This is a genomic window from Micromonospora sp. SD12, from assembly GCF_052068495.1.
GTDB lineage: Bacteria > Actinomycetota > Actinomycetes > Mycobacteriales > Micromonosporaceae > Micromonospora > Micromonospora echinofusca.
The window spans coordinates 227,133-340,490 of record NZ_JBQHDF010000003.1 but is presented as its reverse complement, the minus strand read 5'-3'; the positions used below and the strand labels follow the sequence as shown (position 1 = coordinate 340,490).

The window sequence follows — 113,358 nt, the reverse complement described above, 5'->3', positions numbered from 1 at the left end:
CGTTCGGCTTCATCCTGCTGTTCGCACTGCTGTGGAACCCGCGGATCAACCGCTGGTTCTTCGACGCGGTCTTCGCCGTGGGCGACTTCCTCGGCCTGCCCCCGTGGCTCTACGCCCTCGGTCTGGACCTGATCCGCTTCTGGCAGGGCTGAGCGTGCTGTCCGGCCCGGCCGGCCGCCCTGGCGGGGGCGACCGGGCCGGAACGCGTCACGGGCGCTCGGCGGGAGACTCCGTGCGGGCCGGGTCGCGCTCGACGATCGGGTCGAGGATCTCGTCGATCGCCTTGAGCAGTTCGGCGTCGAGCCTGACGCCGGCCGCCTTGACGTTGTCGTGCACCTGCTCCGGGCGGGAGGCGCCGATGATCGCCGAGGAGACGTTCGGGTTCTGCAGCACCCAGGCGACGGCGAGCTGCGCCATGCTCAGCCCGGCCTGCTCGGCCAGCGGCTTGAGCCGCTGCACCCGGGTCAGGACGTCGTCGGTCATGAACCGGGAGATGAAGCCCGCGCCCGACTTCTCGTCGGTGGCCCGGGAGCCGGCCGGCGGCGGCTGGCCCGGCAGGTACTTGCCCGAGAGCACGCCCTGCGCGATCGGCGACCAGACGATCTGCCCGACGCCCAGCTCCTCGCTCGTGGGTACGACCTCGGACTCGATGACCCGCCAGAGCATCGAGTACTGCGGCTGGTTGGAGACCAGCGGGATGCGCAGCTCACGGGCGAGCTGGTGGGCCGCGCGGATCTCCGACGCCTTCCACTCGGAGACGCCGATGTAGTGCGCCTTGCCGGAGTGCACGACGTCGGCGAACGCCTCCATCGTCTCCTCCAGCGGCGTGCTGTAGTCGTACCGGTGGGCCTGGTAGAGGTCCACGTAGTCGGTGCGCAGCCGGCGCAGCGAGCCGTTGATCGACTCCATGATGTGCTTGCGGGACAGGCCCCGGTCGTTGCGGCCCGGTCCCGTGGGCCAGTACACCTTGGTGAAGATCTCCAGCCCCTCGCGCCGCTCGCCCTCCAGCGCGCGGCCCAGCACGTCCTCGGCGCGGGTGCCCGCGTACACGTCGGCCGTGTCGAAGGTGGTGATGCCGGCGTCCAGGGCGGCCCGGACGCAGGCGAACGCCGCGTCCTCCTCGACCTGCGAGCCGTGGGTGATCCAGTTGCCGTACGAGATCTCGCTGACCATCAGGCCGGAACGGCCCAGGTGACGGAATTCCATGAGTCGACCCTAGCCCGTTCGGATCATGTCCACCCGCCGTGGCGGCGCGGTGTCGCTCAGAGCACGGGGCTGGTGTCGACGAGCAGCCGCTCGATCTCGGCCACGACCTCGTCGCGGTCGCGGTGCACGGGCTCGATCAGCGGCTCACCCCGGCGGTCGAGCGCGCCCCAGCGCCCCGTGCCGTCGCCGACGAGGAACGCGACCGGGTGGATGACCAGCGCCGGATGGGTGGGCGGGACCAGCACCTTCCCGGCCCGGTTCACCACGCCACGCCGGCCGGCCACGTCCACCACGGCCAGCCCCTCCTCGGTGAAGCCGTCGACGTAGCGGCCGTCGGCCAGGACGGTGACGAACCCGTGGTGCCGGGTGGGCACCACGATCCGACCGTTACGGTCGACCGCGCCCCAGCCGTCCCGGCGGACCACGGCCACGCCGCGCCGGAACGGCCGTACGTCCGCGAAGCCGTGCGGCACGACCACCTCGCCGGTGGCGTCGATCGCCACCCAGCCGGCGTCGCCGCCGTCGGAGACCCAGGCCAGCCCGTCGGAGAAGGAGCGCACCACCGGGTACGACGGTTCGAGCACCGTGGCGCCGGTGCGGTCGACCAGCGACCACCGCTCGGTCTCGGGCCGCCGCACCCAGGCCAGCCCGTCACGGAACGGCTGCGCCTCCGCGTACTCGGCCGCGATGACCATGTCGCCGTCCGGGCCGGCGAAACCCCACAGGTCGCCGTCGCGCGCCGGCGCCGGGGGCCGGTCACGCTCCAGCACCTCCTCGCGGGTGCGGGGGTACGGCCCGAAGCCCGTCTCCGCGACCCGCTCCGCCACCGCGTCCAGGCTCAACCGGATCCGCGCCTGCAACTCGGGGTCCTCGGTGCCGCGCAGGTCCAGGGCGCGCTCGAAGTGGTGACAGGCCTCCATGAGCCGGCCCTGGTCGTAGCAGGACCGCCCGGCGTGCTCGTGCAGCACGGCGCGCAGCCGCTCGGGCAACTCGGTGGAGTTGGCCTCGGCGAAGAGCCGGTCGGCCTCGACGAACTCGCCGCGCCACCGCAACACGTGCGCCAGCCGCGCCTGCGCCACCGCCGTACGCCGTAGCTCTCCCGTGGCCTCCGCGTACGTCAGCGCGAGCCGACCGTCCGCGAGGGCGTCGTCCAGTTCGCCGAGGATCCGCGACACCACCGCCCGCAGACTGAGCAGCCGCGCGCGCGACTTGTTGTCCACCGCGGCGCCCAACTTCTCGGTCAGCCGGCGCCGGATCGTCCGGAACTCGTCCGGCTCCGCCACGATCTCCCGCAGGGTCGCCGGATCGAGCCGCCAGCGGTAGCTCGCCAGCACCTGCTCCGGATCACCCTGCGCCGCACTCTGCCGGCCAGCGTCCCGCGTACCGCCGCTCGTCCCGGTGGCCGATGGCCCGGCGGCGCTCGGGCTGGCGGCCCTCGGGGTGGCGGTGCTGCCTTCGGCGGCTCGTGGGCCGACGGTGCTCGGTTCGCCCGTGCTGGCGTCAGCGGCTCGTGGGCTGGTGACGCCCGATCCGGTGGCGCCTGGTTCTGCGGCGCGTGGGCCGGCGGTGCTGCGCTCGCGGGCGCTCGTGTCGGCAGTACGGGACGCGGTGGTCGCTGCCGCGTCCGTCATCGGTACTTGCGCACCGAGCGGTGTGGCGGAGGGCGGCACGATGGGTGGTGCGGCGGCTACTGGCGCAGCGGCCGGTGGCATGGCGGCGTCGGGCGCCTCGGCAGGCGGCGTGGCGGCGTCCGGCGCGTCGGCGGGCGGCGTGGTGGCCGGTGTGGGGGTGACCGGCATGGCGGCAGGCGGTGCGGACACCGGCCGCGTCGGTACGTCCGATGACTGGGCGGAGGCGGCCCACGCCGGCTGCGGTGCTTCCGTCGGCGCGGATGCGTGATGCTCCGGTGGCGCGGCCACGAGCGGCACTGGCGCGGAGACCGGCGTGACCGGAACGTCGACGGGCGGCGCGGTCGTCGGCTGCGTCGGCCGTTCGGCGGCGGACTGCGCCGGCGTCGTGTCGCTGCGGATCGCCGAGGTTGCCGCCGGCGGGGGCGTCGGCTGCGTCGGCGGTTCGGTGACGGCCGGTGCGGGTGGGATGTCGCCGGCGGGTGTCGAGGTTGCCGGCGGCGCGGACACGGGCCGGGCCGCAACGAGGCCTGTGGCGGAAGCGGGCTGCGCCTCGTCCGGTGCCGCCAGGACCGGCTCGCCCGGGTCGGTCGAGGGTGCAGCGGCAGAGCTGGTCCGGAACACCTCCGCCGCCTCCCTCGACGGGCCGTCGGCGGGCGAGACCGTCGATGGTGACCCGGTGGTGACGGCTGAGGTGGCCGCCGGTGGCGGATCGGCCGCGACGGGTGGAACACCACGGGTGTCAACGGCCCTCGGTGACAACCATGGTGTTCCACCGGTGGTCTCGGCCGGGACGCTGCGCACGGGTTCGGGTGCGGGAGTGGTGGCGTGCCCATCCGGGTGGGTGGTCGGGGTACCCGCGTCGGCCACGCGCGGCTCGGCGTCCTCCCGACGGGTGACGCCGGTGTCCTCCGCGTCGACGGCACGCGGGGCGGGAACGCCGGTGTCGAGATCGCGCGGGGTCGGCGCGCTCTGCGCGGAGGCGTACGACGCGGGGCCCTCGTGTCCGGGCCCGCCTCGGGCCGGGGCGTCCGGCGGCGCGGATCCGAGGCGTGCCGCCGCGTCCGGAGCGGTTCCGTTCGCCGCAACGGCATCCGGCCCGGCCGGCTGCTCCTGAGCCGCGTCCGCCGATGGTCCGGACCCCGGGCGTACGAGCGGTGCCGGAACCGGCGGGACGGACGGTGGCGCCGACACGGGCCGGGCAGGAGGCGCGGAAACCGGGCGCGGCGCGCTCGGTGCGGAGTGCATCTGTACGGGAGGCGTGGATACGGGCGTGGCGAAGGCGGAGGGGGCCGGCTGCTCCGGCGGCGTGCTGGCCGGCGGCAGACCTGCCGGGGCTGACCCCTGCACGGTCGACGGACCCGAGACCGCAGGCGCCGGGCTGGTCGGGGTGGGCGCCGGTGCGGGGATGGCTGGTGGACCGGACACCGGCTCGATGGACGCCTGCCCGACAGACGGACCGGACAGCGGCTCGGAAGGCGCCTGCCCTGTGGGCGGGCCCGACGCCGGCGCGGGAGGCGCCTGCCCTGCGGGCGGACCCGACACGGGATCGGAAGGGGAGGACGCGGGCGGTACCGGCATCGTGGGCGGGGCTGCCTCGACCGGTGCCTCGGGCACCGGAGGGGCGGACACCGGTGAGATGACCGGTGAGTTCGGGGCAGGTTCCACCGCCACGGCCGGGGCCGGCGGTACGCGGCGCTCAGGTGTGGGCTCGACCGACGGCGTCGACGCCAGGCCCGGAATCGCCGTCGGGGCACCGTCGTCGGCGGAGCTCCGGACCGACGCACCGAGGCCGAGGGTCGGGATGCCGTCCACGTCCGACGCGTTGCTCGCAGCCGTCGTGCCGCTCGGGGCCGGCGCGTCGGACGCAGCCGCGGAGCCGCTCGGGGCCGAGGTGCCGCTCGGGACCGGGTCGCCGCTTGGAGCCGATGAGCTGCTGGGAGCCGTCGCGCCGGTTACACCCGCCGTGTCGCTCGGAATCACCGCGCCGGACGCAGCGGCCGCGCCGCTCGGAGTCGATGTGCTGCGGGGAGCCGCCGTGTCGCTCGGGGTGGCTGTGCTGCTTGGCGTGGATGAAACGGTTGCAGATGCGGTGTCGTGCAGGGCCGACGAGCCGCCCGGAGCCGATGTGCCGCTCGGAGCCGACGGGGTAGTGGGAGCCGACGGGGCCGTGGGGGCAGCGTCCGCCTGGCCGGCGGGCTGCGGCTCGTCCGGCGTGGCTGGCGGGGGCGCCGGTCGGGACGGTCGGAACCAGGCGTCCGGCCCGCTCGGCGAGGGTGCCTGGGGACGCGGTGGGGCGACCGGCGCGGGCGGGTCGCTCGGCGGCGGCGGGACGTAACGCTTGGGCCGGTCCGGGGCGATGGCCAGGTGCGGTGCCGATGGGCTCTGGCTGGGCGTACCTCCGGCTTCTGGGGCTCCCGGCGAGCGGGGCGGCGAGGTCTGCCGGGCGACCGACGGCGACCCGGACGGCGCGGGGGGCGAGGGCTGTGGGGACCTGGCCTCGCCGTGCCCGACGGGCGAGGGCGGTGTGGGCCTGGGCTCGTCGAGCCCGGCGGTCGGGTGTGGCGTCGGTACGTCCGGCCGGGCCGGTCCTGGGCGGGACGCTGCCGGGTCGGACACCCTGCTGGCACTCGCTTCCGGCGCCGGCAGGAACTCCAGGCGCAGCCGGGCGGCGGGAGGTGCCGAGATCGGGTTGGCGTCGTCCTGGGCGGCCGGGCGGGGCGCGTGGCTGGCCGGGGGGAGGCGTCGCTTCGGCACAGGATCAACCGGCACCGCAGGGGACGTCGGCACGCCGGAAGTCGGTCCGCCCGAGGCCGGTACGCCGTAACCCGGCGCACCGGCGGCAGGCACGGTGGAGGCGGGTACGCCGGAAACCGGCAGGCCCGAGGCGGGTACGCCGGAAACGGGGGCCGGCGGGACCAGGTCGGGCGTGGCAGGGCGACCCGCTGCGGGGACGGAGGAACCAGTCCGGTCGGTGCCGGGTACCGGTGATCCTGGCCGTCCGGCGACCGGGCCTGCGGGGGACACCGGACGGCCAGCCACACGGTCCGCCGGGCCAGCGGGGGATACCGGGCGGCTGGCGGTCGGGGCGGCGGGCGACACCGGAACCGGAGCACGACCCGCCGTCTGCCCGGAGAGCGGCCCGGCGGGCGACACCGGTCCGCTGACGGGACCCGAAGGCGAGACGGGCGTGCCGGGAGGTCCGGCGGGCGAGACGGGCGTGCCGGGAGGTCCGGCGGGCGACACCGGCCGACCGTGGACCGGCTCGACGGGAACGGGCCCGGTGGAGCGTGGCAGGTCGCGGAACGGCGCGGGGGAGACGGGGCGCCCGGGCATGGGGACCTCCCCAGCCGGCCCCCGGAAGCCCACCGGCCCGGCAGCCGCGCGCCCAGGAGCCGCCGGCCCGGCAGCCGCGCGCCCAGGAGCCGCCGGCCCGGCAGCCGCGCGCCCGGTCGGGGCTCCGGAGGTCGGGGCGCTGTAGGGCTGGGACGGCCGCTGGTCGTACGCGGGCGGTGGCGGCGGGGTCGTGGCCTCTTCTGGGCGGGAACGGTCGACCGGTCGCCGGTGTTCGGGGTCGGGCTCGGCCCGCCGCGCCGCGTCCCGGTCGAAGCCGGGCCGCACGGGGCCGGGTGGTGGCCACGGCAGGCCGCCGCCCGGCTGCGGCTGTACCCGGGGCTCCCGGTACGCCTCGGCGTCCCGGTGGGCGTCCGGCCGGGCGGTCCCGTGCGGGGCCCGTTCGGGGTACGCCTCGGCTCGCGCCGCCTCGTGCGTCCGCCGGTGCTCCGCCGGCTCCTGCTGCGGCCGTTGCCCGTCGGGGCGCGGCTGCTGCCCGGCGGGAGCCCGGTCGGGGCGCGGCCACCCGCCGGCGGCTACGCCCGGCTGGTGATTGCGCCCGTGCGGGCCACCCTCCCGGCGCGGCTCGGCGGACCGCTCCCGCTGCGGGTCGGCGGGGCGATCGCGGCGGGGGTCGGCGGGACGGTCCCACTGAGGAGACGCCGAGCGATCCCACTCGGTGGGGTACTCCCGGCGCGGGTCCGACGGACGGTCCCACTGCGTGCCGGGCGGGCGTTCGCGCTGACCGTCGGACGGGCGGGGCTCCGGGGCGGGGGTTCCCCACTGGTAGCGCGGCCGGTGTGCGTCCCCGCCGGGCTTGCGGTCGGCGGCGCCGTCGGGTCGGCGCTCGGGTCCGGGCGGGGCCGGGCGGTCGGGGCCGCGCTCGGCCCGGCGGTCGTGGCCCTCCGGCCGGTGGTCGTAGCCGGCGTCGGGGTGTCCGTACGCCGGGGAACGGCGCGGCGGCGCGTCCTCGTCGGGCTCCGGGAGCCAGCCGGGTTCGGACCTGCCGGCGGGGGAGACGGGGCGGTCCCGGCCGGCCGGCTCGTAGCGCGGGGTGCGGGTGTCGTGGCGGGCGGGGCCCGCGTGGTCGCGCTGTCGGGGGGAGTCGGCGGGCCGGCCGGGGGCGTCGAATCCGCCCCGGTCGTTGCGGTGCGGTTGCTCCTGCCGGGGCGGCCACTGGCGGTCGTCGGGCCGGCGCGGGTCGGCGTGCGGGTGGCGGTACGGCTCGTCGCCGTGCCGTCGCGCGTCGAGGCCGTTCCACGCCTCCTGCCGGCCGGGGCGCCCGTCGGGCAGGTCGTCCCACGAGCGGCCGATGTAGGTCCCGTCGGGTCGGGTCGGCGCGAGCGGGGGCACCTCGGCCCGGCCGACGGCCGAGCGGCCCCCTCGCGCGGACGGCGCGTGTTCGACGCCGATGTCGCCCGCGTAGCGCTGGCCCGGGAACTGGGGGTGCCACTCGGTGGTCGGCTCGATCATCCAGGCCGGTTCGGCGGCGTCGTGCCAGTGGTCGGCGTAGCGGCTCATCCGGTCGGCCCGTCGCCACGGAGGGTAGGCGTGCCGCCCGCGACGGGCCGCCAGGGGGCGGGCGCGCCCGGGTGCCCGACCGGGGTCCGTCCGCTCACGGCGGCGCCCCGGTGGCCGGCTCGCGTCCGCTCGCTCACGGCGATGTCACCTCGTTGGAAATTGTCGCGCTGGGCGCTCCACGTGCCGGTAGAGTCGCCCCTCCGGTACGGCGTGGCTGCGGAAGGAGGGTAGCGGCGTGGGCTCGCTCACCGCCACTGTGGCACCGCCCACCACCCCAAACGTTATCCTATGGTTCCGGACATTTAAGGCTATAACCGGATCAGGCTTCCGACGTTACGCCACGTACCGGCAGGCGTCGGTGGCGGGCGTCGTCACCAACACGGTCTTTGGCTTCCTGCGGTGCTACGTCCTGCTCGCGGCGGTCGGCGCGGCCGGCACGGTGGCCGGGTACGACCGGGGGCAACTCGCCACCTTCGTCTGGGTGGGCCAGGGCCTACTGGCGGTCGTCCTCCTCTGGGGCTGGACCGAGCTGGCCGACCGGATCCGCACCGGCGACATCGCCAGCGACCTGCTCCGGCCCGTGCACCCCGTGACCAGCCATCTCGCCGCCGACCTGGGCCGCGCCGGCCACGCCGCGCTGGTCCGGTTCCTGCCGCCGGTGCTGGTCGGGCCGCTCTTCTTCGAGGTCCACGTGCCCCGCCGCTGGTCCACCCTGCCGATCTTCGCGTTCTCCGCCGTCGTCGCCGTGGTCCTCTGCTTCGGCTGTCGCTTCCTGGTCAACGCGACCGCGTACTGGTTGCAGGACGTCCGGGGACCGGTGATCCTCTGGACCCTCGCCTCGGGGGTGCTCGCGGGACTCTACTTCCCGCTGCGCTTCCTGCCCGAGTGGCTCCAACTCGTTCTCTGGTGGGGCACCCCCTTCCCGAGCCTGCTCCAGACCCCGCTCGACGTGCTGGTCGAGCGCGATCCGGCCGGCGCCCAGGTCGGGCTGGTCGGCCTCCAGGTCGCCTGGGCGGTGCTGATCCTGGCAGCCTGCCGGCTGGTGCAGCGCCGCGCGGAACGCCGCCTGGTGGTCCAGGGTGGCTGACGCGTCGGGCGGGACGCTGGCCGCGTACCGGGCGCTGCTCGGCGCGCAGGCGCGGGCGCAGACGGCGTACCGGACCTCGTTCGCGATCGACCTGGTCGGCAACGTCGGGTCCACCGTCTTCGACGTGCTCACCGTGCTGGTGATCTTCGGGGTGACGCGGGAGCTGGGCGGCTTCACGCTGCGCGAGACGATGGTGATGGTCGGCCTCTCGACCTGCGCCTTCGCCGTCGCCGACCTGCTGGTGGGCAACATCGAGCGGCTGCCCCGGTACGTGCGCACCGGGCTCTTCGACGCCGTGCTGGTCCGCCCGCTGGGCGCCCTGCCCCAGCTGCTGCTGATGGACCTGCCGCTGCGCAAGGTGTCGCGCGCGGTCTTCGGGCTCGCCGTGCTGGTCGTCGCCGTCGGCTCGGCCGGTGTCGGGTGGACCCCGGCGCGGGCGCTGCTGGTGGTCCTCGCCCCGCTGGCCGGCGTGGTCTTCTTCGGGTCGGTCTTCGTGGCCACCGCCACCGTCTCGTTCTGGTGGGTCGACTCGGGGGAGCTGGCCAACTCGGTGACCTACGGCGGCCGGGACTTCACCTCGTACCCGGTCACCGTCTTCGAGGGCTGGTTCCGCGCGGTGTTCGCGTACGGCCTGGGCTTCGCCTTCGTCAGCTACCACCCGGCGCTGGCGCTGCTCGGCCGCGCCGACCCGCTCGGCCTGCCGGCCTGGGTCGGCTGGTCCGCGCCGGCCGTCGCGCTGGTCGCGGCCGCCGGGGCGGCGGCGGCCTGGCGCACCGGGGTCCGCCACTACCGGAGTACGGGGTCATGAGCGACGACGTCATCGTGGCCGACGGGCTGCGCAAGGAGTTCACCGTCCGGGTGCGGGCCGGCCGGCTGCGCCGGGAGAAGCGGCGGGTCACCGCCGTCGACGGGATCGACCTGCGGGTGCCCCGCGGCGAGATGCTCGGCTACATCGGGCCCAACGGCGCCGGCAAGTCGACGACGCTCAAGATGTTCACCGGCGTGCTGACGCCCTCCGCCGGCGAGGTACGCGTGTGCGGGCTGCGTCCGGTGGCCCAGCGGACCCGGCTCGCGCTACGCGTCGGCGTGGTCTTCGGCCAGCGCTCACAGCTCTGGTGGGACCTGCCGCTGGGCGACTCGTTCGCGCTGCTGCGGCACGTCTACCGGGTGCCGGCCGCCGCGCACGCCGCCCGGCTGCGCCGCTGCCGGAGCCTGCTCGACCTGGATGCGTTCCTGGACACCCCGGTCCGGCAGCTCTCCCTCGGGCAACGCATGCGCGGCGAGCTGACCGCCGCCCTGCTGCACGGCCCGGAGGTGCTCTTCCTCGACGAGCCCACCATCGGCCTCGACGTGGTCAGCAAGCAGGCGGTCCGCGGCTTCCTCGCCGAGCTGGGCCGCGCCGGGGACACGACGCTGGTGCTCACCACGCACGACCTGGCCGACATCGAGCGGCTCTGCCGGCGCCTGGTGGTGGTCGACCACGGGCGGGTGGTGCACGACGGGTCGATCGCCGCGCTGCACGAGCGGTACGGGTCGCGCCGGCTGCTCGTCGCCGACCTCGACGCCCAGCTGCCCGAGCCGCCGGCGCTGCGCGGCGCGCCGCTACAGCGGCAGGAGGCCGACGGGCACCGGCTGGTCTTCGCGCTGGAGTCGGCGGGGGTGGCCGAGGTGGTGGCGGCCCTGGCCGGGCTGGGTGCGCTGCGGGACGTCTCGATCGTCGAGCCGGACATCGAGGACGTGGTGGCCCGGCTCTACCGCAGCCGCTGACGCCGCGACGGCCCCTCACCACAATGCGGGAGAGGCCGTCCGGGCGCCAGGGTCAGACCGGGTCGCCGATGTTGACCCGGGGCTCGGGGGCGCGCATCCGGCGGAACGTGATCGACCGCATGATGGCGTAGAGGTAGAGCGAGCCCATCCGCTGCCCGGTGTTCGGGAAACGCTCCCGGACCAGCTTGCGGATCTTGCGCGAGATCAGGACCGAGTCGACCACCACGCCCAGGGCGAGCGCGCCCCAGAGGATGTTGGAGACGAGGCGGACGACCGGCGGCATCGCGGCGTTCGAGCCGACCAGCACGATGAGCGCCCCACCGAAGAACCAGGTGCCGACCGTACGCCGGGAGTCGACCACATTGCGGGCCAGCAGCCGCTCCGGGCCGCGGTCGCGGGGGCCGCCCTCGCGGCGGAACTCCGCCGCGGCCTCGGCGCGCAGCTGGCGCTTGCGCTCCCGCTGCTCCTCCTTGGTCAACGGCTTGGTGGCCGCGGCCGGCCGGCGGCCGGCGGTGGGCCGCTTGGGGGTTGCCTTGCCCAGCTCCTTCTTGCTCGGGGTGTAGCCCCGGGGCTGGGCGGGCGTGGACTCCTCGTCGGGGGTCACCGTGGTGACGGCCTCGTCGACGAGGTCGGAGGACTTGCGGCGAAACAGCGACGGCACGTCGAAAGGGTAGCCAAACGACGGCGCCCGGTGCACATCGCGGTGCACCGGGCGCGGAGGGGAGTGGCCGACGTTACGGACGCTCGACGTGCGCGCCCAGGTCGGCCAGCTTCGCCTCGAAGTCCTCGTAGCCCCGGTTGATCAGGTCGACGCCGTACACCCGGGAGGTGCCCTCCGCCGCCAGCGCGGCGATCAGGTGGCTGAAACCGGCCCGCAGGTCGGGGATGACCAGGTCCGCCGCGTGCAGCTTGCTCGGCCCCGCGATCACCGCGGAGTGCTTGAAGTTGCGCCGGCCGAAGCGGCACGGGGTGCCGCCGAGGCAGTCCCGGTAGACCTGGATGTTGGCACCCATCGAGTTGAGCGCCTCGGTGTAGCCCAGCCGCTGCTCGTAGACCGTCTCGTGGACGATGGACAGGCCCCGCGCCTGGGTGAGCGCCACCACCAGCGGCTGCTGCCAGTCGGTCATGAAGCCCGGGTGCACGTCGGTCTCAAGGGCCACGGCGTGCAGCTCGCCGCCCGGGTGCCAGAACCGGATGCCGCCCTCCTGGCCCGGATCGCCGAGCTTCGGCGCCCGGGCGTCGGTGACCTCGTACTCGCCGCCGACGGAGCGGAAGATGTTCAGGAAGGTCATCATGTCGGCCTGCTGCGCGCCGAGCACCTCGACGTGGCCGCGGGTGGCCAGCGCCGCCGCCGCCCAGCTCGCCGCCTCGATCCGGTCCGGGATCGGCCGGTGCGTGTAGCCGTGCAGCCTGGGCACACCCTGGATCTCGATGACCCGGTCGGTGTGCACCTTGATGATCGCGCCCATCTTCTGCAGGATGCAGATCAGGTCGATGATCTCGGGCTCCACCGCCGCGTTGCGCAGCTCGGTGACCCCCTCGGCCATCACGGCCGTCAGCAGCACCTGCTCGGTGGCGCCGACACTCGGGTACGGCAGGGCGAACTTGGTGCCGTGCAGCCCGTTCGGCGCCGAGAGGTGCAGCCCCTCGGGGGTCTTCTCGACCGTCGCGCCGAACTCGCGCAGCGCCTGGAGGTGGAAGTCGATCGGGCGCGGCCCGATGTGGCAGCCACCCAGGTCGGGGATGAAAGCATGGCCGAGGCGGTGCAGCAGCGGCCCGCAGAACAGGATCGGGATCCGGCTGGAGCCGGCGTGCACGTTGATCTGGTCCGTGCTGGCGCTCTCCACGTTCGCCGGGTCGAAGACGAGCTCGCCGTCCTCCGCACCGTCGGTGACCTTGACCCCGTGCAGGCCGAGCAGGCCCCGGACCACCTCGACGTCGCGGATCTTCGGCACGTCGAACAGTCGGCTCGGGCTGTCACCCAGCAGCGCGGCGACCATCGCCTTCGAGACCAGGTTCTTCGCGCCGCGCACGCGGATCCGCCCTTCGAGCGGAGTCCCTCCGTGTACGACCAGGACGTCGTCGGTCAATGCAACCTCCAGCGCGTCGGTGCTGCCGTGTTGATGGTGGGGCACGCGATTGTCATCGCTACCCAGAACGCGGCCATGTCGAAACGGCCCGCGTGAATCGTCGCACCGGCAGCATAGCCCTCGGTGACGAAGATGGACCCGGTCAGATCGCCCCTGAGGGCATTTATCGGTGATCGGACCCTTTTCCGTGCCAGCATCGCTACGGAAAGTGATCAGCTCGCTGTCGGCGGCGGGGTGTCGGCCCCGGGCAGGGCCAGCATCTGGTCCAGCGCCACCCGGGCGTGGTGCGCGGTGTCCGGGTCGACGGTGATCTGGTTGACCACCCGACCGGCCGCCAACTCCTCCAACGCCCAGACCAGGTGGGGCAGGTCGATCCGGTTCATGGTCGAGCAGTAGCAGACCGCCTTGTCCAGGAACATGATCTGCTTGTCGGGGTGGGCCAGCGCGAGCCGGCGGACCAGGTTCAGCTCGGTGCCGACCGCCCACGCCGAGCCGGCCGGGGCCGCCTCGATGGCCTTGATGATGTATTCCGTCGAACCGACGAAGTCGGCGGCGGTGACCACCTCGTGCCGGCACTCCGGGTGGACCAGCACGTTCACGCCCGGCACCCGCTCCCGCACGTCGTTGACGCTGTCCAGCGTGAAGCGGCCGTGCACCGAGCAGTGCCCGCGCCAGAGGATCATCCGCGCGTCGCGCAACTGCTGCGGGGTGAGCCCGCCGTTCGGCTTGTGCGGGTCGTAGAGGACGCAGTCGTCCAGCGCGAAGCCCATCTCGAGCACCGCCGTGTTGCGGCCCAGGTGCTGGTCGGGGAAGAAGAAGACCTTCGAGCCCTGCTGGTACGCCCACTCCAGCGCGCGCTTCGCGTTCGAGGAGGTGCAAACCACACCACCGTTGCGACCCACGAAGCCCTTGATGTCCGCCGAGGAGTTCATGTACGTCACCGGGACGGTGTCGGCCGCGACGCCCAGTTCGGTGAGCACGTCCCAGGCCGTCTCGACCTGCGACAGCACCGCCATGTCCGCCATCGAGCAGCCGGCGGCCAGGTCGGGCAGGACGACCTTCTGCGCGTCCGAGGTGAGGATGTCGGCGCTCTCCGCCATGAAGTGCACGCCGCAGAAGACGATGTACTCCGCGTCGGGCCGGGCCGCCGCCTCGCGGGCCAGCTTGAACGAGTCGCCGGTCACGTCGGCGAACTGGATCACCTCGTCGCGCTGGTAGTGGTGCCCCAGCACGAAGACCTTGCTGCCCAGCGCCGCCTTCGCCGCCGTGGCCCGGGCCACCAGGTCCGGATCGCTGGGCGCCGGCAGGTCACCCGGACACTCGACGCCGCGCTCCGTGGCGGGGTCGCTGCCCCGGCCGAGCAGCAACAGTGCCGTCGCGGTGTTGGAGGGTTCCACCCAGGTCGAAGTCACGTGCCCCATGGTCCCACAGTGCGGCCTCCCCGCAGCCTCCGGCGGTGTGTGCTGCCACACTGCTCGGCATGCGCGTACTGCTCTGCCCGGACAAGTTCGCCGGTACGCTGCCGGCCCCGCAGGTCGCCGACGCCGTGGCCGCCGGCTGGCGGGAGGTCGCGCCCGACGACGACCTGCTCGTACGGCCTTTGTCGGACGGTGGGCCGGGCTTCCTCGACGTGCTCTCCGACGCCCTCGGCGGGCGCCGGATCCCGGTGCCGACCGTCGATCCGCTGGGCCGCCCGGCGGCCGGTGAGATCCTGCTCACCGACGACGGTGCGACCGCGTGGCTGGAGAGCGCCCAGGCGTGCGGGCTGCACCTGCTCGACGCGGGCGAGCGCGACCCGAAGACCACCTCCTCCTACGGGCTGGGGGTGCTCGTCGCCGCCGCCGTGGAGGCCGGCGCCCGCACGGTCGTGATCGGGCTGGGCGGCTCCGGCACCAACGACGGCGGCGCGGGCATGCTGACCGCGCTCGGCGTGACCCCGCTGGACGACGGCGGCCGGGCGCTGCCGTACGGCGGGGCGGCGCTCGCCGCGGTGCACGCCGTCGACGGCGCGCCCCGGCTGCGCGACGCCCGCCTGGTCGCCGCCACCGACGTGGACAACCCGCTGCTCGGGCTGCACGGGGCGAGCAGCGTGTTCGGCCCGCAGAAGGGCGCCGACCGGGCCGACGTGCTGCTGCTCGACGCCGCGCTGGAGCGCTTCGCCGCCGTGCTGGAGCGGGACCTGCCCGGCTGTCCCGAGCGGCTGGGCGCGCTGCCCGGCGGCGGCGCGGCCGGCGGGCTGGGCGCGGCCGTGCTGGCGCTGGGCGGGCACTGCGAGTCGGGCATCGGCCTGGTCACCCGGGCGATCGGGCTGGACACCACGCTCGACGCGGTCGACCTGGTGATCACGGGGGAGGGCTCGTTCGACCACCAGTCGCTGCGCGGCAAGGTGGTGGCGGGGGTGGCCGGCGCCGCCCGGGACCGGGGCGTGCCCTGCGTGGTGGTCGCCGGCCGGGTCAGCACCGGCCGGCGGGAGGCGGGGGCGGCCGGGGTGACCGACGCGTACAGCCTGGTGGATCACTTCGGGGGCGAGGAGCGCGGCGGGCTGGCCGCCGCGATGCAGCGCCCGGCCGAGGGGCTGCGGGCGCTCGGCACCCGGCTGGCCCGGCAGTGGAGCCGCTGACCGCCCCGTACGCCCCGCGCCCGACGACGGCCCAGGTCACGCCGAACGGGTGGGGCCGGCCGGAGCGGCGTACCATCGGATCTGGACCACACCGGGAATGGCTGGGCGACAGGAGATGTTGGCCAGTGCGTCCGGACCCAACCGCGCAGGGAGATTTCACGTGACCACGCCAGCGCAGACCGAGTCGACCGAGGCCAAGGCCCCCACGTCCGTCGTCCTCACCGACGTCGCGGCGCAGAAGGTCAAGGCCCTGATCGAGCAGGAGGGCCGCGACGACCTGCGGCTCCGGGTCGCCGTGCAGCCGGGCGGCTGCTCCGGCCTGCGGTACCAGCTCTTCTTCGACGAGCGGTCGCTCGACGGTGACGTCGTCACCGACTACGACGGTGTCGGGGTCGTCGTCGACCGGATGAGCGCCCCCTACCTGGCCGGCGCCACCATCGACTTCGCCGACCGGATCGACGCCCAGGGCTTCACCATCGACAACCCCAACGCGGGCAACTCCTGCGCCTGCGGCGACTCGTTCAGCTGAGCCGCACCTCCGCTGACCACGGCGGGGCCGTCCTCCGGGGCGGCCCCGCCGTCGTCTTCCGGCCGGGGAGGCGTCCCCGACGGTGGTGACCCGGGGCCGACGGACAGGTCATCCTGAGGGGGCCGGACCGGTAGGCTGACCGGCGCCCCGCTCCCGACCCCGAGGTTGACATGAAGATCGCCGTGACTGGCTCGATCGCCACCGACCATCTGATGAGCTTCCCCGGTCGCTTCGCCGACCAGTTCCTCGCCGACCAGCTGCACAAGGTCTCGCTCTCCTTCCTGGTGGACGACCTGGTGCTGCGGCGCGGCGGGGTGGCGGCCAACATCGCCTTCGGCATGGGGCAGCTCGGCCTGCGCCCGGTCCTGGTCGGCGCGGTCGGCGCGGACTTCGCCGACTACCGCTCCTGGCTGGAGCGCCACGGCGTCGACTGCGACTCGGTGCACGTCAGCGAGGTGGCGCACACCGCCCGGTTCGTCTGCACCACGGACACCGACATGTGCCAGATCGCCTCGTTCTACGCCGGGGCGATGAGTGAGGCCCGCAACATCGAGCTGGCGCCGGTGGCCAGCCGCCTCGACGGACTGGACCTGGTCCTGGTGGGCGCGAACGACCCGGAGGCGATGCTGCGGCACTCCGCGGAGTGCCGGGAGCGGGGCTACCGGTTCGCCGCCGACCCGTCCCAGCAGCTCGCGCGCATGGACGGCGAGGACGTCGTCGGGCTGATCGACGGCGCCGAGTACCTGATGACCAACGACTACGAGAAGTCGCTGCTGCAGAGCAAGGCCGGGCTGACCGACGCGCAGCTGCTCGACCGGGTCAAGGTCCGGGTCACGACGCTGGGCAAGCACGGGGTGGAGATCGCCGGGCGCGACTTCGACCCGATCCACGTGCCGATCGCGCGGGAGACCCGGGCGATCGACCCGACCGGCGTCGGCGACGGCTTCCGGGCCGGCTTCTTCACCGCCCTCTCCTGGGGCCTCGGGCTGGAGCGCGCCGCCCAGGTCGGCTCCCTGCTCGCCACGCTGGTGCTGGAGACCGTCGGCACCCAGGAGTACGAGGTCCGCCGCGACCTGTTCGTCAAGCGCCTCGCCGAGTCGTACGGCGACGTCGCCGCCGAGGAGGTCCGCCCGCACCTCGTGCCGTGACGTCGGCGCGGGTCGCTGTCGCCGGGGCTGCCGGGGGTGGATGAGAACACTCCCGGCGGCGCGGGTCAGTGGCGGCGGCGGACGTCGAACGCGGGGCCGTCGGTGCCCGTGACCGTGCCGAGGAACTCCTGGCCACGCATCCGGCACCACGCCGGGAGGTCCACCGCCGCGGCCGGATCGTCGGCAAGCACCCGCACCACCGTGCCGACGGGCAGCTCGGGCAGCCGCCTGGCCACCGCGATGACCGGCAGCGGGCAGCGCTGGCCGCGGCAGTCGAGGATCTCCGCCGGCGCCGTCACAGCCCCACCACCCCGGCCTCGGCCCGCAGCCCCGCCACGATGCCGGGCAGCTCGGTGAGGAACCTCTCGACGTCGGCCTCCGTCGTCTCCCGGTGCAGCGAGACCCGGACGTTGCCGTGCGAGAGCACCCCCATCGCCTCCAGCACGTGCGAGGGCCGCAGCGTCGACGACGTGCACGAGGAGCCCGAGGAGACGGCGAACCCGCGCCGGTCGAGCGCGTGCAGCAGGGCCTCGCCGTCGACGTAGAGGCAGGAGAAGGTCACCAGGTGCGGGAGTCGGTGGTCGGGATCACCCACCACCTCCACGTCCGGCACCTCCGCCGCCACCCGGGCCCGGATCCGGGCCACCAGCGACGTCAGCCGCGCCGCCTCGGCCGCCGCGTCGGCCGCCGCCGCGCGCAGGCTCGCCGCCGCCGCCACCACCGCCGGCAGGTTGAGCGCTCCCGGCGTACGCCCGGCCTCCCGGTCGTCGGCCGGCCAGGGCGACTCCCAGCGGGTGCCCTTGCGCACGACGAGCAACCCGACGCCGGGTGGCCCGCCCCACTTGTGCGCGCTGGCGGTCAGCACCGACCAGCCCGCCGGCACCGGGGCCCGGCCCACCAGCTGGGCGGCGTCCACGTACAGCGGCACCCCGGCCTCGGCGCACTCCCGCGCGGCCTCCGGCACCGGCTGGAGGGTGCCGACCTCGTGGCTGGCGGCGATCAGCGCGGCCAGCGCCACCCCCGGCGCTTGTACCGCCGCCGCCCAACGGTCCAGGTCGAGCCGACCCAGCCGGTCCACCGGTACGGACGTGGCCGCGCCGCCCGCCGCGACGTGCCGCTCGGCGGCGTGCAGCACCGCCGAGTGCTCGATCGCGGAGTGCACCAGGGTGGCCCCGACGCGCCGCCGCCCGGCCAGGCCCCCCAGCACGGCCGAGTGTGCGGCCGTCGTACCGCTGGGGGTGAAGGAGAGTTCGTCGGCGCGCACTCCGAGCGTCTGCGCGCACGCCTCGCGGGCGGCGTCGAGGAGTTGACGGGCCCGGCGCGCCTGCGTGTAGAGGCGGCCGGGGTCCGCCCAGCCGTCGTCGAGGGCCGCCAGCAGCGCCTGCCGGGCGACCGGGTGCAGCGGCGCGGCGGTGGCCGCGTCCAGGTAGACCGGGGATGCGCTCACGGGAGCCAACGTATCGCGCCGGTATGCCCAAGATCCCCCCGATGGGGGCCGACAACGACCCCAACACGGTCCAGCCCGTCATGGTCGAGTAATCTGCGACCGTCGGTGACGCCTTTGCCGCTGGTGCTGTCGCTCCGCAGGCGGAGGGCAGGGACGAAGACACCGCGGCGCGCTAGGGAGGCAGGACCAGGTGGTCGCAAGGAGTTCGGAGGTACGGCCGTCGGCCGTACGGCACAGCGCTTCCCCAGGAGCCGGTGGGCGCCGGGGACGTGGTGCCGGTCGGATCGCCGGGCTCGGTCTCGGCGGAGCGGCGCTGCTGGTCCTGCTCACGGGCTGCGACGTCGGCGCGGCGTTCGGCGGATTCGGCTGGCCGCAGGGCGGCATCACGCCCGAGTCGCAGCGGATGTACGACCTGTGGATCGCCTCGTGCATCGCGGCGCTCGCGGTGGGCGTCTTCGTGTGGGGCCTGATCTTCTGGTGCGTCGTGCGCTACCGCAAGCGGGGCAACGAACTGCCGGTGCAGACCCGTTACAACATGCCGATGGAGTTCCTCTACACCATCGCGCCGATCCTGATCGTCTCCGTGCTCTTCTACTACACGGCGATCGTGCAGACCGACGTGGTGCGGACGACCAAGAACCCCGACGTCACGGTCGAGGTGGTCGCGTTCAAGTGGAACTGGCAGTTCAACTACCGCGACGGCCAGGGCCAGGACGCCAACACCGTCGCCTCCGTGCTGGGCACCAGCGAGGTCATCCCGATCCTGGTGCTGCCGACCGACCGGTCCATCCGGTTCGAGGAGACCAGCCGCGACGTCATCCACTCCTTCTGGGTGCCGGAGCTGCTGTTCAAGCGCGACGTCATGCCGGGCAAGATCCGCAACGTGTTCGAGGTCTCGAAGCTGGAGGCCGAGGGCGCCTACGTGGGTCGCTGCGCCGAGCTCTGCGGCAGCTACCACGCCTTCATGAACTTCGAGCTGCGCGTCGTCTCCCCGGAGAAGTACGAGCAGTTCCTGGCGGCCAAGCGCGACGGCAGGTCAACGCAGGAGGCGCTGACGGCCATCGGCGAGGACCCGTACGCGAAGACCACGAAGCCGTTCGAGACCCGGCGTACCGAGGCCAACTTCAACCCCGACGACGCGCCGGCCGGCGCGGGAAGCTGAGGGATCGGGCATGAAGACCGAGTGGCGCATCTTCCTGGTCATCGCCGGGTTCCTGCTCTTCGCCACCTTCCTCTACGGCGGGTGGACCGCCGCCGACTCCGGCGGCCAGGTCGAGTGGGTGGGCACCGTCGCCCTGCTGCTGAGCTTCCTGCTGTGCTCGATGTGCGGCGGCTTCTTCTGGTTCGTCTCCCGCCGGATCGACCTCCGGCCGGAGGACCGGCCGGACGGTGAGATCGCCGACGGCGCGGGCGAGATCGGCTTCTTCAGCCCGGGCAGCTACTGGCCGTTCGGCCTGGCCCTGGCCGTCGGGCTCGCCGGTTTCGGCCTCGCGTTCTGGCAGTTCTGGCTGCTCGGCCTTGGCATGGTGGCGGTCACGTTCTCCGTCTGCGGCCTGCTGTTCGAGTACTACAGCGGCACCCGGCGCACCGCCGAGCACTGATCGGTCGCCACCCGCGAGACGTCACGAAGGCCCGCCTCCCCGGGGAGGCGGGCCTTTCGGCGTGCGACGGGCGGTGGCGGGCCTTCGGCGTGCGACGGGCGGTATGGGCGCGCGACGTGCGCGGAAACAGGTCGTGCGGATGCCGGACGTGCCCGGAAGGCGGGCTGGGCGGGCGCGGGACGTGCTGGGCAGCGGCGCTCCCGGACGATGGGTGCCCGACCGCCCGCTCAGCGGTGGCGGTGGCGTCAGGCGGCGCGGCGGGCCGCCGCGCGGCGGCGGGCGCGCGGGCGCACCAGGTGGAACACGACGCTGGGGACGAGCACGGCCGCGCCGCAGCCCGTGCAGACCAGTTCGGGGCAGTCGGCGCCGTGGCCGTCGGCGCACGGTGGCGCCTCGAACGGCTCGACGCCCTCACAGGTGTCGCAGTAGAGCTCGCGCTCCGACACGGGCGTCTCCTCTCGCTCCGGTCCCGCGGGGTGTCGCACACGCCCGACGGGATTGCCGCACTCGACGGTGCAGGACGGATGTGGGAACTACTCAGCTGTAGTTTCCCACGGGGGTCCGACAACCTCCGGCGAGGCCCGGGGCTCAGAGGGCGCGCGCGACCTCGATCCAGCGGTCCAGCACGCGGGCGGCGGACCCGGAGTCGACCGACTCGGCGGCCCGGTCCATCCCGGCCCGCAGCGCCTCGGTCAGGTCGCCGTCCAACGGGCCCTGCGTGGCCAGCGCCGCCGCCGCGTTGACCAGGACGGCGTCGCGCACCGGGCCGGTCTCGCCGGCCAGCAGCCGGCGGACCACGTCGGCGTTGTAGGCGGCGTCACCGCCCCGCAGGTCGGCCAGGGTGGCCCGGGGTACCCCGAGGTCGGCCGCGTCCAGCAGCGACTCCCTGACGACGCCGCCCTGGGCCGCCCAGACCCGGGTGGGCGCGGCGGTGGTGAACTCGTCGAGCCCGTCCTCGCCGCGCATCACCAGCACCGAGTCGCCACGGGCGGCGAAGACGCCGGCCATGACCGGGGCCATCCGGGCGTCGAAGCAGCCGACCGCCCCGGCGCGGGGCCGCGCCGGGTTGGTCAGCGGTCCGAGGAAGTTGAACACCGTGGGCACGCCCAGCTCCCGGCGTACCGGGCCGGTGTGCCGCATCCCCGGGTGGAACCGGGCCGCGAAGCAGAAGCCCATGCCGGCCTCGGCCACGCACCGGGCCACCCCCTCCGGCCCCAGGTCGAGCGGTACGCCGAGGAACTCCAGCACGTCGGCGGTGCCGCACGACGAGGAGGCCGCCCGGTTGCCGTGCTTGACCACGCGGACGCCGGCACCGGCCACCACCAGCGAGGCCATGGTCGAGATGTTGACCGTGTGCGCGAGGTCACCGCCGGTGCCGACCACGTCGAGGGCGGTGGTGCGCAGCTCGTCGGGCAGCTCCACCGGCACGGCCCGGCCGAGCATCGCCTCCACCAGGCCGGCCAGCTCGGTCGAGGTCTCGCCCTTGGCGCGCAGCGCGACGACGAAGCCCGCCATCTGCGCCGGGGCCGCCGAGCCGGCCATGATCTCGCCCATCGCCCAGGCGGTGTCGGCGGTGGCGAGTTCCTCGCCGCGCAACAGCGCGTTGAGCAGGTGCGGCCAGGTCCGATCGCCCATGACGGGCCTCCCGAGCGTGCGAGATGCGGGTGGGGTGGGAACCGGCACCGGTCGACCCGGCGCCGTGGCGGCCGGAGCGGGGACGTCAGGCGGGCGCGTGCGCCCGCAGCAGCTCGGCCACCGTCGTGCCGGTCGTCACCGGGTCGAGCGGGTGCACCAGGGTGGCGTCGACCTCGGCGTACGCCGCGAGCCACCGGTCGGCGGCGCGGGCGATCACCACGCAGGTCGGGGGGGCGTCGTCCCGGTCGTCCTTGATCTGCCGGGCGATGCCGATGCCGCCGCCCGGGCTCGCCTCGCCGTCGAGCACCAGCAGGTCGATCTCGTAGTCGTCGACGAGCCGGATGCACTCCGCGTAGTCGGACGCCTCGACGAACTCGATCCGCAGGCCGGGCGCGGGGCGCGGGCCGACGGCGAGCCGCATCCGGTCGCGGACCTGCGGGTCGTCGCTGTAGAGCAGGACGGTGCAAAGACGATCGCTCATGCCGGCACTCCGCTTCGCTCCGTGCCGTCGTGCGGCACCATCACACTGAGCTTGTTGACTCGTTCGCTCACACTGAGCTTGTTGACTCGTTCGCTGCGCGCTGCTCGGCCGGACTGGCGCCCACCTCGCAGCCGCCCGCTGATCGTACCGGTCGGTGTGAGGTGGGCGACGTCCGGCCGGTGGCGGTGCGCAGGGCGTACCGCCGGACGGCTCAGGCGGTGGACTCCGCGGCGCGCTGACGGGCCTCCTGGCGGTCCAGGTCGCGGTCGACGCGGCGGGCCTCCCGCTCGGCGTGGCGCATCCACTGCACGACCAGGACGGCCAGCATGGTCACGCTGACGAACTCGCCGCCGGCCCAGAGGATGCCGCCGGCGACCACCTGGTCCTGCCAGGGGTCGGACCAGGTCAGCCCGAGCGAGGGGTACCAGTCGCCGCCGAACAGCGTGCTGCTCTGCATGATGGTGAGGCCAAGCACCGTGTGGAACGGCACGGAGAGCAGCATCAGCAGCGCCCGCGCCGGGTACGGCCAGCGGCCCGGCAGCGGGTCGAGGCCGAGCAGCGGCCAGAAGAACACGCAGCCGGTCATGATGAAGTGCGCGTGCACGACCTCGTGCGCCCACGCGTGCTCCAGCGTGTAGCGGTACATGTCGGTGAAGTAGAGCGCGAACGGGTTGACCACGAAGATGGTGAACGCCACCAGCGGGAAGCTGTAGATCCGCGCGATCCGGCTGTGCACGACGGCCAGCAGCCGCTTGCGCGGTCGCGGGGGCAGCGTACGCAGGGCCAGCGTCACCGGCGCGCCCAGCGCGAGGAAGATCGGCGAGATCATGGAGAGCACCATGTGCTGGACCATGTGCACCGACAGCAGCGCCGTGTCGTACGCGTGCAGGCCGCTGACGGTGACCGCCGCGATGCCGCCGAGGCCGGGGCCGAGGAAGAAGACGGTCCGGGCGACCGGCCACCGGTCGCCGCGCAGCCGCAGCCGGTGGACCCCGTAGAGGTAGACGCCGGCGGCCAGCACCAGGCCGACGGCGAGCCAGCTGTCCAGCTTCGTCTCGGTGAACACCGAGGTCACGGTGAACGGCGGCGGGACGGCCGCCGTCGCCGCCGGCGCGGCGACGGCGGCTGCGGCGGGGATCGGATCGGCGTGCAGCACGCTTTTCAGCCTAGGTCAGGCGAACCGGACTGCCCCGATCGGGCTGGGGATGCCACGGGTTTGGCCCCCCGCTGATCGCCGGCCCCGGTCAAGGGCAATAATGACCGCGTGACTGCGGCCCCAGCCATTGACAAGAGCCGGATCCACTCCCTGACCCGACCCAACATGGTCAGCGTCGGGACGATCGTGTGGCTCTCCAGCGAACTCATGTTCTTCGCGGCGCTGTTCGCGATGTACTTCTCCATCCGCGCGGCGGCGCCGGAGCAGTGGGCGGAACACACCACGCACCTCAACATCCCCTACGCGACCACCTTCACGGTGATCCTGGTGTTGTCGTCGGTGACCTGCCAGCTCGGTGTCTTCGCCGCGGAGAAGGGTGACGTGCACGCGCTGCGGCGCTGGTTCACGATCACCTTCGTGATGGGCCTGATCTTCGTCCTCGGCCAGCTCAACGAGTACCGCGAGCTGGTGCACGCGGGCATCAAGATCAACGAAGACGGTTACGGGTCGATGTTCTACCTGACCACCGGCTTCCACGGCCTGCACGTGGCCGGCGGTCTGGTCGCCTTCGTCATCTTCATGATCCGCACCACCATGGGCCGGTTCACACCGGCGCAGGCCACGTCGGCGATCGTCGTGTCCTACTACTGGCACTTCGTCGACGTCGTGTGGATCGGGCTCTACGCCATGATCTACTGGCTTCAGTGATCTTGGCGCGTCACGAACCGCGCCGCTGCTCCGTCCCCTGAGACAAGGTCCAACCGGTTAAGGACACAGGTCATGACTTCTGACAACGACCGCCGACGCGGTCTGCTCGCGCGGCTGCGCGAGCGGCCCGCGGCGCGCAGCAGGGGCCGCCGCCGGCTGGGCGCCGCGGTCCGGCTGCTCGCCGCGCTGATGCTGGCCGGCGGCGCCTACACCGTCTTCGCCCCCGGCGTGCAGGCGCAGGACACCCCGCTCACCGGTGCCGCCGCGGAGGGCAAGGCGCTGTTCGACGTGAGCTGTGTGACCTGTCACGGTCGCAACGCCCAGGGCGTCGAGGGACGCGGGCCGAGCCTGATCGGCGTCGGCGCGGCCTCGGTGGAGTTCCAGGTCGGCAGCGGCCGCATGCCGATGGCCCGGCAGGAGGCCCAGGCCCAGCGCAAGCCGGAGCTCTTCACGGACGAGGAGACGCGCCAGCTCGCGCAGTACGTCCAGGAGCTCGGCGGCGGCCCGGTGGTGCCCGACGGTGAGAACCTGCACGCCGACGGCAACATCGCCGCCGGTGGCGAGCTGTTCCGGATCAACTGCGCGCAGTGCCACGCCTTCGGCGGTGGCGGCGGCGCCCTCTCCTCCGGCAAGTACGCGCCGAGCCTGCGCCCGGCGACCGACCGGCAGATCTACGCCGCCATGCTGAGCGGCCCGCAGAACATGCCGGTCTTCGGCGACAACCAGATCTCCCCGGACCAGAAGGCGGACCTCATCGCCTACATCCAGGAGACCCTGAAGCACGACCAGGACCCGGGCGGCTTCAACCTCGGTCGGTACGGGCCGTCCACCGAGGGCCTGGCGATCTTCCTGGTGGGCATCGTCGCGCTCGTCTTCGCGAGCCTGTGGATTGCGGGCAAGTCGTGACCGGGCGGCTCATCCGATTCAGTGCCGTGGTGCCGCAGCGCGGCACCGCCCGTAGCGAGGTGACGGCATGACCACGCACACCGAGCACCAGGCCCAGCAGGGCCGGGAGCCGCTCGACGTGAACACCCCCGGGCTCAGCCAGTTCGACATCGTCCGCGAGGGCGCGCGCCGGGACGACATCGAGATCGTCCACTACGAGCCGCAGGTCGCCCCGGGCAGCAAGGCCGAGCGCCGGCTGACCCGTACGGTCGCGTCGTTCTTCCTGCTGACGGGCCTGGCGGCGACCGCCTTCCTGGTCGTCTACATCTGGTGGCCCTGGAAGTACACCCCGGGCAGTGGCGGCGACAAGTGGTACACCCCGCTGCTCGGCGTCACGCTCGGCGTGGCCCTGCTCGGCATCGGCTTCGGCATCCTGACCTGGGGCAAGAAGCTGCTGCCGAAGGAGGTCTCGATCCAGGACCGGCACGAGGGTGCCGTCGCCTCCGACGACCGGATCATCACCGGCCAGACCATGCTCTACATGGCCGACGAGCTGGGCGTGAAGCGCCGGCCGCTGCTCGGCATCTCGCTGCTGGCCGGTCTCGCGCCGGTCGGCGCGGTCGCCGCGGCCCCCCTGGTCGGCGGCCTGATCTCCCAGCCGCACAAGAACAATCAGATGTTCACGACCGGGTTCGCCCCGGCCGAGGGCGGCGAGAAGATCCGGCTGGTCCGCGAGGACGGCCGGCCGGTCCGCCCGGCGGACGTCAGCGCGGGCGGCCAGATCACCGTCTTCCCCGGCATCCCGCACGGCGTGAGCAACCTGCACGCCGACTCGCCGACCCTGCTGATCCACCTGCGGGACTCCGACGCGCAGGAGTCGCGCCGGGCCAACGAGCGGGTCGGGCACGGCGACTACATGTGGGGCAACTACGCCGCCTACTCGAAGATCTGCACGCACGCCGGCTGCCCGGCGAGCCTGTACGAGCAGCAGACCAACCGCCTGCTCTGCCCGTGCCACCAGTCGCAGTTCCTGATCACCGACAACGCCCGGCCCATCTTCGGCCCGGCCAGCCGACGGCTGCCGCAGCTGCCGATCGAGGTGGACGCCGAGGGCTACTTCGTGGCCAAGTCCGACTACACCGAGACCGTCGGGCCCGACTTCTGGGAGCGGCCGTGAAGCGGCGCAAGTTTGACAAGGCAGCAGTGCCGGGGAACGTCGCCCGGGGAGTGGACGACCGCTTCCAGGTGGCCACCCCGCTGCGCCGGCTGCTGAACAAGGTCTTCCCGGACCACTGGTCCTTCCTGCTCGGCGAGATCGCGCTGTTCTCGTTCGTCGTCCTGCTGCTGACCGGCGTCTTCCTGACGTTCTTCTACGAGCCGGCGATGACCGAGGTCGTCTACAACGGCAGCTACGCCCCGCTGCGGGGCACGCCGATGTCAGCCGCGTACGCCTCCAGCCTGGACATCTCGTTCGATGTCCGGGGCGGCCTGATCATGCGGCAGATGCACCACTGGTCGGCGCTGCTGTTCATGGCCGCCATCGTGGTGCACATGCTCCGGGTCTTCTTCACCGGCGCGTTCCGCAAGCCGCGTGAGACCAACTGGATCATCGGCTCGCTGCTGTTCTGGGTCGGCTTCCTCGCCGGCTTCACCGGCTACTCGCTGCCGGACGACGGCCTCTCCGGCACCGGCCTGCGGATCGCCTCGGCGATCATGCTCTCCATCCCGGTGGTCGGCTCCTGGGTCACCTCGTCGGTCTTCGGCGGGGAGTTCCCGGGCACGATCATCATCAGCCGGTTCTACATCGCCCACGTGCTGCTCGTCCCGGGCCTGCTGCTCGCGCTGATCGGCGCCCACCTGGGCCTGGTCTTCAAGCAGAAGCACACCCAGTGGCCCGGCCCCGGCCGGACCAACGGCAACGTGGTCGGCGAGCGGATGTTCCCCCGCTACGCGATCAAGCAGGGCGGCTTCTTCATGGTCGTCTTCGGCGTGATCGCGCTGATGGGTGGCCTGTTCCAGATCAACCCGATCTGGCTGTTCGGCCCGTACGAGGCGTGGGTGGTCTCGGCCGCCAGCCAGCCCGACTGGTACGTCATGTTCCTCGACGGCTCGACGCGTCTGATGCCCGCATGGGAGATCAACATCCCGATCGGCGACGGATACGTGATCCCGCCGCTGTTCTGGCCGACGGTCGTGCTGCCGGGCATCCTGGTCGGCCTGTCGACGCTCTACCCGTTCCTGGAGGCCCGCCGCCTCAAGGACACCAGGAGCCACAACCTGCTCCAGCGTCCCCGGGACGTGCCGGCGCGTACCGGCCTGGGCGCCATGGCGGTCGCGTTCTTCATCGTGCTGACGCTCTCCGGCGCCAACGACGTCATCGCCGACAAGTTCCAGATCAGCCTGAACGCGATGACCTGGGCCGGCCGCATCGGCCTGCTCGTCCTGCCGCCGCTGGCGTACTACGTCACCTACCGGATCTGCCTGGGTCTCCAGCAGCACGACCGCGAGGTGCTCGCCCACGGTGTCGAGACCGGCATCATCCGGCGCCTGCCGGACGGCCGGTTCGAAGAGGTGCACCAGCCGCTCTCGGCGGCGGACGGCCACGGCGACGGCCACGCCGCGCTGCCGTACGCCGGCTGGGTCGTGCCGAAGAAGATGAACCGGCTCGGTGCCCTCGGCCCGGCCATCCGGGGCTTCTTCTACCCGATCGAGAAGCCGGCCGAGGCGCCGGTCTCGCCGGGCCACCCGCCCGTCGAGCCCCGCCCGGAGCGGGAGGAGATCGGCAGCGGCGAGAGCCGTCGCTGACCCCGCGACACCACGACGTGGCGCCCACCGGAGTCCTCCGGCGGGCGCCACGTCCGTTTCCGCCCGCCGACCGCTCGACACGGGCCCGTGGGACCGGTCGCCCCCTGGTCGGGGGATCGCAGGAATAACCCCCGTGAGCCGGGTATCCGTGCGGTCCAACGTCTCTAGGGGGGGAAAGCATGTTGGGTATCAAACGCCTCGGCCTGCTGGCCGCGCTGGTGCTGGTGGGGATCGCGCCGGCTGCGGCGGCGCAGGCCGCGGTGCAGCCGTCGCAGCAGGACACCCAGTACCTGCAGGCCGTCCATCAGGTCAACCTGTTCGAGATCACCGCCGGTGACCTGGCCCAGCAGAAGGGCCAGAGCCAGGGGGTCAAGGACCTGGGTGCCCGGCTCAAGACGGACCACACCCAGCTCGACCAGACGGTGCAGCAGACCGCGTCGCAGCTCGGTGTGGAGTTGCCGAGCGAGCCCACCGCGGATCAGCAGTCCGTCATCGACCAGCTCAACAACGCCAGCGGCGAGGAGTTCGACCGGCTCTGGGTGACCAGTGAGCTGGCCGGCCACGTCCAGGCCATCCAGGCCACCCAGACGGAGATCTCGCAGGGCTCCGAGCAGTCGGTGGTCCAGCTGGCCCAGACCGCCCTGCCGACCCTGCAGGCGCACTACGACGCGCTGGTGCAGCTGGCGGAGCAGCTGGGCATCCCGGTGCCGCAGACCAGCGCCAGCGGCACCCCGGGCCCGGGCGGCACGACGCCCGCTCCGGGCGGCACCACGCCGGCTCCGGGCGGCACCACCGAGACCCCGGCTCCGGGCGGCACCACCGAGTCGCCGGCTCCGGGCGGCACCGAGGAGGCGCCGGCTCCCACGCAGAGCTGACGCCCGCGCACCACGACGGCCGGTCCATCCTCCCGGGTGGGCCGGCCGTCCGGCGTACGCGCCGGGCCGCGCCGCCCGCCCGGCGCCAGGGTCAGTCGGCGTTCGCCAGGCCGATCGCGAACGCCTCCTCCAGATCGTGCTGGGAGTACGCCCGGAAGGCGATGTGCGACTCGGTGTTGAGCACCCCCGGCACCTTGGAGATGCTGCCGGCGATCACCTGGGCGATCTGCTCGAACTCGCGGACCCGGACCATCGCGATCAGGTCGACGTGGCCGGCCACCGAGTAGACCTCGCTGACGCCGGGCAGGTTGGCCAGGTTCTCGGCCACCTCGGGGATCGAGTCGGTGGCACAGTCGATCAGCACGATCGCGGTGATCACGGGGCATTTCTCCGTTCGTCGGCGTCGTCGCCCATGCTAGATGTTCCCCCGGTCCGCCGGCGGCGGTGTGCCGGGGACGGTGAGGGCGGCGCCGGCGCGGACCGCGTCGCGCAGGCGCTCGCGGGGGCCGACGGTGGCGCCGGGCCAGACGACCGCCCGCTCCACGTCACCGTGCACGACCGCGCCCGCGCCGATCACCGCCGACCGGCAGTGGCCGGTCACCGTGGCCGTCGGGTCCACCAGGTTGCCGCCGCCGGCGGCGTGCAGGTTGGCCGCCAAATAGTCGGCCGGGGTGCCGGTGTCGTAGAACGTGCCGGGGTAGGGCACGACGGCCAGCGCGCCGGCCGCCTCCGCCGGCCGCCAGACGGCGCGGACGAGGTCGCCGAAGCCGACCGGCAACTCCCGCACCAACCGCCACGGCAGCAGCGAGAAGCCGGTGAACTCGTGGCCGTCGAAGGTGCCGGGCGCCGCCGGGTCGGCGGCGGGCTGGCCGAGCAGGCGTACGGAGTCGCCGTCCCAGCCGTCCAGCAGCGCGGCGATGTCGGGCCCCGGTGGCCGTGCCGGGTCGGCGAGGTAGGCGTCGGCGTTGCCGACCAGGACGCCGCGTCCGGCGATCCAGTCCCGCAGGTTCGCCACCCCGCCGGCGGTGCCGAGCGGATCGCCCGGCTCCACGGAGAGGTGGGCGCGACCTCCGACGTGCGCGACGACCTGGTCGCCGAGGTAACAGGCGTTGACGGCGACCCGGGCGGGTCCGGCCAGGCCGAGCCCGGCCAGCCGGTCCAGCGCCCGGTCGAGCAGCGGCACGTTGCCCACCGGGCAGAGCGCCTTGGGCAGCCGCTCGGTCAGCGGCCGCAGCCGGGTGCCCTCGCCGGCGGCGAGCACCACCGCGCAGACCTCGGCCGGGCCGTGGCCGGCCGTTCTGGCGGGGGCCGGGCCGTGGCCGGCCGTTCCGGCGGGATTGGGGCCGTCGGCGTCGCGGCCGGCGGTCACGGCTTCGTGTCGGGCACCGGGGGCGGGAACTGCCCGGCCAGCGGTCCGATGTCGTAGTACGCGAGCAGCCGGGCCGTCGGCCACGTCAGCTTCGGCAGGTCGTCGAGCGGGTGCCAGGCGGCCTCGAAGACCTCGGCGCCGTCGACCTTCAGCTCGGTGCGCGACGCCGGGACCTCGGCGGTGAACACCATGTCCACCCAGCCCTTGGCGTGCACCACGGCGTTCGGCACGGCGGGGCTCAGCTGCCGGGGCGAGAGCCGGATGCCGGACTCCTCGTGCAGCTCGCGGGCGGCACCCACGACGGGTGCCTCGCCCTTCTGCAACAGGCCGGCGGGCAGCCCCCAGCCCCTGCCGGGCGGCTGGCGCAGCAGCAACAGCCGGCCCGCCCCCTCGGCCTCGCTGTCCCGGACCAGGGTGACCGCGCCGACGATGTACTTCGGCACGGCCAACCGGACCAGGCGGCGGCGTACCGGCAACGGCAGCCGGTAGAAGACCTGGTAGGCGACGGCCCGACCGGTGGCGCGTGAGCGGGGGATCATGCGTCCAGGCTAGTGGCCGCGAGGAACGTTCGGACCACCCGGGCCGCAGCCGTCACTGCCGGTGGTCCACCAGGTCGATGAGCTGGCGTACGACCGCGTCCGGCTCGATCACCCGGTCGAACACCGCGACCAGCAGTGTCTCCAGGTCGGGGTAGCCCAGCTCCTCCGACAGCCGCAGCAGCGGCAGGTCGCTGGCGAGGCCCCGGTCGTGCTTGCGCAGGGCCAGCCCGATCGTGGCCCGGCCGAGGCGGACCTTGTCGGTGATGGAGATGCCGGGCTCGGTGTGCTCGGCGAACCACCGGCTGATCTGCATCTGCGCCTGCGGTGACTTGACGAAGCCGAGCCACTCCCGGCGGGGCCCGCGCGGGGCGACGTCGGCGTCAAAGCCGTTCGCGGCGTCGGTCTCGGTGAAGATCTCCACCACGTCGCCCTCGTCCAGCTCGGAGGAGAGCGGGGCCAGCCGGCCGTTGATTTGCGCCGCCAGACAGTGGTCGCCCCGCTCGGTGCCCAGCTCGTACGCGAGGTCGACGGGGGTCGCCCCGGCGGGCAGCACGACCTGTCGCCCGTCGGCGAAGACCTGGATCTGCGTCTCGGCGAGGTCGCAGCGCAGCGATTCGAGGAACTGGGCCGGATCGGCCGCGTCCTGCTCCCAGTCGAGCACCCGACGCAGCCAGTCGAGCTGCTCGGCCCGGGCCGCGGCCGTGCCGCCGCCCGGGCGCGGGAAGCGGAAGTCGGCGGCGACCCCGTACTCCGCCGAGCGGTGCATCTCCTCGGTGCGGATCAGCACCTCCACGGTGCGGTCCTTCGGTCCGCAGACGCTGGTGTGCAGCGAGCGGTAGAGGTTGTTCTTCGGCGAGGCGATGAAGTCCTTGAACCGGCCGGGTACGGGCCGCCACGTGCCGTGGATCGCGCCGAGCGCCGCGTAGCAGTCGGTGGCCGGGCCGTCCACCACGATCGCGATGCGGGGCAGGTCGAAGGGGGCGGCGTGGCCACCGGCCACGGTGTCCTTCCAGATCGAGTAGAGGTGCCGGGGGCGGGGGGTCACCACCGCGTCCACCCGGCTGCGGCGCAGGGCCGACTTCGCCCGGGCGACCACCTCGTCGAGGTACGCGTCCCAGCCCGGCCGGTCGTGCACGTGCCGGGCGATCCGGGCGTGCGACTCCGGCTCCAGGTGCAGCAGCACCACGTCGTCGAGTTCGCGCTTGAGCGTCTGGATGCCCAGCCGGTCGCAGAGCGGGACCAGGACCTCCTGCGTCTTGCGGGCGATCCGCTCCCGCGACGCGGCGGACCGGACGCCCAGGGTGCGCATGTTGTGCAGCCGGTCGGCCAACTTGATGATCAGGACCCGGACGTCCTTGCCGGCCGCGATGATCATTTTACGGATGGTCTCGGCCTCGGCGGCCTTGCCGTAGAAGGCCTTGTCGAACTTGGTCACCCCGTCGACGAGGTGGGCCACCTCCGGCCCGAAGTCCTCGGCGAGCGCCTGGAGCGTGTAGCGGGTGTCCTCCACGGTGTCGTGCAGCAGCGCGGCGACCAGGGTGATGGCGTCCATGCCGATCTCGGCGCAGATCTGGGCCACCGCCAGCGGGTGCGTGATGTAGGGCTCACCGCTCTTGCGGAACTGCCCGCGGTGCATGTTCTCCGCGATGGTGTAGGCCCGACGCAGCACGGAGGGCTCGGTGCCGGGGTGGATCGTCCGATGGGTCCGGACGAGGTGGCTGACCGGGTCGGTGTCGGCCGTGGGCCAGCTCAGCAGCGAGCGCAGCCGGCGGGCCAGCGGTAACTCGCCCGCCTGGGTCGGGAGGGCGCCCCCCAGGGCGGCGCCGCGTCCGGCGTCGACGTCCACGTGGGACACCTCCTCACCCCGGCTCCACGGCCGCCGGAACCCGGCAACCGGAAGCAGGCCCACGAAACGGGCAGGACTGCACTTCTCTAACAGCCTAAGGGAGTCGAGGTAGTCCGATCGGTCACTTGGTCATGGGCGTTCGGTCGAGCTTTGGTGGGAGGCGGCGTTCTCGGCCTTCCGCAGCAGGTCGCGGAAGCGGGCCGCGCCCGCCACCGGGGACGCCCAACCGGAGGACATCTCCACCAAGCGCGTCTCGGGCCGTTCCAACCAGGACAGGATGCGTTCGGTCTCCTCCGCGGAGGCGCACGGGACCGGGCCGTGGCCGGGCAGGACGGTCTCGGCGGTCGCCCGGATCGCGGCGATCGTCGGTCTGGGGTGGACACCGGGGGGCGAGACGCCGGCGCCGGCCAGCCGGCCGTGCCGCACCAGCGCCAACTCCCAGCCGCCCCGGGCCGCCGGCCGCGCGGCGGCCAGCTCGGCGATGCCGGTCAGCGCCGTCAGCCGCTGCATCCGTACGGTCGCCCGCAGCACCGCCGTCAGCCGGGACCGGGCCACCGCCGCCTCCTCGTAGCGCTGGGCGCCGGAGAGCGCCTCGATGCGGGCGAGCAGGGCGTCGACCACCGGGCGGGGGTCGCTGGCGGTGGCGGTGCGAAACGGCGCGACCGCGCGGGCGTCGTACTCCTCGGGGGTGATCCGGTGTTCGCAGGGTGCCGGGCAGCGACCCAGCTCGGCCAGCGCGCAGGCCGGTGTGACCGTGCGCAGCGACAGTCGGTGGGTGCACTGGCGCAGCGGCACGGCGTCGTGGAAGCCGGCGGCGGCCAGCTCCGCCGCGCGCCGGGAGCTGAACGGCCCGAGGTAGGCGGCGTCGCCGGGGGAGATGGACCGCACCACCGACAGCCGGGGGTACGGCCCGTCCGTCAGCGTCAGCCAGAGCATCCGCTCCGGGAACTTCGACCGCCGGTTGTACGGCGGGGCGTGCGCCCCGATGAGTCGCAGCTCGCGGACCTCCGCCTCCAGCGAGTGGGCGCACTCCACCGCCTCGACCCGCTCGGCGGCGGCGAGCATCTCGGAGATCCGGGCCCGCTTCTCGGCCGCCGTGAAGTAGCTGCGCACCCGGGTGGCGATGTCGCCGGAGGTGCCGACGTAGAGCGGCCGGTCGTCGGCGGCCCGGAAGATGTAGACCCCCGGCGCCTTGGGCAGCCCCTCGGCCAGGTGCCGCTTGCGTCGCTGGGTCGGGCTGACCGCCCGGGCGAACTCGATGGCGTCGCCGACGGTGTCGACCCGGTGCCCGGCCAGGCGGGCGATCAGCCCGTGCAGCACGTCGACGGTGGCCTTGGCGTCGTCGAGCGCCCGGTGGGTCGGTTGGGTGGCGGTGCGGAAGTAGGTGGCGAGGGTGCCGAGCTTGCGGTTGGGCACCTCGTCGCGGGTCAGCACCCGGCGGGCCAGCGCGGCGGTGTCGAGCACCCGTGGGTTGGGCCAGCGGTAGCCGTGCTTCGCGCAGGCGGCCTTGAGGAAACCCACGTCGTACGGGGCGTTGTGGGCGACCAGCACGGCGTCGGTGATGAACTCCAGGAAGCTCGGCAGCACCTGCTCGATCGGCGGGGCGGGCACCAGCATGGCCTGGGTGATGCCCGTGAGCACGGTGATGAAGGGCGGGATGGGCACGCCGGGGTTGACCAGGGTGGCCAGCACGCCCAGCTCCTCGCCGCCGCGCACCTTCACGGCGCCGATCTCGGTGATCCCGCCGCCGTCCGGCGCGCCGCCGGTGGTCTCCAGGTCGACCACCACGAACGTCGTCGCGTACAGCGGCAGCGCCGGGTCGATCCCGCCCGCGCCCGGGTCGAAACCGGCCAGCGGCTCCTGGACGTACTCGGTCTCTGCCATCGGCGGCACGCTAACGGTCCGGTCCGACACTCCCGTCCCAGGGGCATCAGACGTCACCACCGGTCTAGGATGAGAGATCGGCTCACTCACCGGGCGGTGGGCCCGGTCGCGGTGGGAGACTTGCCACATGCCCCTCACCGAGCCGCACGACGACCACCTCCGGCAGGAGGATCCGGTCGACGCTGTGCGCGAGACCGGTGGGGGCGCCCCCGACGAGGTCGGCGGCCCCGAGGTCACGGCCGCCGACGCGGCCGACGCGTCGGCGACCGAGGCGGAAGCTGACGCGGCCGAGGCGTCCACGCCCGAGCCGGAGCCCGTCCTGCCCGAGCCGGTCCGGCAGCGCATCGTGGCGCTCACCGCGGCGGTGCTGCCCGGGCTGCCCGCCGACGAGGTACCGGTGCCGCTGCGCCGGGTCGCCAAGTTCGCCCCGAACCGCCGGGCCCGGCTCGGTGCCCCGGCGATCGCCGCCCAGCTCACCGGCGACCCGCTGTTCCGGCAGCGGATCACCGCCCGGGTGCTCGCCGACACCGGTGACCTGGGCGCCGCCGTGCTGGAGGGCACGGCGCCGGCCGCCGCCGACCCGGTCGAGGTGGCCGCGCTGGCCTACCTGGCCCGGCCCCGGGGCTGGCGCGACCTGATCGAGGCCAGCGGCGCGGCGGTCCGCGCCGAGGCCGACAGCGCCGTGGTCGCCGAACTGGTCCGCGAGGCCGAGCAGCGGGCCACCCGCGCCGAGCACGACCGGGCGGTGGCCCGGGTCGAGGCGGAGAAGCTCCGCGACGAGCTGGCGCGCGTCCGTGAGGAGCTGGGCCAGCTGCGCGAGGAGAGCCGGCAGCTGCACCGGTCGCTGCGCGAGACGCAGGCCCGCGAGCGCAAGGCCACCGAGCTGCTCGCCACCGAGCGGGGCCGGGCCGCCCGGGCGACGGCGGACGCCGACGCGGAGCTGCGCCGGGTCCGGGCGCGGCTGGCCGAGGCCGAGGCGGCGGCCGGGGTGGCCCGGGCCAGCGCCAAGGAGGCCCGCTCGGTCGACGACGCCCGGCTCTGGCTGCTGCTGGAGACCATCGGGCAGGCCGCCGTGGGGCTGCGCCGGGAGCTGGCGCTCGACCCGGTCGACAAGCTGCCCGCCGACTTCGTCGCCGACGCCTTCGCCGACCAGTCCGGCACCACGGCGGCCGGCACCGCCGCCCGGGCCCGCGACACCGACGATCCGGCCCGCCTCGACCAGTTGCTCGCCCTGCCCCGGGCGCACCTCGTCGTCGACGGCTACAACGTGACCAAACGCGGCTTCGGGGAGATGTCCCTGGAGCAGCAGCGCAAGCGGCTGATCACCGGGCTGGGCGGGATCGCCGCGCAGACCGGCGACGAGGTCACGGTGGTCTTCGACGGCGCCGAGCGGATGCACGGGCTGCCGCCCTCGCCGCGCGGCGTGCGGGTGCTCTTCTCCCGCAAGGGGGAGACCGCCGACGAGCTGATCCGGCGCCTGGTCCGCGCCGAGCCGTCGGGCCGCCCGGTGGTGGTGGTCTCCTCGGACCGCGAGGTCGCCGACGGCGTACGCCGGCACGGGGCGTACCCGCTCGGTGCCGATTCGCTGCTGCGCCGACTCGCCCGGTCCTGATCGGGGCGCTTGATCGCTTTCGGGCCCTCCGCGACCGGTTGTCCCTTTTCTGTCGTACCCCCGGCCTACCGTCGTGGTGACCGACGGTGCTCGGGTGGCGACGGTGACGCCGCACCCGGTCGCCGCAGCGCATCAGGAGGCGAGATGCTCATCGACTGCGCGGGGTGCGGGATCCGGGGGAGCGGCTGTGCCGACTGCCTGGTGACCGCCCTGCTCGACGATTCGTCCCCGGCCGCCGGGCTGGACGGCGCGGAGGCCCGGGCGATCGAGGTGTTCGCCCGGGCCGGGTTCGAGGTGGAGGTGCTGCCCACCCCCCGGCCCGCCGGGCGGCAGCCCCGACGTCGCCGCGTCGCGTGACGCGCGCGGGCCGGGGCACTCGACGACGCCCGCCCCCGGGCCGGCGGCTCGGGGACGGGCGTGCGAGGGGATGACGGTCAGCGGGACGGGTCCCGGTTGAACAGCCTCTTCGCCCAGAGATAGCCGACCAGCGCGATGGCGGCGCACCAGGCCGTCGCGACAGCGGCGTTCGTCCCCACCGGCCCGCCGGTCGTCAGGCCGCGCAGGGTCTCGATGATGGGGGTGAAGGGCTGGTGCTCGGCGAACTGCCGCAGCCCGTCGGGCATCGATTCGGTGGGCACGAACCCGCTGCCGATGAAGGGCAGGTAGGTCAGCGGCATGGGCAGGTTGCTCGCCGTCTCGACGCTTTTGGAGACCAGCCCCAGTGCGACCGAGAGCCAGGTGAACGCGAAGGCGGTCATGACCAGCACACCGGCGGCCGCCAGCCAGGCCGGCGCGTCCGTGGTGGGCCGGAAGCCGATCAGCAGGGCCACCCCGGTGACCACCGCCAGGCTGAGCACGGTCTGCACCATGCTGCCCAGCACGTGCCCGGTCAGCACCGACACCCGGGCGATCGCCATGGTCCGGAACCGGGCGATGATGCCCTCGGTCATGTCCATGGCGACCGACACCGCCGTCCCGGTGGCCGCCAGGCCGGCGGTGATCAGCAGGATTCCCGGGGTGACGTAGTTGACGTAGTCGCCCCGGTCGCCCGAGCCGCCGCCCAGCCCGGCGCCGAGGGTCGAGCCGAAGACGTAGACGAAGAGCAGCAGGAGCAGGATGGGCATGCCGACGAGCAGCACCGTCATCGACGGGTAGCGCACCCATCGGCGCAGGTTGCGGCGCAGCATCGTGCCGGAGTCGCGTACGGCGTACGTCAGGGTGCTCATCGGGGGGTTCCCACCTTCTCGGGCCGGCCGGTGAGGGCCAGGAAGACGTCGTCGAGATCGGGCGTGTGCACGGACAGCGACTCCACGGCGATCGACTGGCCGTCCAGCAGGTCGAGCAGGTCGCGCAGCGAGCGGACCCCGCCGTCGCCGGGCACGTGCAGGGTGAGCTCGTCGGCGGTGCGGGAATGCCCGGGCAGCATCCGCGCGGCCGTGTCGTACGCGGCCCGGTCGGCGAAGCGCAGGCTGACGTGCCCACCGGGGACGAGTCGCTTGAGCTCCGCCGGGCTGCCCTCCGCCACCAGGCGGCCGTGGTCGAGCACGGCGATCCGGTCGGCGAGCTGGTCCGCCTCCTCCAGGTACTGCGTGGTGAGGAAGATGGTGACGCCGTCCGCCACCAGGTCCCGGACGATCTGCCACATGGCCTGCCGGCTGCGCGGGTCGAGCCCGGTGGTGGGCTCGTCGAGGAAGACCACGCGGGGCCGGCCGACCAGGCCCATCGCCAGGTCGAGCCGCCGGCGCATCCCGCCGGAGTAGCTGGCGACGGGCTTGCCGGCCGCCTCGACGAGGTCGAACATCCTGAGCAGGCCCCTCGCGCGCTGCCGCCCCTCGGCGCGGGGCAGGTGGTGCAGGTCGGCCATGAGCCGCAGGTTCTCCTCGCCGGTGAGCAGCCCGTCGACGGCGGAGAACTGACCGGTCACGCCGATGGCGGCGCGTACCGCGTCGGGCTCCCGGGCGACGTCGTGACCGGCGACCCGCGCCTCGCCGGAGTCGGCGCCGATCAGGGTGGACAGGATCTGCACCGTCGTGGTCTTGCCGGCGCCGTTGGGGCCGAGCAGGGCGAAGATCGTCCCGGCGGCGACGGTCAGGTCGATGCCGTCGAGCACGACGTGGTCGCCGAAGGACTTCCGTAGGGCGGCGACCGAGATGGCCGCCGGAGCCGGGCTGGGTGGCATGTCTTCTCCTTCCACGCCGGCCGTCGGACCGGGCGGGGCGGGCGGGGCGGGCCGGCCGTGGGGGCCGGTGGGGGCGGGCCGGGCGGGCGAGCGGGGTCAGCCGCGGCGGACGACGATGTCGCCGAAGGAGGTCCGGGCGCTCACCCGCACGGCACCCTCGGGCTCGCCGGGCGGGTCGTACGCCTCGAGGTGGTTCTCCACCCGGCCGAACTGGGTGTGCAGGTCGAGCAGGGCGGCGGTGCCGGAGCGGACACCGACCTCGAGCCGACCGCTCTGCGTCCGGACCGTCACCGTGCCCGCCGAGACCTCGCCGATGCGGACGTCGCCGTTGACGGCGGTGGCGGTGACGGTGGCGTACGCGCAGTCGACGGCGATGTCGCCGTTGGCCGCCTTCACGCGCGCCTCGCCGGTGACGGTGCCCAACCAGCTGTCGCCGTTGCTGTTCTTGACCACCGCGTCGCCCTGGACCTCCTGCACCCGGATCCGGCCGGTGCCGGTGCTGATCCGGGCCTGGCCCGCGACGTGCTCCACCCGGACGGCGCCGGCGGAGGTGTCGAGCTCGACGTCGGCGGCGTGGTCCAGCTCGATGTCACCGGCGGCGGTGCGGACGCGGCAGCTGCCGAGGTGGCCGACGCCGTGGAACGTCGCCACGGAGGCGTCGCCGTGCAGGTGCGAGCCGGTCGGCAGATCGACCGTCACGTCGACCGAGCCGGGCTTGCCGAACAGGCCGAAGCCGCGCTGCCGCGGCGCTCTGACCGTCAGCCGGCCGTCGGCGTACTCGACGCGGGTCTGCTCCGCGGCGCGTACGTCGGCTTCGCTGGCGGCGTTGCTCGGGCGGATCTCGACGACGGTGTCGGTGCGGTCGGCGGCGGTGACGCGGACGTCACCGACGACCAGGTCGACGGTGGCCGTGATCGCGGCGGGGGTGTCGAAAGTGGGCACGACGCGGGTCCTTCCTGACGAGTGGGCGTCCCGGGCGGGGACGGGATGGCGGGCGGTGCGGCGGGTCAGCGGGCCCAGCCGGTGAAGCGTTCCCCGCCCCGGGGGGCGCGTCGCTGCGGTTGGCGGGCCGTGCCGGAGGCCGCCACGGCGGCGCTGGCCGCCCGGACGAGCCAGGCGTTGACCGAGAGGCCGTCGCGGGCGGCGGCCTCCTCGACGCGGCCCTTGAGGTGCTCGGAGAGGCGGAAGCTGATCCGGGAGGTGGCGCCCTCCTCGGCGTCCGCCGGGGGCGGGACGGCCGGCGCGGCGGCGTCCGGCTCGCCCGCGAAGTCGGGGCCGGTCGGCGGGGGCGTCACGACGAAGCTCGGCTCGCGTCCGCGCAGGCGCAGCTCGACCGAGCCGGGCGCCAGATCGCGGGTGATCTCCGCCGCCGCCGCGGCCAGCGCGTCCAGCAGCGCCAGCCGGAGCGCCGACTCGAGCGGCCCGGCCAGCCGCTCGGCCAGCGCCCGGGACTCCTCGCCGCCGAGTTCGGCGACGCCGGCCAACTCCTGCCGGAGGTTCTCGACATACGACGTCAGGTCCATGACGCCACTATGGCACCGTTGTGACGCCATGGCAAGTGGATATGGCTCCGCTGTGGCGTCACTGTGGCGACAGGTGGCGTCGGAATGGCGTACGCCGGCCTGAGCGGGTCGGTCCCGGGCGGGCAATAGGATGGGCGGTCACGGCGGAGGGAGCGGCGGCATGACGCGGGTACGACGCGACGGCGCAGGCTGCACCGCGGCGCCGGGAGGACGGCGGTGACCCCGCGCGGCTGGGCGGTGCTGTCGCTCGTCGCCCTGACCGTGGCCCTGGTGGTCACCGCCGCGCTGCTCATCCCGTGGCACCGGCCGCCGGCCCCCCGGGCCGACCAGCTCGCCGCGCTGGGCGACCTGCCCGCCGAGCAGGTGGCCCGCAGCCGGGAGTTCCGTTCCGCGCTGCGCCCCGCCGGCTGGGCCGCGATCGCGATCGGCCTGCTGGTGGCCCTGCTGCTCGGCCTGACCCCGCTGGGCAGCCGGCTCGTCGAGCTGGCCGGCCGCCCGTTCGGCGGCCACTGGGCCGCCCAGGCCGTCCTCGGCGGGCTCGCCGTGGTGCTCGTCGCCGACCTGGTGACCCTGCCGTTCGCCGCCTGGCGGCAGGCCGTGCTCACCCGCTACGGGCTGAGCACCAACGGTTGGAGCGGCTGGACGGTCGACCTGCTCAAGTCGTACGCGGTCAGCGCGGTGATCGGCGCGGTGGCACTGCTCGGCTTCTACACCGTCATCCGGCTGTCGCCGCGCTGGTGGTGGGCGTTCGGCGCGGCCGGCGCGGCCACCCTGGTGGTGCTGCTCTCCTTCGTGCTGCCGGTGCTGGTCGAGCCGGTGTTCAACCGGTTCACCCCGATGGAGCAGGGGCCGCTGCGCGCCCAACTCATGCAGATGGCGGCCCGCGACGGCGTCCCCGTACGCGACGTGCTGGTCGCTGACGCGTCGCGGCGCACCCGGGCGGTCAACGCGTACGTCTCGGGGCTCGGGCCGACGCGGCGCGTGGTGGTCTACGACACGCTGCTGCGCGAGGCGACGCCCGCCGAGGTGACCGCCGTGGTGGCCCACGAGCTGGGGCACGCCAAGGACCGGGACGTCGCCGTCGGCACGCTGACCGGGGCGCTGGGCGCCGCAGCCGCGGTGGTCGCGCTCTACCTGCTCGGCTCCTCCGGCCCGCTGCTGCGCCTGGCCGGCGTCGACTCGGTCGCCCAGCCACGCGCGTTCCCCCTGCTCGTCGCCCTGGTGACGGTGGCCGGCCTGGTCTCCGCCCCGGCACAGGCACTGATGTCGCGGCGGGTGGAGGCGCGCGCCGACGCGCACGCGCTCGCGCTGACCGGCGACCCGGCCGCCTTCGAGGCGATGCAGCGGCGGCTCGCCGGCATCAACCTCGCCGACCCCGACCCGCCCCGCTGGGAATACCTCTACTCCGCCACCCACCCGTCCACGGTCGAGCGGATGGCCGCCGCCCGCGCCCACGCCAGGGAGACCGGCCGATGAGCCGTACGCTGCTGATCACCAACGACTTCCCGCCGCGTCCCGGGGGGATCCAGTCCTTCGTGCACAACCTCGCGGTGCGCCAGCCCGCCGGGTCGGTGGTCGTCTACGCCTCGACGTGGCGCGGCGCGGAGAAGTTCGACGCCGACCAGCCGTTCGAGGTGGTCCGCGACCGCACCCGGGTGCTGCTGCCCACCCCCCGGGTCGCCCGCCGGGCGGCCCGCCTGGCGCGCGCGTACGACTGCGACACGGTGTGGTTCGGCGCGGCGGCCCCCCTCGGGCTGCTCGCCGCGGGCCTGCGCCGCCGCACGGGCATCCGCCGGGCGGTGGCGCAGACCCACGGGCACGAGGTCGGCTGGGCCGCGCTGCCGGCCGCCCGGGCGGCGCTGCGGCGGATCGGGCGCGGCGTCGACGTGACGACCTACCTGGGGGAGTACACCCGGGTGCGGCTGGAGCGGGCGCTGCACGGGGTGACCGAGCTGCACCGGCTCGCCCCGGGGGTGGACGTGGACGCCTACCACCCGTCGGTCGACGGCCAGGCGGTCCGGGTCCGGCTCGGGCTGGCCGACCGCCCGGTCGTGGTCTGCGTGTCCCGGCTGGTGCCGCGCAAGGGGCAGGACATGCTGATCCGGGCGATGCCCGAGATCCGCCGCCGGGTGCCCGACGCCGCGCTGCTCGTGGTCGGGGGCGGGCCCTACCGGGCCACCCTGGAGAAGCTGGCCCGCCAGGCGGGCGTCGAGCGGGACGTGGTCTTCACCGGCTCGGTGCCGTCGGCGGAGCTGCCGGCCCACTACGCCGCCGGCGACGTCTACGCCATGCCCTGCCGCACCCGCAACCGGGGCCTGGACGTCGAGGGGCTCGGGATCGTCTACCTGGAGGCATCCGCGACCGGCCTGCCCGTGGTGGCCGGCGACTCCGGCGGCGCGCCGGACGCCGTCCGCGAGGGCGAGACGGGCTTCGTGGTCCGGGGCCGCGACGTCGCCCAGCTCGCCGACCGGGTGGCCACGCTGCTCGCCGACCGGGACCTGGCCCGCCAGTTCGGCGCGGCCGGCCGCGCCTGGGTGGAGCGGGAGTGGCGCTGGGAGGCCCAGGCGCAGCGGATGGCCGCCCTGCTCGCCGGCTGACGGCCCCACGCCGCGGTCCCCGGCGACGACCGGCAGGGGCGGCGGTGCCGGGACGCGGGCGTCCGGTCAGCGCAGGCGGGCCAGGACGCGCTCGGCGGAGCCCGGGCGGCCGAAGTGCCAGCCCTGGGCGGCGTCGCAGTCGATCGCCCGTAGCCGCTCGGCCTGCCCGGCGGTCTCCACGCCCTCGGCCGTGACGGTCAGGTCCAGCGCGTGCGCGAGCGAGACGAGCGAGGCGAGGATCCGCTCGTCGGCCCGGGCCTCCGGCGCCCGCAGCCCGGCCACGAACTGCCCGGCCACCTTCAGCTCGGTCACCGGAAGGTCCCGCAGGTACGCCAGGTTGCAGTAGCCGGTGCCGAAGTCGTCGATGGCGATCCGTACGCCGAGGTCGGCGAGCGCCCGCAGCGCCCGGACCGGCTCCTCGGCGGTGCTCATCATGGTGCTCTCGGTGATCTCCAGCTGGAGCCGCTCCGGCGCCAGCCCGGTCTGCCGCAGCAGCGCGCGCACCTCCTGCACGAGGCCGGCGTGGCGTACCTGGCGCACGGCCAGGTTCACGCTGACGAACGGGGCCGGCCCGCCGTCGGCCGCCCAGCTCTCGGCCTGCCTGCACGCCTCGGCCAGCACCCACCCGCCGAGCGGGACGATCAGCCCGGTCTCCTCGGCCAGCCCGATGAAGCTGTCGGGCCGCAGGACGCCCAGCTCCGGGTGCCGCCAGCGCACCAGGGCCTCCATGCCGAGCACCCGGCCGTCGCGCAGCGAGGTCAGCGGCTGGAAGTCGAGGTAGAACTCGCCCCGCTCCAGCGCCGCGGGAATGGCGGCGGAGAGCGCGTACCGGGCCAGGTCCCGGCGGTCCCGGTCGGCGTCGTAGAGCGCCCAGCGGGCGCCACCGGCGGCCTTCGCCCAGTGCAGCGTGCTGTCGGCGGCCCGCATCAGGTCGCCGGGGGAGGTGCCGGCGACCTCCCGCTCGACGATGCCGATGCTCGCCGAGACGCTCAGCTCGTGCCCGTCCACCAGCACCGGCTCGCGTACGGCCGCGAGCGCGGCCTCGGCCACGGCGACCACGTCGTCGGTGCCGGCGGTGTCCTCGACCAGGACGACGAACTCGTCCCCGCCGAGCCGGGCGACCAGGTGCCCGTCGAGGGCCCGGCGGAGCCGCTCGGCCATGGCGACCAGCAGCCCGTCGCCGACCTGGTGCCCGTGCGAGTCGTTGACCACCTTGAAGCGGTCGAGGTCGAGGAAGCAGACACCCAGGCGCGCCGAGCCCCGAACGGGCGAGTCGATGGCCGCGCTGAGGCGCTCGGTCAGCAGCGTGCGGTTGGGCAGGTCGGTCAGCGGATCGTGGGTGGCCTGGTGGCGGAAGCGCGCCTCGCTGCTGCGCAGCGCCCGTTCCGCCTCCGCCCGGGCGGTCATCGCGGCCCGGCGGATCGTCTCCTGCTCGTCCAACGTCCGGTCGCGCAGCGCGCGGGCGTATCCGGTGGTGACGGCCGCGAGCAGCCGGGCCAGCCGGTCCTCGACCTCCTCGCCGACCAGCCCGAGGTCGCGGGCCAGCCGGAGCTGGACGACCTCGACCGTACGACCCAGCGCCTCGGCCGAGGCGATGTGGGCGGCCACCAGCTCGGTGCCCACCCGGTGCCCCACCCGCAGGTCGATCGGCTCGGCCAGCAGGGCCGCCGCGAGCTGCTCGGTGAGGCGTTGCAGCAGCGCCTCGAGCTGGGCCAGGGTCATCGGCAGGTAGCTGGTGCCGGAGACCGCCTTGGCCCACGCCCGGGCGAAGGTCCCCGGGCGGGACGGGCGCCGGACGGCGGTGCCGTTCGGGGCGACGGTGACCGCCCCGGGAGGCTCACCCACCGAGCCGCCCGACGCCGCCGATGAAGGCCGCCCGCTCTGCGTCCTCGGCGCTGTCGGGGGACTCCGGGCGCCACTGCGGCACCCAGACCACGCCCGGGTCGACCAGCTCGAAGCCGTCGAAGAGGGTGGTCAGCTCGCCGCGGCTGCGGATCCACAGCGGATTGTCGGTGCGCCGGTAGACCCGCTCGGCGTCGGCCCGCTCGTCGTCGCGACGGCCGTCGCCGCTGGCCTGCGACAGCACCAGGTAGCTGCCCGGCGCCAGGGCCTCGCGCAGCGTCCGGAGCAGTTCGGCCGGCCGGTCGTCGTCCGACACGAAGTGCAGCACCGCCACGATCATCACGGCGATCGGCTGGTCGAAGTCGAGCAGCCGGCGGACGTCGGGGTGCCCGACGATGCGCTCGGGGTGGCGCAGGTCCTCCTGCACCACCACTGCGCGGTCGTTGCCCTCCAGGATCTCCCGGCTGTGGGCCACCGCCACGGGGTCGACGTCGACGTAGACCACCCGGGCGTCGGGGGCCTCGCGCTGGGCGATCTCGTGCACGTTGCCGACGGTCGGGATGCCCGAGCCGACGTCCAGGAACTGCCGGACGCCCGCGTCGAGCAGGAACTGCACCGCGCGGCGCAGGAACGCCCGGTTCGCCTGCGCCATCAGCGGGGCCTCCGGCACCGCCGCCACCATCGCCTGGGCCGCCGCCCGGTCGACCGCGAAGTTGTGCGAGCCGCCGAGGTAGTAGTCGTACATGCGGGCCACGCTGGGGCGCTCGATGTCGATCTCGTCGGGTGCCCAGTCCGGCCGCTGCATGCGATCACCCCTCCTGTCGGCGTGCGGAACACCGTTGCCCGCGCCGGTATTCTGCCGGCTGACCGCCCGGGAGACCATAGCGCGCCGCGAACCCTTCGACGCCGTCGCTCGATGCGACGACGACGGGCCCGCGCCGCACGTCGGCGGTCGCGGACCCGTCGGTGGTACGCCCCCGGGCTCCCGGGGCGGCGGTCAGAACTTCGGTGCGTCGGGAGCCTCGAGCAGCCCGAGCCGCAGCGCGGTCATCAGCGCCTGGGCCCGGTTGGCCGCGCCCAGCTTCTCGTAGAGCTTCGAGATGTGCGTCTTGGCGGTGGACTCGCTGACGAAGAGCTGCTTGGCGATGCCCGCCACGCTCATCCCGTCGGCGAGCAGCCGCAGCACCTGACCCTCGCGGGGGGAGAGCTGCGGCCCGGACGGCGCCAGCCGGCGCTTCATCGCCTCGGCCAGGTCGGCGGCCGTGAAGGCGCTGGGGGAGGAGGCGGCGTGCCGGGCGGCGGCGACCACCTCGTCGGCCGGCGCGGTCTTCGGCACGAAGGCGCTGGCCCCGGCCTCCAGGGCGCCGAAGAGCTGGTCGTCGCCCGCGTACATGGTGAGCACGACGATGCCCATCGACGCGCTGGACTTGCGCAGCGCCCGGGTGGCCTCCAGGCCGCTGCCGTCGGGCAGTCGCAGGTCCATGATCACCACATCGGGCTGCAACGCACCGGCCTGGCGTACGCCCTCCGCCGCCGTGGCGGCCTCCCCGACGACCTCGAACTGCCGGTCGCGCTCGAACGCGTGCCGCAGGCCCTTGCGGATCAGGTCGTGGTCGTCGACAAGGAGGACCTTGGTACGGGTGGCCGGTGTCGGACTTGTGGTCATCCTCGGGTTACTCCCCTTCTGCAACGGCTGCGCTACCGCGCACGTTATCGCGCCGGGGCGACGAGCCGAGCACCACCGCGACGGTCGTGCCGCTCGGTTGCCGCGGCCTGATCTCCAACCGGCCCCGGATACGTTCCGCCCTCTCGGCCATGATCGCAAGACCGTAGTGCCCGTCGGACCGCTGGTCAGCGATCCCCTGACCGTCATCCGACACTTCGATCTGCGCGTACGGCGGATCGACCTCGCAGGTGACCCAGAGATTCGACGCGCCCGCGTGCTTGCGCGCGTTGGTGACCGCCTCCTGGGCGATGCGCAGCAACTCGGCCTCGGTGGCGGCGGGCAGCCGGGCGGTGGACTCGTCCAGGGACAGGTGCACCCGCAGCCCGCCCGAGGCGCCGACGGTACGGGCGTACTCGGCGATGGCGGCGGCCAGGCCGCCGTGCCGGTCCACCTCGCTGCGCAGTTCGAAGAGGCTCAGCCGCAGCTCGGTGATCACCCGGGTCACCTCGCCGCGCAGCGTACGCAGCGCCTCGGCGGTCTCCTTCGGGTCCTCGTCGACGTACGCCAGGGCGTTGTCGATGCCGTAGCCGACCATCACCAGTTCCTGCGCCACCCCGTCGTGGATCTCCCGGGCCAGCCGCTGCCGCTCCTCGTTGGTGGCCAGCGAGCGGACCTCGTCGAAGAGCAGCGCCGCCTCCAGCCGCAGCGCGGCGGGCCGGGTCAGCCCGGTCACCCGGGACACCACGCCGGGCGGGTACGCCTGCGCCGCGTCCGCCTCCAGCACCACCAGCCCGACGGTGCGCACGCCCGCCACCAGCGGCACGATCAGGGCGGAGACGTCGCCGCCGCGGTGCGAGCGGGCCTGCGAGCGGGCGGCGGTGTGCGGCTGCTGGCTGGCCCACGCGTCGGCGATGGCCGAGTCCGCGTCCAGCGTCGTCTCCCAGTCGACCCGTTCCACGCCGACCTGGGCGAGCACCACCAGCCGGCCGCCGCCGCTGGCCGACAGCACGGCCGCCCGGTCCGCCCGGGCCACGGCGCGCAGCTCCTCCAGCAGGTGCTCGGAGATGCCGCCCGGGTCGAGGGTGGCCCCGGGCAGCTGCCGGGCCACCGTGCGCAGCTGGGTGAGCAGCCGGGTCGCCTCGGCGTACGGCTGGGGCTTGCCCTCGTTGCGGACCTGCATGACCCGGTGCAGGCCGCTGGCGGCGGCGAGGCCGAGCCCGGCCAGGATCAGCCACTGGGCGCAGACCACCAGGTAGCCGAGCTCGCCGATCTGCCGGCCGCCGTCGACCTTGGTGAGGGCGCCGGCCACCAGCAGGGTCGCCGTGGCGACGGCCAGCAGGCCGACGCCCTCGCGGAACCGGCGGCGCAGCGCGGTGACGGTCACCGGGACCGCCAGGTATGGCAGCACCGCCGAGGCGCCCAGCCCGCCACCGTCCCCGCCGACGGTGGCCACGGCGGCGACCTGGCTGGCGGCCAGTCCCAGCACCAGCACCTCGGCCACCCGGCTGAGCGGGCCGACCGGCCGGTGCTCGGGGGCCAGCAGGGCGGGCAGTCCGGCGGCGGCCAGCAGCGCGATCCACCAGAGCTGGCCGGGATCGTTCGTGGCGTACAGGGTCAGGACGGCGACGAGCGCCAGCATGACCACGCGCGCGGCGGCGGCGAGGGGATGCGGCTGGGGGGGCGTCGAGGCGGGCACGTGACGGATGGTAGTCAGCCCCGGTAGATGTCGGCGATCTCCGCCGCGTACGACTTGTGTACGACCTGCCGCTTGACCTTCAGCGAGGGGGTCAGCTCGCCGGTCGCCTCGGTGAAGTCGTGGGGCAGGATCCGGAACACCTTGATCGCCTCGGCCTTGGAGACCCCCTGGTTGGCGGTGTCGACGGCGCCCTGGATCTCGGCGCGCAGCCCCTCGTGGTCGCGCAGCTTCTCGACGGGGGTGTCCTCGGGCAGGCCGGCCGAGGCGAGCCAGCGCGGCAGCGCCTCCTCGTCGATGGTGACCAGCGCGGCGATGAAGGGCGCCCGGTCGCCGACCACCACGCACTGGCTGACCAGCGGGTGGGCCCGGACCTGGTCCTCCAGCACGGCCGGGGCGACGTTCTTGCCGCCGGCCGTCACGATGATCTCCTTCTTGCGGCCGGTGATGCTCAGGAAGCCCTCGTCGTCGAGCTGGCCCAGGTCGCCGGTGCGGAACCAGCCGTCCGCGCTGAGCGCCTCGGCGGTCGCCTCCTCGTTGCGCCAGTAGCCCTGGAAGATCAGGTCGCCGGCGATCAGGATCTCGCCGTCGTCCTCGATGCGGATGGTGACCCCGGGCAGCGGGCGGCCGACGGAGCCGATCCGGGTGGCGCCGGGCAGGTTCGCGGCGGCGGCGGGGGAGGTCTCGGTCAGGCCGTAGCCCTCGCACACGTTCACGCCGATACCGCGGAAGAAGTGGCCGAGCCGGGCGCCGAGCGGGGCGCCGCCGGAGATGGCGTCGCGGCACCGGCCGCCGAGCGCCGCCCGCAGCTTGCGGTAGACGAGCTTGTCGAACAGCGCGTGCTGGGTGCGCAGCGCCAGGCCCGGGCCGCCGGAGGTCTCCAGCGCCTCGCTGTACGCGATGGCGACCTGCTCCGCGCGGGCGAAGATCCTGCCCTTGCCGTCGGCCTCGGCCTTCTGCTTGGCGCCGTTGTAGACCTTCTCGAACACCCGGGGGACCGAGAGCACGAAGGTGGGGCGGAACTCCTGCAACTCGCCGACGAGGTTCTTGGGGTCCGCGCAGTGCCGCATGGTGGCCCGCGCCTGCACCACGCCGATCTGGATGAGCCGGGCGAAGGCGTGCGCCAGCGGGAGGAAGAGCAGGGTCGAGGCGCCCGGGCGGAACAGGTTCGGCAGCACCGGCACCGCGTTGGCGATGTCGGCGTACATGTTGCGGTGGGTCAGCACGCAGCCCTTGGGGCGGCCGGTGGTGCCGCTGGTGTAGATGATCGTGGCGACGTCGTCGGCGCGCAGCGCGGCCCGCCGCCGGTCGATCTCCGCCGGGTCGACGGCCGCGCCGGAGCGGACCAGCTCGTCCACGGCGTCGAGGTCGATCTGCCAGACGTGGCGCAGGTCGGGCAGGCGGTCCCGGACGCCGGCGACCAGGGTGGCGTGCGCGTTGCTCTCCACCACGCAGCCCACCGCGCCGGAGTCGGACAGGATCCAGGCGGCCTGGTCGGCGCTGGACGTCTCGTAGATCGGCACGGTGACCGCGCCGGCCGCCCAGATCGCGTAGTCCAGCAGGGTCCACTCGTAGCGGGTGCGGCTCATCAGGCCCACCCGGTCGCCGGGCTGGACGCCGGCGGCGACCAGGCCCCTGGCCGCCGCCACGACCTCGTCGCGGAACTGGCGGCAGGTGACGTCGGCCCAGGCGCCCGCCGTGCCGCTGGGGCGGACGAACTGGACCGCGTCCGGGGCGACCTCGGCGTTGTCCCAGACCGGGTCGGTGAGGTTGGCCGAGTCGCCGACGGTGACGATCGGCGGGACGGAGAACTCGCGCACCTGCACTCCCTCGTGCTCACACTGGCCGGGCCGGCCGCCACCACGGGTCGGCTCTGTCGAAACCTACCCGGCCCGGCGGCCGGGACGAAAAGGCAGGTCGCCCAGCCTGCCCGTGGGCCACCGCCGCAGGCCGGCCGCGGCGTGCCGGGGGGCGGCGCGGCGTGGGCGCCGCCGGTGCCGGGTAGCCTCCCTGCATGGCGGACACCTCCACCCAGTCGATCGTCGTCGGCGCGTCACCGGAGCGGGTGGCGGCCGTCATCTGCGACTTCCCGAGCTACCCGGAGTGGACCGAGGCGGTGCGCCGGGTCGAGGTGGTCGAGGAGTACGAGGACGGCTACGCCAGCCAGGTCCGGTTCACCATCGACGCCGGGGTGATGGCCGACGAGTACGTGCTGGCCTACGAGTACGCCGAGGACCTCTCCCGCATCGAGTGGCACCTGGTGGCGCCCTCGAAGATGCAGAAGTTCCAGCGCGGCTCGTACGACCTGGACGGCAACCCGGACGGCAGCACCACGGTGACCTACACGCTGGAGGTCGAGCTCTCCGTCGGGATGCTCGGCATGTTCCGCCGCAAGGCCGAAAAGATGATCATGGACACGGCGTTGAAGCAGCTCAAGCGCCGGGTAGAAGCACCCGGTGCGGCGCAGTAACGCGTTCCGCGGCAGGGTAGGGGAGCCGACCATGGGTGCAACGGATCCGGGTTCGGCCCGGGAAGAGGCCGAACGTCTGGTCGCCACGGCGCTGGCCGCCGCCAGGCTGGCCGCGGCCGGTGCGAAGGGCGGCCAGTGGGGTCCGCTCGGTGGGATCATGTCGAGTGTCCTCGGTCACAGCGGCAGCCCGGGCGGGTCGGCCGGGACGCCCCCGGGCGGGTTCGCCACCGGCGCGGCCGAATGCTGCGTCTGTCCGGTCTGCCGGGGCATCTCCGCCCTGCGCGACCCGAGTCCCGAGTTCGCCGAGCGCCTCGCCACCGGCGCGGGCGACCTGGCCGCCGGCGTGGCCAGCCTGCTGCGGGCCTTCGCCCCGTCCGAGCCCGCCGCCGACGCTCCCGCCGGGCCTGCTGCGACCCCGGGTCCGGGTGGCGGGGACGACCACGTGTGGCGCGAGGCCACCCGGAGCGGGCATGATTCTCAGCCGGCACCGGAGCGGGACGTCTGGTCCGCCGCCACGCGGGCGGAGGACGCGGCCGCCCCGGCCGTCGTACCGCCCGTCGACGTCGCCGGGCAGGCCGCCACGGCGACCGTCCGGACGTCCACCGACGGGCCCGTGGTCCCCGCGTCCCGGGCACCCGGGGACGAGGGCGAGCGATCCCCGGGCGACGGGGCCTGACCACCGCACATCCCGACCACGCGCCGGTCGACCGCCGGCGCCGGTGCGGGCAGCACAGCAGAGGGGAGTGGCAGCGGTGACGCTGACCATCGGAGTCGACGTCGGTGGCACGAAGGTGGCCGGTGGTGTCGTGGACGCCGCCGGCACGGTCCTCGTGCAGGCCCGACGGGACACCCCCGCCGACGACGTCGCCAAGACCCGCGACGTCATCATCGAACTCGTCCGCGAACTGGCCTCCGGGCACCCGGTCGAGGCCGTCGGCATCGGCGCGGCCGGCTGGATCGACGCCAGCCGCTCGACCGTGCTGTTCGCCCCGAACCTGGCGTGGCGCGACGAGCCGCTGCGCGACTACGTCAGCGCCGCGACCGGTCTGCCGGTGATCGTCGAGAACGACGGCAACGTGGCGGCCTGGGCGGAGTTCCGCCACGGCGCCGCCCGCGACGCCGACGACTCGATGGTCATGTTCACCATCGGCACCGGCGTCGGCGGCGGCATCGTGCTCAACGGGGAACTGCTGCGCGGCGCCAACGGCATCGCCGCCGAGCTGGGCCACATGCTGACGGTGCCGGACGGCCACCAGTGCGGCTGCGGCCGGCTCGGCTGCATCGAGCAGTACGCCAGCGGCAGCGCCCTGGTGCGCTTCGCCCGCGCCGCCGCCCGGCAGGAGCCACACCGGGCCACGGGCCTGCTGGAGCTGGCCGGTGGAGAGGCCGAGGCGGTCACCGGACCCATGGTCACCGCCGCCGCGCAGGCCGGCGACCCGGTCTCCACCGAGGCGTTCGCGCAGGTCGGGCGCTGGCTCGGCACCAGCCTCGCCGACATGGCGCAGATCCTCGACCCGCAGGTGCTCGTGGTCGGCGGTGGGGTGATCGACGCCGGGGACCTGCTGCTCGGCCCGACCCGCCGCTCGTTCGCCGACGCCCTCGCCCAGCGCAGCCGCCTGCCGGTCGCCGAGATCCGCCCGGCCGAGCTGGGCAACACTGCCGGCGTCATCGGCGCCGCCGACCTGTCCCGTCGGATCTGAGGCGGTGACCGTGACGCAGGACCCGGGCGTGCCCCTGCGCGTCGTGTCGTACAACATCCACAGCCAGCGCGACGACACGGCCGCGCTGGCGGCGGTGGTCCGCGACGTCAGGCCGGACGTGGTGATCGTGCAGGAGGGGCCGCGCCGGTTCCGGTGGCGGCAGAAGTCGGCGGCGCTGGCGGAGTCGTTCGGCATGGTGGTGGCGGCCGGTGGGCTGCCCGCCCTCGGCAACCTGCTGCTGACCAGCCTGCGGGTACGGGTGGTGGCCGAGAGGTGCCAGCGCTTCCCGCTCACCCCCGGCCGGCACCTGCGCGGCGCCGCGTACGCCGAGTGCGTGGTCGCCGGCGCCGCCCGGTTCACCGTGGCCGGCTCGCACCTGTCCACCGACCCGACCGAGCGACCCGGGCAGGCCGCGCTGTTCAAGCGCGAGCTGGACGCCGCCGCCACACCGGTGATCGCCGCCGCCGACCTGAACGAGGGCCCGGACGGGCCGGCCTGGGCGACCGTGGCGCGCGGGCTGACCGACGCCGCCGTGGCGATGGACCGGGCCGACCGGCTCACCTACTCGTGCGCGGATCCACGCCGCCGCATCGACGCCCTCTTCGTCGACCCGCGCGTCACAGTGGTCGACTACGACGTGGTGGACACCCCGCAGACCCGGCGCGCCAGCGACCACTTCCCGGTCCTGGTCGACCTGCTGCTGCCCGCCGCCGACTGACGGTACGCCGCGTCCAGGGCTGGACAACCCGCTCCGTTGTGGAGAGGATGCTGCGCGACCCGGCACTCGTGCCGCACAAAAGGAGATCCCGGTGTCCACCTCCACCGACCACGGCCGGCCCGACCCGGAGGCGAGCACTCTCGCCCTGACCCGCGACGGCCGGCCGGTCTCCGACCGGGGCGACACCGTCTGCGTGATCGGCGCCGGGGCCAGCGGCCTCACGGCCATCAAGAACCTGAAGGAGCACGGCTTCGGCGTCGACTGCTACGAGCGGGAGACCGGCGTCGGCGGCGCCTGGAACTGGCGGCACGACCGCAGCCCGGTGTACGCGAGCACGCACCTGATCTCGTCGCGGCCCTTCACCCAGTTCCCCGACTTCCCGATGCCGGACGACTGGCCGGACTACCCGCACCACAGTCAGCTGCTGTCGTACTTCGAGCGGTACGCCGACCACTTCGACCTGCGCGGGCACATCTGGTTCGGCACCGAGGTCGTCCGGGTGGAGCCCGTGGCCGGTGACCGCTGGGACGTGACGACCCGCAGCACCGGCGGCTACGGCCCGGAACGCACCTCCCGCTACGCGGCGGTGGTGGTCGCCAACGGCCACAACTGGTCGCCGAAGCTGCCCCGCTACGAGGGGCTGGAGGAGTTCCGGGGCGAGGTCATGCACGCCTCGTCCTACAAGGACCCGGCGCAGCTGCGCGGCAAGCGGGTGCTGGTGGTGGGCGCCGGCAACACGGGCTGCGACGTCGCCGTGGAGGCCGCCCAGCAGGCGTCGCGCTGCTGGCACTCCACCCGCCGGGGCTACTGGTACGCCCCGAAGTACGTCCTCGGTCGCCCCGCCGACCAGGTCAACGACGCGCTGCTGGCACTGCGTGTGCCGCTGCGGGTGCGGCAGTGGCTCTACCACTGGACGCTGCGGCTGACCGTCGGCGACCTGACGCGGTTCGGCCTGCCGAAGCCCGACCACCGGGTCTACGAGACGCACCCGATCGCCAACAGCCAGCTCGTCTACTACGTGGGCCACGGCCAGATCGCGCCGGTGCCGGACGTCGTGCGCTTCCACCCGTACGCCGTCGAGCTCTCCGACGGCCGGCAGATCGACCCGGATCTGGTCGTCTTCGCCACCGGCTACCTGCCGCGCTTCGAGTTCCTCGACCCCGCGGTGCTCGGCGACGAGGCGGGGCAGGGCCGGCCGAAGCTCTGGCTCAACGCCCTCGTCCCGGGCCGCCCCACGCTGGCCGTGGCCGGGCTGGTCCAGCCGGATTCCGGCATCTTCCCCCTGTCGCACTGGCAGACGGTGCTCTTCGCCCGGCTGCTGCGGCTGCGCGTGACCCGTCCCGACCGGGCGGACGCCTTCGCCGCCCGCGTGACGGCGAAGGCGGGGGAGCGGTACGCCGGGCCCGTCAAGGACAGCAGCCGGCACTGGTTCGAGGTGGGCCACGCCGACTACCTGCGCGCCGTCCAGCGCGCGCTGCTTGACCTGGAGGCTTCCCGGTGAGCGCGAGGAGTGCAGCGCAGCGGAGCCCCGCAGTCGCGAACGAAAGGCCGGAACAGTGAGTCAGGTGCGGATCATGCGGGGGCGGGAGTGGGCCCGCCCGGTCCGCCCGGTCCGGCGTGAGGTGCTCGGCGCGGCCCCCGAGGTGGAGCAGGGGCGGCCCCCGCTGCTCTTCGTGCCGGGCTTCGGGCACGGTGCCTGGGCGTTCGCCGAGCACTGGCTCGGCCACGCCGCCTCCCGGGGCTTCCCGGCGTACGCGCTGAGCCTGCGCGGGCACGGCGACAGCGGCCCGGCGCCGGACGCGACGCTGCGGGCGTACGCCCACGACGTGACGCAGGTGGCGGCGGGCCTGCCGCGCCAGGCGGTGCTGGTGGGGCACGGCGCCGGGGCCCTCGTGGTCGCCCACGCGCTGGCCCGCTACCCGGCGCGGGCCGCGGTGCTGGTCGCGCCGGTGCTCGGCGGCTGGGCGACGTTCGGGGCGGCGGTGCGCCGCAACCCGCTCGGCACGCTGCCGGCGGTGTTCGGCGGGCCGCTGCGGCTGCACCGCCGCCAGCTGTTCAGCCGGGAGCTGCCCGAGGCCGAGGCGCGGCGGTACGCGGACCGGCTCGGCCGGGCCGGCCGGCGGGCCCAGTGGCAACTGCTCACCGGGCGCGTCGCCGAGCCGGCGGTGGGCGACCCGCCGGTGCTGGTGCTGGGCAGCCCCGACGACCGGGTGGTCCCGGCGACGGCGCTGACCCGGGCGGCCCGGCGGTACGGCTCGGCCCCGCTGCTCTTCCCCGGCATGGGGCACGACATGATGCTCGACGCGCGGTGGCGGGAGCCGGTCGACGCCATCCTGGACTGGCTGGAGAAGGACCGGGCGCCGACCGGCCGGCCCTGACCGACCCGGGCCGGGCCGCCGGCCTCAGCCGCCCAACCGGGTCAGCAGCGAGCCGCTGTCGTCGAGGGTGGAGAGGTAGGAGCGGGCCCACGCCCGGATGTCGTGCCGGTGCAGGTGCGCCCGCATGGCCCGCATCCGCGCACCGAGGTCGTCGGGGCCCGCCCGCAGCGCCGCGAGCAGCCCCTGCTTGAGCCCCTCCAGGTCGTGCGGGTTGACCAGGTACGCCTGCGGCAGCTCGGCGGCGGCGCCGGCGAACTCGCTGAGCAGCAGCGCCCCCGTGTCGTCGACCCGGGCGGCGACGTACTCCTTGGCGACGAGGTTCATCCCGTCGCGCAGCGGGGTCACCGCCATCACGTCGGCAACCCGGTAGAGCGCGGCCAGCTCGGCGCGGTCGAACGGCTGGGTCAGGTAGTGGATCGCCGGCTCGCCGACCCGGCCGAACTCGCCGTTGATCCGTCCGACCTCGCGTTCCACCCGCTCGCGGAGGATCTGGTACTGCCCGACCCGCTCCCGGCTGGGCACCGCCACCTGCACGAGCACGGTGTCGCGCACCTTGACGTGCCCGTCGGCGATCAGTTCGCTGTAGGCCTTGAGGCGCTGCTCGATGCCCTTGGTGTAGTCCATCCGGTCGACGCTGAGGATCACCTGCTCGGGGCTGCCGAGGTCGTGGCGCAGCCGGGCGGCCCGGTCCGCCACGTCGGGCCGGGTGGCCAGCGCGGCCATCTCCACGGTGTCGATCGAGACGGGGAAGGCGCCGATGCGGACCACGCGGTCGTCGACGGCGATCCGCCGGTCGGTGGCGGGCACGTCCAGCACCTTCGCCACGAGCTGGGCGAAGTTGTGCGCGGCCTGGGAGCGCTGGAAGCCGACCAGGTCGGCGCCGAGCATCCCGCGCAGCAGTTCGGCCCGGCGCGGCAGCTGCATGAACAGCTCCGGTGGCGGGAACGGCACGTGCAGGAAGAAGCCGATGCGCAGGTCGGGCCGTAGCTGACGCAGCAGGCCCGGCACCAGTTGCAGGTGGTAGTCCTGCACCCAGACCACCGCGCCGGGCTCGGCCACATCGGCGGTGGCCTCGGCGAACCGCTGGTTGACCCGCTGGTACGCCTCCCACCAGCGCCGGTGGTACTCGGGTTGCTCCACCGAATCGTGGTAGAGCGGCCAGAGGGTCGCGTTGGCGAAGCCCTCGTAGTGGTCGCGCAGGTCGTCGGCGCTCAGCGCGACGCTGTGCATCCGGACGCCGTCGACGTCGGGCAGGGCGGGCGCCGGGCCGGTGCCGCCGGCCCACCCGACCCACGTCGCCGGGGTGTGCCGCAGGAGGGGATGGAGGGCGCTGACCAGGCCGCCGGGGCTGCGGCGCCACTCGCAGGCACCGTCGGGCGCCATACTGTCGTCGATGGGCAGGCGGTTGGCCACCACCACGAGGGAACTCTGTCGCATCTCGGGCATTCCGATCAGCAGGGGAGTGACCGCCGCAGCGGAGGAACAACCGGGCAGTCAGCGGGGGATGTGACGGACAGCGGTATTCCTACTGACAGTAAGTTACACCAGTGTTGCGCCCCGGGCGCGGGTCGCCCGTCGTCCCGGAATGCGGGCGGAAACGTGACGGGCGGGCGGCGGTCAGACGACCGCGCCGTCGTCCGGGTCGCGCTCGTCGTCGTCGCCGGGCCGCAGCCGCCAGATCAACGCGACGAAGCCGGCCAGGATGCCGGTGAAGCCGAACAGGTTGACGATCCCGGGGTCGGCCACGGGGAAGATCGACGGGAACAGGAAGAGCACGAAACCGAGCACCATGGCCAGCACGCCGACCACCGCGTACTTAGAGAAGCGCGGCAGGGGCGGGGGTGGCGGCGGGGTGTAGCGCTCGTCCTCCGCCTCGTCGTCGGGCAGGTCCGCGCCGAAGGTGTCCAGCCCGTCGAGCAGCGACGGCTCGTCCTGGCGGCCCCGGGAGAGGGAGACGCCCGAGATGTCGGCCGCGTACGGCAGCCGGCGCACGTCGGTGGCGGTCGGCCCGGCGGGCTCCTCGGGCGTGCCGAGGGTCACCGGCCCGCCGGCGGGCCCGGGCTGGTCGTCGACGTCCTCGGCGGCGGGCCACGGGTTGTCGCCGCCGCGAGGGGCGGTGGTGTGGAAGCCGGCGACGATGCGGGCCCACTCGGCCTCGATGTCCGGCTCGTCGTCGCGGGGCTTCTCGGGGGCCGCCGTCTCGTCGGCGAGCTGGGTCAGGTAGTCGCGCGCCGTCCGCAGGTGCGACCGGTCGACGTAGAGCCGGTCCACCGGGCGGGCCGGGACGGTGGTGGTGCGGGTGACCGGGTTCAGGTCGGCCGAGGGCTGGAGGTAGGCGGCGATCCCACCGGCGGCCAGGACGTCGAGCAGGTGCTCGCCGACGCGCGGATCCACGTCGCCGGCGACGGCGTACTCGCTCGCGTCGAGCCCGTTGTCCCGCCGTCCCCGGCGGGCACCACCCGCTGACACCCGGACATCCTCCTCATCACGCGCCCGCGGCGCGGCCGCCTGAGCCCCCTCGGCGCCGACTGGCACGCCGTGCCTTGAATCGTGACACGTCCGGACCCGGTTCCGGGAGTGCCTTGTGGCGCGGCGTACGAAGTCAGGGCCCCTGCCGCAGGTCGCGACAGGGATTTATGTCCGTTCTTGCTGAATCCTTCTCAACGGAGACCCTGGTCGTGCCGCCCACGAACGCCGCCGGCGGCGGCCACGGCGCTCAGCCCGGGTCGGGCGGGGAGCCCGGCCGGACCAGGCCGCTCTCGTACGCCGCCACGACGAGCTGCGAGCGGTCCCGGGCGTGCAGCTTGGCCAGCAGCCGGCTCACGTACGTGCGGGCGGTCGCCGGGCTGATGTGCAGGACGGCCCCGATCTCGTCGTTCGACCGGCCGGCGGCGACCTCGGCCAGCACCTCCCGCTCCCGGGCGGTCAGCGAGCGCAGCCGGGCCGGGTCCGGCGCCCGGTTGCCGGAGCGCACCGCCGCCATGACCCGCCGCGTCACCGCCGGGGAGAGCAGCGCCTCACCGGCGGTGACGATGCGTACCGCCCCCCGCAGCTCGTCGGGGCCGGTGTCCTTGAGCAGGAAGCCGGACGCGCCGGCCCGGATCGCCTCGAAGACGTACTCGTCCGTGTCGAACGTGGTGAGCACGACGACCCGTACGCCGGTGAGCCGCTCGTCGGCGACGATCCGCCGGGTGGCCTCGATGCCGTCCGTGCCCGGCATCCGGACGTCCATCAGCAGGACGTCGGGCCGCTCGGTGGCCGCCAGCCGGTACGCCGCGTCGCCGTCGCCCGCCTCGCCGACCACCTCGATGTCCGGCGCCCGGTCCAGCAGCGCCCGTAGCCCCGCGCGGACCAGGTGCTGGTCGTCGACGAGTCCCACCCGGATCACGTGGTCCCTCCCAGGGGTAGTTCGGCGCGTACCTCGAAACCGCCGCCGGGCCGGTTGCCGGCGGTGACGGTGCCCCCGAGCAGGGCGGTGCGCTCCCGCATGCCGCCGAGCCCGTACCCGCGCGGGGCGTCCCCGCGCTGCCCGCGCCCGTCGTCGCGGACCGCGACGGCGACGGCGCGGGGGCCGCGGACGACGTCGATCTCGACGGTGCTCGCGTCGGCGTGACGCAGGACGTTGGTCAGCGCCTCCTGGACCAGCCGGTAGGCGGTCGAGTCGACGGCGGCGGGCAGGCCGCTCAGCTCGCCCCGCCGGCGCACGGCGACGCGCAGCCCGGCGGCCCGCGCGCCGGCGGCCAGGTCGTCCAGCCGGGCCAGTCCCGCCACCGGCTGGCGGGGTTCGGCCCCGGCCGGGTCGCGCAGCAGGCCGAGGGTGGTGCGCAGCTCCCGGACGACCTGGGTGGTGGCCGAGCGGACGTGTCCCAGGGCGGCGCGGGCGGCGACCGGGTCGTCGTCGAGGGCCTCGTCGGCCACACCGGCATGCAGCGAGATGACGGAGATGTGGTGGGCGATCACGTCGTGCAGGTCCCGGGCGATGCGCAGCCGTTCCTCCTCGACCCGGCGCGCCGCCTCGCGGGCGTGGTCGCGTTCCAGCTGCCGCAGCCGCCACCGTTGCTCCCGGCGCCGCAGCCGCCGGGAGCGGACCCCGTCGCCGAGCGCGACCGCGGCGGCCATGATGGCCACGCTGGAGGCCAGCTCGAAGCCGACGAGGTACGCGACGCTCGCGCCCTGCACCGCGCGGAACGCGGTGGAGACGACGAGCAGGCCGAGCCCCACCAGCACCGCCCAGCGCAGCTGCCCCGCCTCGGCGGCGGAGTAGAGCGCCGCGGCGAGGGGGAGGGCCAGCCCGACCGGCGGGTAGCCGGCCACGTAGTACGCCACCAGGCCGGCGGCGCTGACCACCAGCACGGTCGCCGGCGCGCGGCGGCGCAGCAGCACGAGCGCGCCGAGCCCGACGGCGAACAGGTAGGCGGGCACGTCGCGGCCCCGGTCACCGCCCACGTTCGCGGTGATCGCCGCCGCCACGACGATCGACACGGCCGCCCCGATGAGCAGGTCCAGCACCGTGGCCCGGGGTAGCCCGAGCAGCCTGCCCGCCTCCCGGCCCGCCCCCCGCTGCGCCTCGGCCACCCGCACACCCCCGAGCGTAGGTGCCGCCGGCCTCATCGCGGGGCCGACGGGTGTCCCGACCGACCGTCGCCCCGCGCGGTATCCGTGGCGGCCGGCGGTACGTCGACAGGCGACACCGCCCAACTACCGGCACGGCCGCCCGCCGCCCGCCGCCCGCCGCCCGCCGCCCGCCGCCCGCCGCCCGCCGCCCGCTACCCGCCGCCCTCTGCCGCCGTCCGGGATGGACGCTCACGCCGCGCGGGCCGGATCACGTTGTGGCGGCCGGCATCGGGTTCGTAGGCTCATGCCCACGACGACCCGCGGCGACGCGACCACCTCTGGGAAGGACGCCGGTGCTGTACTGGCTGATGAAGTACGTGCTCCTCGGCCCGCTGCTGAGGCTGGTCTTCCGCCCGCAGGTCGAGGGGCTGCACCACGTGCCCGACACCGGGCCGGTGATCCTCGCCAGCAACCACCTGTCGTTCTCCGACTCGATCTTCACGCCGCTGGTCGTGAAGCGACGGGTGACGTTCATCGCCAAGGCCGAGTACTTCACCGGCAAGGGCGTCAAGGGCTGGCTGACGAAGATGTTCTTCGTCGGCTCCGGCACCATCCCGGTCGACCGCTCGGGCGGCCGGGCGGCCCGCGCGGCGCTGGACACCCAGCTGCGGGTGCTGCGCGGCGGGGGCATCGCCGGCATCTACCCCGAGGGCACCCGCTCGCCGGACGGGCGGCTCTACCGGGGCAAGACCGGCGTGGCCCGGCTGGCCCTGGAGAGCGGCGCCCCGGTGATCCCGACGGCGATGCTCAACGCCGACGAGATCCAGCCGCCCGGCAAGCTGATCCCCAAGATCGCCCGGGTGCGGATCCGGTTCGGCCCGCCGTTGGACTTCTCCCGCTACGCCGGGATGGCCGGCGACCGGTTCGTCGAGCGCGCGGTGACCGACGAGATCATGTACGAGCTGATGGAGCTCTCCGGCCGCGAGTACGTCGACATGTACGCCCAGAAGGCCAAGAGCCCGCCCGCCAACCCCGTCCCGCGCGAGCCGGTCCCCGCCTGACCGGCCCGCGTTGGGCGCGGACGGTGCCACCTTCGACGCGGTAGGCCAGCACCGGCGTCAGCACCGGCGTCAGCAGGCCACGGCCGTGCCGGCGGGTGCCGCCGGAGGGCGGGCCAGGTCCAGCAGGACGGGGGCGTCGTTGCGCAGCGCGAAGGCGCGCAGCTCGGCCAGCTCCGAGCGGCCCGCCAACGACTCGCCGGCCCGCTCCAGCTCCACCGTGGCGAAGGTCAACGCGAGCATCCGGTCGGTCACGTCCGGGATGCCGGCGTAGATCTCGGCACCGGCCAGGTGCAGCTCCGCGGCCCGCCGGTGGTCGCCGTCCGCCGCGGCCAACGCGCCGGTCACCGTCCGCCGCGCCGCCTCCGACCAGGGCGTACGGTGACCCACCCGGTCCAGCATGCCGCGCACCCGGGCCGCCGCGTCCCGCCCGGCGAGGCTGGCCGCGAAGCCGGCCGCCGCGATCCACTCCCCGCTGGCCAGGGCCGGCACCGCCGACCAGGAGTCGGCCAGCTCGTCGATCAGCGCCGTCGCCTCCGTACGGCGCCCCTGAAGGGCCCGGCAGAGCGCGCCCATGCCCAGCATCGTCCAGTGCGGCCGGTGGAAGCCCCCACGGCGGGCGGCGTCCAGCGCGGCCGCCACGTCGTCGCTGTACGTGGCGGCGGCGTCGTGGTCGGAGTGCGAGCGCGCCGGCGGCACCCGATCGCCGCGCAGCACCAGCAGGCAGGCGCGCAGGCCACGAACCTGCATGTCCCAGCTGCCCGTCGGGGTGTCCACGAAGGCCTCGGCGGCGGCCAGCAGCCGGCCGAAGTCGCCCTCGAACCAGGCGCGCATGGCCTCGGCCGAGTAGCTCGTGGTCAGCGTCTGCCCGCTGGCCTTGCGCGTCGGCAGCGACGAGAGCAGAGCGTCGGAGCGCAGCCAGTCGCCCTCCTCGCAGACGGCGTAGGCGAGGTTCTGCATGGCCCGGGGCAGGGCGATCAGCTGGCCGGCGCGGCTGACCTCGACGATGTTGTGCAGATCGTCCAGGCCGGACCGGTCGCCCGCCTGGTAGCGGGCGATGGCCGAGGTGATCCGGGCGTTGGTGCGGGTCTCGGTCAGCCCCAGGCGCTCGCCGATCTCCGCCGCCCGTTCGGCCGCGGCGACCGCCGGATCCCGCTCGTAGTTCAGCATGTGCAGCCGGCCCAGCTCGGCGTAGGCGTCCGCCTTCTGCGGGCTGTCCGGCAGCGGGGCGAACAGCTGCACGGCCCGGTCCAGGCAGGCCAGGGCGGCGGCCCGGTCGGCGCGCAGCCACGCGGCCTGACCGAGCAGCGTCCAGGCGCGCGCCGCGCAGGCGTCGTCGCCGTGCGCCAGCAGCCGGTCGGCGAGCGCCTGCAACTGCTCGGGGCCGCCGCCGGAGAGGAAGCCGTTGCCGTCGCGGTAGAAGGAGATCTCGGTGCTGAGCAGCTCCAACTGGAGCCTGCCGACCGGGTCGGTGTCGTCGGCCAGCCCGAGCGCCCGGCCCGCGTGGCTCGCCGCGACGTCGAGGCTGTGCAGCGCGTACGCCCGGCGGGCCGCCCGGTGCAGCGCGGCCCGGGCGGGGCCGGCGTACCGGCCGATCTCCATGCCCAGCGTGCGGGCGATCTCGTGGGCCGCCCAGCGGTGGTGGGCCAGCACCTCGGCCAGGTCGGTGTCCCGGCTCTGCGAGAGCATGTCCAGCCACTGCGCCGTCCGCTCGTGGCGCGCCACCCGCTCGGTACGGGGCAGCCGCTGGTAACAGACGTCGCGCACCAGCACGTGCCGGAACCGGTACTCCGGTTGGCCGGCCATCGTGGAGGCGGCCTGCTCGTGCACGAAGTCGCGCTGCTCCAGCCGGCGCAGCGCGCGTTCCACCGATTCGACGGGCTGCCCGAGCGCGGCGGCCACGGCCCCCGGCCAGAACTGCACGCCGACCACGGCGGCGGCCAGCAGCACCGTGCGTTCCTTGGCGTCGAGCAGGTCGATGCGGTTGGCGATGACGGCGTGCACGCTCTCCGGCATCGGCAGGTCGAGGTGCTTCTCCAGCGACCAGCCCCGCCCGGACTGGCGCAGCGCGCCCTGCTCGATCAGCATCCGCACGTACTCGTGGGCGTAGAGCGGGTTGCCGCCGGCCACCTCGATCAGCGGGGTGAGCATGTCGGCGGAGAAGGCCGCCCGGCCGAACATGTGGGCGTAGAGCGCCGCGATGCCCGTGTCGCGCAGCGGGGGCAGGGTGATGGTCACCGAGCCGGTGATCGTCCCCGCCCAGCTCGGGTCCCGGTCGACGAGTTCGGGCCGGGCGGTGCAGAGCAGCAGCAGCGGCACGTCCCGGGCGGCGGTGCCGAGCAGTTCCACGAAGCGCAGCATCGCGTCGTCGGCCCAGTGCAGGTCCTCGAAGACCAGTACGGTCGGCCGCCGGGCGGCGAGGGCGAGCAGGAAGCGCCGCCACGCCGACTCGGTCTCCTCGGCCGGCAGCGGCGTGCCCGGCAGGCCCACCATCGGCCGCAGGGCGTCGACGAGGCGCTGCCGCTCGCCCGGGCCGACCAGCTCGCCGACGGCGGAGGCGAGCCGCTGGGCGGCGCTGGACGCCGGGTCGGTGTCCAGGATGCCGGCCTCGGACTTGACGATGTCGGCCAGCGCCGCGAACGTCACGTTCTCGCCGAACGGCGGGCACCGCCCGATGCGCCAGGTCAGCGGCTCGTCGACCAACTGGTCCACGTGCCGGTACAGCTCCCGGACCAGCCGGCTCTTGCCCAGCCCGGCCCGGCCGAAGACCGTCACCACCTGCGGGCGCCGGTCGCGCAACGACCGGTGCAGGGCGTTGACCAGCATTCCCAGCTCGTGTTCGCGGTCGATCAGCGGCGTGACGTCCGGCTGCCGGTCGGTCGGCTGCCGGCGTACCGGCGACAGGGCCAGCCACACCTCGGTCGTCGTCGACCGCCCGCGCAGGGTCACCGGCGGCTGCTCGGAATAGCGGATGGCGTCCCGGGTGAGGGCGTGCGTCACGCCGCAGACCAGCACCCCGCCGGGCGGGGCGACGGACTGCATCCGGGAGGCCGTGTTGACCACGTCGCCGGCCACGATCGCCTGACCGCCGTCGCGGGCGGCGGCCACGTCGACCAGCGCCTCGCCGGTGGCCACCCCGACCCGGAAGCGCAGCGCCTCCGCGCCGGTGGGGGCGAAGCGGGTCAGCACCCGTTGCAGCTCCAGGCCGGCCCGCACGCAGCGCAGCGCGTCGGTCTCGGTGGCCACGGGCGCGCCGAACAAAGCCATCACCGCGTCGCCGATGTACTTCTCCACCACTCCGCCGTACTGGCCCACGACGCGGCGGGCGGCCGAGAAGAACCCGGTCTGCATACCCCGGACCAGCTCCGGGTCGGCCCGCTCGACGTACGGGGTGAAGTCGATCAGGTCGACGAAGAGCACGCTGACCCGGCGGCGGTCCTCCTGCGGGGCCACCTGCCGTTCGGTGCCCGGCCGGGCCGCGCCGCAGGAGGTGCAGAACGCCACGTCCCGGGCGAGCGGGCGCAGGCAGTGCGGACACACCGCGCCCAGCTCGTTGCCGCAGCCGCCGCAGAAGCGGTCGCCTGCGGCGGCCGTACGTCCACAGCGGTCACACTGCGTGGCGATGACACCCTCCACTGGCGGTCCCGCCGGCGCCGGGATCGGCACCGTTGTGCTGTCAGTATCGTCGTCCGCCCTGCTGTCGGGTACCGGGCTGTTGGTTTGTGGACAGTCCACCGGCCGGTCCTGCCGTTACAGTCAGGCGGCTGATTGTCGACCATTGACCACAGGGGGATTCCCGATGGTGTACGTGATGTTGCAGAGCGACTGGACCGACGGCAACGGGGTGAGCCACCTCGCCGGCGACTCCGTCGACGTGGACGCCGCCACGCTGGCCGCGCTCCAGGCGCAGGGCATCGTCAGCGAGCAGTCCGGCGGCGGCAAGGACGGCACGGAGTGGGTCGGGCCGGGCAGCACCAACTGGGTCGGCCCGGGCAGCAACACTCCCTGACACCCCACGCGCGAAAGGGCCGGAGCGACTGCTCCGGCCCTTCTACGCGTACGCCTCAGCGCTCGCTCATGCCGGCGCGGCGCCGCAGCGCCGCCACGTCGGTGACCACGATGCGCCGGCCCTCCGTGCGCAGCCAACCCCGGTTGGCGAACGACCCGATGGCCTGGTTGACGCTCTGCCGCGAGCCGCCGGCCATCTCGGCGAGCTGGCTCTGGTTGAGCTCGATGGTGATCATCGGGGCCTGGCTCTCGCCGGCGAGCCGCACCAGGGTCTTGGCCACCCGGCCGGGCAGGTCCAGGAAGACGTGGTCGGCGTTCTGCTCGGTCAGCCGGCGGATCAGCCCACCGAGCGAGCGCATCACCGCGTCGAGGATGCGCGGGTTGGAGTGCACCAGCTCCATGAAGGCGCCCCGGGACAGCGCGAGCGCCTGGCAGTCCTCGATCGCCTCGGCCGAGGCGGACCGGGTGGAGGCGTCGAGCAGGGAGACCTCGCCCAGCACGTCCGGCGGACGGATGACCGACAGCACCGCGCGCTCGCCGGTCGGCGCGGTGCGGAAGACCGCGACCGCGCCCCGGCGCAGCACGATGAGGGACTCGCCGGGGTCGTTCTCGACGAAGAGCAGCTGACCCTTGCGGTACGTGCGGGGAACCGCCGCGGCGATCACCCGCTGGCGGACCTCCGGCTCCAGCCCGGCGAACATCTCCACACCCGTGAGCGCGTCGCCCGGCTCCGGTAGGCGCATCTCCACGGTCCAACCCCTCCCCGGTCAAGGACCACAACTCGCTCACCGGGTGAACCTGAAGGCCCTCGACGAGGTGAACTGACACCGGTTCGGCGTCCGGTAGCGGTACACATCAGATCATGACGCTCCGGTCGCTTGCTGTACACCCCTCGAAGCACTTCCGTGACACTCCCGAGCTGCGGCGACCGGCCTGGCGGGAGGCGTCGGCGCCGCCGGAGCGGCGGTCCCGGCCGCCCCGGTGGGCCGGGCACATCGGCGGCACCGCCCGCCCCGGTGGGCCGGGCGTGACGGGCGTGGGCGAGGATGACCGGTGATGGTCTACCGCTACTTCTACGACTGCGAGTTCATCGAGGACGGCCGGCTCGTCGACCTGGTGTCGATCGGCGTCGTCGACGAGTACGGCCGCGAGTTCTACGCCGTCTCGACCGAGTTCGACGACTCGCGGGCCGTGCCCTGGGTGCGCCGCAACGTGCTCGACAAGCTGCCCTCCCCGGCCAACCGCGCCTGGCGCTCGCGCGAGCGCATCCGCGACGAGCTGTACGACTTCCTCGTCGAGCCGGTCCGCGACCGCCCGGGCGAGCAGTTGGAGCTGTGGGCCTGGTACGCCGCGTACGACCACGTGGTCCTCGCGCAGCTGTGGGGCGCCATGCCGGCGCTGCCCCGGGAGATCCCCCGGTTCACCAAGGACCTGCGTCAGCTCTGGGACGACCGGGGCCGGCCGCCGCTGCCGGACGCCGACGCGGCGCGGCACGACGCCCTGGTCGACGCCCGGCACAACCTGGCCCGGTGGCGGGCGATGACCGGTTCGTAGGTTTGGTCGGTTCTGTCCCGGGCACCGGTGCGACGTCGAGCCGATGTGAGGGAGAGCCCCATGAGCAACGAACCGACAAGCGCCGACGAGGCCCGGCGCCGGGTCACCGAACTGATCCGCGAGGCCCGCATCTGCATGCTGACCACGAGTGCCGTGGACGGCCGGCTGGTGAGCCGCCCGATGGGACTGCAGGAGGCGGAGTTCGACGGCGACCTGTGGTTCTTCGCGTACGCCGACTCCGCCAAGGTCCGGCACATCCGCGTGAACCCCGAGGTCAACGTCTCCTTCTCCGACTCCCGGCGCAACGCCTGGGTTTCGGTCGCGGGCACGGCCCGGGAGGGCTACGACCGGGCGAAGGCCGAGGAGCTGTGGAGCCCGGTGCTCAAGGCGTGGTTCCCGGACGGGCTGGAGACGCCCGGGCTCACCCTGATCAGGGTGCACGCCAGCTCCGCTGAGTACTGGGACTCCCCGTCGAGCACGATGGTCAACCTGTTCGGGTACGCCAAGGCCGCGGTGACCGGCAAGCCGCCGAAGGCGGGGGAGAACCACGAGGTCAGCTACTGACCGGTAGGCCGACCGGCCGGTGGGACCGGCCCGGGGCGCGGTGTCGGCGCACGCCCGCGGCGACTACAGTGCGCACTGACGGCCCGCCCCGGGCCGGCAACGGCGCCGATGGTCTGATCCGACACATATCCTGGGGCAAATCGGGCTTCACCTGATGCTCCAGGAGGATGAGCGATCATGCGTATCGGCGTGCTCACCGGCGGCGGCGACTGCCCAGGTCTCAACGCGGTCATCCGGGCGGTGGTCCGCAAGGGCGTCGCCAGCTACGGCCACGAGTTCGTGGGTTTCCGGGACGGCTGGAAGGGTCCGTTGGAGGGCCTGTCCCGTCCCCTGGGCATCGCGGAGGTCCGCGGCATCCTGCCGCGCGGCGGCACCATCCTCGGTTCGTCCCGGACCAACCCCTTCAAGATCGAGAACGGCGTCGAGCGGATCAAGGAGAACCTCGCCGCGCAGGGCGTGGACGCGCTCATCGCGATCGGCGGCGAGGACACCCTCGGCGTGGCCACCAAGCTGCACGAGCTCGGGGTGCACGTGATCGGCGTGCCGAAGACGATCGACAACGACCTCGGCGCCACCGACTACACCTTCGGCTTCGACACCGCCGTCAACATCGCGATGGAGGCGATCGACCGGCTGCACACCACCGCCGAGAGCCACCACCGCACCCTGGTCGTCGAGGTGATGGGCCGGCACGCCGGCTGGATCGCCCTGCACGCCGGCCTGGCCGGCGGCGCCAACGTGATCCTGCTGCCGGAGCGGCAGTTCGACGTCGAGCAGGTCGCCGGCTACGTCGAGAAGCGCTTCCAGCACCAGTACGCCCCGATCGTCGTGGTCGCCGAGGGCGCCCAGCCGCTGGACGGTCAGATGGTCCTGCACAACCAGGAGCTCGACGCGTTCGGCCACGTCCGCCTCGGCGGCATCGGCCAGTGGCTCGCCGAGCAGCTTGAGGCCAAGACCGGCAAGGAGGCCCGCACCGTCGTGCTCGGGCACATCCAGCGCGGCGGCACCCCGAGCGCCTTCGACCGCGTGCTCGCCACCCGGCTCGGCCTCCAGGCGATCGACGCCGTCCACGAGGGCGACTGGGGCAAGATGGTCGCCATGCAGAGCACGGACATCGTCCGCGTGCCGCTGGCCGACGCCACCCGCGAGCTGAAGACCGTGCCGCTGGAGCGGTACGCCGAGGCCGAGGTCTTCTTCGGCAGCTGATCCATCCGTGGCGTCGCGACGGGCCGCCCGGCCCGTCGCGACGCCGGCTCACGGCGAGGGGGTACGACGGCGATGGCGGGTACGGTGCACACGGTCGCGGTCATCGGGGCCGGCAAGATCGGCGAGCTGATGCTCTCCGGGCTGCTGCGCTCGGGCTGGCCCGTGGACCGGCTGCTCGCCACCGCCCGCCGGCCCGCCCGCGCCGAGGAGCTGACCGCCCGCTACGGGGTCCGGGTGGTGGACAACCTGACGGCGGTGGACGAGGCGGAGGTGCTCGCCGTCTCGGTCAAGCCGCAGGACGCGGCGACCCTGCTGGACGAGATCGGGCCGAAGGTGCCCGCCGACAAGCTGGTCATCTCGCTCTGCGCCGGCCTGCCGACCAGCTTCTTCAACCGCCGGCTGCCCGAGGGCACGCCCGTGGTGCGGGTGATGACCAACACCCCGGCCCTGGTCGACCAGGCGATGACCGCGATCTCCGCGGGCGCGCACGCCACCGGGGCGCACCTGGCGTTGGCCGAGGAGATGTTCAAGCCGCTCGGGTCGACCGTCCGGGTGCCCGAGTCGCAGCAGGACGCCGTCACCGCGCTCTCCGGCTCCGGGCCGGCGTACTTCTACCTGCTCGTCGAGGCGATGATCGACGCCGGCATCCTGCTCGGCCTGCCCCGGCAGGTCGCGCACGAGCTGATCGTGCAGACCGCGATCGGCTCGGCGGTGATGCTGCGCGACTCCGGCGAGCACCCGGTGAAGCTGCGCGAGGCGGTCACCTCGCCGGCCGGCACCACCATCTCCGCCGTGCGCGAGCTGGAGAAGCACGGCGTACGCGCGGCGCTGCTCGCCGCGCTGGAAGCGGCCCGCGACCGCGCCCGCGAACTGGCGGCCCAGGCCGACTGACTCTTCCCCGCCGTACGTGGACGCGATCGGTGGCGCCGGATCCCACCACTGAACACGACGCCGACCCGGCCGATCCTCTCGCCCGGGTCGGCGCCTTGGTCGCCGAGATCACCGGTAGAGCAGGTGGGGCTCGCGTCGACGGTTGAAGTCCGCCAGCTCGTCGGCCCAGGCGCCGACCACGTCGTCCACGTCGGCCCCCGCGTCGATCATCGTGCGCAGCCGAGGTGACCCGGTCAGCTTGTCGATCCAGTACGGCCGCACGGCGTCCCACGAGTCGCGCCGCCACGCGAACGCCTCGTACTTGTGCGCCTCCACCAGCATCGCGACCGCCGTGCGGATCGGGTCGTACGCCGCCCGGTCGACGACCTTGACCTCGACCCCCGCGCAGAGCTTGTTGAGCAGCGCGGGCTTCTGACCGGCGGACGTCGGCGTGAAGTAGGCCTCGCGGAACTCGACGCCGGGCAGCTCGCGGGCGTTGAGCCGGTCGGACCAGTGGTAGTCGAAGTCGTCGGCCAGCCCGCCGATCAGCTCGAACGGCTTGCAGGTGCCCCGGCCCTCGGTGAGCGACGCGACGCCCTCGAACAGACCGGTGCCCGGGTAGACCAGCGCGGTGTCCGTGGTGGGCATGTTCGGGCTGGGCAGCACCCAGGGCAGGTCGGTGTCGGCGGCCAGCTTGTCGCGCTTCCAGTGCCGGCACTCCACGACGTGCAGGTCGACCTTGCGGCCGGCCTCGGCGGGCAGGAACTCGGCGTTGAAGAACCGGGCCAGCTCGCCGACGGTCATGCCATGCTGCTGGACGATCTCCTTCAGGCCCACCCCGGAGGTGTAGCCGGCGGTCATCATCGGCCCGTAGGCCCGGCCGCCGACCGGGTTCGGCCGGTCCAGCACCACGTAGCGCTTGCCGACCCGGGCCGCCGCCATCATCGAGGTGTACATCGTCCAGATGTACGTGTAGAAGCGGGCGCCGACGTCCTGGATGTCGAAGACGACGGTGTCGACGCCGGCCTGGGTGAACATGGACTCCCACTTGGCCAGCGAGGCCCCGTACGCGTCGTAGACGGTGATCCCGGTGCGGGCGTCGATGCCGGTGCCCTCGCTGCCGCCGGCCTGCGCCGAGCCGCGGAAGCCGTGCTCGGGGCCGAACGCGGCGGCCAGCCGCACCGTGCCGGAGGCGTGCATCAGGTCGACCAGGTGCCGGTAGTCCGAGTCCACGCCGGTGGGGTTCGAGATCACGCCCACCCGCTGGCCGGCGAGGTCGGCGAAGTCGGAGCGTACGAGCACGTCGAGCCCGGTCTCCACGTGGCGGATGCCGGGCGCGGCGTGACCGGCCGCGCCGGGGGCCGTCGCCGCGACCGCGCCCACGGTCACCGCACCCGCTCCGGCCAGGAACTTCCTACGCTCCATGTCGCCCCTCCCGTCGGTTTGGTCGAAACTTAGCTACACGTGGATGCCCCGTCAAGGAAGGTTAGCTACAAATCCGGTCCGGCCGGGTGCCGTCCGGAGCCGTGCGCCGGTGTCCGGCCGGGCACGCCCGGAGCGTCGGGTGCCCCATACTGGCCCCGTGTTCACCCTCGCCCAGGCCCGCCACCTGATCGCCACCCTGCGCCCCCGCGTCGACGAGCTGATCCGGCTGCGGGCCGACCTGGCCGAGCTGCGCGTCGACCTGGCCGACCGGGGCGCCAGCCCGCTCGGCGGACTCGCCGAGGTCAAGGGCCTGGAGGCGCGGCTGCACGCCCTCGTCGAGGAGCTGCACTCGCACGACATCCAGGTCAAGGGCATCGCGCCGGTGCTGCTCGACTTTCCCGGCGAGCGCGACGGCCGGCCGGTGCTCTGGTGCTGGCTGGAGGGGGACAGCGACGTGCGCTGGTACCACCGGATGGAGTGCGGCTTCGCCGGCCGTCGCCCGGTCTGACCCGGCGGCGGTGCTCAGGCCAGGGACGCGAGCGTGGCCGGGGAGACGTTGCCGCCGCTGAGCACCAGCACGGTACGGGTGCCCGGCCCGGCGTCGACCAGACCGGCCCGCAACGCGGCGAGCGTGACGGCGGCGGACGGTTCGACCAGGAGCTTCGTCGCGTCCAGCAGCTCCCACCAGGCGGCCCGGATGTCCTCCTCGGACACCTCGACCACCTCGTCCACCAGCGCACGGGCGTGCGCCAGCGTGTGCCGCCCGGCGAACGGAGCCGCCAGCCCGTCGGCGATCGACACGGGTCGCGCCGCGAGGGCGTCGCCCCCGGTGCGCAGCGCGTGGCCGAGGGCGTTGGCGGTGACCGGCTCGACGCCGACGACGCGCGTGCCCGGGGCGGCCGCCCGTACGGCCGACGCCACCCCGCTGATCAGCCCGCCGCCGCCCACCGGCACGAGGACCAGCTCCGGCGGCGGGCCGTCGGCCAGGATCTCCCTGCCGACGGTGGCCTGACCGGCGATGACGTCCGGGTCGTCGAACGGGTGCAGGAGGTGGTAGCCGCGCTCCGCCGCGAGCGCCTGGCAGGTCCCCGCGAGGTCGTCGGTGAAGACGACCTCGCCGCCGTACCGGCGGACCGTCTCGACCTTGGTCGGCACCGCGTGCGGCGGCATGCAGACGACCGTCGGCAGATCGAAGGCGCGGCCGGCGAAGGCCACCGCCGCCGCGTGGTTGCCGGCGGAGAAGGCGGTCAGCCCGGCGGGCGCCCCCTGCCGTTCGACGCGGGCGAGCAGCGCGTTGAGCGCGCCCCGCACCTTGAAGCTGCCGGTGTGCTGGAGATTCTCCGCCTTGACGGCGAGGTCGAGCCGCAGCGGGTCGCCGAGGCGGGGGCAGGGCAGCAACGGGGTGCGTACGACCCGTCCCGCGATGCGCTGCTCGGCCGCGCTGATGTCGTCCACGGTGGTGAGCTGCACGGTCGCAGCCTAGCCCGGCCCGGCCGGTCGCACCGTCCGTGATGCGACCGGCCGGACCCGCGCCCGGGCGGCCCGGCGGGCCCGCGTTCCCGGCACCTGGTCAGCCGCGGCGCGACCGTGCCGCGCGGTGGCCGCCGGGACGGGGTTCAGCGGGTGGCTTCGGTCAGCGCGGCGCGCACCTTGGCGGCGTCGGCCGGCGCCTCGCGCTCCCAGTCCGCCGGGTCGACGGAGTAGATGGTCCCGTACGCCGGGGTGTCCGGCTGGTAGCGCCAGCTCTCGGCGAGCGTGCCGGCGTCGACGGCGTCGTAGCCGATCCGGTCCAGGAAGGCCGTGGCCTCCGCCTTCGCGCCCGCGTCGTCGCCGGCGATCGGCAGCGCGCTGCGGTCGGCGGCGCCGGTCGGCCGGGCCAGCGTGTGCAGGTGCTTGAAGAAGATGTTGTTGAACACCTTGACCACCCGCGACTGCGGCAGGTGCCGCTGGAGCAGTTCGCTGCTGGTGGTGGAGCCCGAGTCGAGCTCGGAGATCTGTCCGTCCCGCTGCGGGTAGTAGTTGTTGGTGTCCAGCACGAGCTTGCCGGCGAGCGGCTCGACGGGCACGTCCCGGTACGCCTTCAGCGGAATGGTGACGACCACCAGGTCGCCGGCCTCCGCCGCCTCCCGGGCCGTGGCCGCCCGCGCGCGGGGGCCCAGCTCCTCGACGAGGTCCTTGAGGGTCTCCGGGCCGCGCGAGTTGCTCAGCACCACGTCGTAGCCGGCGGCCACCGCCAGCCGCGCCACCGTGCCGCCGATGTGTCCACTGCCGATCAGTCCCACAGTTGTCATGCCGGTTCCCAACTCCGCTCGCGGTGACGGTATTCCCCACCTGGATGGTCGACAATGCGCCGGACCGCCACCACCACCCGCTCGACGCGGTCGCCGGTCGCGGGATCGGTCCAGACGAACACCACAGGTCTGGCCGCCGCGAAGAGCGGCCAGACGAACGGCGGCAGGTCCTCGGGTGGCACCCGGATGTAGGGCGTCGCCCCGTCGACCCGGGCGAGCAGATGCTCCAGCGCGAAGCGGTGCCGCCCCGGGCCGTCGAGGTGCTCGGGAGCCGGCGGGAGGTGCCGCAGCCGGCCGTGGTCGCGCAGCACGTCGTCGGGCACGGCGGCGTCGAACACCACCCGCCCGGCGTCGAGCGGGCCCTGGATGCTGACGTGATGCTCGGGCGGGATCCGGCCCGGTGCGGCGGGCGACTCCTGCACCGCGAAGAACATCCCGCCCCCCTCCGCCCGGACCGTCCCAGGTGTCGCCGATCGTAGTCCGGCCGACACCCGGCGGCACGGTGGCGACGCGGGCGCCCTGGCCAGCCGGTCGAGGCGGGCTGGCTCTCAGGTCGCCGCGGGCAGCGCCTTCTCGATCGCGGCGCGCAGCTCGGCCGCGCCGGGCTCGACGGTGGGCGCGAAGCGGGCCGCCACCGTGCCGTCCGGGGCGACGAGGAACTTCTCGAAGTTCCACCGCACGTCGCCGCTGTGGCCGTCGGCGTCGGCCGTGCCCACCAGGTCCGCGTAGAGCGGGTGGCGGTCGGCGCCGTTGACGTCGACCTTCTCCGTCAGCGGGAAGCTCACCCCGTAGTTGACCTGGCAGAAGTCGCTGATCTCGGCGGCGCTGCCCGGCTCCTGGCCGGCGAACTGGTTGCAGGGCACGCCGAGCACCACCAGGCCGCGGTCGGCGTACTCGTCGTGCAGCGCCTGGAGGCCGGCGTACTGCGGGGTGAGGCCGCAGCGGGAGGCGACGTTGACCACCAGCAGCGCGCGCCCGCGGTACTGCGCGAGGTCGGCCGGGCCGCCGGTCAGGGCGTCGATCGGGATGTCGAAGACGGTCATGGGCCCGAGGCTACGCGTCGCCCCGGATGGGCGCCGGGCCACCGCCCGGCTACCGCCAGTCGCCGGTCGGGGCCGGTCGGGAGGGCTGGTCGCGCTCCCAGTGGAAATCGATAGATGCACATCTTGACGAAGCGATGACGACGTGAGTAGCGTCTCACCATCAATCTGGAAAGTTTCCTAACTGTTTAGGGAGACGCCGCATGAAGAGATCGCTCCGCCGGGCCCTCTGGGTCGGCGCCGTGATGGCGGTGACCGCCGCCACGGTCCCGATGGCCAGTGCGTTCGGCGCCGGCAGCGTGACCGCCGGTTTCGCCAAGGCGCAGGACTGGGGGACCGGTCACGAGACGCGGGTGACCGTCACCAACGGGACGAGCGCCCCGGTGAGCACCTGGCGCATCGAGTTCGACCTGCCGTCGGGCACCAGCATCAGCAGCTCCTGGGACGCCGACGTCACGCGTACCGGCGACCACTACGTCGCGGTGAAGAAGAGCTGGGCCGGCCCGATCGCGGCGGGCGCCTCGTTCAGCTGGGGCTACAACGGCACCGGCGCGTACAAGGCGCCGCTGAACTGCACGATCAACGGCGCGCCGTGCGGCGGCGGCACCCCGCCCCCCACCACGGCGCCGCCGACCACCACCCCGCCGACCACGGCGCCGCCCACCACCGCGCCGCCGACCACGCCTCCGCCCACCACCCCGCCGCCGGGCCCGGGCGGCAAGAAGGTCGTCGGCTACTTCGCGCAGTGGGGCGTCTACGCCCGCAACTACCACGTGAAGAACATCCACACCAGCGGCTCGGCCGCCAAGCTGACCCACATCCTGTACGCCTTCGGCAACACCACCGGCGGCCGCTGCACCATCGGTGACAGCTACGCCGACTACGAGAAGGCCTACACCGCTGCGGACAGCGTCGACGGCGTCGCCGACACCTGGGACCAGCCGCTGCGCGGCAGCTTCAACCAGCTGCGCAAGCTCAAGAAGATGTACCCGAACCTGAAGGTGATCTGGTCCTTCGGCGGCTGGACCTGGTCCGGCGGCTTCACCCAGGCCGCGCAGAACCCGGCCGCGTTCGCCGAGAGCTGCCACAACCTGGTCGAGGACCCGCGCTGGGCGGACGTCTTCGACGGCATCGACGTCGACTGGGAGTACCCGAACGCCTGCGGGCTCACCTGTGACAGCAGCGGCCCGAACGCCTTCAAGAACGTCGTCAGCGCGCTGCGCTCGAAGTTCGGCTCCTCCGCGCTGGTCACCGCCGCGATCACGGCCGACGGCAGCAACGGCGGCAAGATCGACGCCACCGACTACGCCGGCGCCGCGACGCACCTCAACTGGATCATGCCGATGACGTACGACTACTTCGGCGCCTTCAACGCGCAGGGCCCCACTGCCCCGCACTCCCCGCTCACCTCGTACGCCGGCATCCCGCAGCAGGGCTTCTGGTCGGACGCGGCGATCCAGAAGCTCAAGAGCAAGGGCATCCCGTCGGACAAGCTGCTGCTCGGCATCGGCTTCTACGGCCGGGGCTGGACCGGGGTGACCCAGACCGCGCCGGGTGGCACCGCCACCGGCCCGGCGCCGGGCACCTACGAGCAGGGCATCGAGGACTACAAGGTCCTCAAGAACACCTGCCCGGCCACCGGGACCATCGCCGGCACGGCGTACGCCAAGTGCGGCAGCAACTGGTGGAGCTACGACACCCCCGCCACGATCAACGGCAAGATGACGTACGCGAAGAACCAGGGCCTCGGTGGCGCGTTCTTCTGGGAGCTCTCCGGTGACACCGGCAACGGCGAGCTGATCGGCGCCATCAAGGGCGGTCTCGGCTGAGCCGAGGGCCGACGCACCACCCACACGGCGGGGAGGGACCACGCACCGGTCCCTCCCCGCCCGCCGTGTGCGGTCGGTGCCCGGATCGCCCGGTTCCTGGCGCGGCGGCGTCGGGGCACGTGTGTCGATGTGACAGACTCGCCGCGCAACGGGCTCGATGCCCACGGCGACGGAGGTGGCGATGCGCGCGAGGCGCGGAAGGCTGGCGGCGGGCGTCGTACTGCTCGGGATCCTGCCCCTCGCACTGCTCGGCTGCGGCATCGGCGAGGAGGAGGATCCGGCGACCAAGCCCGGTCGCGCCCCGGCCGAGGAGGCCACCGCGAAGTCGCGGGAGCGGGTGCAGGCATACCTCGACGCGATGACCGCCAAGGACGTGGCGGCCGGGCGCAGCCAGCTCTGCGCGGCCCTCCAGGAGAGCTTCGACGCCGCCGCGACCGGCCCCAACGGCGACTTCGCCGACCACTTCACCGTGCCGCAGGCCGAGATCACCGACATCCGCTCGGGCCCCCGGGGCCAGGAGGTGAGCACGTCGGTCTCGGTTGCCGCCGGCTCCCGCACGATCACCCGGCCGCTGCTGTTCACGGTCACCCGCGACGGCGCCGACTGGTGCATCGCCGCCGAGGCGCCGGGCGGCAACACCGCCTCCCCGGCCGCCCCCGCCTCGCCCGTGTCCGGGTGAGTCGGCTCTCACCTGCCGGAACCATCCCCCTCGCCGACAGGTCGCGTGCCCGGTCGCCGTACGCTTTCTGTCATGCGCCATGAGTGGCATCAGCTGAGCCATCCCGCGGTGGGCAGCCCTGGGCTGCAGACCAGCCGTCCGACCGTCGACTCCGCCGAGGACGCGGCCCTCGGCCTCGACCGCTGGCGGGAGCTGCCGCGCGCGCAGACCCCGCCCTGGCCGGACCCGGCCGGCGTCGCCGAGGTCTGCAAGGTGCTCGACACCGTGCCCTCGGTGGTGGCGCCCTACGAGGTCGACCAGCTGCGGCAGCGGCTGGCGCTGGTGTGCGAGGGCAAGGCGTTCCTGCTCCAGGGCGGCGACTGCGCGGAGACCTTCGTCGACAACACCGAGAGCCACCTGCTGGCCAACGCCCGCACCCTGCTCCAGATGGCGATCGTGCTCACCTACGGCGCCTCGCTGCCGGTGGTCAAGGTGGCGCGGGTCGCCGGGCAGTACACCAAGCCCCGGTCGCTGCCGACCGACGCGCGCGGCCTGCCCGCCTACCGCGGTGACATGATCAACTCGCTGGAGGCGACGCCGGAGGCCCGGGCCGCCGACCCGCAGCGCATGATCCGGGCGTACGCGAACTCGGCCGCCGCGATGAACATGCTCCGCGCGTACCTGGCCGGCGGGCTGGCCGACCTGCACGCGGTGCACGACTGGAACAAGGGCTTCGTCAAGAACTCCCCGGCCGGCGAGCGCTACGAGGCGATCGCCCGCGAGATCGACCGGGCGCTGGCCTTCATCCGGGCCTGTGGGATGACCGACGACGAGGCGCTGCGCACCGTCACCCTCTACTGCTCCCACGAGGCCCTCGCCCTGGAGTACGACCGGGCGCTGACCCGGGTCTCCGACAGCCGGGCGTACGGGCTGTCCGGGCACTTCCTCTGGATCGGCGAGCGCACCCGGCAGATCGACGGGGCGCACATCGACTTCATCTCCCGCATCGCCAACCCGATCGGCGTGAAGCTCGGCCCGACGACGACCCCGGACGAGGCGATCGAGCTCTGCGAGAAGCTCAACTCGGAGAACGTCCCCGGCCGGCTCACCCTGATCAGCCGGATGGGCAACCACCGGGTCCGCGACGCCCTGCCGCCGATCGTGGCGAAGGTGACCGCCGCCGGCGCCAAGGTGGTCTGGCAGTGCGACCCGATGCACGGCAACACGCACGAGTCGTCCAACGGCTACAAGACCCGGCACTTCGACCGCATCGTCGACGAGGTGCTCGGCTACTTCGAGGTGCACCGGGGCCTGGAGACCCACCCCGGCGGCCTGCACGTCGAGCTGACCGGTGAGGACGTCACCGAGTGCCTCGGCGGCGCCCAGGGCATCGAGGACCTCGACCTGCCCGGCCGGTACGAGACCGCCTGCGACCCGCGACTGAACACCCAGCAGTCGCTGGAGCTGGCGTTCCTCGTGGCGGAGATGCTCCGTGGCTGACGCGAGGAGTGAGCTTGCGGGCCCCGCAGTCGGCAGCCGGAAGGATGACTGTGGCTGACGCGTTTGTCGATCTTCGTTCGGACACCGTCACCCGGCCGACGCCGGGGATGCGGGAGGCGATGGCGGGGGCCGACGTCGGCGACGACGTCTACGGCGAGGACCCCACCGTCAACGCGCTGGAGGCGGAGGTCGCCGCGCTGTTCGGGCACGAGGCGGCGCTGTTCGCCCCGAGCGGGTCGATGGCCAACCAGATCGCCCTGCAACTGGTGGTGCCGCCGGGCAACGAGCTGCTCTGCGACGCCGACGCGCACGTGGTGACGTACGAGATCGGGGCCGCCGCGGCGTACGGCGGCATCTCCTCGCGGACCTGGCCGGCGGTCGGCGCGGACGTCGACCCGGACGCGGTCGCCGCGATGATCCGCCCGGACGGCTACTGGGCGGTGCCCACCCGGGCGATCGCCGTCGAGCAGACCCACAACCGGGGCGGCGGCGGGGTGATCCCGCTGGCCACCCTGCGCGAGCTGCGCCGGATCGCCGACGACGCGCAGGTGGCGCTGCACTGCGACGGCGCCCGGATCTGGCACGCGCACGTCGCCGACGGCGTGCCGCTGGCCGACTACGGCGCCCTCTTCGACACGCTGTCGGTCTGCCTCTCCAAGGGGCTCGGCGCGCCCGTCGGCTCGCTGGTCGTCGGCAGCGCCGACAAGATCGAGCGGGCCCGGTTCCTCCGCAAGCGGATGGGCGGCGGGATGCGGCAGGCGGGCATCCTGGCCGCCGCCGGCCGGTACGCCCTCGCCCACCACGTCGAACGGCTCGCCGACGACCACGCGAAGGCGGCGAGGCTGGCCGAGGCGATCGCCCCGTTCGGGGTGCTGGCCACGACCGTGCGGACCAACCTGGTGCCGCTGGACCTGACCAAGGCGCCGATGGACGCGCACGCCCTGGCCGCCGCCGCGCGCGCCGAGGGCGTCCTGGTCTCGGTGCTCGGCCCCCGCACGGCCCGCCTGGTCACCCACCTGGGCGTCGACGACGCCGGTATCGACCGCGCCGTCGAGGTCCTCACCCGCGTCCTGCGGGGCTGACCGCCTTGCCGGCCCCGCGTCAGGGGTGCAGGCGCTTCAGGGTGGCGATGTCCGCGGCGTGGCCGACGTGCTTCTCCGTCGGCGTCTCGACCACGATCGGGACGCCGGCGGTGGCCGGGTGCGCCATCAGCTCGGCGAACGCCGGCTCGCCGATGGTGCCCTTGCCGATGTTCTCGTGCCGGTCCCGGGTCGAGCCGCACAGGTCCTTCGAATCGTTGGCGTGCACCAGCCGCAGGCGGTCGGCCCCGACCGTCGCCACGAGCGTGTCCAGCGTCGCGGTCATGCCGCCTGCGGCGGCCAGGTCGTGCCCGGCGGCCCAGGCGTGGCAGGTGTCGAAGCAGACCCCGAGCCAGGGGTGCCGCTCCACCGCGTCGAGGTAGGGCCCGAGCTGCTCCACCCGGGAGGCGAGTGAGCGGCCGCCGCCCGCGCTCGGCTCGACCAGCAGCCGCGGGCCGTCCGTTGCCGCCGCCTCGTCGAGCAGCGGCAGCAGGGTTTCGCGCACCTGCCGCATCGCGGCCTCGGCGTAGCCCTCGTCGACCGCGCTGCCGGCGTGGAAGACCACGCCCCCGGCGCCGATCGCCCGGCCCCGGCGCAGCGCGTGGGCAAGCGTCTCGGCCGACCGCTCGACCGTGTTGGCGGTGGGGGAGCCGAGGTTGACCAGCAGCGACGCGTGGATGAAGACGGGTACGCCCCGCTCGCCGCAGCCGTCGCGGAACGCGACGTCCTGGGCCGGGTCGCCGGCCGGCAGCGCCCAGCCGCGCGAGTTCGACACGTAGACCTGCACGACCTGCGAGCCGGTCGCGTCGACGTACGGCAGGGCGGCCTTCGCCAGACCCCCCGAGGTGGGCGTGTGCGAGCCGACCAGCCGGTGGTGTGCCGGCATCGCTACATGCACCCGAGGGTGACCGGGGTGCCCGGCGGCACCTGCGTGTTCTCCGGCGGGTTCTGGAACCGGGTGATGCCGTTCGGGTTGAACTGGATCGCCACCGGGAAGCCCTGGCTCTCCAGCAGCTGCTTGGCCTGCTGGCAGGGCAGATCGATGACCCGGGGCACGGCGACCAGCGGCGGGCCCTTGCTCAGCTCCAGCTTGACCTTGGCTCCCCGCTCCACCCCGGTGCCGTCCGCCGGGCTCTGCCCGAGGATCTCGTCGCGGGGCTTGTCGGAGTCCTTGTAGGTGGGCGGCTCCACCAGCTCCAGGCCCAGCTGGGCGAGGATCGTGCGCGCCTCGCCCAGGCTCTTGCCGACCAGGTTGGGCACCGAGATCGGAGCCCTGCCCTTGCTCAGGATGACGGTGACCTTGTCGCCCGGCTTCACCTCGGTGCCGACCTTCGGGTTGGTGTCGATCACCACGCCCGTGGGCAGGTTGTCGTCGTAGCGGGCGGTGCCCTTCGCCACCACGAGCTTGGCGTCGAGCAGGTCGGCCTCGGCGAGCTCGAACTCCTTGCCCACCACGTCGGGCACCGGGAACCGCTCCGGGCCCAGCGAGAGGGTCAGCGTGACGGTGCCGCCCTTGACGATCCGGGTGGCCGAGACCGGGTCCTGCGCCAGGACGGCGTCCTTCGGGACCTTCTCGTCGTGACGCGGTTCGGCGTAGCTCAGGACGATCCCGGCGCGGGCGGCCTGCGCCTCCGCCTCGGCCTTGGTCATCGCCACCAGCTGCGGCGCCTCCGTGTAGCGCCCGGCCGCGAACCACCAGCCGCCGACGGCGGCCACCAGGAGCAGCACCACCGCCGCGGCGATGACCGCCGTGCGGCCGCGCGGGTCGCCCATGACCCGGGTGCGCAGCGTGGACAGCCGCGACCACAGGCTCTCGCCCTCCTCGGGCTCGGCCCGGCGACGGCCCGTCCGGGGGCCGCCGCCCTCGGGCAGCCGGGCCCAGGCGGGTCGTTCGGCCGGCCGGACCGCCGCGACCATCATGGTCGGCCCGGCCACCGGCTCGTCGGACACCCGGCGCAGCACGGCGGTACGCGTGTTCGCGTCGCCCAGGTCGTCGCGGACCGCCTGCACCTCGGCCAGCAGCGCGCCGGCGTCCGTCGGCCGGGCGCCCGGATCACGCCGGGTCGCCCGGGCGACCAGTTCATCGAGCGCCTTGGGCAGGCCGGGCACCAGGGTCGACGGCGCCGGGACGTCCTTGTCGACGTGCTGCCAGGCGACGTCGACCGGGCGGTCCCCGTCGTAGGGCACCCGGCCCGTGAGCATCTCGAACAGCACGATGCCGGCCGAGTAGACGTCGGTGCGGGGGTCGGCGTGCCCGTCGGTGACCAGCTCCGGGGCCACGTACGCGACCGTGGCCATCAGCTGGTTGCCGTCCTCCTCGGCGCTCGCCTCGACCGCCCGGGCCAGCCCGAAGTCGGCGACCTTGACCACGCTGTCGATCAGGTTGGCCGCGCCGCCGGTGGGAGCCTCGGCGACCAGCACGTTCTCCGGCTTCACGTCGCGGTGCACCAGCCCCGCCCGGTGCGCGGCGGCGATCGCGGCGAGCATCTGCTCGGCGATGGCCAGCGCCTCGTCGGGGTTGAGCCGGCGTCGCTCGGCGAGCACGTCGCGCAGGGTGCGACCGCGGACGTACTCCATCACGAGGTAGGGCAGGCCGGAGTGGGTGCCCTGGTCGTAGACCGCGACGACGTTGGGGTGGGTCAGCCGGGCGATGGTCTTCGCCTCGTCGGTGAACCGCTCCACGAAGCCCGCTGCCCGGGATTGCGCGTCCGGGGCCTGGGACGGGTGAATGATCTTGACCGCCACGGTGCGCTCGAGGCGCTCGTCGGTGGCGGTGTACACGGTCGCCATGCCGCCACGGGCCACGCGACCGCGGATGCGGTAGCGCCCGTCGATCAGCGAGCCCAGCAACGTGTCGGCGACCTGTGTGTCCATCGGCAGGGAGTCTATGTGTCCAGGAGGTGAAGGTTGAACAGGATGCTACAGATGGGGTGCGACCACGACTGGCTCGCCGCGCTCGCTTCCCCTAGCCGCCCTGCTCAGCCGGCTCGTCGGGGTGCCGTTCGCCCCGGCCGGACGGGACGTGGCAGGGTGGTCCGGTGACCGACTCAGTACCCGCCGACCGGGCCGTGCCCGGCCCCGAATCCGCCGCCGGCCCCACCGACGCCGCCGACTGGCTGACCCTGCCGGACGTGGCCGAGCGCCTCGACGTGTCGATCAGCAAGGTCCACCAGATGATCCGCGACCGGGAGCTGATCGCGGTACGCCGCGACGGCGTCCGCCGGATGCCGGCCGACCTGGTGGCCAACAAGACGGTGCTCAAGCACCTGCCCGGCGTGCTCAACCTGCTGGCCGACGCGGGCTACGACGACGAGGCCGCGCTGCGCTGGCTCTACGAGCCGGACGACACCCTGCCCGGTGCCACCCCCGCGAAGGCGCTCGCCGGCGACCAGGCCCGCGAGGTGAAGCGCCGGGCCCAGGCCCTGGGCTTCTGACCCGTCCTCGTCCCCGCCCCCGCCCGTTCCCGCGCGGGGGTGGGGACGAGGACGCGCGGGGGGCCGGTCAGTCGGCGCGGCGGGTGGCGGCGATGGCCAGGTCGACCAGGGCCTGCCGCGCCTCGGTGTCCAGGTCGACGGCGGCCAGCGCGGCCAGCGCGGTGTCGGTCAGCACGCCGATCCGCTGCTCCGTACGCGCCAGCGCCCCACTGCCGTCGATCAGCTCGCGCAGCCGGGCGATCCCGGCCGCGTCCAGCCCCGGATCGCCGAGCCCGCCGAGCAGCACGTCCCGACCCGCCCCGTCGGTCGTCTCCAGGGCTGCCGCCACCAGGTACGTCCGCTTGCCCTCGCGCAGGTCGTCGCCGGCCGGCTTGCCGGTCTGGGCGGGGTCGCCGAACACCCCCAGCACGTCGTCGCGGAGCTGGAACGCCTCGCCCAGCGGCAGCCCGTACGCGGAGTACGCCGCCCGGACCTCCGCCGTCGCGTCGGCCAGCGCCGCACCGACCAGCAGCGGCCGTTCGACGGTGTACTTCGCCGACTTGTAGCGGGCCACCTTGCCGGCCCGCTCCACCGATGTGTCCCCGGTGACCTGGGTCAGCACGTCGAGGTACTGCCCGACGGTGACCTCGGTGCGCATGGCGTCGAAGACCGGCCGGGCCCGGGCCACCGTGCGCGGGTCCAGCCCGGCGGAGTGCAGCAGCTCGTCCGACCAGACCAGGGCCAGGTCGCCCAGCAGGATCGCCGCGGCGTCGCCGAAGCCGTCCGCGTCGCCGCCCCAGCCGGCCGTCCGGTGCCGGGCGGCGAACCGCCGGTGCACGGCCGGCTCACCGCGCCGGGTGTCGGAGCGGTCCATGAGGTCGTCGTGGATCAACGCGCTGGCCTGCACGAACTCCAACGAGGCCAGGGCGGTGACCACCTGGTCGGTGTCCACCCCGCCGGCTCCCCGGAACCCCCAGTAGGCGAACGCCGGCCGCAGCCGCTTGCCCCCGCCGAGGACGAACGCCTCGATCGTCTCGGCGAGCGGAGCCAGGGCGTCGTCGACCCCGGCCATCCAGGCGCGCTGGCTGGCGAGGAACTCGGTCAGGGCCTTGTCGATCCGTTGACGCAGCCCGGCGCGGTCGACGGGGGAGACAGGAGCAGCGTGGGTCACGCCCCGACGCTATCCGGTCGGCGTGGAGCCCGTCGCGCCACCGGGGGGCCGACGCGCCGTACGTCCCGCCGGAGCCCGCCCGCCGGCCGGCCCGGGTGGCGGCCCCGGACGCGGCAGGTACGGGGCCGCCGACGCGGCGAGCGCCCGGTACCGCCGTACGGCCGGCTCGTCGCCGTGCCCGGCCAGCCGCCGGCGCACGTCGGCCAGCTGGCCCAGCGCGCGGGGCGACCCGGCGCGGACCGCGTCGAGCAGCGCCTCGCCGGCCACCGCGCAGGCCCGCTCCACCTCGCCGAGTTGCAGGTAGCCCCGGGCCAGCCAGGCGCCGTAGACCGCCGAGGTGCGCGGGCCGCGCCGCCGGACGGCGTGCAGCGGCGCCTCGGCCGCGCGCGGGCGGCCCAGCGCGACCAGCGTGCGCCCGGCCATCGCGGCCAGCTCCGTCCCGTCGAGCCAGTAGAGCCACGGCGGCTCCCGGCCCGCCTCCGGCGCGTCGGTCATCCGCCGGGCCGCGTCGAGCGCCTGCCGGGCCGCTCCCGCCCGGCCGCCCAGCGCCGTGGCCAGGGCCACCCGGTGCAGCAGCAGGGCCCGCAGTCCGGGGCCGGCCGACCGGCGCGCCCCGGCGTACGCGGTGCGGGCCAGCACCAGCGCGCCCTCCGGGTCGCCGACGCCGCTGAGCAGGTGGCTGGCCGAGCCGAGCACGTGCCCGGCGAGAGCCGGGTCGCCGGCCGTCGCGGCGGCGCGCAACGCCAGCCGGTAGGCGTGCAGCGCGCCGGCGGCGTCCCCGGCGTCGGCGGCGAGCCAGCCGGCGAGCTGGGCGGACTCGGCCAGTTCGAGCAGCAGCCGAGGGCGCGCGGCGGGGCCGCACCCGGACAGCGCCCGCACCGCGCGCGCCAACCGGTGTGCCCCGAACCCGGCCAGGTCGGCGCCGCCGACGAGGTCGTCGAGCCGACGCAGCTCCGCCAGCCGCACCGGCCCTACCCGCCCGCCGGCCGCCGCCCCGGAATCCGGCAGCCCCCGCCCGGCCGGGCGGCCGGCGTCGTCGCCCGCGCCGGCCGACCGCGCGGGCGGGCCGGGCAGCAGCGCGGCGCGTGGATCGGCCAGCCAGCGCTGGGCCAGGGCCAGCAGCGCCGCCCGGGGCCGGGACCCGCCGAAGGCCGGTGGGGGAGCGAGGCGGCGGGTGCGGGCCGTTGCGGCGGTCAGCAGGTCCACCGGCACCGCGAGGACGACGGCGAGCCAACCCAGCCAGAACTCGCCGGGGACGCGCTGCTGCCGCTCCCACCGGGAGACCTCGTGCCGGCTGAGGGTCGGCACACCGGAGGCGGCGCAGAGCTCGGCCGCGACCCGCAGCTGGCTCCACCCCCGGGCCAGCCGGAGCTGGGCGAGCAGGGGCCCGAGCAACTGCGGGCCGGGCGGCGGGGGCGACGTCATCGGTCCTCCGGGCGGGTGTCGGCGCGGCGGCGGCGCAGGTCCCGGAACGGAACCGGTGCGCCACCGGTGGATGCTGACCCCCGCGCGTGCCCCCGGGGCCCGGCTCCGGCCGGTCCCACCCCGCGCAGTCACATGACTACTCCGTGGGTACGACGCTTTCCGGCCCCGCCGCCCGTACGCCGCCGATCCCCGCGCCCGGCCGAGCCCGGCCCGGTGTCCACCAGTGTGGGAAGGTGTCGGTACGCGGGGCCCGGCCCGCTAGAGTCGTGACGTGGCGCTCGGTCTTCCATCGGTCCTCCCCAATCCGCAGCCGGCGATCGGGGAGCTGATCCGTGACCGGCAGCCGACCTTCTCCTTCGAGTTCTTCCCGCCCAAGACCGAGCAGGGCGAGCGGCTGCTGTGGCAGGCGATCCGCGAGCTGGAGTCGCTGCGCCCGTCGTTCGTCTCGATCACCTACGGCGCGGGCGGGTCGACCCGCGACACCACCGTGGCCGTCACCGAGCGGATCGCCACCGAGACCACCCTGCTGCCGATGGCCCACCTGACCGCGGTCAACCACTCCGTGGCCGAGCTGCGCCACGTCATCGGTCGGCTCGCCGGGGTCGGCGTGCGCAACGTGCTCGCCGTGCGGGGAGACCCGCCGGGCGACCCGGGCGGCGACTGGGTGTGCCACCCCGAGGGCGTGCTGCACGCCGAGGACCTGGTCCGCCTGGTGCGCGACGCCGGCGACTTCAGCGTCGGGGTGGCGGCGTTTCCCTACAAGCACCCGCGCTCGCCCGACGTGGCCAGCGACACGGAGCACTTCGTGCGCAAGTGCCGGGCCGGCGCCGACTTCGCGATCACGCAGATGTTCTTCGACGCCGACGACTACCTGCGGCTGCGCGACCGGGTCGCCGCCGCCGGCTGCGACACCCCGATCCTGGCCGGCGTGATGCCGGTGACCCAGATCGGCACCATCGAGCGCTCGGTGCAGCTCTCCGGGGCGCCGTTCCCGCCGGCCCTGGCCGAGCGGTTCGCGAAGGTCGCCGACGACCCGGAGGCGGTCCGCCGCCTCGGTGTCGAGCAGGCCAGCGAGATGTGCCGGCGGCTGCTCGACGAGGGCGTGCCCGGAATCCACTTCATCACCCTCAACCGCTCCACCGCCACCCGCGAGGTCTGGCAGAACCTCCAGGTGGGCGCGCGGGTGTGACCCCGCTGCCGCGACACCTGAGCGACGGTGCGACGGTTGTTCCGTGGTGGGCACACAGCTGAACTGGGACGAGTACGCCACGGCCTGGGCACGGCTGCACGGGGGCTTCGACCCCCGGGCGGCGGCCCCGGTCGTCCGCGCCTGGCTGCGGTTCGCCTACCACGTGGGATTCGTGCTGGGCCGGCTGCGGGTCGGTCCCACCCCGGTCACCGTGGTGGGCGTGCTGCTCTGCGCCTGCGTCCCGCTGTTCGCCGTACGGCCGCAGGACGGTCCCTTCCTCGCGTCGCTGTTCGTGCTGCTCGCCGCCGTGGCGGACAGCGTCGACGGGGCGGTGGCGGTGGCCACGAACCGCACCTCCCGGCTCGGCTACGTCTACGACTCGCTGGCCGACCGGCTCGGTGAGGTCGCCTGGCTGGCCGCGTTCTGGCTGATCGGCGCGCCGGGGGCGCTCGTCGTGACCGCCGGCGCGCTCTCCTGGTTGCACGAGTACGTCCGCTCCCGGGCGGTCGCCGCCGGGATGCGGGAGCTCGGCGCGGTGACCGTGGGGGAGCGCCCCACGCGGGTCTCGGTGGCCCTGGTCGGGCTGCTGCTGGCCGGGCTGACCGGGCTGATCGAGCCGGACCTGGCCGCCGGCACGATCACCATGGCGACCGCCGTCTGGGTGCTGCTGGCCGGCTTCGGTCTCGGTCAGCTGCTCTCCGCCGTCCGCCGCGCCCTGATCGACGCCGGCTGACCGCACCGGCCCGCGCCGATCCGTCCGGGGCGGTGGGGAGGCCGTCGGCGTCGACGCGGCGCGTAGCTACCAGGCGGGGCCGATCTCGTCGGCGACGATCTGGGCGGAGAGCGTCACCATCGGCAGGCCGCCGCCCGGGTGGCTGGAGCCGCCGACCAGCCACAGCCCGTGCGCCGGGCCCCGGTTGGCGGGGCGCAGCAGGCCGCCGGCGGTGCCGTAGATCGACCCGCCGGGCGCGCCGGTCGCGTCGTCCAGGTCGGCCGGGGTGCGGACCTCCCGGAACGCCAGCCGGTCCCGCACGTCGACGCCGCGCTCGGCCAGCACGTCGAGGACCCGGTCGGCGTACGCCTCGGCGAGGCCGGGCCGGCGCCAGTCGACGGCCCCGGCGGCGGTGCCGTGCCGGGGGGCGTTGACCAGCACGAACCAGGCCTCGTGGCCGGCCGGCCGGACCACCGGGTCGTCGGCCACGGTGACGAAGACGGTGGGATCGGCCGCCGGTCGGGCCCGCACGCCGCGCCCCGGGCGGCCGAACACGGCGTCGAACTCGGCGTCGTAGTCGCGGGGGAAGAACACGTTGTGGTGGGCGAGCCCGGAGTCCCCGGTCACGCCGAGCAGCAGCACGAAGCCGGCCAGGCTGCGGTCGGTCAGCCCGGTCAGCCGACGCGGGCTGGGCAGCAGGTCCCGGTAGAGGGTGAGCGCGTCGACGTTGGCCACCACCACGTCGGCGGGGACCGGGGCGGCGACCCCGCGCAGGCGTACGCCGTGCACCCGGCCGCCCGCGGCGTCGATGCGGGTGACCGTGGCGCCGGTCCGTACGACCACGCCGAGGTCCAGGCAGCGGGTCAGCAGCGCGTCGGCGAGCGTGCCCAGCCCGCCGCGCAGGTACCAGCCGCCGAAGGTCAGCTCGGCGTAGGGGACGGCGACCAGCGCGGCCGGCGCCCGGCGCGGGTCGGCGCCCGTGTAGGTGGCGTAGCGGTCCAGCAGCATCCGCAGCCGGGGGTCGGACAGGTGCCGTCGACCCAGCCCGCGCAGCGTGCGGCCCGGCCCGATGGCGGCCAGGTCGCCCAGCCGCCAGGCCAGCGCGGCCAGGTCCAGCGGGGAGTCGATCGGGCGACGCAGGATGTCGCGGTGCGACGCCTGCCACACCCGCGCCGCCCGGCGCCACAGCCGCTGCCAGTCCGCGGCGGCCCGGTCGCCGAACGCCGCGCCGATGCGGGCCACGAACTCGGCCGGGTCGGCGCACGAGTCGAGGGCGGGGCCGCGGCCGGGGAAGACGTGCCGCACGATCGGGTCCACCGGCTTCAGGTCCAGGTACTCGTCGAGCTTCGCGCCGGTCGCCTCGAACAGGTCGTGGAAGACGTCGGGCAGGGTGAGCAGGCTCGGCCCGGTGTCGAAGTGGAACGGGCCCGCCGGGGTGTCGTGGACGTACCGGCCGAGCTTGCCGCCGACGGTCTCCGCGCGTTCGAGCACGGTGACCTGGTGTCCGGTGGCGGCCAGCCGGGCGGCGGTGGCCAACCCTCCCACGCCGGCGCCGACGACCACGATCCGCGCCATGCCGCGCCTCCCTAGGTGACGGGGCGGCCGCGCCAGGACAGGCGACGCCGCTTCCGCAGATGGTACGACCGCAGGGTCAGCCAACCGAGGACCACGACCGACACGGGGTGTGCCAGCGCGTCGGGCCACCACCGGCCGCCCGTCGCCCGGGCGCTGACCGCCCGCCCGGCCACCCCCAGCAGGTAGGCGGCGCAGGCCGCGGCGGCCACCGCCGGCGCGCCGGCGGCCAGGGCGACGACCGCCAGCAGCGGGGGAGCGGTGTAGAGCAGGAGCAGCAGGGCCACCACGGCGGCGGCGGCCACCGGGTTGCCGAAGGTCGCCCAGAGCGACTTCGAGTAGCCGTCGCGCAGCTGCGGCCAGTCCTCGTACATCCGGCAGGCGGCCAGCCGCGAGCCGTCGGCGAGGGCGATCCGGCCGCCGGCCCGCTTGACCGCGCGGGCCAGCTCGACGTCCTCCAGGACCTTCCCGGCCACCACGGCGTGCCCACCGGCCGCGTCGTAGCCGGCCCGGTCCACCACCAGGAACTGCCCGCCGGCGGCGGCCAGCGACGGCCGCCGCGAGCGCTCCATCGCCCGCAGCGGCAGGAAGGTCAGCCACAGCCACTGCAACAGCGGCTGGACCAGCCGGTCGGCCGCCGTCGCCACCAGGATCCGGGGGTACGGCGACAGCAGCGTCACCCGCGCGGCACGCAACTCGGTGACGGCCGCCGCGACCGCGTCCGGGGCGAGCACCACGTCGGCGTCGACGAAGACCAGCGCGGTCGCCGCGGGGTCGGCCCGGGTGGCCAGCTGCCAGCAGGCGTGCGGCTTGCCCAGCCAGCCCGGCGGCGGGGCGACCCCGTCGAGCAGGGTGACCCGGGGGTCGTCGCCGGCCACCGCGCGGACCACGTCCGCGGTGCCGTCGGTCGAGCCGTCGTCGAGCACCACCACGCGCAGCCGGGGCACGCCCCGCTGGGCGAGCAGCGCGCGCAGGCAGGGGGTGACCCGCGCGGCCTCGTCGCGCAGCGGCAGCAGCACCGCCACGGTCTCGGTGACCGGCGCCGGCCGCTCTGCCGGGCGGCGCAGCCAGCGGCCGGCGTTGACGAGGGTGTGCGCGGTCAGCGCGGCCACGCCGAGCAGCAGCGCGAGGACGGCGGTCATGCCGTCGCGTCGACGCCGGGGCGCTGCGGCTGGCGGGGCCGGTGCCGGTCGTCGCGGCGCGAGCGCAGCAGCGTGAGCGCCAGCGGCACGGCGGCCACCGACATGCCGGCCGCGCCCCACAGCGCCGACGCCGGCAGGTCGAGGAAGACCGCGTGGGCCAGCACGCTGGAGAAGTACGTCCACAGCCAGAGCGCGAACATCGGGGCGTCCCGCCCGTCGGTGGTGGCCACGGCGGGACCGGCCAGCGGGCGCAGCGCACTCATCATCAGCACGGCGAAGAGCAGCCAGCCCAGGTAGTTGCTCACCGGGATGCCGGGCAGCCCGGGCAGCGCGGGGGTGGCGTCCCGCCAGACCCAGTAGCCCTCGGCCACCATCTGCGGGTCGAGGAAGAGGTCCCAGGCGGCCAGCCCGACAGCGGCCAGCGCGATCCGCCGCACGGGGAACCAGCCTCCCGGCCGGCCACCGGCATCGCTGCCGACCGCCGACCCGATGCCGACCGCCGACCCGCTGCCGGTCGCGGGCCCGCTGCCGACAGCCGGCCCGCTGCCGGTGGTGCCGTTGGCGGCGCCGCCGGTCAGCCGGGTGGCCGCCAGCCAGGCCGGCCAGGCCATCCAGGTCCAGGCCAGCGGGATGATCAGCGGCACCCCGGCCAGCTTCGGCCCCAACTCGCCGGAATAGTCGTAGCTGCCGAACGGGAAGCCGGTGGCCACGCCGAGCGCCTCGATGGCGAACCCGCCGCCCGTGGCCACCGCGACCAGCGCCGCCGCCGTACGCGGGCCCCGGCTGAGCAGCGCGTGGCCGACCGAGAGCAGGTAGCCGAGCACGACGGTGGCGACGGTCAGCCGCGCCCGGGTCTGCCCGGCGGTCAGCGGGTAGCAGATCTGCGCCAGCACCAGCGCGGCCAGCAGCGCCCAGGACAGCCGACGGGTCACGGGGCGCCCCGGGCGGGCGCGGCGGGTGTCGGCGGCTCCAGCGGCAGGTCCCGGCCGAGTACGCCGAACGGGCGCTCGTCGCCGGGGAAGTGGAAGTCGCGCAGGACGTCGACGAAGCCGAACCGGCGGTACAGCCGCCAGGCCCGCGACCGCGCCTCGTCGGCCTCGGGGGTGGAGAGCAGCGTGGTCGTCCCCTCCGCCAGGCTGAGCAGGGCCCGCAGCTGCCGCGCGCCCAGGCCGTGCCCCTGCGCGGGCGGGCGGACGTGCAGCTCCACCACCTCGAAGCAGCGGGTCAGCCAGCGCTGCCGGGTCGGCGCGTCGAGGGCCCGCCATACCTGGTCGTGCCACCACTGCCCGGAGCCGCCCAGGTAGCCGTAGCCGAAGCCGGCCAGGTGCCCCTCGCTGGTGAGGCTGGCGACGGCGCGGAAGCCGGGCCGGCGTACGTGGGTGGCGATGTAGCCGCGCCGGGCCTCCAGCAGCTCCGGGCGGTATCCCATCGCCTCGCCGTAGACGGCCACCACGTCGTCCAGCCGTCGGACGAGATCGTCCGGCGTCCACCGCACCAACCTCATGCCCGTGCACCCTCCGCCGTTCCCGGATCGCCGTCCGCGACCCACCCCAGCACCGCCCGGTCACCCACCACGTCGCGCACCTCGAACCGCGCGAAGAGTTCCTCCGCGTACCACCCCTCGGTGGGGGTCCGCATGATCGCCGCGCGGTGCTCCGGGTGACGGTACGCGAACGCCACGAGGTCCGCCGGATCGCGCCACACGCTCACCGTGCCCTGCCAGCCCAGTGGGGCCTCGCCGACGCCGAAGCGGGCCAGCAGGCCGGGCGCGGCGTGCAGCGCGGCGGCCACCGGGGGGATCGCCCGCCAGAAGGTGGCCGCCCGCCGGGGCCGCAGCCGGGCCCGGGTCAGCGCCAGCACCGGGCCGGTGACCCGACCGCCGGGCGGCTCCCCGAACGGGCGGCGGCCCGACCACTCGCCCCGGCTGCTCAGCGGGCGCAGGTCGACCCGGACGCGCGCGTGGGCGATCCGCGCCCAGGCACGCCCCACCGGCGAGCCGTCGAAGCCGGCCGCGGCGGCGGGGGAGTCCCACACGGTCAGCGCCGCCCACCGGGTGAGGTCCGCGTCGCCCGGCCCGAAGCCGGTGCCGGTCCCGGTGCCGAGCAGCTTGCCGAACCGTACGCCGGGCAGCGCGCGCAGCCGGCGGGGGTCGAGCGCCATCCGGGTGAGCGCCCTGGGCAGCGCGGCGCGGGAGGTGCGCCACACGTGCAGCGTGACCAGCTCCGGGACGTCCGCCCCGCTGTCGCTCCGTCCGCTCACGCCGCCGCCTCACGGCGCTCGACGGCGGCGCGCGGTGCCACGCTGCTGTGCCTCATGGTCCGCTCCGCTCGCTCAGGCCACGGGGGTCGGCGTGCCGCCGGTGACCCGCAGCAGCTCCGGGTACGTGGTGGGGAAGACCGCCCGGGGCACGCCGCCGGCCGCCCAGATCTCGTCGTACGACCCCAGGGCGGTGTCGACCAGCGTGCGTAGCGGGTGCGGGTGACCGACGGGGGCGACCCCGCCGATCACCTGCCCGGTGTGCGCGCGGACGAACTCCGGGGTGGCCCGGCGCAGCCGGTCGACCCCGATGGACGCGGCCAGGGCGGCGGTGTCCACCCGGTGCGCGCCGGAGGTGAGCACCAGCAGCGGCGTGCCGTCCGCGTCGAAGACGAGCGAGTTGGCGATCTGGCCGACCCCGACGCCGAGCGACTCGGCGGCGGCCGCGGCGGTGTGCACCGCGTCGGGCAGCAGGCGGACGACGCTCGGCGCTCCGGACGCGTCCCGGGCGCCCGCGGCGTCGAGCACGTCCTGCACCGCCCGTACGTTCGGGTGTGGCTGCATACCGGCCATTCTTCCCGGTGCCCGCGTCGGCGGCTCAGCCGGCCGTGCCGTGGCCGGGGCACGCACCATGGCGACCCCGAGGACGGGACGGTCGTCGCCGGCGGAGGCCACCGCCGTGGTCCCCCGCGCGACGGCCACGGCGGCGTACGCCCGAGCCCGGCACCTGCCGCGACGTCGACCGACGGCCGCGCGTCACACGTTGCATTTTCGTCGGAGGGAGGGTGTACTGTCAGCAGCAGTTAGAACGAGTGTTCGATTGCCTCGAACGCTCGTTCCAACAGACCCGGGGCGGTGTTTCGCGGCGCGGCTCCGGGCGGTGCGGCTCCGCGGGCCGCACCTGGGTCCCGGGCAGTCGCGAGTCCGGGCCCGTCAGGCAGGAGCGTCGCCCGCCGCCCACGACCCCCGGGCGGCGGGCGACGAACCCGCCGGTAACGCCGGCCGGGTGTGGTGTGGGGAAGCGTCCACACCCGGCCGGCCACCCCTGGTGCGTCTTCCTCCGCACCACTCGACCCGGCGTCCCGCCGGCGGCCCAGGGCCGTCTCCGGGGCGGCGCCTCGGCCACGTGGAGGAGACAGTCCCATGCCGACCAACCCGGCTCAGGCACCGACGGTGCCGGCGCACGTGCTGCCGCACCGCACCCCCGCCCAGCTTCTCGCGGTGGCCCGGCGCGGGCTGGCCGAGGCCGCCCAGACCCGTCCCGACGGCCTGCGTTACGCGGCCGCCCACCTGGCCGCGCTCCGTGCCGCCGCGGCCGTGCTCGCCGCCCGGGCGCGTCCCGCCCCCGCCCGACGGCACCGGGTCACCAGCGTCTGGGTCCTGCTCTCCGGCGTCGCCCCCGAGCTCGACGAGTGGGCCCGCTTCTTCGCTCTCGGCGCCGGCAAGCGGGCCGCCGCCGAGGCCGGCATCCCACGGGTCGTGACCGTCCGGGAGGCCGACGACCTGCTGCGCTCCGCCGAGCAGTTCGTCACGGTCGTGGAGGACGCGCTCGGCGTGGCCCACCAACCGGCGCTCGACGGCCTCGCGGCCTGACCGGGCGTCCTGGGCCATCCGGCGGCGACCGGGTGCCCGGGTCCCGCCACACGCACGTCTGATCCGACAGCACGACGGGGGGTAGGTCCGATGGCGGGCCGGATGGTGGTCGGTTCCGCCGCACTGGCCGGTCTGGTGCGCCCGGCGAGCGCGCCGGACCCGGCAAGTGGTCACCGGGTGTTGCCGGTGGCGCCGGAGCTGACCGGGCTGCTGCCCAACCGGGGACTGCGGCGGGGCAGCACGATCGCGGTCGCCACCGGCCAACCCCGGCGCAGCGGCGGCACCTCGCTGGTCCTGGCGCTGCTCGCCGAGGCGTCCCGGGCCGGCTCGTGGTGCGCCGTGGTCGGGGTCCCCACGTTCGGGGCGGGCGCCGCCGCCGAGCTGGGCATCGCCCTGGACCGGCTCGCCCTGGTGCCCCACCCGGGCCCGGAGTGGGCCACCGTCATCGCCGCGCTGATCGACGGGGTGGACGTCGTGGTCACCGCCGTGCCGACGGCGGTCTCCGCCTCGGTCGCCAACCGGCTGGCCGCCCGGGCCCGGCAGCGCGGCAGCGTCCTCGTCCCCTACGGGCGGTGGGACGGCGCGGACGTGACCCTCCAGGTGGTCCGGGGCGCCTGGGAGGGGCTCGGGCAGGGGCGGGGCCGGCTGCGCCGCCGCGAGGTCACCGTCTCCGCGCGGGGGCGCGGAGCCGCCGCCCGTCCGAAGGAGATCAAGGTCTGGCTGCCCGGGGACGGGCTCACCCGGGTCATTCCCCGCTCCGCTCCCCCCGCCGGCGTCTCCGCCACCGGCCGGTCGAGCGCCGGCCGGCTGCGCCCGGTCGGCCCAGCCGCCGCCACACCCACCGGTCCGTCCCGTCGTGCCGCGCTCACCCTGGTCGCGCCGTCGTGACCGCGCCCACCCCGGTGGCGCGCGCCCACCCTGGTCGCGCCGTCGTGACCGCACACCCCGGCCGGTGTCTCGTGACCACCGCGCCCACCCCGGCCGGTGTCCGGTGACCGCCGCGCCCGCGCGGACCCTGCTGCTCTGGTGCCCGGACTGGCCGGTGCTCGCCGCGGAGATCGTCGACGGGGTGCCGGCCACCGACCCGGTCGCCGTACTGCACGCCAATCGCGTGGTCGTCTGCTCCGAGCGGGCCCGCGCCGAGGGGGTGCGCCGGGGGCTGCGCAGACGGGAGGCCCAGGGCCGCTGCCCGCAGCTCACCGCCGTCGAGTACGACCCCGGGCGCGACGCCCGGGCGTTCGAACCGGTGGTCGCCGCCGTCGAGGAACTGGTCGCCGGCGTCGAGGTGGTGCGCCCCGGCGCGTGCGCGGTGGCCGCCCGGGGACCGAGCCGCTACCTCGGGGGCGAGGAGGCCGCCGCCGAGCGGATCGTCGAGCACGTCGCCCAGTCCTGCGCGGTGGAGAGTCAGGTCGGCATCGCCGACGGGGTCTTCGCCGCCGGGCTGGCCGCCCGCGACGGACGGGTCGTTCCGCCCGGCGGGACACCGGGGTTCCTCGCCGACCTGCCGGTCGAGGCGCTCGGCCGCCCGGCCCTGGCCGACCTGCTGCGCCGGCTCGGCGTACGCACCCTGGGCGACTTCGCCGCGCTGCCCGCCGGCGACGTGCTGGCCCGGTTCGGCTTCGACGGCGCGCTGGCCCACCGGCTGGCGAGCGGGCGCGACCACCGTCCGCTCGCCGTCCGGCGACCCCCCGTCGACCTCGCGGTCACCGCCGACCACGACGAGCCGCTCGACCGGGTCGACGCGGCGGCCTTCGCCGCCCGGGCGTTGGCCGAACGGCTGCACGACCGGCTCGCCGCGCACGGGCTGGCCTGCACCCGGCTCGGCATCGAGGCGGTCACCGCGCACGGCCAGGAACTGCACCGGGTCTGGCGGCACGACGGGCTGCTCACCGCCGGGGCCATCGCCGACCGGGTGCGCTGGCAGCTCGACGGCTGGCTGTCCGGCAGCACCGGCCGGGCCGGCACCCGAGCGACCCGCCCGACGGCGGGCATCATCCGGCTGCGGCTGGTCCCGGACGGAGTGCTCGCGCAGGCCGGCCTGCAACCCGGCCTGTGGGGGGAGACCGGCGAGGAGCGGGAGCGGGCACACCGGGCGTTGAGCCGGGTGCAGGGCATCCTCGGCCCCGAGGCGGTCGTCACCGCGGTGCTCGGTGGCGGGCGTTCCCCGGCCGACCAGGTGCGCCTGGTGCCGTGGGGCGACGAACGCCTGCCGGCGCGTCCCGTCCCGCCGCCCTGGCCGGGCCGGCTGCCGCCGCCCGCGCCGGCCGTGGTGCTGCCCGATCCGCTCGCGGCGGTCGTGCACGACGCCGCCGGCACACCGGTCGAGGTCAGCGCGCGGCTCCAGGTCAGCGCCGACCCGGCCCGGCTGGCCGTGGGCGCCGCCCGGCCGGTCGAGATCGTCGGGTGGGCCGGCCCGTGGCCGGTCGACGAGCGCTGGTGGGTGCCGGCCGAGGCCCGCCGCCGGGCCCGGTTCCAGGTCTGCCTGGCCGACGGTACGGCCCTGCTGCTCGCCGTCGAGGCCGGCCGGTGGCTGGTGGAGGCGATCTATGACTGAGCGCCCGCCCACGGTCACCGGTCGGCGACCACCCCGCACCCGCCGACCCGGCCGCTCCGGCACCCTGCCGACGTGGCGGTCCGGTCGAGGCGGTGTGCCGCCGGCACGACGGTCGGGTGGGACCGCCGACCACCGACCGCCGGATCTTGGTGAGATCCGGCCCCTCCAGGGGCCGAAATCGTCCAAGATCTCTCCGGTCGTCCGCACGGAGGGGCTCCGGTGAGCTTCCACAACCCGAAGCTGCCCTGGTCGGAGCTGGAACGCCTGCTCTCCGGCCGGGAACCCGGCACCGGACGGTCAACCCCGAACCGGTCGGGTGTGGGCCCGGGTGGATCGGGCGCGGACCGGTCGGGTGAAGGATCGTCGAGGGAGGGGCTGGCCGGCGGGGAGGGCGGCCGGGTGCGCGACGAGCGGCACCTGCACGTGGTCGACCCGCTGGCCGTGGACGCCGACGGTGGCGACTCTCCCGCCTGGAGCCGCAGGCGGGAGCACTACCGGCCGCCCGAGGTGGCCCGCCCCGACGACGCGGTGCCGTACGCCGAGCTGCACGCGCACACCAACTTCAGCTTCCTCGACGGCGCCAGCCACCCGGAGGAACTGGCCGAGGAGGCGGCCCGGCTGGGCCTCACCGCGCTCGCCGTCACCGACCACGACGGCTTCTACGGGGTGGTGCGCTTCGCCGAGGCGGCCCGCGCGCTGCACCTGCCGACCGTCTTCGGCGCCGAACTCTCCCTGGACCTGCCCGGCCCGCAGAACGGCGAGCCCGACCCGCTCGGTCGGCACCTGCTGCTGCTCGCCCACGGCCACGAGGGGTACGCCCGGCTGGCGTCGACCATCGCCCGTGCCCAGCTGCGCGGCGGGGAGAAGGGCCGCCCGGTCTACGGCGGGCTGGAGGAGGTCGCCGCCGAGCTGCGCGACCACGTGCTGGTGCTGACCGGCTGCCGCAAGGGGCACGTGCCGGCGGTGCTGCTCACCGAGGGGGTGGACGCGGCGGCCCGCGAGCTGGGCCGGCTGACCGCCCTGTTCGGCGCGGAGACGGTGGCGGTCGAGCTGACCGACCACGGGCATCCGGTCGACGCCGACCGCAACGACGCGCTCGCCGAGCTGGCGGCGACGGCCGGGCTGCCCACGGTGGCCACCAACAACGTGCACTACGCCACCCCGGGCCGGCGTCGGCTGGCCACCACCGTCGCCGCCGTACGGGCCCGGCGCAGCCTGGACGAGATCGACGGCTGGCTGCCCGCCGCCGGCACCGCCCACCTGCGCGGCGGCGCCGAGATGGCGGCCCGGTTCGCCGCGTACCCCGGCGCGGTGGCACGGGCCGCCGAGTTCGGCGCCGAGCTCGCCTTCGACCTCCAGCTCGTCGCGCCGCGGCTGCCGGCGTACCCGGTGCCGCCCGGGCACACCGAGATGAGCTGGCTGCGCCACCTGACCCACGCCGGCGCCCGCGAGCGCTACGGCCCGCCCGAGGCGCACCCGAGGGCGTACGCGCAGCTCGAACACGAGCTGAACATGATCGAGGAGCTGGGCTTCCCCGGCTACTTCCTGGTGGTCTACGACATCGTCACGTTCTGCCGTGAGCAGGACATCTACTGCCAGGGGCGGGGCTCGGCGGCCAACTCGGCGGTCTGCTACGCGCTGCGGATCACCAACGTGGACGCCGTCCGGCACCGGCTGCTCTTCGAGCGCTTCCTCGCCCCGGAGCGCGACGGTCCGCCGGACATCGACGTCGACATCGAGTCCGACCGCCGCGAGGAGGTGATCCAGCACGTCTACGCCCGCTACGGCCGGGAGCACACCGCGCAGGTCGCCAACGTCATCTCCTACCGGCCCCGCTCGGCGGTGCGCGACGTGGCCAAGGCGTTCGGGTTCTCGCCCGGCCAGCAGGACGCCTGGAGCAAGCAGATCGACCGCTGGGGCTCCGTGGCGTCCGTCGACGTGGCGGACATCCCCGAGCAGGTGGTCGCGTACGCCAACGAGTTGCAGACGTTCCCCCGGCACCTGGGCATCCACTCCGGCGGCATGGTGATCTGCGACCGGCCGGTGATCGAGGTGTGCCCGGTGGAGTGGGGGCGGATGCCGGGCCGCAGCGTGCTCCAGTGGGACAAGGACGACTGCGCCGCCGTCGGCCTGGTCAAGTTCGACCTGCTCGGGCTCGGCATGCTCTCCGCGCTGCACTACGGCTACGACATGATCGGCATGAGCCTGGACCTCGGCGACATGACGCTGGACGACCCCGAGGTCTACGACATGCTCTGCCGGGCCGACTCGGTGGGGGTGTTCCAGGTGGAGAGCCGTGCCCAGATGGCCACCCTGCCCCGGCTGAAGCCCCGCGAGTTCTACGACCTGGTGGTCGAGGTGGCGCTGATCCGGCCCGGCCCGATCCAGGGCGGCTCGGTGCACCCGTACATCCGGCGCAAGAACGGCCAGGAGGCGGTGACCTACCCGCACCCGCTGATGCGCAACGCGCTGGAGAAGACCCTCGGCGTGCCGCTGTTCCAGGAGCAGCTCATGCAGCTCGCCATCGACCTGGCCGGCTTCGACGCGGCGGGGGCCGACCAGCTGCGCCGCGCCATGGGCGCCAAGCGTTCCGCCGAGCGGATGGCCCGCGTCGCCGACCGGCTCTACGCCGGCATGGCCGAGCGGGGCATCACCGGCGAGCTGGCCGACGACGTCTACCGCAAGCTCTCCGCGTTCGCCAGCTACGGCTTCCCGGAGAGCCACGCGATGAGCTTCGCCTACCTGGTCTACGCCAGCTCCTGGCTCAAGCGCTACCACCCGGGGCCCTTCCTGGCCGCGCTGCTCAACGCCCAGCCGATGGGCTTCTACTCGCCGCAGACCCTCGTCGACGACGCCCGCCGGCACGGGGTGGAGGTGCGCCGGCCGGACATCAACGCCAGCGGCGCCCTGGCGGTGCTGGAGTCCACCCCGCAGACCCGGTGGGGCAGCGCGCCGGGGGAGCCGCCGCACGCCTGGGGGCTGAACGGGCCCGCCGTCCGGCTCGGGCTCTCCGGCGTGCGTACCCTCGGCGACGGGGTGGCCGAGCGGATCGAGGCGGAACGGACGGCGCGCGGGCCGTACCGCGACATGCCGGACCTGGCCCGGCGGGCCGGGCTGTCCGCCGCGCAGCTGGAGGCGCTGGCCACCGCGGATGCCTTCGCCTGTTTCGGGCTGTCCCGGCGGGAGGCCCTCTGGGGCGCCGGCGCGGCGGCCCAGGACCGGCCGGGCCGGCTGCCGGGCACGGTGACCGGCGCGACCGCGCCGACCCTGCCCGGGATGGAGGCGGTGGAGCGGCTGGTCGCCGACGTCTGGGCGACCGGGCTGTCGCCGGAGAGCCACCCGGTGAGCTTCATCCGGCCCCGGCTCGACGCCCTCGGCGCGGTGCCGATCGCCCGGCTCGGTCGGGTGAAGCCGGGTCGGCGCATCCGGGTCGGCGGGATCGTCACCCACCGGCAGCGGCCGGCGACCGCCGGCGGGGTCACCTTCCTCAACCTGGAGGACGAGACGGGGATGCTCAACGTCACCTGCTCCCCGGGCCTGTGGCAGCGCTACCGGCGGGTGGCCCGCACGAGCGCCGCGCTGGTGGTGCGGGGGCGGCTGCAACGGCACGAGGGAGTGATCAACCTCACCGCCGACCGGCTGGACGCGATCGAGCCCCCGGTCAGTCCGGCCTCGCGCGACTTCCGCTGACGGCAGTGATCCACATTACGGTTTTCCGCGCCCGATGGAGGGACACTCCAGCTCGCGCGGGCAGAGTGGCCCGCGTGAGCACGAGGGGGACGAACGATCATGGGAAACAACGACCGTAGCGGCGGGGTGGCGAACTCCCGGCGGACCCGGCTCGGCGCCGGTTGGACCCCGAGCCACCACACCGAACCGCGCGAGTACGAGATCGTCGAGGGCCCGGTGGCCAACGCCCTGCGCTCGCGCGCCGAGGACGACGCCGCCACCGGCGAGTCCTGACCTTCCGTGGTCCGGGAGCCGGCCGGGTCGCCGCCGGTGCGACTCGGCTCGGCTGGACCGGGTGACTAGGCTCGACCGGGTGGAGCAGACCCCAGGCCGGCTCGCCGGGCCGCCGCTGACCCCCCGTACCGTCGTGATCTGGTCGGTGCTGCGCGCCGAGCTGGAGCGCCGCACCGGCGCCGCGCTGACCGTCCTCGACGTCGGCGGCGGCACAGGCGGCTTCGCCGTGCCGCTGGCCCAGGCCGGGCACCGGGTGACCGTGGTCGACGCCAGCCCCGACGCGCTCGCCGCGCTGACCCGCCGGGCCGCGGAGGCCGGTGTGGCCGAGCGGGTCCGCGCCGTGCAGGGCGACGGCGACGCGCTCGCCGGCCTGGTCGAGCCGGGCAGCGCCGACCTGGTGCTCTGCCACGCCGTGCTGGAGGTCGTCGACGACCCGGCGGCGGTCGTGGCCGCGCTGGCCGCCGCGCTGCGCCCGGGCGGCGCCGCGAGCGTGCTGGTCGCCGGCCGGGCCGCCGCGGTGCTCGGCCGGGCCATGAACGGGCACCTGGACGTCGCCGCCGCGCTGGCCGCCGACCCGGCCGGCACCGCCGGCAGCCGGGACACCCTGCGCCGACGTTACGACGCCGACCGCGCCGCCGCGCTGCTCGCCGCCGCCGGGCTCGTCGTCGAGGAGATCCACGGCGTACGCGTGCTCGCCGACCTCCTCCCCGCCGCCGTCGCCGACGGACAGCCGGCCGCCCTGGTCGAGTTGGAACGGGCACTCGCCGCGCGGGCGCCCTGGCGGGACCTCGCCGCCCAGCTGCACCTGTTCGCCCGCCGCCCGTGACCGACCCGCTGGAGATCGTCGGGCCGCGCTACGGCGACGCCAGCCTCGCCGACGTCCTGCCCGCCGCGCTCGCCGTGCTCGGCGTGCCCGGCGCCGCCGACCCGCTCGGGCTGCGGGCCGCGCTGCCCGGGGTACGCCGGATCGCGGTGCTGCTCGTCGACGGCCTCGGCTGGCACCAGATCCCGACCGCCGCCCCGTACGCGCCGACCCTGGCGGGGCTCGCCGCCACCGCCGGCCGGCAGCTGACCTCCGGCTTCCCGTCGACCACGCCGACCAGCCTGGTGACGCTGGGCACCGGCGCCGCCCCCGGCGTGCACGGCGTACTCGGGTTCACGGTGCGGGTGCCGGGGACCGACCGGGTGCTCAACCACATCGAGTGGGCGGCCGATCCGGCACCGCTGCGCTGGCAGCCGGTGCGTACGCAGTTGGAACGGGCCCGTGCCGCCGGGGTCGCGGTGACCGTGGTGAGCCGTCCGGAGTTCGGCGGCAGCGGGCTGACGCTGGCCGCCAACCGGGGCGGCGACTACCGGGGCGCGTCCGGCGTCGACGCGCTCGCCGAACGGATGCTCGCCGCCCTGGCCGCCGGCGCGGGACCCACGCTGGTCTCCGGCTACCACCCCGACCTGGACCGGCACGGCCACCTCACGGGCGTCGACTCGGCGCCCTGGCGTATCGCCGCGGCCGAGGTGGACCGGCTGCTGGCCCGGCTCGTCGACGGGCTGCCGCCCGACGCCGCGCTGCTGGTCACCGCCGACCACGGCCAGCTCGACATCCCGGCCGGGCACCGCTTCGACCTGGACACCGACCCCCGGCTGCGCCCCGGGCTGGAGGTGGTCGCCGGGGAGCCCCGGGTCCGCTACCTGCACGTCACCCCCGGCGCCGTGGACGACGTGGTGGCCGCCTGGTCGGCGGTGCTCGGCGACGCGGCCCGGGTGCGTACGCGCGACGAGGTGGTGGCGGCCGGCTGGTTCGGCCCGGTGGCGGAGGAGCACCTGCTCCGCATCGGCGACGTGGTGGTGATCTGCAACGCCACGTACGCGGTGACCGCCTCCCGCTCCGAGCCGCCGGCGGTCTCCCGGCTGGTGGCGTACCACGGGGCGGACACGGCGGCCGAGATGACCATCCCGCTGCTGGTCGTACGCGGCTGACGCGCGGGCCCGCCGGGCGGGGATGTCGCAGGTCCGGGCTAGCCTGCGGGGATGGGTCGCAGCCAGTCGTTGCCCCGGGGCGGCGATCCCCGGTTCGGGCCGGACGCCGACGATTCCGGCTGCCCGATCCTGCACGTCGACATGGACGCCTTCTTCGCCTCGGTCGAGGTCCGGCGCCGTCCGGAGCTGCGCGGTCGGCCCGTCGTGGTCGGCGGGACCGGCCCGCGCGGGGTGGTGAGCTCCGCCAGCTACGAGGCCCGGCGCTACGGCGTACGCAGCGCGATGCCCACCGCGCGGGCCCGGGCGCTCTGCCCGCAGGCGGTCTACCTGCCGCCCGACTTCCCGCAATACTCGGCGGCCTCCACCGCCGTCATGCAGATATTCCGCGACGTGACCCCGTTGGTCGAGCCGCTCTCCCTGGACGAGGCGTTCCTCGACGTGGCCGGCGCCCGGCGGCTGTTCGGCCCGCCGGCCGCCATCGCCCGGCGCATCCGTGAGCGGGTCGCCGCCGAGCAGGGGCTGACCTGCTCGGTCGGCGTCGCCCCGAGCAAGTTCGTGGCCAAGCTCGGCTCGACCCGCGCCAAGCCCGACGGCCTGCTCGTCGTCCCGGCCGCCCGGGTGCTCGACTTCCTGCACCCGCTGCCGGTGTCGGCGCTGTGGGGGGTGGGGGAGCGGTCCACCGAGACGCTGCGCCGGCTGGGCCTGGCCACGATCGGCGATCTCGCCGCCGCGCCGATGGGCATGCTGCGCAAGGCGCTCGGCGAGGCGGCCGCCACCGGGCTGCACGAGCTGGCCTGGGGACGGGACCCGCGCCGGGTCAGTCCGGAGCACGTGGAGAAGTCGATCGGCGCCGAGGTGACCTTCGACGTCGACGTGGGTGACCCGCTGGAGATCCGCCGGGCGCTGCTCGCGCTCGCCGAGAAGGTCGGCGTCCGGCTGCGCCGGGCCGGGCAGGTCGGGCGCACCGTGTCGCTCAAGGTGCGGCTGGCCGACTTCCGCACCGTCAGCCGCTCCCGCACGGCCGGCACACCGACCGACGTCGCCAGGGAGATCTTCGACACCGTCTGGGCGCTCTACACCGCGCTCGACCCCGGTGATCCCATCCGACTGGTGGGCGTACGCGTCGAGGGGCTCGCCGCCGCGCAGGAGACCCCGCGACAGCTCACCCTCGGCGCGCCCGAGCGGGGCTGGCGGGAAGCGGAGGCCGCAGCCGACGCCGCGGCTGCCCGTTTCGGGCGGTCCGTCATAGGTCCGGCCAGTCTGCTGGGGCCCCGGGACGGGCGACGAAATGAAAATCCTCCCCGGCCGTAGGTCGTCCCGCTTTCCGACGCGCGGGGGCCCTCGTAGACTTGCGGGTAAGCAGCCGGTTGGCTGCCACGGTCTGTCGGCCCGCCCGGGCCGACCAACGTGACCGGGGAGGAGTGCCGTGCCGCTCTCGGAGCACGAGCAGCGGCTGTTCGAGCAGATCGAGCGGTCGCTTGCCGAGGACCCCAAATTCGCCTCGGCCGTGCGCGCCAGCGATCCGCGCTTCCACGCGCGGCGTCGCCTGCTCGTCGCTGCCGGCTTGATGATCGCCGGGCTGGCCCTGTTGGTCTACGGCGCGGTGATCAAGCTTCCGCCGCTGGCAGTGGCGGGTTTCGTCGTCATGCTGGCCTCGGCCGCGTTCGCGGTGCAGTCGCATCGTCGGGCGCAGTCGCCCGACCTGCACGTCGTCGGCGGGACGACGAGTCGTCGTCGCCCCCGAGGTCGGTCGGGTCGCCGGCCCTCGATCCTGGATCGGATGGAGGACCGGTGGCGGCAGCGCCCGGAGGGACACCGCTGAGCCCGGCCCGACACTGAGTCGGGCCTACCGCTGAGTCCGGCCCGGCACTGAGCCGGGCCGCGCCGACGAGTCGGCCGCCGGCACGCCCGGCGGCCCCTGACGATTCCGCACGCCCTCGGGGCGTGCCTCCTCGCATGTCCCGGCACGCCCACCGGCCCTGAGCCCCGGCTCGGGGGCCCGTTCGGCTCAGCCGGCTCCGGCATCCCGCTCGGGGCCCGTTCGGCTCAGCCGGCCCGGGTCCTCCTTGCTCTGGCCCGGCTCGCGTCACCCCCGCCCCGGCTCGCGTCGCCCCCGGTGCGCCCTGCCAGCCCCGTCGTCCGGTCCGCGCTGGGCCCGGTCGGCTCCCGACAGCCCGGCACCTGGGGGGCACCCGTCCCGGCGCGGCCCCGCGAACGCGACGGGCCGGCAGGGCGAGGACGCCCTACCGGCCCGTTCGGCCGTCGGTCAGCGGGCTACCCGGTCGGCCAGCAGGCGACGCGGGCTCCAGCGCAGCAACCGGTGCCGGGCCCGTCCGCCCGCCGCCACCAGCCGGGACGACGCCTCGGCCGTGCCCGTGCGCCAGCGCAGCAGCACCGACGGCGGCAGCACCGCCGCCATCAGGCGGGTGCGCCGGTCCGCCCGCGCGGCGAGCGCGGCGCGTACGGCGCGCAGGGCCGGCAGGAGCTTCTCGCCGGTCAGCGGGTCACGGGCGTAGCGGGCGCGTTCCTCGGCGCGGCCGAGCAGGCCTACCGCCGTGACCGCCTCCGCGTCGGCCGTGAGCGCCTCCCGGGACAGCCGACCGGCGGTCGCCCGGGGGGTCTCCGTGCGGTCGATCCGGACCCGGTAGTCCACCAGCGTGTCAAGCAGTTCGTCCCAGGCGGCGTGCGCGTCCGCCCGCGCCCGCTCCGCGTCCGCCAGCACCACCATGCGCCGCCCGTCCGCGGGCGCGTCGCCGGCCGCCTCGGGGCGTACCGGCGTCGCTGCCGGGGCCGCCGGGCCGCTGCGCCGCCGGCGCAGGGCCGCCCTCCGCAGGGCCGGCAGGGCGAGCAGGACGAGCAGGGCCAGCACCGCGCCGGCGGCGTACCAGGGCCAGACCGGACGCCGCTCGGTCGCCGCCGCGTCGCCGAGGGCCAGGCCGGAGTCGAAGTCCTCCTCGGGACCTGCCGGCCCCGCCGGCCCGGCCGACGGGTCGGCGCCGCCGGGGGCACTCGACGGGCCGGGGGCCGGCGCCTGCTCCTCCGGGGCGTCGGTGTCCGGCGCCCAGGCCGAGCGGGTCGAGCCCTGCACGCCGTACGCGGGGGTGGCGTCGAACGGCACCCAGCCGACCTCGTTGAAGTAGACCTCCGTCCAGGCGTGCAGGTTGCGGTTCGTCAGGGTGTAGGTGCCCTCGCTGGAGTTGCTGCCGTTGGCGAAGCCGAACGCCACCCGCGCCGGGATGCCGGCGGCCCGGACGAGCCACGTCATCGCGGCGGCGTACTGCTGGCAGAAGCCGACCTTGTTGTCGAGGAAGTCGACGATCTCCCGCCCGCTGGTGCCGCCCTTGGTGCTCAGCGAGTAGGTGAAGCCGTTGTCCGAGGAGAAGTGGTCGTAGATCGCGCGGACCTTGTCGTACTCCGTGTCCTCGCCCCGCACCAGAGTGGAGACCAGCTCCTCGACCTCGGGCACCGGCGGCGGGGTGGGGTGCAGGCGCCGTACGGCGTGGTCGGCCGGCAGCGGCGGCGACCGGCGCAGGGCCGCCGGCGTGTAGGTCGAGCGCACGTACTCGAACGCGTAGCGCTTGTCGCGCGAGTTGTCCCGGTTGGAGAAGATCACCTGGAGGCTCGGGTCGTACGCCCAGTTGCCGCTCAGTTCCTCGGTGCGCACCGGTTCGGTGTAGACCGGCAGCAGCGGCATGGTGAGGTTCTTCGTCACCTCGACCGTGGCCTGGTACCTCCGCTGCTCGGCGCCCCGCGCGGACGGTGCCGGCAGGTCGTCGACGGGGCGCCCCGTGGGGGTGCCCTCCCGGAAGCCGCTCGGCGTGAGCTTGTCGGCCACCCCGAAGCGCAGGTAGAAGGGGTTGGGCTCGTTCGTGGTGACCTTGACCAGGTCGGCGACCTCGGACTGGTTGAGCTGCCCGCTCAGCGCCGCGAAGAGGTCGATCCGGCCGGTCCCGCCCTGCCCGGGGCGCCCGTTGCCGTTGCCGTTGCCCGAACCCGCGCCCAGCGTGTCGAGCAGCCCGCCCGTCATGCCCGGTACGGCCAGCGGCAGCAGCACGGCCAGCGCCACCCCCACCGCGGCCAGCCGCCGCCCGGCGGCGGCCAGCGGCGACGCCTCCCAGACGTCGACGTCGCGCCCGTCGCCGGTGAACCGTCGGCCGAACCGGCGGACCCGCTCGACGTTGTCGGTCACCAGCAGCCAGAGGAAGCCGGCGGCGCCGACGACGAACGGCACCGCCGGGACGCTGTCCACGTAGACCGCGACGGGCACCGAGTAGATCGCCAGCATCGGCAGGCCGGCCAGCGCCGGGCGACGCAGCCCGACGGCGAGCACGTCGACCACCACGGCCACCCCGCCGATCCCGAGGACCGTGACGAACAGCAGCGGATCGGTGTCGGGCACCTTGACGCCGTAGGAGCGCATGTCCTCCAGCGAGCCGTCGAGCAGCTCGCCGAAGTGCGTGAAGGTCGACGGGGTGGGCACGATGCCCAGCAGCTCGCCGCCGCCGGGAAAGAGCCAGGTCAGGGCCAGCGTCAGGCCGGCCAGCATGCCCAGCGCCTGGCCCCAGAGCGGAACCCGCGCCGCCCGGGCGAGCGCGGCGACGGCGGCGACCACCGCCACCGCGATCGTCGCCTGGATCAGCCACGTCCAGCGTTCGAAGATGGCCGACAGCGGGGCGGCGGCGAGCAGCGTCGCCACGGCGGCCACGAAGCCCAGGTTCCGGTGGGCGATCATGAGGGGACCCTTCCGTTCATCGCATGCCGCCGGCCACCGTCTCGGCCATGGCCGCCCGCAGCGCGAAGCCCTGCGAACCACGGGCCGCCTGCGGCCACAGCGCGGGCAGCTGCGTGCCGTGGTCGACCCCGATGACCCGCCAGCCGCTCTGCAACATGGCCAGCGCGGCGGCGCCGTGCGCGTGGTCGGCCTCGGCCCGGGCCTTGGCGGGCAGGTTGAGCCAGGTGGAGCTGTCGAGCAGGAAGCCGACGCAGGTGGCGCCGTTGCCGCGCAGCCCGGCGAGCAGTTCGGCCTCGGCCGTGCTCACCGAGCCGAACAGCCCGATGATCAGGCCGCCGTCCGCCCGTTGCCGGACCCGCTGCACGAGGGTGGTGAGCTCGCCCTTCTTGTCGAGCCGCACCTCGGCGAGGTGGTCGAGGAGCACCCCGTCGCCGGTCGCCTCGGAGGCGTCCACGTCGGCGCCGGAGCCGGTGACCAGACGCAGCTTGTAGCCGGCCTGCCGCAGGTGCACCGCGATGCTCGCCGCGGCGGAGACCGCCCACTCGAAGGAGGCCGTCGGCCCGTCGCCGCGGTGGCCGTACGCGCGGGTGTCCAGCACGACGGTGGCCCTGCTCTCCCAGGGCTGCTCCTCCCGGCGCACCATCAGCTCGCCGGTGCGCGCGGTCGACTTCCAGTGCACCCGGCGCAGGTCGTCGCCCATCCGGTACTCCCGGGTGGCGGCGTCGTCCTCGCCGTGCACGGCGACGGAGCGGGCCCGGCTGTCGCCGCTGCCGGCGTACTCGCCGGGCAGACGCACCGAGGGCAGCGGGGTGACCTGCGGGATGACGGTCAGGTGATCGGTGCTCGGGAACGCGCGGCTCAGCTCGCACAGCCCGAACGGGTCGGTCATCCGGACCACCAGCGGGCCCACCTCGTAGCGCCCGCGCACGTCGGCGCGCACCGTATAGGCCACCGAGCTGGCCTGGTGGGCGCCGAGCCGCTCCAGCACCACGCGGGGCCGGCTGCCCAGCGCGTACGGCAGCCGGTCCTCCAGCAGCAGGGTGCCGGTGGGCAGCCGGGACAGGTTCTGCAACCGCAGCACTACCCGGGAACTCGCCCCGACGGGCACCCGGTGCGGGTCCAGCGACCGGTTGCAGGCCAGCTTGTAGCGGCTGCGCCCGACGTAGGCCGCCGCCAGCAGCGGCAGGATGGCCAGCAGCACGGCGACCCGGAGCAAATCCTTCTCGCCGAGGATGCCGGCCGAGACCGCCGCCGCGACCGCGGCCGCGAGGAACGAACGGCCGCGGGTGGTCAGCCCTCGCAGCCCGTCGCGCACGTCACCGCCTCCGCGGCTCGTACGTGGCTCGGCCGTTGCCCTCGCCCGTCGGGCGGGTGTCGTACGGGGAGCGCCCGCGGTCGTGCGGCAGCGGCAGCCGGTGCACCAGCTCGGAGACGATCGCGTCGGTCGTACGCCGGGCGAGCTGGGCGTCGGCGGTCGGGATGATCCGGTGCGCGAGCACCGGCACAGCCAGCACCTGGAGATCGTCGGGCAGGACGTAGTCGCGTCCCTCCAGGGCGGCCACCGCGCGGGCGGTGCGCAGCAGCTGGAGGGTGGCCCGGGGGGAGGCCCCGAGGCGCAGGTCGGCGGCCTCGCGGGTGGCGGTGACCAGGTCGATCGCGTACTGCTTGACCGCGTCGGCGACGTGCACCTGGCGGACGTGGCCGATCAGCTGCCGCACGATGTTGGCGTCGGAGACCGGCCGCAGCTCGTCCAGCGGGTCGGTGGCGCCGTGCCCGTCGAGCATCGCCAGCTCGGCGCTCGGGTCCGGGTAGCCCATCGCGATGCGGGCGGTGAAGCGGTCGCGTTGCGCCTCGGGGAGGGGATAGGTGCCCTCCATCTCGATCGGGTTCTGCGTCGCGACGACCATGAACGGCGTCTGGAGGTGGTAGGTGACGCCGTCGACGGTGACCTGGCGCTCCTCCATGCACTCCAGCAGCGCGGACTGCGTCTTCGGCGAGGCGCGGTTGATCTCGTCGCCGACGACCAGGTTGGCGAAGACCGCGCCGGGGCGGAACTCGAAGTCGTGCGTCTCCTGGTTGTAGACGCTGACGCCCGTGACGTCGCTGGGCAGCAGGTCGGGGGTGAACTGGATGCGGCGCACGGAGCAGTCGATCGAGCGGGCCATGGCCTTGGCGAGCTTGGTCTTGCCGACGCCGGGCACGTCCTCGATGAGCAGGTGGCCCTCGGCGAGCAGGACGGCCAGGGCGAGCCGCACGGTGGCGGTCTTGCCCTCGATGACCTGCTCGATGTTCGACACGATGGCTTCGCTGGCGGCGCGGAACTCGTCGTGCGGCAGCAGGCCGCCCACCTCGTCCCAGGTCTGTTGTGTCACGGGCCTCCTCCTCGTCGCCGGACGGCAGCTCTGTATAGAGCAGCTGGACCCGCCGTAGGGTTCGCGACGCCGAGCCTCGTCTGCCGCAGAAATCTCATTGGTCTCTCAGGCTAACCATGTTTGTCGCTGTCGCCGACCCCTGCAGGTAGTCCGTCGGTTACGCGCGGAAATTTCGCCGGTCGGGGGACGCATGCGTCCCCGCCCAGGGGGTAGACGCCGCTCCTGATCCGGACGGGAGCGAACATGACCGACCCGGCGCCGCCGTCGGCTACCGACCGCCGCCCGGCATGATCCTGGCAGCCGTCCTCGTCTGGCAGGTCGTGCTCGCGGCCTGCGTACCCCTGCTGTCCCGTCGGCTGGGTCGCGACGCCGGCTATCCGTTGGCCGCCGGTTTCCTGCTGACGGCCGGGCTGCTGCTGCTCCCGCTCCCGGTGGTCCTCGCCGACCGGACGGTCACGGCCGACTGGCGGTGGCTGCCCTCGCTGGACGTCTCGGCCGCCCTGCGCATGGACGCCCTCGCCCTCGTGTTCGCCCTGCTGGTGCTCGGGGTGGGCGCCCTCATCCTCGCCTACTGTCCGCGCTACCTGGGCCGCGAGGCGTCGCACACGCGGACGTACCTGCTGCTGACCCTCTTCGCGACCGCCATGATCGGCCTGGTCCTCGCCAACGACCTGCTGGTCCTGTTCGTCTTCTGGGAACTGACGTCGGTGCTGTCCTTCGTGCTGATCGGGCAGGGCAGACCGGCAGCCGGGCCTCCGGCGGTGCGGGCGTTGCTGGTCACCTCGGGCGGCGGCCTGGCCCTGCTGGCCGCCGTCGTGGTCCTCACGCTGGAACTCGGCACGAGCGACATCGGCCGCATCCTCGCCGAACCGGAGCGGCTGAAGGGCGGTCCCGCCTGGGCGGCCGGCGCACTGGTGCTGGTCGCGGCCTTCACCAAGTCGGCGCAGGTGCCGTTCCACTTCTGGCTGCCCGGCGCCATGGTCGCGATCACCCCGGTCAGCGCCTATCTGCACGCGGCCACCATGGTCAAGGCCGGCATCTACCTGCTGATGCGGTTCTCCGCCCTGTTCGGCGGTCAGACCGCCTGGAAGCAGACGCTGCTCGCGGTCGGCCTGCTGACCGCCGTGCTCGGGGCCTTCCTGGCGTTGCGCCAGTACGACCTCAAGGCGCTGCTCGCGTACTCCACGGTGAGTCAGCTCGGGCTGATCGTCGGGGTCGTCGGGGTGGGCACCCCCGCCTCGGACGCGGCCGCGATCCTGTACACCGTCGCGCACGCGCTGTTCAAGGCGACGCTGTTCATGCTGGTCGGCATCATCGACCACGAGGCCGGCAGCCGGGACATCCGAAAGCTGTCCGGACTCCACCGGATCATGCCCGCGACGGCGGTGTTCACCGCCCTCGCCGCCGCCACCATGGCCGGCCTGCCGCCGACGATCGGCTTCGTCGGCAAGGAGGCGATCTTCGAGGCGCTGGCCGAGGCGCACCACCCGCGCTGGACCGCGCCGTTGGCGGCCGGGCTCGGGGTGCTGGCCTCGGTGCTGACCTTCGCGTACGCGGCCCGACTGGTGCACGGCGTCTTCACCGGCCCGCTGCGCCAGCAGGGGCTGCGTCCGCCGCCGCGCGCCTTCGTCGCCCCCGCAGCGGTGGCCGCGGTGCTGGCCACCACCCTGGGACCCATCGTCACCCTGCTCAGCCCGCTCGTCGAGCGCGCCGCGAACGACGCCCGACCTCAGGGCGACCCGCCGTACCTGGCGTTCTGGCACGGCTTCACCCCGGCCCTCGGGCTCTCCGCGCTCACCGTCGGGCTCGGGACGCTGCTCTTCGTGTTCCGTGCCCGGGCCGACCGGCTGCTGCGCCGCCTGCCCACCTCCACCCCCTTCGCCGTCTGGTTCGAGGCCGGCCGCGCTCGGCTGCTGCGCCTCGGCGCCCAGGTCGCCCGACCGGCCCGGGCCGCCGGCCCGGCGACGTTCCTGCTCCGGCCGGTGCTCGCCGTGCCGCTGCTGGCCGTGGTGGCGGCGGTCGGACTCGGCCCACTGCCGCCGCCGGTGGGCGATGCGACCCGTCCCGGCGACGCGGTGCTGCTGGTGCTGCTCGTGGTGACCCTGGTCGGGCTGGTCACGGTCCGCTCGGCGCTGGGGGCGGTCGGCCTCACCGGCACGGTCGGACTCCTGTTGTCCGTCTGGTTCGTGACCGCCGGGGCGCCCGACGTCGCGCTGACGCTGATGCTGGTCGAGGTGCTCACCACCATCGTGGTGATGCTGGTACTGCGACGCCGCCCGCCGCGCCTGCCCCCGGGCGGCGCACCGCGGGCCCTGCTGGCCGGCGCGGTGCTGGCCGGCGCGACGGGGCTGGCAGCGGCGGCCGGCACCGCGGCGTTGACCGGCCGCCGTGACCTGTCCGCACCCGGCCGCTTCCTGCTGGCCGAGGCGGCCCCGATCACCGGCGGGAGCAACGCGGTCAACACGATCCTGGTGGAGTTCCGCGCGCTGGACACGCTCGGCGAATCGGTGGTCCTGGCGGTCGTGGCGCTGGGGCTGGTCTCGCTCTCCGACCAGATCACCCGACCCGGACGGGGCACCCGGGCCGGTCCCTCCGTCGACCCGGTGCTCGTGTTCGCCCACCGGTTACTCGCTCCGGTGATGCTGGTGGTGTCGGGCTTTCTCTTCGTACGCGGCCATGAGGAGATCGGGGGCGGGTTCATCGGTGCCCTGCTGGCCGGTACCGCGGTCGGGCTGGGCCACCTCGCATACGCCGGTGCCCCGGCACCCCTGCTCGGTCGGTTGCGGAGCGGCCCGCTGCTGGTGGCGGGGCTACTGCTCTGTGTCGGTGTGGGATTGGCGGCGTTGCCGCTGGGTCGCCCGTTCCTCACTCTCGGCAAGGTGGGTCTGCCCGGTGGGGCGACCCTGCCGTTCTCCAGCAGCCTGCTGTTCGACCTCGGGATCTACCTGATCGTCCTCGGATTGATCGTGGCGGCGGTCCGCCGGCTCGACCTGCCGACCCGACCCGCCCCGACGGGACGGCCGAGGTGACGGCCGCCGTCATGGTCGGCGTGCTGGTCGCCGCCGCCGTGCACCTGCTGCTCCAGCGTGGCCAGCTCCGGGTGATTCTCGGGTTCCTCCTGCTCGGCCACGCGGTCAACGTGCTGCTGCTCTCCGCTGGCGGGCTGGATCGCCGCACGCCCGCCTTCGAAGGCGGCGGCGAGGAGATGGCCGACCCGCTGCCGCAGGCATTCGCGCTGACCGCCATCGTGATCAGCTTCGGCATCACGCTCTACCTGCTCGGACTGCTCAGCGCGGACGGACCGACCGGAGGTGGCGAGCAGGGGACCGCCGAGGACCCTTGCGCCCCGGAGGATGGGCAGGACGACGTGGGCGCCGATGGCGGGGACGAACGGTGAGCCGGCTGCTGGTCCTGCCGTTCGCCGGTCCGCTGCTGACCGCCGCGGTACTGCTCGCCACGCCACGCCGCCGGACGGCGCACCGGGTGGCGGGCCTCGCCGTGACCGCCGCCGTCCTCTTCCTGGCCGTCGCGCTGCTGGTGGCCACGCGGGACGGCACGGTCGTGGCCGAGCGGATCGGCGGCTGGCATCCCCTGGTGGCGATCGGGTTCGCGGCCGACGCGTTCAGCGCGCTGATGGTCACCGTCTGCGCGGTGGTGGTGCTGGCCTGCCTCGCCACGGCCACCGCATCCGGCGACGACCACCATCCACTGTTCGTGCCGCTGGTCCTCGTGCTCTCGGCCGGCGCCTACGGCGCGTTCCTCACCGCCGACCTGTTCAACCTGTTCGTACTGATCGAGGTCATGCTGGTGCCGTCCTACGCGCTCGTCGCGCTGGGCGGCGGCGCCACCCGGCTCGGCGCCGCCCGGGTCTACGTGGCGATGAACCTGCTCGCCTCCACCATCCTGCTGGCCGGGGTCGGGCTGGTCTACGGGGTGACCGGCACGGTGCAGTTCGGTGACCTGGCGGCCGCCGCGCGCACCTCGCCCACGGTGGCCGTGGCCGCCGGCGTCGTGCTGTTGGCGCTGGCGGTCAAGAGCGCCGTGGTGCCCTGGCACGACTGGCTGCCCAGGACCTACCCCGAGGCGCCGCCCGTGGTGCTCGCGCTCTTCTCCGGGCTGCTCACCAAGGTCGGCCTCTACGCCCTGATCCGGATCTACGCCGTCGTGTACGACGGCGATCCGGCGTACCTCGGGGTGATAGCCGTGGCGGCGCTGCTCAGCATGGTGGTGGGCGTGCTCGGCGCGCTCGGCGAGGCCACCATGCGCCGGGTGCTCACCTTCCACATGGTCAGCCAGATCGGGTACGTCCTGCTGGGACTGGCCCTGTTCACGGCCGCGAGCCTCGCCGCGGCGGTCTTCTACCTGGTGCAGTACATCCTGGTGAAGACGGCGCTGTTCCTCTGCGCTGCGGCGGTGCACGCCGGCCACCGGACGGATCGGCTGGACCGGCTGAGCGGCCTGTCCACCGTCCATCCCGTGCTGGCACTGGCCTTCGCCGGCGCCGCGCTCTCCCTGGCCGGGCTCCCACCGTTCTCCGGGTTCGTGGCGAAGTTCCTGCTGATCAGGGCGGTGGGCGACGCCGGGCAGTGGGCGGCGGTGACGGTGGCCGTCGGCGTCAGCCTGCTCACGCTGGCCTCGATGCTCAAGATCTGGGGCGGGGCGTTCTGGGGGGAGCCACCCGGTCCGGACGAGGCCGCCGCGACCCGCGTGCCGGCCCGGACGGTGCTGCCGGCGTTGACCCTGGCGGTCGTGTCGTTGCTGCTCGGCCCGGTGGCGCAACCTCTGCTCGGGCTCGCCGACACGGCGGCGGCCGGTCTGCTCGACCCCGACGCCTACCTGAGGGCGGTGAGCGGCCGGTGAGCGTGGACTGGGGGCGGCGGGCGGTGGTGCGGGTCGGGCGGGTCCTGCGGTTCCTAGGGTGGTTCGTCGCCCGCCTGGTGGTGGCCAACCTGGTGGTCGCCCGGGAGATTCTGACCCCGGGCTGGCGGCTGCGCCCGGCGATCGTCCGGGTGCCGCTGCCCGGGGCGAGCAGCACCGAGTTGGTGCTGACGGCGCTCTTCGTCGGGCTGACCCCGGGCACCCTCACGGTGGCGGTCCGCACGACCCCGCCGGTGCT

103 protein-coding genes (2 of these 103 running past the window's edge) are annotated in these 113,358 nt (G+C 74.6%); 54 read left to right on the top strand and 49 right to left on the bottom strand.

Going from position 1 to position 113,358, the window contains the following annotated elements:
- Window positions 1-152, top strand: the 3' portion of a protein-coding gene (locus ACTMS2_RS08515) for a site-2 protease family protein (RefSeq protein WP_441174920.1). It extends 646 nt beyond the left edge of the window; the window shows 152 of its 798 coding nt (coding positions 647-798); its start codon lies beyond the left edge, outside the window; its stop codon occupies window positions 150-152.
- A 55-nt stretch (window positions 153-207) separates the two neighbouring features.
- Here ACTMS2_RS08515 and ACTMS2_RS08510 read toward each other — a convergent pair whose 3' ends face one another.
- Window positions 208-1,206, bottom strand: coding sequence for an aldo/keto reductase family protein (locus tag ACTMS2_RS08510; protein WP_088999150.1), 999 nt, complete (start codon window positions 1,204-1,206; stop codon window positions 208-210).
- Window positions 1,207-1,262: 56 nt separating this feature from the next.
- Window positions 1,263-2,540 (bottom strand): WG repeat-containing protein, encoded by a 1,278-nt coding sequence (locus tag ACTMS2_RS08505; protein ID WP_441174919.1) that lies wholly within the window; start codon window positions 2,538-2,540, stop codon window positions 1,263-1,265.
- Between the two features lie 64 nt (window positions 2,541-2,604).
- On the opposite strand from ACTMS2_RS08505, the gene ACTMS2_RS08500 reads away from it, so the two are divergent.
- From ACTMS2_RS08500 to ACTMS2_RS08480, 5 genes are all read left to right on the top strand, one after another.
- Window positions 2,605-3,105, top strand: a complete 501-nt coding sequence (locus ACTMS2_RS08500) for a hypothetical protein (RefSeq protein WP_441174918.1) — start codon at window positions 2,605-2,607, stop codon at window positions 3,103-3,105.
- Window positions 3,106-4,107: 1,002 nt separating this feature from the next.
- A complete protein-coding gene (locus ACTMS2_RS08495) occupies window positions 4,108-5,172 on the top strand; it encodes a hypothetical protein (RefSeq protein WP_441174917.1) in 1,065 nt (354 codons plus the stop codon).
- A gap of 2,751 nt (window positions 5,173-7,923) precedes the next feature.
- Complete coding sequence (locus tag ACTMS2_RS08490) at window positions 7,924-8,775, top strand: ABC transporter permease (RefSeq protein WP_441174916.1); 852 nt, start codon at window positions 7,924-7,926, stop codon at window positions 8,773-8,775.
- Window positions 8,768-9,583 carry an ABC transporter permease gene (locus ACTMS2_RS08485; RefSeq protein ID WP_441174915.1) on the top strand — a complete coding sequence of 272 codons (816 nt, stop codon included), beginning with the start codon at window positions 8,768-8,770 and terminating at the stop codon, window positions 9,581-9,583. The genes ACTMS2_RS08490 and ACTMS2_RS08485 overlap by 8 nt, the downstream gene beginning before the upstream one ends.
- On the top strand, window positions 9,580-10,542 hold the full coding sequence (locus tag ACTMS2_RS08480; protein WP_441174914.1) for an ABC transporter ATP-binding protein: 963 nt from the start codon (window positions 9,580-9,582) through the stop codon (window positions 10,540-10,542). The genes ACTMS2_RS08485 and ACTMS2_RS08480 overlap by 4 nt, the downstream gene beginning before the upstream one ends.
- Before the next feature lie 52 nt (window positions 10,543-10,594).
- On the opposite strand, the gene ACTMS2_RS08475 is transcribed toward ACTMS2_RS08480, so the two are convergent.
- The 3 genes from ACTMS2_RS08475 to nadA all read right to left on the bottom strand — a co-directional run bounded on the left by ACTMS2_RS08475 (window position 10,595) and on the right by nadA (window position 14,044).
- Complete coding sequence (locus tag ACTMS2_RS08475; protein WP_441174913.1) at window positions 10,595-11,203, bottom strand: DUF3043 domain-containing protein; 609 nt, start codon at window positions 11,201-11,203, stop codon at window positions 10,595-10,597.
- Between the two features lie 73 nt (window positions 11,204-11,276).
- On the bottom strand, window positions 11,277-12,632 hold the full coding sequence (murA, locus tag ACTMS2_RS08470; protein ID WP_441174912.1) for a UDP-N-acetylglucosamine 1-carboxyvinyltransferase: 1,356 nt from the start codon (window positions 12,630-12,632) through the stop codon (window positions 11,277-11,279).
- 212 nt (window positions 12,633-12,844) lie between these two features.
- A complete protein-coding gene (gene nadA, locus ACTMS2_RS08465) occupies window positions 12,845-14,044 on the bottom strand; it encodes a quinolinate synthase NadA (protein WP_441174911.1) in 1,200 nt (399 codons plus the stop codon).
- A gap of 68 nt (window positions 14,045-14,112) precedes the next feature.
- Here nadA and ACTMS2_RS08460 point away from each other — a divergent pair, with 68 nt between their 5' ends.
- The 3 genes from ACTMS2_RS08460 to ACTMS2_RS08450 all read left to right on the top strand — a co-directional run bounded on the left by ACTMS2_RS08460 (window position 14,113) and on the right by ACTMS2_RS08450 (window position 16,929).
- The gene (locus ACTMS2_RS08460) at window positions 14,113-15,252 is read left to right on the top strand and encodes a glycerate kinase family protein (protein WP_441175142.1); all 1,140 of its coding nucleotides are present in this window, start codon (window positions 14,113-14,115) and stop codon (window positions 15,250-15,252) included.
- 160 nt (window positions 15,253-15,412) lie between these two features.
- Window positions 15,413-15,781, top strand: coding sequence for an iron-sulfur cluster insertion protein ErpA (erpA, locus tag ACTMS2_RS08455; RefSeq protein WP_088999157.1), 369 nt, complete (start codon window positions 15,413-15,415; stop codon window positions 15,779-15,781).
- A 170-nt stretch (window positions 15,782-15,951) separates the two neighbouring features.
- Window positions 15,952-16,929, top strand: a complete 978-nt coding sequence (locus tag ACTMS2_RS08450; RefSeq protein WP_441174910.1) for a carbohydrate kinase family protein — start codon at window positions 15,952-15,954, stop codon at window positions 16,927-16,929.
- Between the two features lie 65 nt (window positions 16,930-16,994).
- Here the strand turns inward: ACTMS2_RS08450 and ACTMS2_RS08445 are convergent, their stop codons facing one another.
- The gene (locus tag ACTMS2_RS08445) at window positions 16,995-17,228 is read right to left on the bottom strand and encodes a sulfurtransferase TusA family protein (RefSeq protein ID WP_441174909.1); all 234 of its coding nucleotides are present in this window, start codon (window positions 17,226-17,228) and stop codon (window positions 16,995-16,997) included.
- Window positions 17,225-18,376, bottom strand: coding sequence for a cysteine desulfurase family protein (locus ACTMS2_RS08440; RefSeq protein ID WP_441174908.1), 1,152 nt, complete (start codon window positions 18,374-18,376; stop codon window positions 17,225-17,227). The genes ACTMS2_RS08445 and ACTMS2_RS08440 overlap by 4 nt, the downstream gene beginning before the upstream one ends.
- A 190-nt stretch (window positions 18,377-18,566) precedes the next feature.
- On the opposite strand from ACTMS2_RS08440, the gene ctaC reads away from it, so the two are divergent.
- Both ctaC and ACTMS2_RS08430 read left to right on the top strand, forming a co-directional pair.
- Window positions 18,567-19,538 (top strand): aa3-type cytochrome oxidase subunit II, encoded by a 972-nt coding sequence (gene ctaC, locus ACTMS2_RS08435; protein WP_441174907.1) that lies wholly within the window; start codon window positions 18,567-18,569, stop codon window positions 19,536-19,538.
- 10 nt (window positions 19,539-19,548) lie between these two features.
- Window positions 19,549-19,977, top strand: coding sequence for a cytochrome c oxidase subunit 4 (locus ACTMS2_RS08430; protein WP_441174906.1), 429 nt, complete (start codon window positions 19,549-19,551; stop codon window positions 19,975-19,977).
- Window positions 19,978-20,222: 245 nt separating this feature from the next.
- Here the strand turns inward: ACTMS2_RS08430 and ACTMS2_RS08425 are convergent, their stop codons facing one another.
- The 4 genes from ACTMS2_RS08425 to ACTMS2_RS08410 form a co-directional block, all read right to left on the bottom strand.
- On the bottom strand, window positions 20,223-20,423 hold the full coding sequence (locus ACTMS2_RS08425) for a hypothetical protein (RefSeq protein ID WP_441174905.1): 201 nt from the start codon (window positions 20,421-20,423) through the stop codon (window positions 20,223-20,225).
- A 142-nt stretch (window positions 20,424-20,565) separates the two neighbouring features.
- Entirely contained in the window at window positions 20,566-21,612 is a 1,047-nt protein-coding gene (gene trpD / locus ACTMS2_RS08420; protein ID WP_441174904.1) for an anthranilate phosphoribosyltransferase, read from the bottom strand.
- Between the two features lie 85 nt (window positions 21,613-21,697).
- On the bottom strand, window positions 21,698-22,093 hold the full coding sequence (locus tag ACTMS2_RS08415) for a hypothetical protein (RefSeq protein WP_441174903.1): 396 nt from the start codon (window positions 22,091-22,093) through the stop codon (window positions 21,698-21,700).
- A gap of 211 nt (window positions 22,094-22,304) precedes the next feature.
- Entirely contained in the window at window positions 22,305-23,249 is a 945-nt protein-coding gene (locus tag ACTMS2_RS08410) for a cytochrome c oxidase assembly protein (RefSeq protein WP_441174902.1), read from the bottom strand.
- Between the two features lie 108 nt (window positions 23,250-23,357).
- Between ACTMS2_RS08410 and ctaE the strand changes: the two genes are divergently transcribed.
- The 5 genes from ctaE to ACTMS2_RS08385 all read left to right on the top strand — a co-directional run bounded on the left by ctaE (window position 23,358) and on the right by ACTMS2_RS08385 (window position 28,522).
- The gene (gene ctaE / locus ACTMS2_RS08405; protein WP_132236143.1) at window positions 23,358-23,957 is read left to right on the top strand and encodes an aa3-type cytochrome oxidase subunit III; all 600 of its coding nucleotides are present in this window, start codon (window positions 23,358-23,360) and stop codon (window positions 23,955-23,957) included.
- Window positions 23,958-24,029: 72 nt separating this feature from the next.
- A complete protein-coding gene (qcrC, locus tag ACTMS2_RS08400; protein WP_088999168.1) occupies window positions 24,030-24,863 on the top strand; it encodes a cytochrome bc1 complex diheme cytochrome c subunit in 834 nt (277 codons plus the stop codon).
- A 67-nt stretch (window positions 24,864-24,930) separates the two neighbouring features.
- Window positions 24,931-26,019, top strand: coding sequence for a cytochrome bc1 complex Rieske iron-sulfur subunit (gene qcrA / locus ACTMS2_RS08395; RefSeq protein ID WP_441174901.1), 1,089 nt, complete (start codon window positions 24,931-24,933; stop codon window positions 26,017-26,019).
- Window positions 26,016-27,647 carry a cytochrome bc1 complex cytochrome b subunit gene (qcrB, locus tag ACTMS2_RS08390; protein WP_441174900.1) on the top strand — a complete coding sequence of 544 codons (1,632 nt, stop codon included), beginning with the start codon at window positions 26,016-26,018 and terminating at the stop codon, window positions 27,645-27,647. The genes qcrA and qcrB overlap by 4 nt, the downstream gene beginning before the upstream one ends.
- 179 nt (window positions 27,648-27,826) lie before the next feature.
- Window positions 27,827-28,522, top strand: a complete 696-nt coding sequence (locus ACTMS2_RS08385) for a DUF4142 domain-containing protein (RefSeq protein WP_441174899.1) — start codon at window positions 27,827-27,829, stop codon at window positions 28,520-28,522.
- 91 nt (window positions 28,523-28,613) lie between these two features.
- Here ACTMS2_RS08385 and ACTMS2_RS08380 read toward each other — a convergent pair whose 3' ends face one another.
- The 5 genes from ACTMS2_RS08380 to ACTMS2_RS08360 form a co-directional block, all read right to left on the bottom strand.
- Window positions 28,614-28,901 carry an Lrp/AsnC family transcriptional regulator gene (locus ACTMS2_RS08380; protein ID WP_088999172.1) on the bottom strand — a complete coding sequence of 96 codons (288 nt, stop codon included), beginning with the start codon at window positions 28,899-28,901 and terminating at the stop codon, window positions 28,614-28,616.
- Between the two features lie 36 nt (window positions 28,902-28,937).
- Entirely contained in the window at window positions 28,938-29,786 is an 849-nt protein-coding gene (locus tag ACTMS2_RS08375) for a sugar phosphate nucleotidyltransferase (protein ID WP_441175141.1), read from the bottom strand.
- Between the two features lie 101 nt (window positions 29,787-29,887).
- Window positions 29,888-30,430, bottom strand: coding sequence for an NUDIX domain-containing protein (locus ACTMS2_RS08370; RefSeq protein ID WP_088999174.1), 543 nt, complete (start codon window positions 30,428-30,430; stop codon window positions 29,888-29,890).
- 52 nt (window positions 30,431-30,482) lie between these two features.
- Window positions 30,483-32,276 (bottom strand): RelA/SpoT family protein, encoded by a 1,794-nt coding sequence (locus ACTMS2_RS08365; RefSeq protein WP_441174898.1) that lies wholly within the window; start codon window positions 32,274-32,276, stop codon window positions 30,483-30,485.
- A 129-nt stretch (window positions 32,277-32,405) separates the two neighbouring features.
- Window positions 32,406-34,160 carry a DEDD exonuclease domain-containing protein gene (locus ACTMS2_RS08360; RefSeq protein ID WP_441174897.1) on the bottom strand — a complete coding sequence of 585 codons (1,755 nt, stop codon included), beginning with the start codon at window positions 34,158-34,160 and terminating at the stop codon, window positions 32,406-32,408.
- Between the two features lie 127 nt (window positions 34,161-34,287).
- Between ACTMS2_RS08360 and ACTMS2_RS08355 the strand changes: the two genes are divergently transcribed.
- Window positions 34,288-35,772 (top strand): NYN domain-containing protein, encoded by a 1,485-nt coding sequence (locus tag ACTMS2_RS08355; RefSeq protein WP_441174896.1) that lies wholly within the window; start codon window positions 34,288-34,290, stop codon window positions 35,770-35,772.
- A gap of 144 nt (window positions 35,773-35,916) precedes the next feature.
- On the top strand, window positions 35,917-36,129 hold the full coding sequence (locus ACTMS2_RS08350) for a hypothetical protein (protein WP_441174895.1): 213 nt from the start codon (window positions 35,917-35,919) through the stop codon (window positions 36,127-36,129).
- A gap of 77 nt (window positions 36,130-36,206) precedes the next feature.
- Here ACTMS2_RS08350 and ACTMS2_RS08345 read toward each other — a convergent pair whose 3' ends face one another.
- The 4 genes from ACTMS2_RS08345 to ACTMS2_RS08330 all read right to left on the bottom strand — a co-directional run bounded on the left by ACTMS2_RS08345 (window position 36,207) and on the right by ACTMS2_RS08330 (window position 39,474).
- Window positions 36,207-36,998 (bottom strand): ABC transporter permease, encoded by a 792-nt coding sequence (locus ACTMS2_RS08345; RefSeq protein WP_101411998.1) that lies wholly within the window; start codon window positions 36,996-36,998, stop codon window positions 36,207-36,209.
- Window positions 36,995-37,951 (bottom strand): ATP-binding cassette domain-containing protein, encoded by a 957-nt coding sequence (locus ACTMS2_RS08340; RefSeq protein WP_441174894.1) that lies wholly within the window; start codon window positions 37,949-37,951, stop codon window positions 36,995-36,997. Before ACTMS2_RS08340 ends, ACTMS2_RS08345 begins: the two co-directional genes overlap by 4 nt.
- Before the next feature lie 96 nt (window positions 37,952-38,047).
- Window positions 38,048-38,893 carry a DUF4097 family beta strand repeat-containing protein gene (locus ACTMS2_RS08335; protein WP_441174893.1) on the bottom strand — a complete coding sequence of 282 codons (846 nt, stop codon included), beginning with the start codon at window positions 38,891-38,893 and terminating at the stop codon, window positions 38,048-38,050.
- Window positions 38,894-38,958: 65 nt separating this feature from the next.
- A complete protein-coding gene (locus ACTMS2_RS08330) occupies window positions 38,959-39,474 on the bottom strand; it encodes a hypothetical protein (protein ID WP_441174892.1) in 516 nt (171 codons plus the stop codon).
- Between the two features lie 216 nt (window positions 39,475-39,690).
- Between ACTMS2_RS08330 and ACTMS2_RS08325 the strand changes: the two genes are divergently transcribed.
- Window positions 39,691-40,950 (top strand): M48 family metallopeptidase, encoded by a 1,260-nt coding sequence (locus ACTMS2_RS08325; RefSeq protein WP_441174891.1) that lies wholly within the window; start codon window positions 39,691-39,693, stop codon window positions 40,948-40,950.
- Window positions 40,947-42,071, top strand: a complete 1,125-nt coding sequence (locus ACTMS2_RS08320; protein ID WP_088999182.1) for a glycosyltransferase family 4 protein — start codon at window positions 40,947-40,949, stop codon at window positions 42,069-42,071. The genes ACTMS2_RS08325 and ACTMS2_RS08320 overlap by 4 nt, the downstream gene beginning before the upstream one ends.
- 66 nt (window positions 42,072-42,137) lie before the next feature.
- Here ACTMS2_RS08320 and ACTMS2_RS08315 read toward each other — a convergent pair whose 3' ends face one another.
- From ACTMS2_RS08315 to ACTMS2_RS08295, 5 genes are all read right to left on the bottom strand, one after another.
- Window positions 42,138-43,793, bottom strand: a complete 1,656-nt coding sequence (locus tag ACTMS2_RS08315) for a putative bifunctional diguanylate cyclase/phosphodiesterase (RefSeq protein WP_441175140.1) — start codon at window positions 43,791-43,793, stop codon at window positions 42,138-42,140.
- Window positions 43,794-43,908: 115 nt separating this feature from the next.
- Window positions 43,909-44,718 (bottom strand): SAM-dependent methyltransferase, encoded by an 810-nt coding sequence (locus ACTMS2_RS08310; RefSeq protein ID WP_441174890.1) that lies wholly within the window; start codon window positions 44,716-44,718, stop codon window positions 43,909-43,911.
- Between the two features lie 192 nt (window positions 44,719-44,910).
- Window positions 44,911-45,579, bottom strand: a complete 669-nt coding sequence (locus tag ACTMS2_RS08305) for a response regulator transcription factor (RefSeq protein ID WP_007072219.1) — start codon at window positions 45,577-45,579, stop codon at window positions 44,911-44,913.
- Window positions 45,580-45,586: 7 nt separating this feature from the next.
- Window positions 45,587-47,275, bottom strand: a complete 1,689-nt coding sequence (locus ACTMS2_RS08300) for a GAF domain-containing sensor histidine kinase (RefSeq protein ID WP_441174889.1) — start codon at window positions 47,273-47,275, stop codon at window positions 45,587-45,589.
- A 14-nt stretch (window positions 47,276-47,289) separates the two neighbouring features.
- Entirely contained in the window at window positions 47,290-49,092 is a 1,803-nt protein-coding gene (locus ACTMS2_RS08295) for an AMP-dependent synthetase/ligase (protein WP_441174888.1), read from the bottom strand.
- Between the two features lie 194 nt (window positions 49,093-49,286).
- Here ACTMS2_RS08295 and ACTMS2_RS08290 point away from each other — a divergent pair, with 194 nt between their 5' ends.
- From ACTMS2_RS08290 to ACTMS2_RS08265, 6 genes are all read left to right on the top strand, one after another.
- Window positions 49,287-49,742 carry an SRPBCC family protein gene (locus ACTMS2_RS08290; protein WP_441174887.1) on the top strand — a complete coding sequence of 152 codons (456 nt, stop codon included), beginning with the start codon at window positions 49,287-49,289 and terminating at the stop codon, window positions 49,740-49,742.
- Window positions 49,743-49,773: 31 nt separating this feature from the next.
- The gene (locus ACTMS2_RS08285) at window positions 49,774-50,418 is read left to right on the top strand and encodes a hypothetical protein (RefSeq protein WP_441174886.1); all 645 of its coding nucleotides are present in this window, start codon (window positions 49,774-49,776) and stop codon (window positions 50,416-50,418) included.
- Between the two features lie 76 nt (window positions 50,419-50,494).
- Entirely contained in the window at window positions 50,495-51,442 is a 948-nt protein-coding gene (locus ACTMS2_RS08280) for an ROK family glucokinase (RefSeq protein ID WP_363622144.1), read from the top strand.
- A 10-nt stretch (window positions 51,443-51,452) separates the two neighbouring features.
- A complete protein-coding gene (locus ACTMS2_RS08275) occupies window positions 51,453-52,160 on the top strand; it encodes an endonuclease/exonuclease/phosphatase family protein (protein ID WP_441175139.1) in 708 nt (235 codons plus the stop codon).
- 91 nt (window positions 52,161-52,251) lie between these two features.
- Complete coding sequence (locus ACTMS2_RS08270; RefSeq protein WP_441174885.1) at window positions 52,252-53,661, top strand: flavin-containing monooxygenase; 1,410 nt, start codon at window positions 52,252-52,254, stop codon at window positions 53,659-53,661.
- 73 nt (window positions 53,662-53,734) lie between these two features.
- Complete coding sequence (locus tag ACTMS2_RS08265; protein WP_441175138.1) at window positions 53,735-54,538, top strand: alpha/beta hydrolase; 804 nt, start codon at window positions 53,735-53,737, stop codon at window positions 54,536-54,538.
- Window positions 54,539-54,562: 24 nt separating this feature from the next.
- Here ACTMS2_RS08265 and ACTMS2_RS08260 read toward each other — a convergent pair whose 3' ends face one another.
- From ACTMS2_RS08260 to ACTMS2_RS08245, 4 genes are all read right to left on the bottom strand, one after another.
- Window positions 54,563-55,975 (bottom strand): alpha,alpha-trehalose-phosphate synthase (UDP-forming), encoded by a 1,413-nt coding sequence (locus ACTMS2_RS08260; RefSeq protein ID WP_441174884.1) that lies wholly within the window; start codon window positions 55,973-55,975, stop codon window positions 54,563-54,565.
- Window positions 55,976-56,155: 180 nt separating this feature from the next.
- Window positions 56,156-57,007 (bottom strand): DUF308 domain-containing protein, encoded by an 852-nt coding sequence (locus tag ACTMS2_RS08255; protein ID WP_441174883.1) that lies wholly within the window; start codon window positions 57,005-57,007, stop codon window positions 56,156-56,158.
- Window positions 57,008-57,254: 247 nt separating this feature from the next.
- Window positions 57,255-57,926, bottom strand: a complete 672-nt coding sequence (locus ACTMS2_RS08250) for a response regulator transcription factor (RefSeq protein ID WP_441174882.1) — start codon at window positions 57,924-57,926, stop codon at window positions 57,255-57,257.
- The gene (locus tag ACTMS2_RS08245; RefSeq protein WP_441174881.1) at window positions 57,923-59,119 is read right to left on the bottom strand and encodes a sensor histidine kinase; all 1,197 of its coding nucleotides are present in this window, start codon (window positions 59,117-59,119) and stop codon (window positions 57,923-57,925) included. Before ACTMS2_RS08245 ends, ACTMS2_RS08250 begins: the two co-directional genes overlap by 4 nt.
- Window positions 59,120-59,445: 326 nt before the next feature.
- On the opposite strand from ACTMS2_RS08245, the gene ACTMS2_RS08240 reads away from it, so the two are divergent.
- Entirely contained in the window at window positions 59,446-60,153 is a 708-nt protein-coding gene (locus ACTMS2_RS08240) for a lysophospholipid acyltransferase family protein (RefSeq protein ID WP_441174880.1), read from the top strand.
- 69 nt (window positions 60,154-60,222) lie between these two features.
- Here ACTMS2_RS08240 and ACTMS2_RS08235 read toward each other — a convergent pair whose 3' ends face one another.
- Window positions 60,223-63,786 carry an ATP-binding protein gene (locus tag ACTMS2_RS08235; RefSeq protein WP_441174879.1) on the bottom strand — a complete coding sequence of 1,188 codons (3,564 nt, stop codon included), beginning with the start codon at window positions 63,784-63,786 and terminating at the stop codon, window positions 60,223-60,225.
- A 163-nt stretch (window positions 63,787-63,949) separates the two neighbouring features.
- Here ACTMS2_RS08235 and ACTMS2_RS08230 point away from each other — a divergent pair, with 163 nt between their 5' ends.
- A complete protein-coding gene (locus ACTMS2_RS08230) occupies window positions 63,950-64,159 on the top strand; it encodes a hypothetical protein (protein ID WP_088999193.1) in 210 nt (69 codons plus the stop codon).
- A 55-nt stretch (window positions 64,160-64,214) separates the two neighbouring features.
- Here ACTMS2_RS08230 and ACTMS2_RS08225 read toward each other — a convergent pair whose 3' ends face one another.
- Window positions 64,215-64,907 carry a Crp/Fnr family transcriptional regulator gene (locus ACTMS2_RS08225; protein ID WP_088999194.1) on the bottom strand — a complete coding sequence of 231 codons (693 nt, stop codon included), beginning with the start codon at window positions 64,905-64,907 and terminating at the stop codon, window positions 64,215-64,217.
- 113 nt (window positions 64,908-65,020) lie between these two features.
- Here ACTMS2_RS08225 and ACTMS2_RS08220 point away from each other — a divergent pair, with 113 nt between their 5' ends.
- The 5 genes from ACTMS2_RS08220 to proC all read left to right on the top strand — a co-directional run bounded on the left by ACTMS2_RS08220 (window position 65,021) and on the right by proC (window position 68,373).
- Window positions 65,021-65,215: a hypothetical protein gene (locus ACTMS2_RS08220; RefSeq protein ID WP_441174878.1), complete on the top strand. Its 195-nt coding sequence runs from the start codon at window positions 65,021-65,023 to the stop codon at window positions 65,213-65,215.
- Window positions 65,215-65,712 (top strand): polyadenylate-specific 3'-exoribonuclease AS, encoded by a 498-nt coding sequence (locus ACTMS2_RS08215; protein ID WP_358087559.1) that lies wholly within the window; start codon window positions 65,215-65,217, stop codon window positions 65,710-65,712. The genes ACTMS2_RS08220 and ACTMS2_RS08215 overlap by 1 nt, the downstream gene beginning before the upstream one ends.
- A 60-nt stretch (window positions 65,713-65,772) precedes the next feature.
- The gene (locus ACTMS2_RS08210; RefSeq protein ID WP_441174877.1) at window positions 65,773-66,276 is read left to right on the top strand and encodes a pyridoxamine 5'-phosphate oxidase family protein; all 504 of its coding nucleotides are present in this window, start codon (window positions 65,773-65,775) and stop codon (window positions 66,274-66,276) included.
- A 177-nt stretch (window positions 66,277-66,453) separates the two neighbouring features.
- Window positions 66,454-67,482 carry a 6-phosphofructokinase gene (locus ACTMS2_RS08205; RefSeq protein WP_121400914.1) on the top strand — a complete coding sequence of 343 codons (1,029 nt, stop codon included), beginning with the start codon at window positions 66,454-66,456 and terminating at the stop codon, window positions 67,480-67,482.
- 72 nt (window positions 67,483-67,554) lie between these two features.
- Window positions 67,555-68,373, top strand: a complete 819-nt coding sequence (proC, locus tag ACTMS2_RS08200; RefSeq protein WP_441174876.1) for a pyrroline-5-carboxylate reductase — start codon at window positions 67,555-67,557, stop codon at window positions 68,371-68,373.
- A gap of 108 nt (window positions 68,374-68,481) precedes the next feature.
- Here proC and ACTMS2_RS08195 read toward each other — a convergent pair whose 3' ends face one another.
- Window positions 68,482-69,777 carry an exo-beta-N-acetylmuramidase NamZ family protein gene (locus ACTMS2_RS08195; RefSeq protein WP_441174875.1) on the bottom strand — a complete coding sequence of 432 codons (1,296 nt, stop codon included), beginning with the start codon at window positions 69,775-69,777 and terminating at the stop codon, window positions 68,482-68,484.
- A 157-nt stretch (window positions 69,778-69,934) separates the two neighbouring features.
- Between ACTMS2_RS08195 and ACTMS2_RS08190 the strand changes: the two genes are divergently transcribed.
- A complete protein-coding gene (locus ACTMS2_RS08190) occupies window positions 69,935-70,285 on the top strand; it encodes a DUF2203 domain-containing protein (RefSeq protein ID WP_088999199.1) in 351 nt (116 codons plus the stop codon).
- Window positions 70,286-70,299: 14 nt separating this feature from the next.
- On the opposite strand, the gene ACTMS2_RS08185 is transcribed toward ACTMS2_RS08190, so the two are convergent.
- The 4 genes from ACTMS2_RS08185 to ACTMS2_RS08170 all read right to left on the bottom strand — a co-directional run bounded on the left by ACTMS2_RS08185 (window position 70,300) and on the right by ACTMS2_RS08170 (window position 73,111).
- Entirely contained in the window at window positions 70,300-71,247 is a 948-nt protein-coding gene (locus tag ACTMS2_RS08185; protein ID WP_441174874.1) for a threonine ammonia-lyase, read from the bottom strand.
- A gap of 146 nt (window positions 71,248-71,393) precedes the next feature.
- Window positions 71,394-72,068 carry an NADPH-dependent F420 reductase gene (locus tag ACTMS2_RS08180; protein ID WP_441174873.1) on the bottom strand — a complete coding sequence of 225 codons (675 nt, stop codon included), beginning with the start codon at window positions 72,066-72,068 and terminating at the stop codon, window positions 71,394-71,396.
- On the bottom strand, window positions 72,065-72,502 hold the full coding sequence (locus ACTMS2_RS08175; RefSeq protein ID WP_441174872.1) for a hypothetical protein: 438 nt from the start codon (window positions 72,500-72,502) through the stop codon (window positions 72,065-72,067). Before ACTMS2_RS08175 ends, ACTMS2_RS08180 begins: the two co-directional genes overlap by 4 nt.
- A 114-nt stretch (window positions 72,503-72,616) precedes the next feature.
- On the bottom strand, window positions 72,617-73,111 hold the full coding sequence (locus ACTMS2_RS08170) for a glutathione peroxidase (RefSeq protein WP_441174871.1): 495 nt from the start codon (window positions 73,109-73,111) through the stop codon (window positions 72,617-72,619).
- A gap of 200 nt (window positions 73,112-73,311) precedes the next feature.
- Here ACTMS2_RS08170 and ACTMS2_RS08165 point away from each other — a divergent pair, with 200 nt between their 5' ends.
- From ACTMS2_RS08165 to ACTMS2_RS08150, 4 genes are all read left to right on the top strand, one after another.
- Window positions 73,312-74,937 carry a glycosyl hydrolase family 18 protein gene (locus tag ACTMS2_RS08165; protein WP_350821396.1) on the top strand — a complete coding sequence of 542 codons (1,626 nt, stop codon included), beginning with the start codon at window positions 73,312-73,314 and terminating at the stop codon, window positions 74,935-74,937.
- Window positions 74,938-75,118: 181 nt separating this feature from the next.
- Entirely contained in the window at window positions 75,119-75,616 is a 498-nt protein-coding gene (locus tag ACTMS2_RS08160; RefSeq protein WP_441174870.1) for a hypothetical protein, read from the top strand.
- Window positions 75,617-75,688: 72 nt separating this feature from the next.
- Window positions 75,689-77,095, top strand: a complete 1,407-nt coding sequence (locus ACTMS2_RS08155) for a class II 3-deoxy-7-phosphoheptulonate synthase (protein WP_441174869.1) — start codon at window positions 75,689-75,691, stop codon at window positions 77,093-77,095.
- 44 nt (window positions 77,096-77,139) lie between these two features.
- Complete coding sequence (locus ACTMS2_RS08150; protein WP_441174868.1) at window positions 77,140-78,177, top strand: threonine aldolase family protein; 1,038 nt, start codon at window positions 77,140-77,142, stop codon at window positions 78,175-78,177.
- A gap of 19 nt (window positions 78,178-78,196) precedes the next feature.
- Here ACTMS2_RS08150 and ACTMS2_RS08145 read toward each other — a convergent pair whose 3' ends face one another.
- Complete coding sequence (locus tag ACTMS2_RS08145; RefSeq protein ID WP_441174867.1) at window positions 78,197-79,060, bottom strand: deoxyribonuclease IV; 864 nt, start codon at window positions 79,058-79,060, stop codon at window positions 78,197-78,199.
- Window positions 79,061-79,062: 2 nt separating this feature from the next.
- Window positions 79,063-81,048 (bottom strand): Stk1 family PASTA domain-containing Ser/Thr kinase, encoded by a 1,986-nt coding sequence (gene pknB, locus ACTMS2_RS08140; protein WP_441174866.1) that lies wholly within the window; start codon window positions 81,046-81,048, stop codon window positions 79,063-79,065.
- A gap of 164 nt (window positions 81,049-81,212) precedes the next feature.
- Here pknB and ACTMS2_RS08135 point away from each other — a divergent pair, with 164 nt between their 5' ends.
- On the top strand, window positions 81,213-81,608 hold the full coding sequence (locus tag ACTMS2_RS08135; protein WP_441174865.1) for an Rv2175c family DNA-binding protein: 396 nt from the start codon (window positions 81,213-81,215) through the stop codon (window positions 81,606-81,608).
- Between the two features lie 67 nt (window positions 81,609-81,675).
- Here the strand turns inward: ACTMS2_RS08135 and ACTMS2_RS08130 are convergent, their stop codons facing one another.
- Window positions 81,676-82,758: a polyprenyl synthetase family protein gene (locus tag ACTMS2_RS08130; protein ID WP_441174864.1), complete on the bottom strand. Its 1,083-nt coding sequence runs from the start codon at window positions 82,756-82,758 to the stop codon at window positions 81,676-81,678.
- A 9-nt stretch (window positions 82,759-82,767) separates the two neighbouring features.
- Window positions 82,768-84,183: a helix-turn-helix domain-containing protein gene (locus ACTMS2_RS08125; protein WP_441174863.1), complete on the bottom strand. Its 1,416-nt coding sequence runs from the start codon at window positions 84,181-84,183 to the stop codon at window positions 82,768-82,770.
- A 271-nt stretch (window positions 84,184-84,454) separates the two neighbouring features.
- On the opposite strand from ACTMS2_RS08125, the gene metF reads away from it, so the two are divergent.
- Both metF and ACTMS2_RS08115 read left to right on the top strand, forming a co-directional pair.
- Window positions 84,455-85,372: a methylenetetrahydrofolate reductase [NAD(P)H] gene (gene metF, locus ACTMS2_RS08120; RefSeq protein ID WP_363904987.1), complete on the top strand. Its 918-nt coding sequence runs from the start codon at window positions 84,455-84,457 to the stop codon at window positions 85,370-85,372.
- Between the two features lie 43 nt (window positions 85,373-85,415).
- Window positions 85,416-86,105, top strand: a complete 690-nt coding sequence (locus ACTMS2_RS08115) for a CDP-alcohol phosphatidyltransferase family protein (protein WP_441174862.1) — start codon at window positions 85,416-85,418, stop codon at window positions 86,103-86,105.
- Window positions 86,106-86,171: 66 nt separating this feature from the next.
- Here the strand turns inward: ACTMS2_RS08115 and ACTMS2_RS08110 are convergent, their stop codons facing one another.
- From ACTMS2_RS08110 to ACTMS2_RS08085, 6 genes are all read right to left on the bottom strand, one after another.
- Window positions 86,172-87,659 (bottom strand): phytoene desaturase family protein, encoded by a 1,488-nt coding sequence (locus tag ACTMS2_RS08110; protein ID WP_441174861.1) that lies wholly within the window; start codon window positions 87,657-87,659, stop codon window positions 86,172-86,174.
- 11 nt (window positions 87,660-87,670) lie between these two features.
- The gene (locus ACTMS2_RS08105; protein WP_363622219.1) at window positions 87,671-88,798 is read right to left on the bottom strand and encodes a glycosyltransferase; all 1,128 of its coding nucleotides are present in this window, start codon (window positions 88,796-88,798) and stop codon (window positions 87,671-87,673) included.
- Complete coding sequence (locus ACTMS2_RS08100; protein ID WP_441174860.1) at window positions 88,795-89,730, bottom strand: carotenoid biosynthesis protein; 936 nt, start codon at window positions 89,728-89,730, stop codon at window positions 88,795-88,797. Before ACTMS2_RS08100 ends, ACTMS2_RS08105 begins: the two co-directional genes overlap by 4 nt.
- Entirely contained in the window at window positions 89,727-90,302 is a 576-nt protein-coding gene (locus tag ACTMS2_RS08095) for a GNAT family N-acetyltransferase (protein ID WP_441174859.1), read from the bottom strand. Before ACTMS2_RS08095 ends, ACTMS2_RS08100 begins: the two co-directional genes overlap by 4 nt.
- Complete coding sequence (locus ACTMS2_RS08090; RefSeq protein ID WP_441174858.1) at window positions 90,299-91,057, bottom strand: monooxygenase; 759 nt, start codon at window positions 91,055-91,057, stop codon at window positions 90,299-90,301. Before ACTMS2_RS08090 ends, ACTMS2_RS08095 begins: the two co-directional genes overlap by 4 nt.
- A 72-nt stretch (window positions 91,058-91,129) precedes the next feature.
- On the bottom strand, window positions 91,130-91,618 hold the full coding sequence (locus ACTMS2_RS08085; protein ID WP_441174857.1) for a YbaK/EbsC family protein: 489 nt from the start codon (window positions 91,616-91,618) through the stop codon (window positions 91,130-91,132).
- Between the two features lie 579 nt (window positions 91,619-92,197).
- Here ACTMS2_RS08085 and ACTMS2_RS08080 point away from each other — a divergent pair.
- The 9 genes from ACTMS2_RS08080 (at window position 92,198) to ACTMS2_RS08040 (ending at window position 102,960) form a co-directional block, all read left to right on the top strand.
- On the top strand, window positions 92,198-92,647 hold the full coding sequence (locus ACTMS2_RS08080) for an SAV_6107 family HEPN domain-containing protein (RefSeq protein ID WP_441174856.1): 450 nt from the start codon (window positions 92,198-92,200) through the stop codon (window positions 92,645-92,647).
- Between the two features lie 90 nt (window positions 92,648-92,737).
- The gene (locus ACTMS2_RS08075; protein ID WP_441174855.1) at window positions 92,738-93,535 is read left to right on the top strand and encodes a hypothetical protein; all 798 of its coding nucleotides are present in this window, start codon (window positions 92,738-92,740) and stop codon (window positions 93,533-93,535) included.
- 103 nt (window positions 93,536-93,638) lie between these two features.
- The gene (locus ACTMS2_RS08070) at window positions 93,639-95,201 is read left to right on the top strand and encodes a DNA polymerase Y family protein (protein ID WP_441174854.1); all 1,563 of its coding nucleotides are present in this window, start codon (window positions 93,639-93,641) and stop codon (window positions 95,199-95,201) included.
- A gap of 219 nt (window positions 95,202-95,420) precedes the next feature.
- A complete protein-coding gene (locus ACTMS2_RS08065) occupies window positions 95,421-98,891 on the top strand; it encodes an error-prone DNA polymerase (protein WP_441174853.1) in 3,471 nt (1,156 codons plus the stop codon).
- A gap of 99 nt (window positions 98,892-98,990) precedes the next feature.
- The gene (locus ACTMS2_RS08060) at window positions 98,991-99,164 is read left to right on the top strand and encodes a hypothetical protein (RefSeq protein ID WP_172896422.1); all 174 of its coding nucleotides are present in this window, start codon (window positions 98,991-98,993) and stop codon (window positions 99,162-99,164) included.
- 61 nt (window positions 99,165-99,225) lie between these two features.
- Complete coding sequence (locus ACTMS2_RS08055; protein ID WP_441174852.1) at window positions 99,226-99,990, top strand: class I SAM-dependent methyltransferase; 765 nt, start codon at window positions 99,226-99,228, stop codon at window positions 99,988-99,990.
- On the top strand, window positions 99,942-101,138 hold the full coding sequence (locus ACTMS2_RS08050; protein ID WP_441175137.1) for an alkaline phosphatase family protein: 1,197 nt from the start codon (window positions 99,942-99,944) through the stop codon (window positions 101,136-101,138). Before ACTMS2_RS08055 ends, ACTMS2_RS08050 begins: the two co-directional genes overlap by 49 nt.
- 51 nt (window positions 101,139-101,189) lie before the next feature.
- Window positions 101,190-102,449 (top strand): DNA polymerase IV, encoded by a 1,260-nt coding sequence (locus ACTMS2_RS08045; RefSeq protein WP_441174851.1) that lies wholly within the window; start codon window positions 101,190-101,192, stop codon window positions 102,447-102,449.
- Between the two features lie 115 nt (window positions 102,450-102,564).
- A complete protein-coding gene (locus tag ACTMS2_RS08040; protein WP_101411912.1) occupies window positions 102,565-102,960 on the top strand; it encodes a DUF3040 domain-containing protein in 396 nt (131 codons plus the stop codon).
- Between the two features lie 444 nt (window positions 102,961-103,404).
- On the opposite strand, the gene ACTMS2_RS08035 is transcribed toward ACTMS2_RS08040, so the two are convergent.
- From ACTMS2_RS08035 to ACTMS2_RS08025, 3 genes are read right to left on the bottom strand one after another with little or no spacing between them, the layout of a single operon-like run.
- Entirely contained in the window at window positions 103,405-105,870 is a 2,466-nt protein-coding gene (locus ACTMS2_RS08035) for a transglutaminaseTgpA domain-containing protein (RefSeq protein WP_441174850.1), read from the bottom strand.
- 16 nt (window positions 105,871-105,886) lie between these two features.
- Window positions 105,887-107,185 (bottom strand): DUF58 domain-containing protein, encoded by a 1,299-nt coding sequence (locus tag ACTMS2_RS08030; RefSeq protein WP_441174849.1) that lies wholly within the window; start codon window positions 107,183-107,185, stop codon window positions 105,887-105,889.
- Window position 107,186: 1 nt separating this feature from the next.
- Entirely contained in the window at window positions 107,187-108,242 is a 1,056-nt protein-coding gene (locus tag ACTMS2_RS08025; RefSeq protein ID WP_441174848.1) for an AAA family ATPase, read from the bottom strand.
- Between the two features lie 287 nt (window positions 108,243-108,529).
- Between ACTMS2_RS08025 and mbhE the strand changes: the two genes are divergently transcribed.
- The 4 genes in view from mbhE to ACTMS2_RS08005 are tightly spaced (at most 11 nt apart) and all read left to right on the top strand, a layout consistent with a single transcriptional unit that may run on beyond the window.
- A complete protein-coding gene (gene mbhE, locus ACTMS2_RS08020) occupies window positions 108,530-111,271 on the top strand; it encodes a hydrogen gas-evolving membrane-bound hydrogenase subunit E (protein ID WP_441174847.1) in 2,742 nt (913 codons plus the stop codon).
- Between the two features lie 11 nt (window positions 111,272-111,282).
- Window positions 111,283-111,639, top strand: a complete 357-nt coding sequence (locus tag ACTMS2_RS08015) for a sodium:proton antiporter (RefSeq protein ID WP_441174846.1) — start codon at window positions 111,283-111,285, stop codon at window positions 111,637-111,639.
- Window positions 111,636-113,102 (top strand): monovalent cation/H+ antiporter subunit D family protein, encoded by a 1,467-nt coding sequence (locus ACTMS2_RS08010; protein WP_441174845.1) that lies wholly within the window; start codon window positions 111,636-111,638, stop codon window positions 113,100-113,102. Before ACTMS2_RS08015 ends, ACTMS2_RS08010 begins: the two co-directional genes overlap by 4 nt.
- Window positions 113,099-113,358: the 5' portion of a Na+/H+ antiporter subunit E gene (locus ACTMS2_RS08005; RefSeq protein WP_441174844.1), read on the top strand. It continues 148 nt past the right edge of the window; only the first 260 of its 408 coding nucleotides appear in the window; the start codon lies at window positions 113,099-113,101; the stop codon falls past the right edge of the window. The genes ACTMS2_RS08010 and ACTMS2_RS08005 overlap by 4 nt, the downstream gene beginning before the upstream one ends.

What these genes read in the sequence shown, in the direction of transcription:
- ACTMS2_RS08510 (WP_088999150.1), bottom strand. Translation starts at nt 1,206, where the DNA reads ATGGAATTCCGTCACCTGGGCCGTTCCGGCCTGATGGTCAGCGAGATC.
- ACTMS2_RS08480 (WP_441174914.1), top strand. Translation starts at nt 9,580, where the DNA reads ATGAGCGACGACGTCATCGTGGCCGACGGGCTGCGCAAGGAGTTCACC.
- ACTMS2_RS08460 (WP_441175142.1), top strand. Translation starts at nt 14,113, where the DNA reads ATGCGCGTACTGCTCTGCCCGGACAAGTTCGCCGGTACGCTGCCGGCC.
- ACTMS2_RS08450 (WP_441174910.1), top strand. Translation starts at nt 15,952, where the DNA reads ATGAAGATCGCCGTGACTGGCTCGATCGCCACCGACCATCTGATGAGC.
- ACTMS2_RS08430 (WP_441174906.1), top strand. Translation starts at nt 19,549, where the DNA reads ATGAAGACCGAGTGGCGCATCTTCCTGGTCATCGCCGGGTTCCTGCTC.
- trpD (WP_441174904.1), bottom strand. Translation starts at nt 21,612, where the DNA reads ATGGGCGATCGGACCTGGCCGCACCTGCTCAACGCGCTGTTGCGCGGC.
- ACTMS2_RS08415 (WP_441174903.1), bottom strand. Translation starts at nt 22,093, where the DNA reads ATGAGCGATCGTCTTTGCACCGTCCTGCTCTACAGCGACGACCCGCAG.
- qcrC (WP_088999168.1), top strand. Translation starts at nt 24,030, where the DNA reads ATGACTTCTGACAACGACCGCCGACGCGGTCTGCTCGCGCGGCTGCGC.
- qcrA (WP_441174901.1), top strand. Translation starts at nt 24,931, where the DNA reads ATGACCACGCACACCGAGCACCAGGCCCAGCAGGGCCGGGAGCCGCTC.
- ACTMS2_RS08385 (WP_441174899.1), top strand. Translation starts at nt 27,827, where the DNA reads ATGTTGGGTATCAAACGCCTCGGCCTGCTGGCCGCGCTGGTGCTGGTG.
- ACTMS2_RS08370 (WP_088999174.1), bottom strand. Translation starts at nt 30,430, where the DNA reads ATGATCCCCCGCTCACGCGCCACCGGTCGGGCCGTCGCCTACCAGGTC.
- ACTMS2_RS08360 (WP_441174897.1), bottom strand. Translation starts at nt 34,160, where the DNA reads ATGGCAGAGACCGAGTACGTCCAGGAGCCGCTGGCCGGTTTCGACCCG.
- ACTMS2_RS08355 (WP_441174896.1), top strand. Translation starts at nt 34,288, where the DNA reads ATGCCCCTCACCGAGCCGCACGACGACCACCTCCGGCAGGAGGATCCG.
- ACTMS2_RS08350 (WP_441174895.1), top strand. Translation starts at nt 35,917, where the DNA reads ATGCTCATCGACTGCGCGGGGTGCGGGATCCGGGGGAGCGGCTGTGCC.
- ACTMS2_RS08345 (WP_101411998.1), bottom strand. Translation starts at nt 36,998, where the DNA reads ATGAGCACCCTGACGTACGCCGTACGCGACTCCGGCACGATGCTGCGC.
- ACTMS2_RS08340 (WP_441174894.1), bottom strand. Translation starts at nt 37,951, where the DNA reads ATGCCACCCAGCCCGGCTCCGGCGGCCATCTCGGTCGCCGCCCTACGG.
- ACTMS2_RS08330 (WP_441174892.1), bottom strand. Translation starts at nt 39,474, where the DNA reads ATGGACCTGACGTCGTATGTCGAGAACCTCCGGCAGGAGTTGGCCGGC.
- ACTMS2_RS08320 (WP_088999182.1), top strand. Translation starts at nt 40,947, where the DNA reads ATGAGCCGTACGCTGCTGATCACCAACGACTTCCCGCCGCGTCCCGGG.
- ACTMS2_RS08315 (WP_441175140.1), bottom strand. Translation starts at nt 43,793, where the DNA reads ATGACCCTGGCCCAGCTCGAGGCGCTGCTGCAACGCCTCACCGAGCAG.
- ACTMS2_RS08310 (WP_441174890.1), bottom strand. Translation starts at nt 44,718, where the DNA reads ATGCAGCGGCCGGACTGGGCACCCGACGAGATCGACATCGAGCGCCCC.
- ACTMS2_RS08305 (WP_007072219.1), bottom strand. Translation starts at nt 45,579, where the DNA reads ATGACCACAAGTCCGACACCGGCCACCCGTACCAAGGTCCTCCTTGTC.
- ACTMS2_RS08290 (WP_441174887.1), top strand. Translation starts at nt 49,287, where the DNA reads ATGGCGGACACCTCCACCCAGTCGATCGTCGTCGGCGCGTCACCGGAG.
- ACTMS2_RS08285 (WP_441174886.1), top strand. Translation starts at nt 49,774, where the DNA reads ATGGGTGCAACGGATCCGGGTTCGGCCCGGGAAGAGGCCGAACGTCTG.
- ACTMS2_RS08265 (WP_441175138.1), top strand. Translation starts at nt 53,735, where the DNA reads ATGCGGGGGCGGGAGTGGGCCCGCCCGGTCCGCCCGGTCCGGCGTGAG.
- ACTMS2_RS08260 (WP_441174884.1), bottom strand. Translation starts at nt 55,975, where the DNA reads ATGCGACAGAGTTCCCTCGTGGTGGTGGCCAACCGCCTGCCCATCGAC.
- ACTMS2_RS08230 (WP_088999193.1), top strand. Translation starts at nt 63,950, where the DNA reads ATGGTGTACGTGATGTTGCAGAGCGACTGGACCGACGGCAACGGGGTG.
- ACTMS2_RS08220 (WP_441174878.1), top strand. Translation starts at nt 65,021, where the DNA reads ATGACGCTCCGGTCGCTTGCTGTACACCCCTCGAAGCACTTCCGTGAC.
- ACTMS2_RS08215 (WP_358087559.1), top strand. Translation starts at nt 65,215, where the DNA reads ATGGTCTACCGCTACTTCTACGACTGCGAGTTCATCGAGGACGGCCGG.
- ACTMS2_RS08210 (WP_441174877.1), top strand. Translation starts at nt 65,773, where the DNA reads ATGAGCAACGAACCGACAAGCGCCGACGAGGCCCGGCGCCGGGTCACC.
- ACTMS2_RS08205 (WP_121400914.1), top strand. Translation starts at nt 66,454, where the DNA reads ATGCGTATCGGCGTGCTCACCGGCGGCGGCGACTGCCCAGGTCTCAAC.
- proC (WP_441174876.1), top strand. Translation starts at nt 67,555, where the DNA reads ATGGCGGGTACGGTGCACACGGTCGCGGTCATCGGGGCCGGCAAGATC.
- ACTMS2_RS08195 (WP_441174875.1), bottom strand. Translation starts at nt 69,777, where the DNA reads ATGGAGCGTAGGAAGTTCCTGGCCGGAGCGGGTGCGGTGACCGTGGGC.
- ACTMS2_RS08180 (WP_441174873.1), bottom strand. Translation starts at nt 72,068, where the DNA reads ATGACAACTGTGGGACTGATCGGCAGTGGACACATCGGCGGCACGGTG.
- ACTMS2_RS08175 (WP_441174872.1), bottom strand. Translation starts at nt 72,502, where the DNA reads ATGTTCTTCGCGGTGCAGGAGTCGCCCGCCGCACCGGGCCGGATCCCG.
- ACTMS2_RS08170 (WP_441174871.1), bottom strand. Translation starts at nt 73,111, where the DNA reads ATGACCGTCTTCGACATCCCGATCGACGCCCTGACCGGCGGCCCGGCC.
- ACTMS2_RS08165 (WP_350821396.1), top strand. Translation starts at nt 73,312, where the DNA reads ATGAAGAGATCGCTCCGCCGGGCCCTCTGGGTCGGCGCCGTGATGGCG.
- ACTMS2_RS08160 (WP_441174870.1), top strand. Translation starts at nt 75,119, where the DNA reads ATGCGCGCGAGGCGCGGAAGGCTGGCGGCGGGCGTCGTACTGCTCGGG.
- ACTMS2_RS08155 (WP_441174869.1), top strand. Translation starts at nt 75,689, where the DNA reads ATGCGCCATGAGTGGCATCAGCTGAGCCATCCCGCGGTGGGCAGCCCT.
- ACTMS2_RS08150 (WP_441174868.1), top strand. Translation starts at nt 77,140, where the DNA reads ATGACTGTGGCTGACGCGTTTGTCGATCTTCGTTCGGACACCGTCACC.
- ACTMS2_RS08145 (WP_441174867.1), bottom strand. Translation starts at nt 79,060, where the DNA reads ATGCCGGCACACCACCGGCTGGTCGGCTCGCACACGCCCACCTCGGGG.
- pknB (WP_441174866.1), bottom strand. Translation starts at nt 81,048, where the DNA reads ATGGACACACAGGTCGCCGACACGTTGCTGGGCTCGCTGATCGACGGG.
- ACTMS2_RS08125 (WP_441174863.1), bottom strand. Translation starts at nt 84,183, where the DNA reads ATGACGTCGCCCCCGCCGCCCGGCCCGCAGTTGCTCGGGCCCCTGCTC.
- ACTMS2_RS08110 (WP_441174861.1), bottom strand. Translation starts at nt 87,659, where the DNA reads ATGGCGCGGATCGTGGTCGTCGGCGCCGGCGTGGGAGGGTTGGCCACC.
- ACTMS2_RS08105 (WP_363622219.1), bottom strand. Translation starts at nt 88,798, where the DNA reads ATGACCGCCGTCCTCGCGCTGCTGCTCGGCGTGGCCGCGCTGACCGCG.
- ACTMS2_RS08095 (WP_441174859.1), bottom strand. Translation starts at nt 90,302, where the DNA reads ATGAGGTTGGTGCGGTGGACGCCGGACGATCTCGTCCGACGGCTGGAC.
- ACTMS2_RS08085 (WP_441174857.1), bottom strand. Translation starts at nt 91,618, where the DNA reads ATGCAGCCACACCCGAACGTACGGGCGGTGCAGGACGTGCTCGACGCC.
- ACTMS2_RS08080 (WP_441174856.1), top strand. Translation starts at nt 92,198, where the DNA reads ATGCCGACCAACCCGGCTCAGGCACCGACGGTGCCGGCGCACGTGCTG.
- ACTMS2_RS08075 (WP_441174855.1), top strand. Translation starts at nt 92,738, where the DNA reads ATGGCGGGCCGGATGGTGGTCGGTTCCGCCGCACTGGCCGGTCTGGTG.
- ACTMS2_RS08060 (WP_172896422.1), top strand. Translation starts at nt 98,991, where the DNA reads ATGGGAAACAACGACCGTAGCGGCGGGGTGGCGAACTCCCGGCGGACC.
- ACTMS2_RS08045 (WP_441174851.1), top strand. Translation starts at nt 101,190, where the DNA reads ATGGGTCGCAGCCAGTCGTTGCCCCGGGGCGGCGATCCCCGGTTCGGG.
- ACTMS2_RS08035 (WP_441174850.1), bottom strand. Translation starts at nt 105,870, where the DNA reads ATGATCGCCCACCGGAACCTGGGCTTCGTGGCCGCCGTGGCGACGCTG.
- mbhE (WP_441174847.1), top strand. Translation starts at nt 108,530, where the DNA reads ATGATCCTGGCAGCCGTCCTCGTCTGGCAGGTCGTGCTCGCGGCCTGC.
- ACTMS2_RS08015 (WP_441174846.1), top strand. Translation starts at nt 111,283, where the DNA reads ATGGTCGGCGTGCTGGTCGCCGCCGCCGTGCACCTGCTGCTCCAGCGT.